Source organism: Bradyrhizobium sp. HKCCYLS3077 (genome assembly GCF_051167555.1).
Lineage (GTDB): Bacteria > Pseudomonadota > Alphaproteobacteria > Rhizobiales > Xanthobacteraceae > Bradyrhizobium.
The window spans coordinates 509,895-625,237 of record NZ_JBNPTH010000001.1; the positions used below are offsets into that span (position 1 = coordinate 509,895).

Sequence of the window (115,343 nt, forward strand, 5' to 3'; positions counted from 1 at the left end):
TCAGCGGCTCGGCGTTCCTGCTGTTCCAGAACGGCGCGATCCGCGGCATCAATGTCGCGCAGATGATCCGCTCGCTGACCACCAACCCGCTCTCGGGCTGGCAGGACTCGAAGGAGCTGACCACCGATCTGTCCCAGCTCTCGGCCTCGTTCCAGATCGAGCGCGGCCAGGCGGCGACCAGTGATCTCACTCTGATCGGCCCGCTGGTGAAGGTCACCGGCGCCGGCACGATCGATCTCGGCAACCGCGCGCTGGCGTTGCGGGTCGAACCGAAGCTCGTGCTGACCACGGAAGGGCAGGGCCGCACCTCGGACCCGGTCGGCCTCGGCATTCCCGTCGTGATCGACGGCCCGTGGAGCCAGCCGCGCTTCTATCCCGACATGGCCGGCATCCTCGACAATCCCGACGCCGCCTATGCCAAGCTCAAGCAGATGGGGCAGGGCCTGTTCGGCAAGGACGGCGCCGGGCTCAACAACCTCATCAACGGCATCGGTGGCCTGATCGGCAATGCCGCGCCCGGCGCGGCCCCGAACGGCGCGCCGTCGCCAGCCACGCCGAATGCGCAGGCGCCCGCCGCGGGCCAGAACGATCTGCTCGGCGGCCAGCTCGGGGCCACCATCGGCAATCTGATCCAGCAAGGGCTGCAGCAGGCCATGCCGCCGCAGCAACCCCGCAGTCGCGGCCGGACCGTGGTTCCGCCCGGCGGCGCCACGCCGCTGCTGCAGGCGCCGCAAGCCGATCCGGCACAGCCTCCGGCGGAGACGGGCCAGGCGCCGACCGCCGCGACGCCCGTCGAGCCGCGCGATGACAGCGTCCAGGACAGCCAGCCGATGAACGATGTGCTGAAGCGCATCTTCAATCGGTAGGATGTCACCGGAAATGAGCTGCGTCCTCCGTCAAATGACGGAGGACGCAGCGTAGCATTGACGCGAAGATCGGCGGGATGGGGCTGGGCCTGCGCATGCAGCCGGTCTGCCCGCTGCATTCTGTGCTAAACGGAGGGTCGGCGGGCGCTCGACAGTCGAGCGGCTCCGTCGCTGACGATGTCGCTGTCCTGGTTGGGGCGGCGGACGCGCCCGTTCGGGGTTTGACCTCGGTGATGACGCGCGTGAGGGGTCCGAATGAGCGAGGTCAAGAACAGAGGCTGGTCACTGCGGCAGGGCCTGTTCGCCAAGTATGTGGTGTCGCTGGTCGGGCTCGTCGTGTTCGTCCTGGCCGTCAACGGCGCGACCGAGACCTGGATCAGCTATCAGTCCACCCGGGCGAGCCTGACCGCCGCGATGGCCGAAAAGGCCGACGCCAGCGCCCGGCGGATCGACCAGGCGATCTCGGACCTGCAGCGCCAGATCAGCTGGGTGACGCGCGCGAGCGCCAACACGCTGGAGCTGCGCCGCGCCGACTATGTCCAGCTGCTGAGCCAGGCTCCGGCCGTGCGGCAGCTGTATCAGCTCGACGGCCAGGGCCGCGAGCAGCTCCGGGTGTCGCGCACCGCGATCGCGTTCTCTTCCAACAACGACCTGTCGCGCGACCTGCGCTTCACCGACACGGTGACGCATGGCAGCAACTTTTCCGGCGTGACCTTCAAGGGCACCCAGCCGATGATGTCGATCTCGGTCGCGCATTCCGGCTTCAATGCCGGCGTGACCGTCGCCGACATCGACCTCGACTTTCTCGAGGACTTCATGTCCGAGGCGCAGGTCGGCAAGGTCGGCATCGCCTACGTCGTCGATCCCCGTGGCCAGGTGCTGGCGAGTTCGGCCAAGGGGCCGGCGGTCGGGAAGGACGTCTCCCAGCTGCCGCAGGTCGCGGCGATGCTGACGCCCGACGGCCAGCCGCTGGCGTCCGGCACGGACAGCAACGGTCATTCCGTGCTCTCGGCGGTCGCGACCATGCCCAAGCTTGGCTGGGCCGTGTTCTTCGAGCAGTCGACCGCGCATGCGCTGGCGCCGATCCGCGATCAGCTGCTGCGCGGCGCGCTCCTGATCGCGCTCGGCCTCGCGGTGGCGACCCTGGCCGGATCGCTGCTGGCCCGCCGCATGCTCGTGCCGATCACCGCCCTGCGCACCGGCGCGCGCAAGCTCGGTGCCGGCGATTTCGGCCAGCGCATCGAGGTCAACACCCATGACGAGCTCGAAGAGCTCGCCGATCAGTTCAACAGCATGGCCGGCCAGCTCGCGCAGTCCTATGCCGTGCTGGAGGCGAAGGTCGAGGAGCGCACGCGCGATCTCGCGCAGTCGATCAACGAGCTGAAGGTGCTGGAGGAGGTCGGCCGCGCGGTGTCGTCCTCGCTCGATCTCAACGCGGTGCTGCCGACGGTGTCGGCGCGGGCGCTCGAGATCACCCATGCCGATGCGGTTCTGATCTATTCCTACGAGGCCGCGACGCGCCGCTTCAGGCTGGTCGAAGCCAAGGGGCTGGAGCGCACGCAGGACGCGCCCTACAGCATGCTTGACGAGGAGACCACGCTGCTCGCCGAGTCCGTGCGCAGCGGCGAGCCGATCGCGATCGCCGAGCTGGAGAGCGCGCCCGCTCATCCGCTGCGCGATGTTGCTGTCGCGGGGGGCTTCCATGCCGTGCTGTTCACGCCGCTGGTCGATCAGCAGGGCGTGCTCGGCGCACTCGTGGTGCTCAGGCGCTCGGCCGGCGCCTTCCCGCCGAATCTCATCGGGGTGATGCGCACCTTCGCGCACCAGGCGGTGCTGGCGATGCGCAATGCGCGGCTGTTCACCGAGGTCGACCAGAAGGGCCGCGAGCTGGCGCTCACCCACGCCACCGTGCAGCAGCAGGCGGAGAAGCTCACCGAGCAGACCGAGCAATTGCGCGAATGGAACAAGTCGCTGGAAGAGCGCGTCGAGAAGCAGCTCGCCGAGATCGAGCGCATCCGCCGCCTCGAGCGCTTCCTGGCGCCGCAGGTGGCGCAGATCATCGCGTCGTCCGATGGCCATGACGCGCTGCTGCAGAGCCATCGCCGCGAAGTGACGGTGGTGTTCTGCGACCTGCGCGGCTTCACCGCGTTCACCGAGACCACCGAGCCGGAAGAGGCGATGAACGTGCTGCGCGAATATCACGCCGCGCTCGGCAAGCTGATCTTCAAATATGAGGGCACGCTCGACCGCTACGCCGGCGATGGCGTCATGATCCTGTTCAACGCGCCGATCCCGTTCGAGGACCACACCACGCGCGCGGTCAAGATGGCGCTGGAGATGCGCGCGGAGATCGGCGGGCTCACCGAGCGCTGGAAGAACCGCGGCCACAGCTTGGGCTTCGGCGTCGGCATCGCCGTGGGCTATGCCACGCTCGGCCAGGTCGGCTTCGAGAACCGCCTCGAATACGCCGCCATCGGCAGCGTCACCAATCTCGCCTCGCGCCTCTGCGACGCCGCCAAGGCCGGCCAGGTGATCGCGTCGCGGCGTGTCTACGGCATGGTCGAAGGCTCGGTCGACGCGCGGCCGATCGACGACCTGCACCTCAAGGGTTTCAACCATCCGGTGCTGGCGATGGAGATCCTGCAGTGGCGCGGCGAGGGCGTCGAGGCCGCCGTCATCGAGGAGCCGCGCCGGTCGGCGGCGACGTGAGCTGACCCGCGTGGCTCGCCTCTCTCCATGAGCACGCTGCTCGTGCGCGATTTTGCCGGACAGATTTCAGCTTTCGACCCTCTCCATGAACCCGTCGCTTGGCGTGTTCATGGTTTGGTGTGCAGTGCCGCCCGGCTGTTGAACCTCATGGTGAGGAGCGCCGCGCCAATCAGTCTATGCTAAGCTGAGATGTTCGCCCGCGGCGCGTCTCGAACCATGAGGCCCCTCGGTGGCCTCGCCCTTCGAGACGCCCGCCTCCGGCGGGCTCCTCAGGGTGAGGAAAAACAGAACGCGAGATCCGGCATGACCGAAGGTGCCTTTCTCTACATCTTGCTCTGCGCCGATGGTCGACTTTACGTCGGGACCACAAGGTCATCGCTGGAGCTGAGGCTCGCGCAGCACAATGATGGGACGTTCGGCGGTTATACGTTGACTCGGCGTCCCGTCAAACTGGTCTACTCCCAATGGTTCGAGCGGATCACGGACGCGATTGAAAATGAGCGTCGGTTGAAAAAAATGGAGCCGAGCCAAGAAAGACGCCTTGATCCGCGGCGACCTGGAAGCGTTGCGTTCTCTGTCTGCGCGTAGAACGACCTTTGCCGGGACGACATTGAACAAGTCGGAAGGGTCCTGAAGCGAAACGCGCAAGCGCTCCTACATCTTGGGTATTGATTGCCCAGTGGGCAGCGCCGTCCTCACCTTCAGACCCTCTCCATGAACACGCCCTTCGGCGTGCGTATGGTCGATATGCAGGACCGTCTTCGGTGTCAGACCCTCATGGTGAGGAGCGCCGCGCCGATCGGGCTTTGTCGGGTAAGATCCTCGCTCGCGGCGCGTCTCGAACCATGAGGCCGCGCTGGTGGCCTCGCCCTTCGAGACGCACGCCTGCGGCGAGCTCCTCAGGGTGAGGGGAAACAGCGGATCGGTTCATTCCGTAGATAAGAATCTTATTGCTATTTTTCGGAAATCATGATTATCTCCGCGCATCCCACCTCACCGCAGAGGGGCGTTGCGCGCGATCGTCACGACACGCGGGGCGGGGATGCGATGGCCGCGAGAGATCGCAGCATGTCCTCGTGGCGTGCCGACGAACGATCGCTTGCGGACGGTCAAGTCGCGTGGTCCTGGCCTCCCGAAGCTGAGGTCAAGTTGACGCTCGTGCCGATGCACGGCGCTGATGACGGTGGCCAACAAGCCGGTGCACCGGGGAGATCGCGAAGCAGCCGGAAGCCCATCGCGCAGGGAATGCCGGAATGTCGGCTGAACCTGTGGTACCTGCCGCCTGCATTTTCTTTCGCAGGCGGGCCATGGGTGAGGCCTTCACCCGGCATTCCCTGCGCCCTCTGCATGTCAAGAGGGGCGAGTTGATCGCATGACTCGGGCCGTATTGGCCGCGAGACTACGTGCGTATGCCTCCTCTCTACGACCGATCCGTTCGCTCACCGATTCTCGTTGTTTGAACCGTGAATCCGCCTCTCCCTCCCCCTTCGTCCCGGACAAGCCGCGACGCGCGCAGCGCATCGCGGCGCCGATCCGGGACCCATACGCCGCAGCAGGTATGAGATGCGAGATATCAACCACACGCCTGCCTCAAACTCCTCCCTGTGGCTATGGATCCCGGCGTTCGCCGGGATGACGACGAGTTTGACAGCACCGTCTCTCAACAGCCGTCATTGCGAGCGCAGCGAAGCAATCCAGGGGCTGAGCATGCGGCTCTGGATTGCTTCGTCGCTTCGCTCCTCGCAATGACAGTGGCGAGATTTTTCGGCGCATTCATCCGCCGTAGAGTGGGCAAAGGCGCCTGGGAGGTGCCCTTTGTGAGCCGTACCGTTGCGCGCCGTGCCCACCACGGCCTTGCGGCAAAGAACGGTGGGCACGCGTCGCCTCCGGCGCCGCTTTGCCCACTCTACGCTTGCGCAACTAATACGCCTGCTTCGCGTCCGCTTCCTCGCTGGTCTGGATCAGATCCAAACTCGCCTCGATCTTGCCGATCAGCCGGTCGAACAGCTTGCGCTCCTCCGCCGACAAACACGCCATGATCTCGCGCTCACGCTGCTGCAGCCGTGGGATCAGCTCCTCATACAGCGTCTTGCCCTTGCGCGTCAGCCGCAGCCGGAATTCGCGGCGGTCGTCGGCGTTCTCGACGCGTTCGATCAGCCGCCGCTCCAGCAGCGACGTCACCGCGCGGCTGATGGTCGATTTGTGCGTGCGGGTGCAGGCCGCGACATATTGCGCGCTGCAGGCGTCGCGGCGGAAGCCGAGCGTCGCCAGCACGCGCCATTCGGGAATGTCGAGCCCATGGCGCTCGCGATACTCGCTGGCGAGCGCCGCGCTCACCTCCGCCGCCAGACGGTTCAGCCGGAACGGCGCGAATTTGAACAGGTCGAGCCGCTCCGCCTCCTGCGGCGCTGCGGCATTCTGACCGCCATCGGCCCCCTTCGCCGAACGCCGGGTCTCCGCAGGTGATGGGTTCGCCACGCTCGCACTCCGATTTTTGGGTTGACGCCGCCGAGGCCGTCCGGTGTAGAATAGTTGCAGGTGAGACTATCTGGCAAGATGCTCGTCAGTCTCGCCCGAGGAAATGTCAAAAGATCGAACGATCCACCAAGCGACGCAACGAGCAGGGCAGAGACGCGCCATGGTGCAAGCCAATCCGGGGCAGGGCACGAAAGAGGCAAAAGTTCAGTTCGGCTATCAGCGCCACCGCGACCAGGATCAGGTCGCGCCGGCCGAGCATCCGGTCGTCGTGGTCGGCGCCGGTCCCGTAGGCCTGTCATTCGCGATCGATCTGGCGCAGCGCGGCCATGCCGTCGTGGTGCTCGATGACGCCGACCGCATCGGCGAGGGCTCGCGCGCGATCTGCTTCTCCAAGCGCTCGCTGGATTATTGGGATCGGCTCGGTGTCGGTGATCGCATGGTCGACAAGGGCGTGGTGTGGAACGTCGGACGCATCTTCCACGGTCCGTCCGAGCTCTATCAGTTCAACCTGCTGCCCGAGCCCGGCCACAAGCGGCCCGCCTTCATCAACCTGCAGCAGTTCTACGCCGAGGCCTATCTGGTCGACCGCGTCACCGAGCTGTCGTCGATCTCGCTGCGCTGGCGCAACAAGGTGACGGCACTGGAACAGCGCAATGATCGCGCCGTGCTGACGATCGAGACGCCGGACGGACCCTATCGGCTCTCGGCGCAATATGTCATCGCCTGTGATGGCGCGCGCTCGTCGCTGCGCCAGATGGTCGGCGCCGGCTTCTCGGGCAAGGTGTTCGAGGACCAGTTCCTGATCGCCGACGTGAAGATGACCGCGGCGTTTCCGACCGAGCGCTGGTTCTGGTTCGATCCGCCGTTCCACGCCGGACGCTCGGCACTGCTGCATCGCCAGCCCGACGACGTCTGGCGCATCGATCTGCAGCTCACGCCGGACTGCGATCCGCAGGTCGAGAAGAAGCCGGAGAACGTACGGCCGCGCATCGCGCGCATGCTCGGCCATGACAAGTTCGAGTTCGAATGGATCTCGCTGTACAAGTTCCAGTGCCGGCGGATGGAGCGCTTCATCCATGGCCGCGTGATCTTCGCCGGCGATTCCGCGCATCAGGTGTCGCCATTCGGCGCGCGTGGTGCGAATTCCGGCCTCGAGGATGCGGAGAACCTGTCCTGGAAGCTCGACCGCGTGCTGCGCGGGACGTCGCCGTCCGATCTGCTCGAGACCTATCACATCGAGCGCAGCGCCGCGGCCGACGAGAACATCCGCGAATCGACCCGCGCCACGGATTTCATGGCGCCGGTCAGCGCGCAGGAGGCGCGGCTGCGCAAGGCCGTGCTGTCGCTCGCCAAGGAGACCGAGTTCGGCAAGCGCATGGTCAATGGCGGCCGGCTGTCGGTGCCCTCGGTCTACGAGACGCCGCTGTCGACCGCCGATGCCGAGGCCTGGCCGAGTGGTCCTTGTCCGGGCACCTCGATGCTGGATGCACCCTTGAAAGCCGCCGACGGACGGCAGCTCCATCTCACCGATGCGTTCAATGCGCAGGGCCGGCGCTTCACGCTGCTGTCGTTCGCCAATGGCGATGCGATCGATGCGCCCGAGGATGTCGGCGTCATCAGGATCGGCGGCGACGGCCTTGCAGACGCCGAGGGCTTCGCCGGCAAGCGCTACGGCGCCGAGCCGGGCACATCCTATCTGCTGCGCCCCGACGGCTATGTCGCGGCGCGCTTCCGCCATCCGACGCCGGATATGATCGTCGCGGCGGTGGCCCGCGCATCCGGCCTGAACTGAGGACGCTGAGATGGCCCTCTCCACCGCCTCGAACTTCGCCAAGCCCGATGACGCCTTCCGCGCCATCGTCGAGGCGCATCGCGGCCTCTCGGAAAAGGACAGCGCCGATCTCGATGCGGCGCTGGTCCTGATCCTCGCCAATCACATCGGCGACATCACCGTGTTGCGCGAGGCGATCACGCTCGCAAAACGGCGCATGATCGACACGAGCCAGCAACAGCAACAACAGCAGCAATAGCTGCCGACAACAGGGAATGAATTGATGGCGAAGGGTTTCGCATCCACCACCGATCTAGCCGAGAAGAAGGTCACCTTCTCCGAGATCGGCCCGGATCTCTATGCGTTCACCGCGGAGGGCGATCCGAACTCGGCCGTGATCGTCGGCGATGACGGCTGCATCGTGTTCGACGCGCAGGCGACACCGGCCATGGCCAACAAGGTGATCGAGCGCGTCAAGGCCGTCACCGACAAGCCGATCAAATATGTCGTGCTGTCGCACTACCACGCGGTGCGCGTGCTCGGCGCCTCGGCCTATCACGCGCAAGGAATCGTCGCTTCGCAGGAGACGCACCGGCTGATCGTCGAGCGCGGCCAGCAGGACTGGGACTCGGAGTACGGCCGTTTCCCCCGGCTGTTCCAGGACGCGCAGAGCATTCCCGGCCTGACCTGGCCGACGTTGACCTTCGAAGGCGAGATGACGATCCATCTCGGCAAGCGCGAGGTGCAACTGATCCAGCTCGGCGCCGGCCACACCTCCGGTGACATCGTCGCCTGGGTGCCGGACGCCGAGGTGATGTTCTCCGGCGATCTCATCGAATACCACTCGGCCTGCTATTGCGGCGACGCCTATTTGCGCGAATGGCCGTCCACGCTGAACGAGATCCGCGACTTCAATCCGAAGGCGATCGCGCCGGGCCGCGGCGACGCGCTGAAGGGCGAGGCCACCGTGCGCGAGGCAATCGCGATGACGCGGGACTTCGTCACCTCACTCTACGGCGCGGCGGAGGTTTCGGTCGCGAAGGGGCGCAGCCTGAAGGAATCGATGGCGGCCACGCGCGAGGTGATGGATCCCAAATTCTCGAGCTTCGCCATCTACGAGCACTGTCTGCCGTTCAACGTGTCGCGCGCCTATGACGAAGCCAGCGGCATCGACGATCCCGTGATCTGGACCGCCGAGCGCGACCGCGAGATGTGGGCACGCCTGCAAGGAGAAGGATGATGAACATCAACACATCGCCTGACCAGCTCAGCCGCGCGACCGGGCAGGTCACGCCGGGCTACATGTCCGGCTTCGGCAACTCGTTTGAGACCGAGGCGCTGCCCGGCGCGCTACCGATCGGCCGTAACTCGCCGCAGCGCTGCGCCTACGGGCTCTATGCCGAGCAGCTCTCCGGCTCGCCGTTCACCGCGCCGCGCGGCTCCAACGAGCGCTCCTGGCTGTACCGCATCCGCCCGTCGGTGAAGCACTCCGGCCGCTTCACGAAGGTCGATGCCGGGCTGTGGCGCACCGCCCCCTGCCACGAGCAGGAGATCACGGTGCAGCAGCTGCGCTGGGATCCGACGCCGCTGCCGACGGGCGAGGTCACGTTCCTGCAGGGCGTGCAGACCATGACGACGGCGGGCGACGCCGCGACCCAGGCCGGCATGGCGACGCATGTCTATCTGATCACCAAGTCGATGGTCGACCAGCACTTCTACAATGCCGACGGCGAGCTGATGTTCGTGCTGCAGCAGGGCCGCCTGCTGTTCGTCACCGAGTTCGGCCGCATCGACGCCGAGCCCGGCGAGATCGTCGTGATCCCGCGCGGCGTCAAGTTCCGCGTCGAGACTCCGGCCGGACCGGCGCGCGGCTATCTCTGCGAAAACTATGGCGGCGCCTTCACCTTGCCGGAGCGCGGCCCGATCGGCGCCAATTGCCTCGCCAACGCCCGCGACTTTCTGACGCCGGTCGCTTCCTACGAGGACAAGGACACGCTGACCGAGCTCTACGTGAAGTGGGGCGGCGCGCTGTTCAAGACCGAGCTCGGGCATTCGCCGATCGACGTCGTCGCCTGGCACGGCAACTTCGCGCCCTACAAATACGATCTGCGGACGTTCTCGCCGGTCGGCGCCATCGGCTTCGATCATCCCGATCCGTCGATCTTCACCGTGCTGACCTCGCCGTCAGAGACCGCCGGCACCGCCAATATCGACTTCGTGATCTTCCCCGAGCGCTGGATGGTGGCCGACAACACCTTCCGCCCGCCGTGGTATCACATGAACATCATGTCGGAGTTCATGGGCCTGATCTACGGCGTCTACGACGCCAAGCCGCAGGGCTTCGTCCCCGGCGGCATGAGCCTGCACAATTGCATGCTGCCTCACGGTCCGGATCGCGAGGCGTTCGATCACGCCAGCAATGGCGAGCTGAAGCCGGTCAAGCTCACGGGCACCATGGCCTTCATGTTCGAGACGCGTTTCCCGCAGCGGATCACCAAGCACGCCGCCGAGTCCGGCACGTTGCAGCCGAACTACGCGGATTGCTGGAATGGGTTGGAGAAACGCTTCGATCCTAACCGGCCTTAGCCCAGACCTCCGCCGTCATTCCGGGGCGCCGCGAAAGCGGCGAGCCCGGAATCCATAACCACGACCTGTCATGTGGATGAAAGCTGAGCCACAACCACCTCGCCTCGCACATCGTCCTGTGGCTATGGATTCCGGGCTCGGCCCTGCGGGCCGCCCCGGAATGACAGCGGGATACATGGCGCGAATTCAGGAACACAACGTGAAACACCCCAACGACCCCTCGCTCCGCTCCTTCATCCCGGTCGATCCGTCGTCCGACTTCTCGATCCAGAACCTTCCCTACGGCGTCTTCTCCGCCGCGGACTCCCCGAAGCCGCGCGTCGGCGTCGCGATCGGCGACTTCGTGCTCGATCTCGCCGTGCTCGAGGCCGAAGGATTGCTCGATCTCGCACCGGCCTATGAGGTGTTCGCGCAACCCTCGCTCAACGCCTTCATGGCGCTCGGCCCCGCCGTGTGGTCGAAGACCCGCGCCGCGATCAGCGCGCTGCTCCGCGACGACCATCCGCGCCTGCGCGACGACAAGACGCTGCGCAGTCGGGCGCTGCTGCCGCGCCAGGACGTCGCGCTGCACCTGCCGTTCCAGGTCGCCGGCTACACCGATTTCTATTCCTCGAAGGAGCACGCCACCAATGTCGGCGTGATGTTCCGCGGCAAGGACAATGCGCTGCAGCCGAACTGGCTGCATATGCCGATCGGCTACAACGGCCGTGCGTCGACGGTCGTGGTGTCCGGCACCAGAGTGCGCCGGCCGCGCGGCCAGCTCAAGCCGCCGAGCGCCGACGTGCCGAGCTTCGGCCCGTGCAAGCGGCTCGATTTCGAGCTGGAGATGGGCGTCGTCATCGGCCAGTCCTCGCCGCTCGGCGAGATGCTGAGCGAGGCGCAGGCGGAGGCGATGATCTTCGGCTTCGTGCTGCTCAACGACTGGAGCGCGCGCGACATCCAGCAATGGGAGTACGTCCCGCTCGGCCCGTTCCAGGCGAAGGCGTTCGCGACATCGATCAGCCCTTGGGTCGTCACGCGCGAGGCGCTGGAGCCGTTCCGCGTCGCCGGGCCGGTCCAGGATCCGGCACCATTGCCCTATCTGCAGCAGAAGGAAGCGCAGAACTACGATCTTGCGCTCGATGTCGCCTTGCGTGCGTCAGGCGGCAATGCTGCGCAGACCATCTCACAGACCAACTTCAAATACATGTACTGGTCGAGCGTGCAGCAGCTGATGCACCACGCCTCGTCGGGCTGCGCCATGAGCGTCGGCGACCTCCTCGGCAGCGGCACCATCTCCGGCCTCGACAAGCACCAGCGCGGCAGCCTCTTGGAAATCAGCTGGAACGGCACCGAGCCGGTCGAGCTCGCTGGCGGCGTGAAGCGCACGTTCCTGGAGGACGGCGACTCGCTCGTCATGCGCGGCTGGTGCCAGGGCAACGGCTATCGCGTCGGTTTCGGCGAAGTGGAGGGCACGATCGTTGCGGCCGAGTAGCCACTCCACCCACCGCCGTCATTCCGGGGCGCGCGCAGCGCGAGCCCGGAATCCATAGCCATGATCGGGAGGGTGGATGGAAGACATGGCCACGAGGAGCTCGCGCTACACGTCGAGTCGTGGTTATGGATTCCGGGCTCGGCCCTGCGGGCCGCCCCGGAATGACGAGGAGCGAGGTCAGCGCTTCTCCGGTGCGACGTTCTTCACGCGAGCAACAAACGCCGCGACGTCCTCGGCCGCGTACTTCAGATGCACGCGCTTGTCCGATGGCACCTGCTTCGCCGTGCAGACACCAGCGCGCCACTCCCGCGCCGGCCGGATCGGCCGGGTTGCGAAGCCGCCGCCGCAGTTCGGGCAGACGTTGAACAGCTTCGTCTCCACGCAATCCGCGCAGAAGGTGCATTCATACGAGCAGATCCGCGCGTCGACCGCGGACGGAGGCAGGTCCTTGTCGCAGGACTCGCAATTGGGCCGCAGCTGCAACGCCATGGTCGCCTCGCAAACCTTGAGTGAGACGAGTGTCGCAAAAGTAGCGGCAGCGGTGAATGCCGAAGTTCCCTCGATTTGCGCCAAGCGATCAGCCGGAGCGAAGGGACGCCAGCGGCAGCTTCGCGCTCTCCTTCAGCCGGTCGAGCACGATCGAGGAGCGCACATGGGCGACGCTCTGGTGCGGCATCAGCACGTTGTTGACGATGTCGGACAGGCTCTTGAGATCGCGCAGCACGACCTTGAGCAGATAGTCGGAGTCGCCGGTCAGCGCATAGGCCTCCTGGATGTCATCGACGCGGTTGACCAGCGCGCGAAACCTCTCGGCGTTGTCCGGCGAGTGCGTGGCCAGCGTGATCTGGATGAAGGCGATCAGCTCGAAGCCCAGCGCCTGGCTCGCGAGCTGGGCGCGGTAGCCGGCGATGACGCCAACCTCCTCCAGCCGCATCCGCCGCCGCGAGCATTGCGAGGCGGAGAGGCCGGCGAGGTCGGCCAGCTCCTGGTTGGTGAGCCGGCCGTCGTCCTGAAGTGCCGTGAGGATCTTGAGATCGAAGCTGTCGACCGAAATCATGCGCCATTTCCGCGGTTGATGCACGGATCGTGCATATCTGGACGAAAATGACAATGGTTTGCATGCTCCATGCGCCGAATCCGGAGGATGATCCGGGGATCAAGCCGAAGGAGCTGCCGTCCATGGGTCCGTTTCCGCACGATGCGCCGCCTGCCACCATCTCCGCCGACAACCCGATGGGCACCGACGGCTTCGAGTTCGTCGAATATGCCCATCCCGACGCGGGCGAGCTGCATGCCCTGTTCAAGCTGATGGGCTTCGTGGCCGTCGCCCACCACAAGACCAAGGCGATCACACTGTATCGCCAGGGCGACATCAACTATCTCGTCAACGAGGAGCCCGGCAGCCACGGCCACGACTTCGTCGCCGCGCACGGCCCGTGCGCACCGTCGATGGCATTCCGCGTCGTTGATGCCAAGAAGGCCTATGCCCGTGCGATCGCGCTCGGCGCGGAGCCAGCTGATCTGCCGGCGGCCCAGAAAACCCTCGACGTGCCCGCTCTTAAGGGCATCGGCGGCAGCCTGCTATATCTGGTCGATCGCTACGGCGCGAAGGGCTCGGCTTATGATCTCGAGTTCGAGTGGACCGGCGAGCGCGATCCGCGTCCCGCGGGCTCGGGCCTCTATTACATCGACCACCTGACCCACAACGTGCATCGCGGCCGCATGAACGTGTGGGCTGGCTTCTACGAAAAACTGTTCAACTTCCGCCAGATCCGCTTCTTCGACATCGAGGGCCGCGCCTCCGGCCTGTTCTCGCGCGCGCTGACCAGCCCCGACGGCAAGATCCGGATCCCGATCAACGAGGACGCCGGCGATGCCGGGCAGATCGAGGAATATCTGAAGACGTATCGCGGCGAGGGCATCCAGCACATCGCCTGCGGCGCGCGCGACATCTACGCGACCGTCGAGGGCCTGCGCGCCTCGGGCCTGCCATTCATGCCGTCGCCGCCCGAGACCTATTTCGAACGCATCGATTCCAGGCTGCCGAAGCACGGCGAGGACGTCGCGCGCCTCAAGCGCAACGGCATCCTGATCGACGGCGAGGGCGTCGTCGATGGCGGCCAGACCAAGGTGCTGCTGCAGATCTTCTCGGCCAACGCGATCGGCCCGATCTTCTTCGAGTTCATCCAGCGCAAGGGTGACGACGGCTTCGGCGAAGGCAACTTCAAGGCGCTGTTCGAGTCGATCGAGGAGGACCAGATCCGCCGCGGCGTGCTGAAGGTCGAGGCGGCGGAGTAGGGCGAGGGGGCCGGTCTGATCGAGAACCTACCGGCCCGCCTTCCACGCGCTCACGAGCGCGCCGATCTCGGCGGCCTCCGGCTCGCGAATGGTCGACGGCGTTCGCGAGAAGCGTGGCGCTGGCGCCGGCTGGGTCACGCCGTGGCGCTCGACGAACACGCCGCGCGCGGCCATGTGGGCGTGCTTCGGGGCTTCCGACATCGTCAGCACCGGCGCGAAGCAGATGTCGGTGCCCTCCATGATCGCGCACCACTCCTCGCGCGTCTTGCTCTTGAACACGCCGACCAGCTTCTCCTTCAGCGCCGGCCAGGCGCGCGGGTCCATCTGGGCCTCGAAGGCGGGATCGGAGAGGTCGGCGTGTTTCCGCAGCAGCGCGTAGAACTGCGGTTCGATCGAGCCGATCGAGATGAAGTTGCCGCAGGCGCATTCGTAGACGCCGTAGAAATGCGCGCCACCGTCCAGGAAGTTGCGCTCGCGCCCCTCGGTCCAGCGGCCCATCGCGGTGAGGTCGAAGAACATCGCGAGCAGCGAGGCCACGCCGTCGCACATCGCGGTGTCCACCACCTGGCCCTTGCCGGACCTGGAGGCTTCCAAGAGCGCCGCGAGCACGCCGACGACGAGATAGAGCGCGCCGCCGCCGAAATCGCCGACGAGATTGAGCGGCGGCACCGGGCGCTCCTTCGGCCCGATCGCGGCGAGCGCGCCGGTGATCGAGATGTAGTTGATGTCGTGGCCGGCGGCCTGCGCCAGCGGCCCTTCCTGGCCCCAGCCGGTCATGCGGCCATAGACCAGTCTTGGATTGCGCGCGAGCACGACGTCGGGGCCGAGCCCGAGCCGTTCCATCACGCCGGGACGGAAACCTTCGATGAGCGCGTCAGCGCCGGCGAGCAGGTCGAGCACGTCGGCAATGACCGCCTTGTCCTTGAGATCGAGTTCGATCACCTTGCGGCCGCGGCCGGCAACCGACTTCATATTCTTGCGCGCGCCGACGCGATCCAGCGTCACCACCTCCGCGCCCATATCGGCCAGCAGCATGCAGGCGAACGGCCCCGGTCCGATGCCGGCGAACTCCACGATGCGGAATCCGGCAAGCGGGCCGGTGGCGCGGGTCTGGTAGTGAGGAGCGGTCTTGTCGAGCACTTCGTTGTGTCCTTGGCTTCGCGCGTCTTGTCGCTTGCGTTTCCTGATCCGCAATTGTCCCGCGTGCCTCTCACCGATGCAAGCGCGCTGTATGCCGCAAAGCAAACGGCGCGCATCACTGCGCGCCGCGTGGAATTTGTCGTGCCGCGATGCGGAATGATCCGCGCCGTGACGTCAGCCCGCGGCTTGCACCGCGCGCTGCGCCATCACCTTCACGAGATTGGCGCGGTAATCGGCCGAGCCGTGGATGTCGCTGAGCAGGCCCGCCGCCGACACCGTCACGCCGTCGAGCGCCGACGCCGACCAGTTCGACTTCAGCGCTGCCTCGATCGCCGACACCCGCATCACGCCGCTCTGCGACGCGCCGGTGGCCGCGACGCGGACGTCGCCGCCCTTGGTCTTGGTGACGAACACGCCGGTCAGCGCGAAGCGCGATGCGGGATGGCGCATCTTCGCGTAGCCGGCCTTCTCAGGCACCGGGAACGACACCTCGGTGATGATCTCGCCGTCTTCCAGCGCCGTCGTGAACAGGCCCTTGAAGAAATCATCCGCCGAGATCGACCGCTTGTTGGTCTTCACGGTGGCGCCGAGCGACACCAGCGCCGCGGGAAAATCCGCGGCCGGATCGTTGTTGGCGATCGAGCCGCCGATCGTGCCGCGGGCGCGCACGGCGGGATCGCCGAGCACCGAGGTGAGATGGGCGATTGCGGGGATCGCCTTCTTCACATCGGCATTGGTCATGATGTCGTAGTAGGTCGTCGCCGCCTTGATTGTGAGCGTGTCGCCCGAGAGCTGCACGCCGATCAGGTCCTTGATCTTGCCGATGTCGATGACATCGGACGGCGAGGCGAGGCGCTGCTTCATGACCGGGATCAGGGTGTGACCGCCGGCGAGGAACTTGGCCTCGCTGCCCTTGGAGAACAAAGCTGCGGCCTCGTCGACCGAGGAGGCGCGATGATAGGTCGTCTCGTACATGGTTGCTCCTCCCGTTCGATCAGGCGTTGCCGTGGATCGCGTGCCAGACGCGGTCCGGGGTCGCCGGCATTTCGAGCTTGTTGTTGCCGATCGCATCCGTGATCGCGTTGATCACGGCCGCCGAGGCGCCGATCGCGCCGGCTTCGCCGCAGCCCTTCACGCCGAGCGGATTGCCCGGGCACAAGGTCGTGGTGTGGCTCAGCTTGAACGACGGCACATCGTCGGCGCGCGGCATCGCGTAGTCCATGAAGGACGCGGTGACCGGCTGGCCGTTGCCGTCATAGACGGCATGCTCCAGCAGTGCCTGGCCGATGCCCTGGACGAGTCCGCCATGGACCTGGCCCTCGACGATCATCGGGTTGATCAGCCGGCCGAAATCGTCCGCCGCGACGAAGTTGACGAACGACGTCTTGCCGGTGGCCTGGTCGACCTCGAGCTCGCAGATATAGGTGCCGGCCGGGAAGGTGAAGTTGGTCGGATCGTAGAAGGCGCTCTCCTTCAATCCGGGCTCCATCCCGTCGGGCAGGTTGTGCGCGGTGTAGGCGGCGAGCGCGACCATCGGCAGCGCGATCGACTTGTCGGTGCCGGTCACCTTGAACTCGCCGTTCTCGATGACGATGTCGCCTTCGGAGGCCTCGAGCGCATGCGCCGCGATCTTCTTGGCCTTGGCCTCGACCTTCTCCATCGCCTTCAGGATCGCGGTGAGACCGACGGCCGCGGAGCGCGAGCCGTAGGTGCCCATGCCGAACTGCACCTTGTCGGTGTCTCCATGGACGATCGAGACCTGGCTGATCGGCACGCCCAGGCGGTCGGCGATCAGCTGGCAGAAGGTCGTCTCATGGCCTTGGCCGTGGCTGTGCGATCCGGTGAGCACCTCGATGGTGCCGACCGGATTGACGCGGATCTCGGCCGATTCCCACAGGCCGACGCCGGCGCCGAGGCTGCCCACCGCCTTCGACGGCGCGATGCCGCAGGCCTCGATGTAGCAGGACAGGCCGATGCCGCGCAGCTTGCCCTGCGCCTTGGCGGCCGCCTTGCGGGCGGGGAAGCCGGCATAGTCGATCGCCTTCATCGCCGCGTCGAGCGAGGCGTTGAAGTCGCCGGTGTCGTAGGCCATGATCACCGGGGTCTGGTGCGGGAACTGGGTGATGAAGTTCTTCCGCCGCAGCTCCGCCGGATCCATCTTGAACTGCCGCGCCGCGGTCTCGACCAGCCGCTCGAGCAGATAGCTCGCCTCAGGGCGGCCCGCGCCGCGATAGGCATCGACCGGCGTCGTGTTGGTGTAGACGCCCATCACCTCGGCATAGATCGCCGGGATGTTGTACTGGCCCGACAGCAGCGTCGCGTACAGATAGGTCGGCACCGACGACGAGAACAGCGACATGTAGGCGCCGAAATTGGCGTGGGTCTTGACCCGCAGGCCGAGCATCTTGTGGTCGGCGTCGAACGCCATCTCGGCCTTGGAGATGTGGTCGCGACCGTGTGCGTCGGTCAGGAACGCCTCGGTGCGATCGCCGGTCCACTTGACCGGACGGCCGACCTTCTTCGAGGCCCACAGCGCCACCATCTCTTCGGGATAGATGAAGATCTTGGAGCCGAAGCCGCCGCCGACGTCGGGCGCGATCACGCGCAGCTTGTGCTCGGGTGCGATGTTGTAGAACGCCGACAGCACGAGGCGGGCGACGTGCGGGTTCTGCGACGTGGTGTAGAGCGTGAAGTGCTCCTCGGCCGTGTCGTAATCGGCGATCGCCGCGCGCGGCTCCATCGCGTTCGGCGCCAGCCGGTTGTTGGTCAGCTCCAGGCTGACGACGTGAGCGGCCTTGGAGAAGGCCGCACCGACAGCAGCTTCGTCGCCGATATGCCAGTCATAGACGACGTTGCCGGGAGCCTCGGGGTGCAGCTGCGGCGCGCCGGGCTTCAGCGCCGAGGGCATGTCGGCCACCGCCGGCAGCTCCTCATACTCGACCACCACGGCCTCGGCGGCGTCACGCGCGAGATTCTTGCTGTCGGCGATCACCACCGCCACGGCCTGGCCGACGAAGCGCACGGTCTCCGGCGCCATCGCCGGCCATGCGCCCATCTTCATCGGCGAGCCGTCCTTGGAGGTGATGGCCCAGCCGCAGATCAGGTTGCCGACCTTGTCGTCGACGATCTGCTTGCCGGTCAGCACCGCGACCACGCCCGGCATCGCCTCGGCGGCCGAGGCGTCGATGCTCTTGACCTTGGCGTGGGCATGCGGGCTGCGGATGAAATGGGCATAGGTCATGCCCAGAAGCTTGATGTCGTCGACATACCGGCCCTTGCCGGTGATGAAACGCTTGTCCTCCTTGCGGACGACGCTTGCGCCAATGCCTTCCATACCCATGCGAATCTCTCCCCTACCGGAGTTTGTTGTCCCGCCGCGGCCAGCGCGCGCAGCGGTCGTGGTCTCGGTATTGATTGAAAGACGTCGAAAGCCGACGGCTGCCTTTGTTATTCGGCGGCCTGGGCGACCTTCATGCGGCCCGCGGCGTCGAGCACGGCCTTGACGATGTTGTGATAGCCGGTGCAGCGGCAGATGTTGCCTTCCAGCTCCTCGCGCACCGTGGCCTCGTCGAGATGGCCTCCGTGGCGGTGCACAATATCGATTGCGGACATGATCATGCCCGGCGTGCAATAGCCGCATTGCAGGCCGTGATTGTCGCGGAAGGCGGCCTGCATCGGGTGCAGTTCGTCGCCCTTGGCGATGCCTTCGATGGTGGTGACGTTGGCGCCGGCGGCCTGGCCGGCCAGCACGGTGCAGGACTTCACGGCCCGGCCGTCGATATGGACGACGCAGGCGCCGCACTGGCTGGTGTCGCAGCCGACATGGGTGCCGGTGAGATTCAGATGATCCCGCAACAGATGCACGAGCAGCGTGCGATCCTCGACCTCAGCCGAGACCGCCTTGCCGTTCACCGTCAATTTGACTGTCGACACGAGTAACCTCCCGATGAATTATTCTTATTCTGATTAGAAACAGCGCCCTCAGAACTTTGCAACTCGAATTTTCGTCTGAGATGTCATTGCGACGTCGTGCGCGTGACAACGGCGATTCGGTCGCATCTGTCCTGCCAGGGAAGGCGGCGACGGTCGGCCGGCAGCCACGGGCGCGTCCGCTCGCCGGCCGGCGCCGCGACTGCAGGCTGTATGCCAATGCCGATCATTTACCGTGCCTTAGCCATTGTGACGTAGTTTTGATCACGCTTCGGTGCGTGCCGCCGGGCGGGCTGTTCTGGGCCAAGATAAAGAATGAGCTGTCGGGGGTGGGAATGTCTGCGCAATTTGCGCCGCAGTCGCGGCGTGCCAATTTTCTGACCCTTCGCTTTCGTGGCAAGATCGTGCTCGGCTTCGCCGTGGTGCTGGCGATCTCCGCCGTCAGCATCGGCTTCTCCTATCTCGGTTTCGAGCAGGTCGCCGGCGCGGTCGCGACGTATCGCGGCAGCGTTGCCGAAGCCGATGCCGCCCGCAATATCGACCGCGAGCTGGTGTCCTATCAGGCGCTTGCCCGCCATTTCGCCTTGACCGGAAAGGCTGAGGACGAGGCCGCCGCCGCGGCCGCCCAGCAGGCACTCCAAGCCGCCATCGAGAAGTCGATGGCGGCCACCGGGCCGGCGCGGCGGACGCAGGTCAGCAAGCTCCAGGCGCAGTTCCAGGCCTTTGCCAAGATCTTCTCCGACATTGTCGCCCTGACCCGGGAGAACGCGAAGCTCGCGACCGACCAGATCGGGATCATCGGCAACAAGATCCGCTTTAAGTTCGACGACCTCGCCGATACGGCCGCGCTCGCCGGCCTGCCCACGGTACAGACCACGGCCAAGGACCTGACGGGCCAATATCTGACGGCGTCCGCACTGGTCGGCACCTTCATCGCAAAGCCGGACCCCAAGACGGCGGATGGCGCCATTGCGCGAACGCGCTTCCTGGAGACGTCGCTGGTCACGATCTATGCCAATGACGAGAAGATCACCCAGCGGGTCACCGAGCTCGGCGACCTGATCAAGCAATACCGCGCCGCCTTCATCAAGCTGTCGGAGAACACCAAGCAACTGGCCAAGCTCGAGCAGGAGATGGCGGCCAACGGCACCGAGATCCTGTCGCTATCGAACGGCCTCAAGTCCGATGTTGCCGCCGACCAGCAGCGCATCGAGGCCGCCGCCAATGCCACGATCAGCGACATCGAGCGGCTGATTGCGATGCTCGCGATCGGCGGCCTCACGCTCGGCGCCGCGCTGGCGCTGATGCTCGGCAACGGCATTTCCAAGCCGATGATCTCGATGTGCAAGGCGATGCGCGAGCTCGCCTCGGGCAATTTCGACGTCAAGCTGCCCGGCCTCGGCCGCGCCGACGAGATCGGCGAGATGGCGGCCGCGGTGGAGGAGTTCAAGGTCCAGGCCGTCGCCAAGGCCGAACGCGACGCGGCGACGCAGGACGCCCAGAACAAGGCCGCCGGCGCCGCGCGCCGCGCCGAGCTGATTCGCTTCGCCGACGAATTCGAGGCCGCCGTGGGCTCGATCGTGTCCAACGTCTCGACCTCGGCGCAGCAGCTCGAGCACGCTGCCTCGACCCTGACGCGGACGGCCGAGACCACCCAGACGCTGGCCAGCCGGGTCAGCGGCACCTCCGATCAGGCCTCCGGGCGCATCCAATCGGTGGCAAGCGCCACCGACGAGCTGTCGGCGTCGGTCAACGAGATCGGCCGCCAGGTTCGCGAGTCCAACCGTATCGCGGAATCCGCGGTAGCGCAGGCTGAGGAGACCGACGGCCGCATCGGCAAGCTGTCGCGCGCCGCCCAAGAGATTGGTGACGTCGTCAAGCTGATTACCGCGATTGCCGAGCAGACCAACCTCTTGGCCCTCAACGCCACCATCGAGGCCGCCCGCGCCGGCGATGCTGGCCGCGGCTTCGCGGTGGTTGCCTCCGAGGTCAAGTCGCTAGCCGAGCAGACCGCCAAGGCTACCGACGATATCTCCAACCACATCTCCGGCATGCAGGCGGCGACCCAGGAGTCGGTTGCGGCGATCAAGCAGATCGGCGGCACCATCCGGCAGATATCGACCATCGCCTCGTCGATCGCCACTGCTGTCGAGCAGCAGGACGGGGCGACGCAGGAGATCGCGAAGAACGTGCAGGGCGTCGCCGCCGGCACGCAGGCCGCGGCGACCGATATTACCCAGGTCAATCGCGGCGCCACCCAGACCGGCGAAGCCTCGGAGGAAGTGCTGCGCTCCGCCCAGTCGCTGTCGTCAGAGAGCGCAAGGCTGCGCGAAGAGCTCAACCGCTTCATGGCGAACATCCGCGCCGCGTGAGGCGCGCTGCGCTCGGGTGTCTTCCCGGAGCTCGTGGCTGCAGAACGCGCCGCCAAATCCCCCGCTGTCATCCCGGCGAACGCCGGGATCCATACGCCGTGTCAGACTTGGGGCGGGTGGTATCAATCGCATGCCCTATTCGAGCACTAGGCGGTATGGGTCCCGGGTCGGCGCCCGCTGACGCTTTGCGTCATCGGGCTTGCCCGGGACGACAGCGGTGGGTGGAGCGGTACCGGGCTGAACCGCATGCGCGAGGCCGTCTCGTCCCGCAGCCAGCAGTTCGCAGCCGAGTTCCTTTCCCCGCCGTCGGAACCCCCAGCTCACCGGGACGTTGGGTCGCAGCGGCAGGACATCGCTGCCGCATTTGCTCCACCCTCTCCGGTCTAGCATGCGGTGCGACCCGCGCCGTCGCAGTGGGATTCCATGGCACCCCGGCAGGCATCGTTTCCGCATCTCCGTGTGATCACGTCAGAGCCGTCAAGCGAGGCGGCGCGGCTGCCGCCGGCGGACGATCGCATCATCGAGACCAACATCCCAGCCCGCCTCGATGACCTCCGTTGGAGTCCATTCCACACCCGCGTCGTGCTCGCGCTCGGCATCACCTGGGTGCTCGACGGTCTCGAAGTCACGCTCGCCGGCGCGCTCTCCGGCGCGCTGAAGCATAGCTCCAGCCTACACTTCTCCAATCTCGACATCGGTCTCGCTAACAGCGCCTATCTCGCCGGCGCCGTGCTCGGCGCGCTCGGCTTCGGCTGGCTCACCGATCGCATCGGCCGCAGAAAACTGTTCTTCATCACGCTGGCGCTCTATCTCTCCGCCACCGCCGCGACGGCGCTGTCCTGGAATGTCGCGACCTACGCGCTGTTTCGTTTTCTCACCGGCGCCGGCATCGGCGGCGAATACACGGCGATCAATTCGACGATCCAGGAACTGGTGCCGGCCCGCTATCGCGGCTGGACCGATCTGATGATCAATGGCAGCTTCTGGCTCGGCGCGGCCCTTGGCGCGGTCGGCGCCATCGTGCTGCTCGATCCCGCCTTTGCCGGGCCGGACGTCGGCTGGCGCCTCGCCTATGGCATCGGTGCCTGCCTCGGTCTGATCGTGCTGGTGATGCGGATGTGGATTCCCGAGAGCCCGCGCTGGCTGATGATTCACGGCCATCCCGAGGAGGCGCATGACATCGTTGCCTCGATCGAACGCGAGGTCACCGGCTATGACCGCGAGGAGCGCGCGAAAACGCTACCAAAAATCCGCCTGCGCATGCGTGACCACACGCCGCTTGGCGAGGTCGCGCGCACGCTGTTCTCGGTCTACCGCCAGCGCTCGCTGGTCGGCCTGACGTTGATGATCGCGCAGGCGTTCTTCTACAATGCGATCTTCTTCACCTTCGCACTGGTGCTGACCGATTTCTACGGCATCAAGTCCGATCATGTCGGATGGTACATTCTGCCGTTCGCGGCCGGCAACGTGCTCGGCCCGCTGCTGCTTGGCCGTCTGTTCGATACGCTCGGCCGCCGCGCGATGATCACCTTCACCTACGGCGTCTCGGGCGCGCTGCTCGCGCTCACCGGCTATCTGTTCTCGATCGGCGTCCTGAGCGCGCAGACGCAGACGGCGGCCTGGATGGTGATCTTCTTCTTCGCGTCGCCAGCCGCAAGCGCGGCCTATCTCACGGTGTCGGAGAATTTTCCGCTCGAGGTTCGCGCGCTCGCAATCGCGCTGTTCTATGCGATCGGAACCGGCATCGGCGGCGTCGCCGGACCGGCGCTGTTCGGCGCGCTGCTCGACTCCGGCGCGCGCGGCGCGGTGTTCGGCGGCTATTTGTTTGGCGCGGCGCTGATGGGGGTGGCCGCGCTGGTCGCCTGGCGCTATGCGATTGCAGCCGAGCGGAAGTCGCTCGAGGAGGTCGCGCGTCCGCTGGCCGTGATGGAGTAGGTGATGATGGCGGATAATTCCGATCTGATCGTATCCGGAGTCTCCGAGCCGGCTGAGGTCGTGCCGACGCCCCTGAGCCTCGTGCCGCATCTGCAAGACGTCGCGATCCTGCTCGACATCGACGGCACCTTGCTCGATCTCGCGCCCACGCCGCGCGAGGTCTGGGTGCCGCCGGGGCTGATGGAGACGCTGAACACTCTGCTGCAGCGAACCTCCGGCGCGCTGGCGCTGGTGTCGGGCCGGTCGCTCAACGATATCGATCTCATCTTCGCGCCGGAGGTCTATCCCGCGGTCGGCGGGCATGGCGCCGAGATGCGGCTGGCTGGTGGCAACGAAGCGGATTCCATCAAGGCGCCGCCGCTCGACAAGGAGCTCAAGCGCCGGCTCGCGGCGATCGCCAAGCTCAGTCCCGGCATTCTGCTCGAAGACAAAGGCTATTCGCTGGCGCTGCATTATCGCCTAGCGCCGCAGGCGGAGAAGGCGATCTACGAGGAGGTGTCGCGCATCCGCGCCGAGCTGCCGGGGGCGCCGATCGAGGTGCTGCCCGGCAAGAGCGTCTGCGAGATCAAGCATGCCGGATTCACCAAGGCGAGCGGCGTGCGCGAACTGATGCGGCGAGCGCCGTTCGAAGGACGCAAGCCGTTCTTCATCGGCGACGACGTCACCGATGAGACGGTGTTCGCGATCATGCCCGATTTTGCCGGCCTGTCGTTCTCGGTCGGCCGTCGCGCGCTCGGCGTCGATGGACATTTCGACGCTCCGGATGACGTGCGCACGTTCCTGGCCTGCCTTGCCGAAAGCGGAACTAATAAGATGTCGCGCTGAGCGCGGCGATCCCTCGAAGTTCCACTTGTTAGTTCCCCGTGCATGGCGTTTGCGACCGCTATGCATTGTCTTTGATTAGAAATGCTCTGACTTGATCCGCGCTTTGATTAGACCGCGCGGTCGCCTGAATTTGGTTTCAATTGGTTGAAAGGGTGGCCCGGAACCATATTGATGAACGGTTGTTAACCGACATGACCAACAGGAGGGGAGCTGTGAACCTCGTCGTGGTTTCGAATCGGGTGGCCCGTGGCAAAGCCAATGAGCCAATGACCGGCGGACTTGCGGCAGCTCTGCTGCCCGTTGTGGAGAATTCCGGGGCAGTTTGGGTGGGTTCCTCCGGCCGTGTGCGCGACGGCGCGCAGATGGAACCGATTGCGCAGATCGAACAGCTGGGCAGCGGCGCACTGGCGCTGCTGGACCTGCCGGCCGCGCATTATGCGGGCTATTACGAAGGGTTCGCCAATTCGGCGCTGTGGCCCGCGCTGCATTCGCGCAGCGATCTGATCCGCGTCTCGCATGACGACTATCGCTCCTATCGCGAGGTCAACGCCTTCGTGGCGCGAGCGCTGCTGCGGTTCCAGAAGCCGGACACGCTGTTCTGGATTCAGGACTATCACTTCCTGTCGCTCGGTGCCGAACTGCGTACGCTCGGTGTCAAGAGCCCGATCGGCTTCTTCCTGCACACGCCGTGGCCCGCGCGCAGCGTCATCGACAGCGTGCCGAATCACCGCGATCTCGTCACCGCAATGCTCGCCTACGATCTCATCGGTTTCCAGACCGAGGACGATCGTGATAATTTCATCGCCTGCCTGCGCGCCGATCTCGGCCTCCAGGTGCGCGACGGCATCGTCAGGTCACTGCATGGCCGTACGCGCCTCGCCGTGTTTCCGATCGGCATCGATGCCGACAAGTTCGCGCAGCAGGCGGCGAAGGCAGCCTCGCATCCGGACGTGTCGCGGCTGCGTCGCAGCCTGCATGGCGAGAAGCTCGCGATCGGCGTCGACCGGCTCGACTATTCCAAGGGCCTCGTCAATCGCATCAACGCGTTCGACCGGATGTGGGCGATGCATCCGACCTTGTTGCGTGCGGCATCGTTGCTGCAGATCGCGACGCCGTCGCGCGAATCGATCGAGGCCTATGGCAATTTGCAGAGCGAGGTCGCCCGCCTCGTCAGCGAGGTCAATGGCCGCCACGGCGAGGTCGATTGGACGCCGATCCGCTACCTCAACAAGGGCTATGGCCAGGGCGTGCTGGCCGGACTCTATCGCAGTGCCCAGGTCGGCGTCGTGACGCCGCTGCATGACGGCATGAACCTCGTCGCCAAGGAGTATGTGGCGGCGCAGAGTCCGGCCGATCCCGGCGTACTGGTGCTGTCGAAATTCGCGGGCGCCGCCAACGAGCTCGATGCGGCCTTGCTGGTCAATCCGCACGACATCGACGGCATGGCGCGGACGATCGCGATGGCGCTGTCGATGCCGCTCAACGAGCGTCGCATGCGCTACGAGATCATGATGACCAAGCTGCGGCGGCATTCGATTCAGCAATGGTTTGCGGATTTCCTCGAGGCGCTGCAGGACGGCGACGCGCAGGACGCCGCCGATATCGAACCTCTGCCTGCCGCGCCGGCGGGCTTCCTCGGCAGCCGCTCGATATCGTCGACCGCCCGCTATCACTGAGGCGATACGGATCGCGGCGCGGCCAGCCGGCCGCGGTCGGCTCAATGGCAGTAGGCGACGCCGTCGAGCACGGCGCAACGCAGCTTGTTCGGCGAACTCGGATTGTCCATCGGCACCATGCCGTTGCCCTGGCCGACGAACACGCCGGGGCCAACGACCACCGACGCCTTGTTGCCGACGATGACGGACGGATGCGGCTTCAGGCTCGATTTGGTCCCGTCCGGCCACAGGATGGCGTCGCCCTGCCAGATCCCCTTGCGGCCGTCGTCGCAGGTCACGTCGACGCCCTGCCGGGTGCATTGATCTGCCCGGGCCGCGCCGATCGCGGCGAGGCTCAGCACAGCGGTCAGCAGGAGGCGGGCGAGGGCGGGGTGCGTCATGGCAGCGGTCCATCTTGGGGCGCGGCCGCAGCCGGCCGCAAATCAGTGGTCGTGGCATGGCGAGCGCCGGTTCACCCGCCACCCGGGGGCCGAGAGCGGCCTCCGAACGGGCTTCCAGCGCCGCCCAATTGGCGTTTTTTATCAGCGATTTGGGGGAAATTTAGCCCGAGAGCCTCCGCCCGGCTTGCAAAACGCCGCCGACCCCGCCAAGAGAGGGCCGCCGGAGAGATGGCCGAGTGGCTTAAGGCGCACGCTTGGAAAGCGTGTGTGCGGGAAACCGTACCGTGGGTTCGAATCCCACTCTCTCCGCCAGTCCCCCATCGCAGCCATTCCCCAGCCTGCCAAAATGCCTGCTTAACAATGCATTAACAGGGTGGGATCATTGCCGGCCCTTCACAGGATGAACCATCCCAACCCGGTCTGGACCGGGTCTTAGGCCGAACTCACCGGGGATCGCAGGTGGTTCATGCTGACTGACGTTCAGATCCGGAAAACCTAGGCGGCTGTCGGGCCTAGAGGCTCACCGACGGCCGCAGCGTCCCCGTCTACGCCTTTCCTGCCGACGGCAAGTGGTGGGTGCCAATTGTGGCGCAGACCGTGTCGACGGCTCGCGCCGATGCCTTGCATAGAGGGTGCTTGAGCAGCGTGCGACGACATCGCTGTCCGATCGTCATCTATCAACTCTGTGCGGACCTCATGCGCGGCAAAAATCGCGGTCGCACGAACCGGCTCAGCCAGCCGGGGTCGAATCAATTGATGCTGTTGGCGAGGGCTTGGCTTGTCCCTGGTTGCTCGGGCGATGCGGGCGTGCGCGCTCCCGGATCCTCCGCAGCACTCCTTCGGGTCCTGACGTGGGCCTCCTCTTCCAGCAATGCGAGAGTGCGTCGCTGCTGCACCGGGCAAATATGACGAGGTGCTCGCCGATCTCGCTGGCGAGGGCTTCTATGGGCTCGACCTGTTGCAGGCTCATGTAGAGTGCGTAGATGGGCAGGCCAGGACGATGGGCGCGGCGATGGCGAGCACGCCTGGCTGCCAGGAGACCGCGCGGTGGAGGCGGGAGCGATCGCGCGCGCGATCGGCGGAAGAGTGGTCCTGAAGATCCTGTCCTGCCAGATCACGCACAAGAGCGACGTCGGTCGTGTCGCCGTCAATCTGCAGCAGCCGGTAACGCCAGCACATCAGTCGACATCAGCGCGGATCGCCACGGCATGCAGACGCACAAGGGCGGGAACAAACGTGGTCGACAGCCTCATTCGATGTGCTAGCTTGCCGAGTTCCTATGGCCATCACCCTCGCTGAGACTTGAATGCCCGGATTGCAGCAATGAAGCTCGACCGCATCGATATCAAGATCCTGCATGAACTGCAGAAGAACGGTCGGGTTACCAATGTCGAGCTCGCGAAGCTGGTCAATCTGTCGGCGAGCCCTTGCCTGATGCGCGTCAAGAAACTGGAATCCGAAGGCTATATTTCCGGGTATTCGGCGCAGATCAACGTGGCCAAGCTCGGCTCGACGCTTACCGTCTTCACCGAGGTCACGCTGAAGAACCACCAGCAGGTCGACTTCGCCCGCTTCCTGGCTGCGGTCGAGAAGGTGGAGGAAGTGGTCGAGTGCCATCTCGTGTCTGGCGGATATGACTATCTCTTGAAGGTGGTGACCGCCGGAATCAGCGAGTATCAGGAGCTCATGGAGCGACTGAGCAACATGAATGTCGGCATCGACAAGTACTTCAGCTTCGTCGTCCTGAAGTCCCCCTTGGTGCGGGCTCACCTTCCGCTGAAGACCCTTTTCCCGCTTTGATCGACGTTGGGCCGCCGGCTTTCGGCTGCCGATGCGGAGCAAGAACAGCCGGCGGAGTGCCGCGGCCACCCATGACTTTATGCCGAAACCAACGGGAGAAACGAAATATCCTGCTTAATGCCGGTGGAAAATGGTGATCCGCCCGAACCGTTCCGACCTACCTTGATGGCACCATTCCAGGCTCGCTTCGCCGACGACGAGGATAGTGCTTATGACCCGCTTCCGCCCCAAATACATCACCTTCGACTGCCACGGCACGCTGATCCACTTCCAGATGGCGGAGGCGGCTCGCGACCTCTACGGCGCGCAGCTGAGCGAGCCGCAGATGCTCAAATTCATTGCGAACTTCTCAGCCTATCGGCTGGATGAGGTGATGAAGCATTGGCAGCCTTACGCGACCGTCGTCCACAATGCTCTCGAGCGGACTTGCAAGCGCAACGGCGTCACGTTCCGCCCCGAGGATGCCCGCAACATCTATGACCGGGTTCCGAGCTGGGGGCCTCATCCCGACGTGCCGGAGGGGCTGGCGAAGGTTGCCAAGGAGATCCCCCTGGTCACGCTGACGAACTCGATGGACGCCCAGATCGGCTCCAATGTCGCCAAGCTCGGCGCCCCCTTTCATGCGGTGTACACGGCTGAGCAGGCCGGCGCCTACAAGCCTCACTTCCGCGCCTTCGAGTACATGTTCGACATGCTGAATTGCGGTCCGGAGGACATCCTGCACTGCTCCTCTTCCTTCCGCTACGACCTGATGTCCGCGCATGATCTGGGCATCAAGAACAAGGTCTGGGTCAATCGCGGCCATGAGCCGGCCAACCCTTACTATGGATATGTCGAGATTCCCGACATCGCTCATCTGCCGGGCGTGGTCGGTCTCTAGATGAGATCCTGATCGTCTCCGGCGCTCGCCTGGTCATGCCGAGCGCCGGAGTGATAAGTCCGTCAGGACAGTCACGCAGAGGCAGTCCATTCACTGAGACGTATTTCCACGCTGCCCTCGGCCGTGAGGGCGATGCCGCCAGGTGTCGTCGACATCGATCGCCTCCGGCGGCGGCTGCCGCGCCACTATACCTGCAGGGGCGGATCGAATGGCTGTCCTCACAACTGGCGCATAGCGCCGAGGTCGTCCTGCCGGAAGGCGAGCGTCTGTCCATGAAGGTCTCCAATCGTCACGAGGCGGCGTCGAGCGCTTGACGTCCGGCCTGGACGCGCTGAGCCCGCGCTCCCGGGAGCCCGTGGGGCATGCCACGCCGGTCTGTTCTTCGGGATCGACATGGTGTTCGAAGGAATGTCGCCGATCGCCCGCCGCGCGACAACGCTCGATGTCGTCAACGTGCTGCGCGATGATGGAGTGCTCATCAGCACGGCCGGAGCAAACGAGGATGCGCTGAAGGTGCGCCCGCCGCTGACCTGCGAAGCTCAGCACGTCGACCGGTTTCTGGCGGCGCTGGAAAGCGCTCTCGAAGGTTCGTGCGCTGGCTGATGTGTCGTCGGCCGAGAGCGTGATCAACGGTACGGATCCGAAGCGAAGCCGTGCAATTTCGATCGGCCGCGACGCCTAAAACGCGATGAACCGCTTCGCACCGCAACCGAGACCTTGCGGTCGCGTGTGCCGTCGCGCTCTTGCTCATCAAATACGCCGCCGCTGCCGGTTTGCTGGGCAACGCAGTTGCGAAGGCGGCGACCGGGCCGGAGTAGCCGACTACTACATCCACCGACGACTCGAGTGGCGGCGCCGCCGAAGTCGGGAAAATCCAGCGATCGAAGGATAAAATACCGAAACGCGCCTGGCCCGCAGACGAGTATGCTGCGCCCCTCGCACCATTCAGCGTTTCTTGTGGTGATGGACGCGCAACACTTGACGGAACGGGCCACGAAATCCTGGTTGGACGTCGTGACCGGCGACCACTTCACGCGACGCTCTCAAGTTAGGCAGTCCGTCCTGGCTTGGGTCTCCTACCCCATCATTGTGACGATCTATTAGCTCGAGCTGAGAGAAATCGATGATGCCTCAATCGCACACCGTTGGGACCGTGGCGCCGGCCCTTTCGGTTCGTGGGCTGACAGTCGATCTGCCGCGGGGCATGGAGCGGCGCCACGCGGTCGAGAACATCACGTTCGATCTTCTCGACGGCCAGATCCTTTGCATCGTCGGTGAATCCGGCTCGGGCAAGTCGGTCACGGCCAACACCATCATGGGCCTCCTGCCGCGCAAGATCGCGGTATCGGCCGGCGCCATTCAGCTCGGTGGACCAGAGGGGACGGCGATCATCGGCGCCGCACCTGCAGCGCTGCGCTCGGTGCGGGGCCGCGTCGTCTCGATGATCTTCCAGGACCCGCTGTCGGCCCTCAACCCGCTGATGACGGTCGGCGAGCAGATTGTGGAGGTGCTGACCGCGCATGACGTGGGGACGAAGGACTGGCAGCGAAAGCGCGTCGTCGAGCTGCTGACGGAGGTCAATCTTCCCAACCCGCAGCTGATGTACGATCAGTATCCGTTCCGGCTGTCGGGCGGACAGCGTCAGCGCGTCATGATCGCGATGGCGCTCGCGCTCGAACCGAAGGTGCTGATCGCCGACGAGCCGACCACCGCGCTCGATGTGACCACCCAGGCGCAGATCCTGCACCTCATCCGCGACATTCAGCGGCGGAAGGGGATGAGCGTCATGTTCATCACCCATGACTTCGGAGTCGTCGCCGAGATCGCCGACAGCGTCGTCGTCATGGAGAAGGGCCGCATCGTCGAGCAGGGCAGTGCCAATGAAGTGCTGAAGTCGCCGTCTCACCCCTACACCCAGCGCCTCATCGCGGCTGTGCCCAATCTTACCGGCCAGGACCGTGCATCGGTGGCAGGCGGATCGCAGGACGTGATCCTCAAAGTCGAGGGGCTGTCAAAGACCTATCGGAGCGGCAGCGCGCTGTTGGGCAGCCAGCGCGTGGTCCCCGCCGTGCAGGACGTCTCGTTCGACATCGGTCCCGGCCGCACGCTCGGGATCGTCGGCGAAAGCGGCTCGGGCAAGTCCTCGCTCGGCCGTCTGCTGGTCAAGCTGCAGGATTGCGACGGCGGCAGGATCCTGTTCGAGGGCCGTGACATCGCTGCGCTCTCGGAGGCGGAGTTTCGTCCGCTGCGGCCGAAGATCCAGATGATCTTCCAGGACCCCTTCGCATCGCTCAACCCGCGCGCCATGATCGGCCACATCCTGACCGTGGGGCCGGTCGCGCACGGGATGCCCCGGGCTCAGGCTCAAGCCGAGGCCAAGGAGCTTCTGTCACATGTGGGTCTCGATGCAGGTGCCTTCGACCGTTATCCGCACGAGTTTTCCGGAGGCCAACGCCAGCGCATCGGCATCGCGCGGGCCCTGATGTTCAAGCCCAAGCTGCTCGTCGCCGACGAAGCGGTGTCCGCCCTCGACGTGTCCATCCAGGCGCAGATCCTCAAGCTCCTCGACCAGATCCAGCGTGAGACGGGCGTGTCGATGATCTTCATCACGCACGATCTGCGCGTCGCCAGCCAGATCTGCGACCAGATCGCGGTGATGCAGAAGGGGCGGATCGTGGAGCAGGGGCCGCCGTCCCAGATCTTCCTCAATCCGCAATCGTCCTACACGCGCGAACTCGTGGCCGCCATTCCGGGTGAGAAGCCGACCTGACCCGGTCGCTCGCCTGCCCCTGATCCAAGCACTTCAACCGACAAACGTAACGCAATCTGGAACGGAGAGACGACGTCATGACGGATACGACCAGCGCCCGGCCTCGCTACTCACGCCGTGATGCCCTGCGCCTGACGGCGGCAGGGGGACTTGCGACCTTCGTCGCTCCGCAGTTTCGAGGCGGCGAAGCCTTCGCGCAGGGGAAGGCGCCCAAGGGCCGCGTGGTGGTCGGCGTCTCGCAGGAGCCCACCACCTTCAATCCGCTGATGGTCCATGTCGAGGTCGACGACGCGGTGATCTTCTCGATGTTCGACGCCTTGATCCGCGTCGACCCCAATGGCGTGATGCAGCCCAATCTCGCGACCGAGGTGCCGAGCCAGGCGAACGGCGGCATCTCGAAGGATGGTCTGCTCTGGCGCATCCGCCTGCGCGACGACGTCAAGTGGCACGACGGCACGCCGTTCACGGCCGAGGACGTGAAGTTTACGCTGGAGCTCATCGTCAATCCGAAGTTCCGAGCCTGGCGCACCGGCGGTCACTCGCTGATCCGCGACCTGAAAGTGGTCTCCCCGACCGAAATCACCTGGCGGATGGAAAGCGCCTTCGCTCCCTATCTCGCCTTCCTTGCCGAAACCTTCATCGTGCCCAAGCATCTCCTGGAGAAGGAGGCCGATCCGAACATCACGGCCTTCGGTCAGGCGCCGGTCGGCACCGGCGCCTTCAAATGGGGGCAGCGCGTTCCCGGCGATCGAGTCGAGCTCGTGGCCAATCCGAGCTACTTCGGACAGGGGCCGTTCATCAATCAGCTCGTCTTCAAGTACATCCCGGATCTGACGGTGCTCTACACCCAGTTCCAGAGCGGCGACGTGGATCTCGTGGATCAAGCCTACATCACCGCCGACCACTACGAAGAAGCCAAGAAGCTGCCCGGCCGCACGGTCGATCTCGAAGCCGGATCGGCCGTCGAGGGGATCTTCTTCAATCTCGAGCGGCCGCAGTTCAAGGATCCGGCGGTGCGCAAGGCGCTCTACGCGGCCCTCGACCGCAAATCGATCATCGATACCATCTATTACGGCGTCGGCACCGTGACCGAATCGTTCATGCCGCCGCAATCCTATTACTATGACCGGACCTTGCCGGTTCAGGACTTCAACCTGAATGCCGCGCGCAAGATCCTCGATGACGCCGGCTGGGTGCCCGGTGCAGACGGCATTCGCGCCAAGGGCGGCGTGCGCCTGTCCTTTGCCAATTCGACGACGGCGGGCAATCATCTGCGCGAGCAGATGCAGCAGTTCATGCAGCAGATCTTCCGCGAGATCGGCGTCGAGATGACCATCTCGAACCTGCCGCCTGCCGTCATGTGGGGCGACTTCTGGACGAAGTCCCAGTTCGACACGGGCCTTTCCGGCGTCACCTTCCTGATTGCGTCCGATCCCGATGTCACCAACCGCTTCGCCTCCACCTCCAGCGTGGCCCGCGGCGGCCAGGGGTCGAACGTCATGCAGTATTCCAATCCGAAGGTGGACGAGCTCCTGAAGCAGGGACGCAGCACCTTCGATCAGGAGGAGCGTCGCAAGATCTACAGCCAGGTGCAGCGGATCATCCGGGAGGAGCTGCCGTTCCTGCCGGTGTTCTCCTATACCAACATCCTCGGGCGCAAATCGAAGCTGGAAGGCTTCAAGTTCAATCCCAACACGCGCACCGCCTCCTGGAACGTCGCCTCCTGGTCCTGGAAATCCTGAAGACCTTCACAGTCCTTTCCATCCGCCGCTTGACGGCGGATGGACCCTGTTTCTGATGCCGTCATCATGGGCGATAACGAAAAATGCGCGGCTTTCTACTCAAGCGGCTTCTGCAGAGCCTCGTCCTGCTGCTGATCGTGTCCGTGATCGGCTTCGCGGTCCTGAATCTCTTTCCCGGCGGTCCGCTGGCGCAGTATTCGCTCGACTCGAGCATGACCCAGGAAGACCTCGCCCGCCTGAAGGAGCAGCTCGGTCTCAACCGTCCTCTCTACGTCCAGTACCTCGACTGGGCCTTCCGGCTGGTCCATGGCGACTGGGGCCATTCCTTTCGCGACCGGACTCCGGTTCTTCAGGTCATTGGCCGCCATCTCTGGGCGACCTTCCTGCTGATGGGCTCGTCCACCGTCCTGGCCGTGGCCATCGGTGGCTGGATCGGCATTCGCAGCGCGACGCATCGCGGCTCGCTGTTCGACCACGCAGCGACCGTGGCCGCCATGGTGGCACTGTCGATCCCGACGTTCTGGTTCGGGCTGATCGGCATCTACGTGTTTTCGCTTCGGCTGGGATGGCTGCCCGCGGGCAACATGTACACGGTCGGCGACGAGTCGATCCTCGACTACCTCCACCACCTCATCATGCCGAGCGCCGTGCTCGCGCTGGTGCACGTCGCCATCTGGAGCCGCTACATGCGCTCGGCGACGCTCGACGTCATCCACCAGGACTTCGTCAATACAGCCCGCGCCAAAGGCCTGAGCGAGGGGCGCATCCTGATGAAGCACGTCGTGGGCAACGCGCTGCTGCCGATGATCACGCTGGCGGGCATCCAGCTGCCCAGCGTGCTGACCGGAGCGCTCGTGACCGAGACGGTCTTCACCTGGCCCGGCATGGGCCGCCTGTTCCTCGATAGTCTCGGCTACAGCGACTATCCGGTCGTGATGGGGCTGCTGATGTTCTCGGCGATTCTCGTGATCGTGAGCAATCTTCTCGCCGATATCACCGTCGCCCTCGTCGATCCTCGCATCCGGCTGGCCTGACCATGTCGTCCACCGCCACAGAGATGGAACCCGCCGTCATGACGAGCGCCACAGCCCCGCATCACGCCCGGCAGCCTTGGTGGCGCGGCCGAACGACACGCCGGTTCATGGCCAATCATCTTGCCCTGTTCGGCTTGGCGCTGATCGTGCTTCTCGTGCTGGCCTGCGTGATCGGGCCGAGCCTGCTGCCCTACACGTCGCTCAGCATCGATCTGCGCGCGCGCTTCGCGCCGCCATTGACCGGGTCTCACTATCTCGGCACCGATCCGCTCGGGCGCGATATGGCCGCGCGGCTGTTCATGGCCGGGCGCATCTCCCTGGCGGTGGGCTTCGCCGCCATGCTGCTGTCGACCATCATCGGCACCCTGGTTGGCGTGATCGCGGGCTATCGCGGCGGCTGGATCGGCGCGGTGCTGATGCGCACGGTTGACGGCTTCCTGTCATTTCCCTCGATCTTTCTGGTGCTGGCGCTCGCCGCCGCACTGAAGCCGAGCGCGATGATGATCACCGTCGTCATTGCCGCCACGAGCTGGATGGAGGTGGCGCGCATCGTCGAGACCGAGGTCCGCTCCTTGCGCGAACGCGAGTTCGTGCAGGCCGGGCGCATGCTCGGCCTCAGCGGGACGCACATCATGTTTCGCGAGATCCTGCCAAACGCGATTGGGCCGATCATCGTCGCCGCGACGCTGACTGTCGCGCGCGCCATCCTGATGGAGGCCTATATCAGCTTCCTCGGCTATGGGATCCAGCCGCCGCTGCCGAGCTGGGGAAACATGCTCGACGGCGCGCAGCGCTATCTGGGCAGCGCGCCATGGCTCGCCATCATCCCTGGCGCGGCCATCACCATCGCCGTCTCGAGCTTCAACTTCATCGGCGACGGCTTGCGCGACGCCTTCGACGTCCGCGGCGACCACAAATAGAGCCGCCGGACACGACGCCTGCCGGCGCCCCCGCAGCGCCGGCGGTCAGCTCAATACACCGCGCCGTCAGCGACGGCACTTTGATCGAAAGACACTCGCTATGCCCATCGTCGTTCAGCCGGTGCACAACAGCGCCGACTTTCCCAAGCAGGTCGATGTGGTCGTGATCGGCGCGGGCATCGTCGGCACGTCGACGGCCTATGAACTGGCGCGCAAGAAGGTGTCCGTCGCGCTGATCGAGAAGGGCATCGTGGCGGGCGAGCAGTCGGGCCGCAACTGGGGCTGGGTGCGCCAGCAGAACCGTGACCTCCACGAGCTGCCGCTGGCGATGCACAGCTTGAAGCGCTGGGGCGAGCTGCACACCGAGCTCGGCGCCGACCTCGGCTTCCGCCGCGCCGGCATTCTCTACGCCACGCAGGATCCGAGCGAACTGGCCCGCTGGGAGAAGTGGAGCCAGCAGGCCAGGCTCATGGGCTTCCATAACGAGAGCCTGACCGCAGCCCAGGCCCAGGAGCGGATGAAGGGCAGCACCAACAAATGGCTCGGTGGCATCTGGTCGCCGACCGATGGTTGCGCGGAGCCGGGCATGGCCGCGCCCGCGATCGCCGAGGGCGCCAAGGCACTTGGCGCCTTCGTGCACCAGAACTGCGCCGCGCGCGGTCTCGACATCGCCAACGGTCAGGTCAAGGGCGTGTGGACGGAGCGCGGGCTGATCCGCGCCGACGCCGTGGTGCTGGCGGGCGGCGCCTGGAGCTCGCGCTTTCTGCGCCGGCACGGGATCGATTTGCCCGTGGCCAATATCGACGGGACGGCGCTGCGGACGACGCCTGCTCCCGACATCGTCGATGCGGCGTGTGTCTACGGCGCGGGATACGCGCTGAGGCGGCGCATCGACGGCTCCTACACGATCGCCGTGCCGGGTCATGGCGTCATCAACCTTGCGCCGCAGGGCTTGCGCTACGCGACCAAGTTTCGCGAGATGATGCGCGCCAAGATCGGGAAGAAGATGACCTACCGGCTCAACAGCATGCTCTGGAACGGTCCGGACGCCTGGGGCAGCTGGGATTTCGACGAGACTTCGCCATTCGAGAAGATCCGCATCATGGATCCGGTCCCGCAGAAGGATCTGGTCGATCAGGCCATCCGCAATCTGGTGTCGGACTTTCCGGCGTTGAAAGGCATCGGGGTTGCCGCGTCCTGGGCCGGGCTGATCGACACCTCGCCGGACCTCGTGCCCGTCGTGGACACCACGGATGAGGTCCGCGGTCTGACCATCGCCACCGGCTTCAGCGGCCACGGCTTTGCGCTCGGACCGGGAGCGGGGCGGCTGGCGAGCGAGCTCGCGATGAACGAGACGCCGTTCATCGACATCAATGCCTATCGGCTCACCCGCTTTTCGGACGGATCGCGCATCAAGCGGCCGGAAATGATGTAAAGGAAGGCGAACTCTGACGCATCGGGGCCGGCTGCCCATGCCTGATTGTTTTTCGTGTGTTTCTTGGAGATGATCAGGTATGCCGACGTCTCTCCTGGCTTCATCCATCGACGGCGATAAGGCGATCTGACGATGCAAGACTCCGTCCGCCTCAAATCTTTCGAGTTGTTTCCGCAGGACATCGCCGACGTCGATGTCAACCTGCTCCACGCGCTCACCCTCAGCGTCGGCTGGCCGCACCGACCCAACGACATCGAGCTCATGCGCCGTGCCGGCAAAGGCATCGTGGCTGTCGACGGCATCGGGCGTGTCTTCGGAAGCGCGATGTGGTTTCCTCACGGAGCTGACTTCGCCACGATCGGCCTCGTGATCACGGTGCCGCGCACGCAGGCGCAGGGTGGCGGCCGCTGGCTGATGGACCACGTCTTCTCTCAATGCGGATCTCGCCGCCTCAGCCTCAACGCGACCAAGGCGGCCTATGGACTCTACCATTCTCTGGGCTTCACGAAGGAAGGCGTCGTTCAGCTCTACGATGGTGAGGTTTCGTGGGACGGGCGCTCGCTGCCGCATCTGGACGGTCGGATCGAAGGACTGACCGCGGAGTCGATCCGCGAGATCATGCCTCTCGATCTGGCCGCCTTTGGTGTCGATCGGGAGCGTCTTCTCAGGCTTTTGGCCGAGGTGTCGACCTTGCGCGTGCTCCGGCGCCACGACCGGATCGTCGGCTACTCCATGTGCCGCGAGTTCGGTCGCGGGCACGTCATCGGTCCGATCGTCGCGTCCAATGACGCGGATGCCATCCACCTCGCGGCGGTCCATATGGAAGCGCTGCAAGGTCGATTCGCCCGCGTCGATACACGCTCGCAAGGCGCCTTTGCTGAATTTCTCACCCGCAGCGGGCTCGCCGCTGGCGAGGCCGTCACGTCCATGTGGAAGGGACGCCCGTTCCTGAACGAGGTTGCGGGCAACCCGATCGTCTATGGCTTGGCCAGCCACTCGTTCAACTGAGCTGCAGCGCCGAACGCGACGTTGGACAGTGCGCGGCGAGGCGTCGCGCTTCATCTTTCGCCGTCGTCCCAGGGATCGTCTGGGACGACGGCGAATGATTCAGCCTTGCATGAGTTCAGCCGGTCATGGCCTCTCGCACATCAGCATCGGCGAGCGTCTCGTCCAATGTGCGGCGGGTGCGATCGATGATGCGGTCGATGTCGTCATCCGTACAACAGAGCGGCGGCGCATAGCCGAGGACGCCGTTTGGAAAGGCGCGCACGACAAGGCCGTTGTCCCAGGCGCGGTCGAAGATGCGCCGTCCTGGCTCGGCCGCCGCCGGAAGCGGCGTCTTCTTCTCCTTGTTCGTGACGAGCTCCACCGCCGCAAGCATGCCGCGCCCGCGCACCTCACCGACGAGAGGATGATCCGCAAGACCGCGCAGCCCGGCCATCAGCCGCTGTCCGACGCGGCGGCCATTCTCCAGGAGCCCGTTCTCATAGAGATCGAGGCAGGCGAGCCCGACGGCCGCGCTGACAGGGTGGGCGGAATAGGTATAGCCGTGTCCGACCGCAGACGCTCCGGCGCCATCGGCAATCGTTTCATAGACGCGGTCGGAGAGGAACACCGCGCCCATCGGGCAATAGCCCGAGGTCAGTCCCTTGGCGACCGTCATCAGATCGGGAACAATGCCGTCGTCCTCGCAGGCGAATAGCGGACCGGTGCGTCCGAAGCCGGTGATCACCTCGTCGGCCACGAACAGGATGTCCAGCTCTCGGCAGGTATCCCGCATGGCCTTGAGCCAGCCCGACGGCGGCACCAGCACGCCGCCCGATCCCTGGATCGGCTCGACATAGAAGGCGGCGACGCGCTCCGGCCCCAGCTCCTGCACCTTGGCACGCAGCGCCGCAACCGACGCCTTGATGATCTCCTGCGGATCGCTGCCAACCGGGTTGCGGTAGCTGTAATGAGAGGGGATCTTGTGCTGCCAGTCGAACGGCACGCCGAAGCCGGCATGGAAGGCCGGAAGCGCCGTCAGGCCCGCGCCCGTGGTCGACGATCCGTGATAGCCCTGCATCACCGAGATGAACTGATCCTTCTGGGGCTTGCCCAGGGCGTGATAGTAGAAGCGGATGAAGCGCACGGTCGAATCCACCGCATCCGATCCGCCGAGCGTGAAGTAGATGTGGTTGAGATCGCCGGGCGCCCGTTCGGCCAGTGCCGCGGCGAGCCGGATCGCCGGCTCCGAGCCGAGCCCGAAATAGCCGGTCGCATAGGGCAGCTCGCGCAGCTGGCGGGTCGCCGCCTCGATGATCTTGTCCTGGCCGTAGCCGGCGTTGACACACCAGAGGCCGGCGAAGCCGTCGATCAGCTCGCGGCCGGCGGCGTCGGTGACGGTGGCGCCGCGGCCGGTCTTCAGCACGCGGACGCCGGCCTGCTCATGGCCGCGATAGGACGCCACGGGGTGGATGAGATGGGCGCGATCCAGTTCGACCAGCGAGTTCGGCAGCATGGGACTTCTCCTGTGATGGGCAAGCATCCGTGCTCGTCGCGATGCGGCCGAGCTGGAGGGGGCGGGGCGCCCTCCAGGATGCGAGCGGGGCGTCAGGCGCTCGGCCTGAGGCCCGCGATGTGGAACGTCTTCACTTCGAGATATTCTTCGATGCCGAGGGAGGAGCCCTCGCGCCCGAGACCGGACTGCTTGACGCCGCCGAACGGCGCGACCTCGGTGGAGATGGCGCCGGTGTTGAGACCGACCATCCCGAATTCCAGCGCCTCGCCGACGCGCCAGGCGCGCGACAGCCCCTCGGTGTAGAAATAGGCGGCGAGACCGAAGGGCGTGCCATTAGCGATCGCGATGGCTTCCTCCTCGGTGCTGAAGCGGAACAGCGGTGCGACTGGGCCGAACGTTTCCTCGGACGCGAGCAGCATCTCCGTGGTCGCGTCGCCGATCACGACCGGACGGGCATATTGTGCGCCGGAGGGCATGTCGGCGCTTTCCGCGAGGATCCGGCCGCCCTTCGCCTTGGCATCGGCAACATGCCGCTCGATCTTGTCGATCGCCGCACGATTGATCATCGGACCGATGGCCACGCCTTCGGCGGTGCCCGGGCCGACCTTCATGGCCTTCACGCGGCTCGCGAGCCGTTCGGCGAAGGCGTCGTACACACCCGCCTGGACCAGGATGCGGTTGGCGCACACGCAGGTCTGGCCGCCGTTGCGGAATTTCGAGGCGACGACGCCCTCGATGGCGAGGTCGAGGTCCGCGTCGTCGAAAACGATGAAGGGCGCGTTGCCGCCGAGCTCGAGGCTCAACCGCTTGATGCTGTCGGCCGCGCCGCGCATCAGGAGCGCGCCGACCTTCGTCGATCCCGTGAAGGAGATCTTGCGCACGACCTCGCTCGCCAGCAGCGCCTTGCCGATTCCGGCCGGCATTCCCGTGACGATGTTGATGACGCCGGCCGGAATGCCGGCGCGCTCGGCGAGCACGCCCAGTGCCAGCGCCGAGTAGGGCGTGAACTCCGAGGGCTTGATCACCACCGTGCAGCCGGCCGCGAGCGCGGGCGCAATCTTGCGGGTGATCATCGCGTTCGGGAAATTCCACGGCGTGATGATGCCGCAGACGCCGACGGCTTCCTTCAAGACGATGATACGACGATCGGGCGTCGGCGAGGGGATGGTCGTGCCGCCGATCCGCCGTGCTTCTTCTGCAAACCATTTCACGAAGCCGGCGCCGTAGCGGATTTCCGCCCGCGCCTCCGGCAGCGGCTTGCCCTGCTCGGCGGTGAGGATGCGTGCCAGGTCCTCCTCGTGCTGCAGCATCAGCGCATGCCAGGCCTCGATCATGGCGGCGCGCTCGGCATGCGTCTTTCGCTTCCACGACGCGAAGGCGCGCCCCGCAGCCGCGATGGCGGCCTGCGTCTCGGCTTCGCCCATGTCTGGCACAGTGCCGATGATGGCCTGCGTGGCAGGGTCCAGCACGTCGATTGTCCCGCCGGACGCCGCGTCCTGCCAGCGGCCGCCGATCAGGCCCTGCGAGCGCAACAGGCCGTGGTCCTTCAACTCCATGATCTCATTGTCCTCGTTGTTGGAGCATGATCGTGTCGCGAAGCCGGTTTTCACGTTTCCCCTAGCCGAGCGCCGTGAGAACGGCGTTGGCGATGGCATCCGTCTTGTCCCGGCCGGGCTGTGCGCCGATGCCGCGGGCCGTGGTGGCCTCGATGGCCCGCATCACGTCGGCGGCGGCCTCGCGCTCGCCCAGGTGCTCGAGCATCATCGCCCCGGACCAGATGGTGGCGATCGGATTGGCAATGCCGAGCCGCGCGATGTCCGGCGCCGAACCGTGCACCGGCTCGAACATCGACGGCGCGGTGCGCTCGGGATTGATGTTGGCCGACGCGGCGAAGCCGAGCCCGCCCTGGATGGCGGCGCCGAGATCCGTGAGAATGTCGCCGAACAGATTGGAGGCGACCACGACGTCGAGCGTTTCCGGCGCGCTGACCATGCGGGCCGCCATCGCATCGATGTGGTAGGAGGTGACCTCCACGTCCGGGTATTGTTTCGCCAGTGCGCGCGTCATCTCATCCCAGAACACCATCGAGTGCTTCTGGGCGTTGGACTTCGTGACCGAGGCGAGGCGTCCGCTTCGGGTCCTGGCCTGCTCGAAGCCAAATCGCAGGATGCGTTCGACGCCGTGCCGGGTGAAGATCGCGGTCTCCACCGCCACCTCGTCGGGCGTGCCGACATGCACCCGGCCGCCAGCGCCCGCATACTCGCCCTCGGTGTTCTCCCGGATGCACAGGATGTCGAAGCTCGTCTTGCGCAGCGGGCCCTCGACTCCCGGCAGCAGGCGGTGCGGGCGGATGTTGGCATATTGGGTGAACGCCTTGCGGATCGGCAGCAGCAGCCCGTGCAGCGAGACCGCGTCGGGCACCTCGGCCGGCCATCCCACCGCGCCGAGGAAGATGGCGTCGAAGCCGCGCAGCGTGTCGATGCCGTCCACGGGCATCATCTTGCCCGTCTCGCGATAGAACGCGCATGACCAGGGAAAGCGTGTGGCGGCCAGCGCGAAGCCGCGACGCGACGCCGCGCGCTCCAGCACGGGCCAGGCCGCGTCGACCACGGCCGGGCCGATGCCGTCGCCGGGGACGAGGGCGATGGTGTAGGACTTCATGGGGTTCCTCAAAACTCAGGCACGCGCGTCGGCCGCGAGCGTCACTCGTAGACGCAGACGTAGATCTTGCGGACGGTCTCGATGGTGCGCCAGATGCCGACGAAGCCGGGCTTCATCGCAAAGCTGTCGCCGGCGCGGAACGTGAATGTCTTGCCGCCTGTCTCTTCGATCTCGATCAGGCCCGACAGGATGTGGCAGAACTCGAAGGTCGTGCCCTTGATCGAGTGGGTCTCGCCGGGCGTCGCTTCCCAGACGCCCGTCTTGATCATCTCGCCGCGCGATTCATCCTGGCTCCAGGTCTTGAATTTCGGCGAACCGGAGATCAGCCGCTCGGGCAGGGGAAGCCCATCCTTCGGCGTGAACTTCGGATCGGGGTCGATCGGGATGAGAAGCGACATGCGTGACTCCAGGCTGGGTTTGAGAGATCAGTATCCGCGCGCGCGATCGACCAGGCCGATCATCGGCTGGCCGTCCCGGTGGCGGCGGATGTTGTCGATCACGGCGTGCGCCGCCGTCTGAGGTTGCGTGACGCTCGCCACATGCGGGGTGATCACCACCTTGGGGTGGCGCCAGAGCGGGTGATCGGCGGGCAGAGGTTCGGGATCGGTGACGTCGAGCACGGCTGCCGACAGATGTCCTCGATCGAGCGCGGAGAGCAGCGCAGCCGTGTCGAGCTGCGGACCGCGACCGGCTTGCACCAGTGCGGCTCCCTGCGGCAGGCGGGCAAAGAACTCGGCATTGAGCAGACCACGCGTCTCCGCCGTCAGCGGCAGCAGGCACACCAGGATGTCGGTTCGCGCCAGGAAGCCCGCCAGCTGCGCAGCGCCGTGGAAGGTCTCGACGCCTGCGATGGTGCGCGGCGAACGGCTCCAGCCGGCCAACGCGAAGCCGAACGGCGCGAGCCGGTCCATCGCCGCTTGCGCCAACATGCCGAGACCCAGGAAGCCGATGCGCCGTGCGCCGGCCTGCACAGCAGGCAAAGGCCGCCAGACCGCTTCGCTCTGCTGCACGGCATAGGCGGGCCAGTCGCGATGCAGCGCCAGCACCGAGAGCGCGACATATTCCTGCATCATGCGCACGATGCCGTCTTCGACCATGCGCACCACCGCGATGCCGGCCGGAAGGCCCGCGCCGTCGAACTGATCCACGCCCGCGCCGATCGAGAAGATGACTTCCAATCGGCGGTAGCGATCGAGGTCGGCCGGGATCTTCCAGGTGATGAGGTAGCGCACGTCGTCCGGATCGACCGCCGCCGCATCGTCCGCGAAGATGAGGTCCGGGAGATCGCGCGCGAAGGCCTCGCGAAACACCGCCGCGCGTTCCGCGGTGGAGTTGAACAGGAAGACCGGCCGACCGTTCATGCGCAGAGCCTTTCAACGAGCGAAGAGATCATCGTGGGGCATTGGTGGAGTGCGCCTCGCGCGATGCAGTCGTCGGAGCGATGAGCGCGGACGACGTCGCCGGGCTCGCAGATGATCCATCCGTCTGGACTGCGCTCAGCGTAGAGAAACGGCTTGGCCGTTCGCGCCGTAAACTGAGGAATTTCGGAAGATAATATCGAAAACGGACGGGTCTGCAGTCGAACCTTCTGCGCGTCTCGGATCACCTTAATCGCACCGACAATGCGGCGGAGCGGCCCGTTCAATTCCCCGGACGACCGGATCCGAACGCATTTCCTCTCACCGAAAGGCCGCGGGGAATGGGCTGCGATGCCCTCCAAATTCCCGTGGAGACCTCATTGAGATACCTGAGCGCAGCATGAAAACCGCAGACATCCGGGATCGTGTGACCGCGGCGGACGACGTCTCGCTGGTCCCGTTCTCGGCCCATCACCTTCCCGGCGCGCTCAAACTGTCCCAGGAGATGCGCTGGCCCTATCGGATCGAGGATTGGGCGTTCGCCCTGCAACTCGGCGAGGGATTCGTTCTCGAGCGTGACGGCGAGGTCGTCGGCACGGCCGCGTGGTTTCCCTATGGCGAGGACTGCGCCACCATGGGGATGATCATCGTCTCCGGCGCGGTGCAGGGGCGCGGCTATGGCGCCAGGCTCATGGACAGGCTGCTGTCCGTGGCGGGCGCGCGAACGGTGCTCCTGAATTCGACCGAGGAGGGCCAGCTCCTTTATTCCCGACGGGGCTTCCGGCCAGCCGGCACGATCCATCAGCACCAGGGCCCTGCCGGGCAGTTCGAGGCTCCTCCGCTCGACGTCGTGCGCCCCATGGTGGCGTCCGACGTCGCGGCCGTCGCGCGCCTCGACCGCGAAGCCACCGGCTTCGAGCGGCGTCCCTTGCTGGAGCGCTTGCTGGAGGTCGGCGAGGCCGACGTGCTGCTGCAGACGGGCGAGGTCGCCGGCTACGCGATCGCGCGTCTGTTCGGCCGAGGCCACGTCATCGGCCCCGTCGTGGCGCCAACGGCCGATGCGGCGCGTCTCCTGATCCTGGCGGCTCTGTCACGCCTGCAAGGCTGTTTCGTGCGCATCGACACGGCGGCCGAGACCGGCCTGTCCGCATGGCTCGAGACGATCGGTCTCGCCCAGGTCAGCGATGCGCTCACCATGGTTCGTGGCACGATGCCGCCGAGCGGGCCGTCGCGGGTGTTCGCGCTCTCGAACCAATCGCTCAATTAGGGAGGCCGGTATGCCGCACGCCTCGGCCACGAGCCTCAAAGGCCTGCCCACTCCGGCCCTCATTCTCGATCGGACCCGGCTGGATCGCAACATCGCGCGTCTTGCCGGCCGCATGACGGCTCTCGGCGTGACGCTGCGGCCGCACATGAAGACCGCGAAGTCGATCGACGTCGCCCGGCATGTCTTCCCGCATGGACCCGGTCCCGTGACCGTCTCCACCATGGCGGAGGCGGACTACTTCGCCGATCACGGCTGCCGCGACATGACCTATGCCGTCGGCATCGCGCCTCACACCGCCAGTCGCGCGATGACCCTTCGCAAGGCAGGCATCAACATCAAGGTGCTGCTCGACACCGTGGAGCAGGCTGCCTTTCTCGCCGAAGCAGGCCAGGCGGCGGGCGTGACGCCGGCTGCCTTCATCGAGATCGACTGTGACGGCCATCGCGGCGGGCTGCGGGTCGACGACGACAAGCTTCTCGAGGTCGCCGCGGCATTGAGGGACGGCGGTTCGGCGCTTGCGGGCGTGCTGACTCACGCGGGCGAATCCTACGCCCTTCATACGCCCGATGCGCTCGCGGCCGCGGCGGAGAACGAGCGCGCCGTCGCCGTGAAGGCCGCAGAGCGCCTGCGCGCCGCTGGGCATCCATGCCCCATCGTCAGCGTCGGCTCGACACCGACGGCGCATTTCGCTGCCGCGCTCGACGGCGTGACGGAAGTGCGGGCGGGCGTCTACATGTTCTTCGACCTGGTGATGCACGGCATCGGCGTCTGCGCGACCGACGACATCGCCCTCTCTGTTTTGTCGACCGTCATCGGCGCCAAGCCCGAGAGGGGCTGGATCATCGTCGACGCCGGCTGGATGGCTCTCTCGCGCGATCGCGGCACGGCGGGGCAGCGGGTGGACCAGGGCTATGGACTGGTGTGCGATCTCGCGGGACGGATCTATCCTGATCTGATCGTCGCCCATGCCAACCAGGAGCACGGAACGCTCGCGATCCGCTCCGGCTCGTCCCAGCCGCTGCCGGATCTTCCCGTCGGCACCAAGCTCCGTATCCTTCCCAACCACGCCTGCGCCACCGGCGCTCAGCATGATCGCTATCACGTGGTCGCCGGCGAGAGCGCCGCGATCGAAGCGCAGTGGCCGCGGATCCGCGGCTGGTAGCTGCCGGGGGACACGCATGATCTTCCTTTCTCTTCGAGCCGGGTGATACATGAAGCTCACAACCTACTGGCTGGACACGTCCGGGCCGTTCTCAGGCGGCGCAAAAGGGCCGGTCGAAGGCACATATGACGTGGCGGTGGTCGGCGGCGGACTGACCGGTGCCTCGGCCGCGCTGGCGTTGGCCAAGAAGGGGGCGCGCGTCGTCTTGCTCGAGGCAGAGACGATCGGCCACGCCGCCTCGGGCCGCAACGGCGCGATGTGCAACAACGGCTTTGCTCAGGACTACGGGATGATGTCCGACAAGCTCGGGCGTGAGGCCGCCGATACGCTCTATCGCGCGTTCGACGCCGGCGTCGACATGGTCGAACGGCTCGTCGCGGAAGAGAAGATCGACTGCAACTTCGCCCGCGTCGGCAAGATCAAGCTGGCCGCCAAGCCCGAGCATTACGACAAGCTGGCGCGCGGTCAGGAACTGCTCGCCGCGCATGTCGATCCCGACACTCACATGGTCCGGCGCGAGGACCTTGCGTCCGAGATCGGGTCGGAGCGCTATTATGGCGGCCTCGTCTATCGCAAGAGTGCGGCCATGCATGTCGGTCGCTTCGTGCGAGGCCTTGCTGAAGCGGCCGCGCGTCGCGGCGTGGCCATCCATGAGCAGACGCCGATGACCGGCCTGACCGCCGCGCGCGGCGGCGGCCACCTCGTCGATACGCCGAATGGCCGCGTCACGGCTCGGCAGGTTCTCCTCGCCAGCGGCATCTCGCAGGTGGGGCCGCTCGGCTGGGTCCGGCGCCGCATCGTGCCGGTCGGCGCCTTCCTGATCGTCACCGAACCCTTGCCCGTCGACCTGCTCGACAGGCTGCTTCCGCGCAGGCGCAATGCGGTCGACACCAAGAACCTCGTCAACTACTTCCGCACCACGCCGGACAACCGGCTGCTGTTTGGCGGCCGCGCCCGGTTTGCCGTGTCGAACCCGGCCTCCGACGAGAAGAGCGGGGCGATCCTCCGCGCCGCGCTTCACGACGTGTATCCCGAACTGCGCGACGTGCGGATCGATTATTGCTGGGGCGGCATGGTGGACATGACGCGCGATCGCCTGCCGCGCGCGGGCGAACGCAATGGCATCTACTACTCCATGGGCTATAGCGGCCACGGCACGCAGATGGCCACGCTGATGGGAACGATCATGGCCGAGGTCATGGACGGACAGGCCGCGCTGAACCCCTGGAAGGACTTCGCCTGGCCTGCCATCCCCGGCCATTTCGGCAAGCCGTGGTTCCTGCCTCTGGTCGGTGCCTACTACCGCATCAAGGACCGCTTTCAATGATCGATCCGATCCGGCATCTGGACGAGGCGGGTCATCTCGACGCGTTCTTCATCGATGGCGGCTGGCGCAAGCCGGAGGGGACGGAGCGGGCTCCGGTCGTCAACCCCGCGACGGAAGACGTCGTGGCCGAGATCCCGCTCGGCCATGCGGCGGATGTCGCGCATGCGGTCTCTGCCGCGCGTCGCGCTTTTCCGCTCTGGTCCCGCACGCGCGCCGAAGAGCGCGCTGCGCTGCTCTCGCGTGTCCATGCGCTGATCCTCGAACGGCAGGAACTGCTCGCGCAGGCGCTGACCTGCGAGATGGGCGCTGCGATCAGCTACGCGCGCCAGGCGCAGGTGCCGCTGGCGGCCGAGCACATCCGCGTCGCGCGCGACAATCTGGCCGGCTTTCCCTTCATCTCGCAGCGTGGTGCCACCGCGATCCTCAAGGAAGCGATCGGCGTCTGCGCGCTGATCACGCCGTGGAACTGGCCGCTCTACCAGATCACGGCCAAGGTCGGTCCGGCGCTGGCGGCCGGCTGCACGGTGGTGCTCAAGCCCAGCGAGCTCTCGCCGCTGAATGCGCTGCTGTTCGCCGAGATCATCGCTGAGGCGGGCTGTCCGCCCGGCGTCTTCAATCTCGTGCAGGGCAACGGGCCGGTGGTCGGCGAGGCAATGGCGTCGCATGTCGATGTCGACATGGTCTCGATCACGGGCTCGACGCGCGCCGGCGTGCTCGTGGCCCAGGCCGCCGCTCCCACGGTCAAGCGCGTCGCCCAGGAGCTCGGCGGCAAGTCCCCCAATGTCGTGCTGCCGGACGCCGACCTCGCCCGCTGCATCCCGCTCGGTGTCGCCGCCGCGATGCGCAATCTCGGCCAGTCCTGCAGCGCCCCCACGCGCATGCTGGTGCCGCGCCGGCGCCTCGCCGAGGTCGAGGCGTTGGCCGGCCAGGCAGCGGCGTCATTCGTCGTCGGCGACCCGCTGGACGAGGCGACGACGCACGGGCCGATCGCCAACCGCGCGCAATACGCGCGCATCCAGTCCATGATCGAGGCAGGCCTGGCGGAAGGTGCGAAACTCGTCATCGGCGGACCCGGCCGTCCGGCGGGGCTGAAGGCCGGTCTCTATGCGCGCCCGACCGTGTTCTCCGACGTCCGGCGCGACATGACCATCGCGCGCGAAGAGATCTTCGGCCCGGTGCTCGCGATCATGGCCTATGACACGGTGGACGAGGCGATCGAGATCGCCAACGACACGGTGTACGGCCTGGGCGCCCACGTGCATGGCGCCGATATCGACGCGGCGCGCGCCGTCGCCGCCCAGCTCCGCGCGGGCCAGGTCCACATCAACGCACCTGCCTGGGACCCGCAGGCCCCGTTCGGCGGCTACAAGCGCTCCGGCAATGGGCGCGAGTACGGTCTAGAGGGCATGGAAGAGTATCTCGAGACCAAGTCGGTCCTCGGCTTCTATCCGTGAGCGCCCTGTTGCGGCAGGTGGTTTGAGCGGGACGCCGATGCCTGCAACCGCTCACGCAACACGACGGCTCGGCGTCGAACGGCAGGCCCTGTTCAGCGCCTGCATCAGGTGAGCCTGCATTGCAGTCGCCAGGCCGCGCTCACCCGCCATCCGACTCCGGCTGGTCGCTGTTGAAGGCGGGCGGCGGCGCGCCGTTCTTCTTTTCAGCCTCGCTTTGGCGGAAGAAGTAGTTGGGCAATCCCGTCGCCAGCATCGGCTGGGCCCAGACCAGGCCGGCCACCAGCAGCTGCATGATGACGAACGGCACCGCGCCGCGATAGATCATGCCTGTCGTGATGGAGGGCGGGGCCACGCCGCGCAGGTAGAACAAGGAGAAGCCGAACGGCGGCGTCAGGAAAGATGTCTGCAGCACGAGGCCGATCATCACGCCGAGCAGGATCGGGTCGACATCCATCATGATCAGGATCGGCGCCGTGATCGGCACGGTGATGAAGATGATCTCGAAGGTGTCGAGAAAGAAGCCGAGGATGAACATGATGGTCATGACCAGCATGACCGCCCCCAGCTGGCCGCCCGGCATGGTCTTCAGGAAGCCGCGCACCAGCTCATCGCCGCCCACCCGCGTGAACACCAGCGCGAAGGCCGTGGCGCCGAGCAGGATCACGAACACCATCGAGGTGATGGTCATCGTCCCTTTCGAGCTCTCGAACAGCGTCTCCAGGAAGCTGTCGCGCAGCGGCCTGGTGGTCAGCACCGGCACGAGAGCGAGGCCGATGACCACGAGCAGCATGGTCAGGAGGCCGAACGCGCCGGTGAGCCAGACCACCACGGCAATGGCGGCGATGAAGCCGAGCCAGAAGTTGAACAGCTTCTTTTCCAGCACCGCCGGTCCCTTGCCACCGAAATGATGGTCCGCCAGCAGCTTGATGATCGCCAGCAGCAGCGCCCCCATCGAGCCGACGGACGCGGATTCCGTCGGCGTCGCCACGCCCGCGATGATCGAGCCGAGCACGGCGACGATCAGCGCCAGCGGTGGGATGAGCGCGACGACGACCCGGCGGCCAAGGCCGGCGCGGTCCGCCGCGGACATCACCAGCGCCGGCGCGCAGGTCGGATCGATCGTGGCGCGGAACGCGACCCACAGCCCGTAGATCACGGCCAGCCCGACTCCGGGGATGAAGGCGCCGGCAAAGAGATCGCCGACCGACACGGTGTCCGGCGCGAAATTGCCCTTGGCGAGCTGCGCCGCCGAATTGGCGCCCTGCAGGATGTCGGCGGTGAAGATCAGCACCGTCGAGGGCGGGATGATCTGGCCGAGCGTGCCCGCCGCGCAGATCACGCCGGTGGCGAGCTTGGGATCATAGCCGGCCCGCATCATCGCCGGCAGTGCGAGCAGGCCCATCGCCACGACGGTGGCGCCGACCACGCCGGTCGAGGCCGCCAGCAGCGCGCCGACCACGACGACGGAGATGCCGAGCCCACCGCGCATCGACCCGAACATCTGGCCCATGGTGGTGAGCAGGACCTCGGCGATCTTCGAGCGCTCCAGCACCACGCCCATGAAGACGAACAGCGGCACCGCGATCAGCACCGGATTGGTGATGACGCCGAAGAAGCGCGAGGCCAGCCCCTGGAACAGCGCGAGGTCGAACACGCCGAGCCCCCAGCCGAGCAGGCCGAACGCAACGGCGATTCCGCCGAGCGTCCAGGCGACGATATAGCCGAACATCAGCACGACCAGGATGACGCCGAACAACAGCGCAGCCAGGACCTGGCCCGTCACCGCGGGATCCCACATGGGTTTCTATCCTTCGTATGCGTTCAGTGGGACGAGGTGCCGGCGAATTCCTCGCGGCCGCCGAAGACGAGCAGCGAGCGCCCGATCATCGCGAAGCCCTGCAGCACGGTGAGGGCGACGAAGATCACCAGCGTGCCCTTGAGCAGCCACCACGCCGGCAGCCCTCCCGGATTGGGCGAGCCTTCGCCCGCAACCGCGGCGCTCCAGAAATGGCGCCAGAACGCCCAGCCGACCACCGCCATGAAGGGAAACAGGAACAGCAGCGTGCCGAACAGGTCGACCCAGGCGCGGTTGCGCGGCGTCATCTTGCCGTAGAAGATGTCGACCCGCACGAAGCCGCCGGTCATCATGGTGTAGGCGCCGCCGAGCACGATCGCGGTGGCGTGCTGCCAGACATAGGCCTCCTGCAGCCAGGTGAAATTCGTGTTCAGCGCATAGCGCAGATAGACGGTGGCAAAGCAGACGAGGACGGTGCCGAGCGCGAGCCACGCGACGGCCTTGCCGACCCAGCCATTGAGCGTTTCAACGCCCTTCACGAACGACGCAATCGATGACATGTCTTCCCCAGGACATGGATGAACGCGGGCAGCCCGCGGGTGCTGGACCCGCGAGTCGTCCTCACTGGTCTCCGCCCGGACCCTCGCGACACGAGCGTCCGGGCGGTACCGGATCAGGCGGTCGGGTACTTGATGCCCAGCGTGCGGGCGTTGAGGAACGCCTGCTCGTTGAAGCGCAGGAAGCGCATCGTGTTGTCGCGCGCGGCGAGATAGCTCTTCAGCGTCCGCTTCATGTGGTCGTCGCCGGCGTCCATCATGTCCTGCAGCAGCTGGCCCGCGGCATTGCCGAGGCCGGTCAGCACGTCGTTGTTGAGCCGCAGGAAGCGGACATTGTGCTGCGTCCGCAGCACCTCCATGGTGCGGCCTGAGCCGATGTCGTAGTCGACCTTCATGTCCTCGTGCATCCATTGCGCGGCGATTCGGATGATCGCCTGCAGGTCCTTCGGCAACGCCTCGTATTTCTTGCGGTTGACCATCAGCTGCATCATGCCGCCGGGCTCCTGCACGCCAGGGCCATAGGAGATCTTGGCGACCTGGTGGAAGCCGAGCGCGAGATCGTTGAGCGGGCCGATGAACTCGGCCGCGTCGATGGCGCCGGATTGCAGCGCCGCGAAGATTTCGCCCGCGGGCAGCAGCACAGCGGAGCCGCCGACGCGCTTGAGCAGCTCGCCGCCGAGCCCGGGGATGCGCATCTTCAGCCCCTTGAAGTCGTCCATCGAATTGATCTCTTTCTTGAACCAGCCGAACGACTGCGTCGCGGTCTGGCCGGCAGGGAAGGAGATGATGCCGAATTTCTGATTGAGCTCGTCCCACAGCTGCCAGCCGCCGCCGTGATAGATCCACGCCGCCTGCTCCTGCGCGGTCATGCCGAACGGCACCGCGAAGAACACCGAGAAGGCCGGGTTCTTGCCGTGATGGTAGAACGAGGCGTCGTGGCCGAGATCGGCGGTGCCGTCCATCACCGCGTCCATGCATTTCAGCGCCGGGACGAGCTCGCCGGCGGCGAAGAACTTGATCTTGAGCCGGTCGCCCGACATCTCCTCGATCGTGCGGGCGAGGCGCTCTGCGCCGGTGCCGGCGCCGGGCAGCCCCTTCGGCCAGGAGGTCACCATGCGCAGCTCGATCGTGCCGCTGGCGATGGCCGGCGCCGGCAGCGCCGCGGCGGCCGCAGCGCCCAGCGCGGCGGACCCGGCGAGAAACGTGCGGCGGCCCAGTTTGGTGGTGTCGGTCGTAGCATTGCGAGACATGGATCCTCCCTAACCTTCTGAAATTTAAAGGGTTTACGAGCGGCGCATGGTTGAAGTCATGCGTTTATGCATATCTACATTGCGCCTAATGATTGGCGGGGAACCGCGGCGCGTCAAGCACGCGGCAGTGCGGCATTTCGTTTCGCGTGTTTTGGCGAACGAATCGTTTGATTAAGTAGAACGATGAAGCCCGGCTGGCGGGACGATGCGTGAGCCGCGGCAGGCGCTCAGTCCCTTCGGTATCACCGAATTCCGTGCCGCGTCGGATCGGTTTCGGCGGCCATTTACGAGCTGCGCGCCCGCATCCAGAAGTCGTCGACAGCGGCGAAGCGCGTTGATTTCCCGGCGCAGAAACTGATGTTCGAGTTCACCGAGAACGAGCGCATGGCGAGCCCCGACCATGTCGAGCGCATCGTCAAGAGCTACAAGGAGTTCGGCTTCTGGACCGGGCCCGACGATTTCGGCGCACTGCGCCCGTTGGTCGTCCGATCAATGACCGGCAACCCGGCTCCGGCCGCGGACGAAGGTCAGTTGCGCCGCCGGAGAGAGGGTCACTGTCATCGATCCAGCCAGTCGGCCTGTGGCCAGCTTTGCGTTCGTGCCGTCGAATGCCTTCGGTGCCGGACCGTGGGACGCCTGACGCTCCACCTGGAAAAGGCAGGAAAGTCCGCGTCGTCCGTCAGCGTCTTCAAGGGGCGGGAGCCTCGACAACGAAGATCTTGAAGCCGGCATATTTGTCGCCGACTTTGCGCGCCTCGCGATAGGCCTCGGAGGCGAAGGTCGCCTTTGCCTTTTCAACGCTGTCGAACCGAATGATAGCCACGCGCTTGGGGGCAACATCGTCAATGGCGACAGGGGCCGCGGGCCGCACGATGAAAGTACCGCCCGCTTCGGCAAAGATCTTGGCGGCGAGCGGGAAAAATTCCTTGGCGAACTCTTCCGGCTGACGAACATCCAATTCCACGATGGCATAGGCGACCGTCGTCGCCTGCGCGGCCGCGGGGGCTGTAAGCAGATTTGCGCAGGTCAGAAGGACCCCGAGCGTGAACAAGGCGCGCGCAATGATTTTCATATCTTCTCCATGTCGTGCAAAGCGATTTGCAGCGGAACTGTCGAGGCCCGAAGCCTCGACGGTCAACGAAGAATTTTACGGATATCGGAGCGTCAATGGCGGCCTTGCAGAGCCTCGCCGCGGTCACGCTGCGCAGTCTCATAGGCAATCGCACTCACCACCATACCGTCAGCAACCAGCTGATCGAAGCTGCGCAAGAGCGATGGAGCGAGGGCGAAACCTCGCCGGCGCGCCACGATTGCCTCGCCATGGCCGGCCTCTCCTGCAAAAATGTCGCGCACATGCGTGCGCGACACGCCGAAGGCTGAACCGAGCGCGCTATACGACATCGCCGCACCATCGCGACGGGCGATTGCCTGCACGATTTTCATCAGTGCGAGCACGCCGAAAGCGCGGTTGAGAAACCGGGTCATGGCCGTGTTCTGGCTGAGAACATTGCGCGCGATGTGCGGGAAGAGCGGAATGCTCGCCGCCCGCAGATGCGGGTGAAAGCCGGGATCGCCGTTCAAGGCGAGCGCATAGGCGCTGTCGCCATGGAGGATGGCGAGCGGCACATAGTGGGCCCGCATCCATTCGAGGTCATGCTCGATCATGACGGACGTCGGGTGGATGACGCGCAGACGGCTATCCTGCGGCGGCTGATGCAGCGTGACGTATCCGGTGTCGACGAGCCGGGCGAGGATATGATCGAGCTGGCGGTCGCTGGCCACCTCGAACTGTGCCATGACCGTCTTGAGCCGCGAGATGGTCAGCCAGGTCGAGGACTCCTGGAGACGATAACCACCCCAATAGCTCATCACGATGCCATAGGTCATGATCCGGGCGGCGTCGCGCATCAGCTCGACGAGCCGAGGCCGTTCCGCATAGAGCTTCAGAACGGAATCCACGTAGCAAAGCCGGGCATAGGGAAAGAGCGGGTCTGCCAAGATCGCTTGCGCGGCAAGGGCTGACGTGTCTGCGGACCGCATACCTTCTTTCGCGGATTGGACCGGCGCGCTCGACCGGCGCTGCGACTTCGGAAACCCGACGGCGCGCTCGGCATGCCAGGGGACGTGGTGAAGACGCGGCGCAGTAGACCCCGGGCGACAGCCGCCGGTCAACGTCGGAAAGTGCGCAGCATTGCAGCTTGAAAGGCCGTAAGGGGCTCGATCGTGCATCTCCCGGTTGCCGGACGCGACCGCTTGTTCCTTCTCCGTTTGTTAACGCCATGTCCGTAGTTTGCCTGCTCAACCGGGGGAGACGCCATGGCGGGCGCATGCGCAGGATGTGCTGACGGGATCGAGCTTCCGTTCGCGTTCAAGATGGCGTTTCAGCCGATCGTCGATGTGGCGGCCCAGAGGATCTGGGGCTACGAGGCGCTGGTGCGCGGGCCCAACGGCGAGGGCGCGCACAGCGTGCTGTCGCAGCTCACCGAGACGCAGCTGTACAAGTTCGACCAGTCGGCCCGCGTGCTGGCGATCGAGACGGCCGGCCGCCTGTTCACCGACCCCTGTGCGCGGCTGTCGATCAACTTCATGCCCAATGCGGTCTACGAGCCGCGCGCCTGCATCCAGAAATCGCTGGCGGCGGCCAAGCGCGCCGCTTTCCCGGCGCAGAACCTGATGTTCGAGTTCACCGAGAACGAGCGCATGGCGAGCCCCGACCATGTCGAGCGCATCGTCAAGAGCTACAAGGAACTCGGCTTCTGGACCGCGCTCGACGATTTCGGTGCCGGCTATGCCGGGCTCAATCTGCTGGCGCGGCTGCAGCCGAACCTGATCAAGATCGACATGGAGCTGCTGCGCGGCATCGATCGGGATCGCGCCAAGCAGATCATCGTCGCCGGCGTCGCGGCCATGGCGCGCGAGTTGAACGTCGGCGTGCTGGCCGAGGGTGTCGAGACGGAAGCGGAGTTCACGGTGCTGCGCGCGGCCGGCATCCGGCTGTTCCAGGGCTATTACTTCGCCAAGCCCGCCCTGATGGCGCTGCCGGAGGTGAGCTGGCTGGCGGAGCCTGCGCGTGATCTGGCAGCCGGCTGACCGCCTCTGCCTCACACATCCCTGGCGCTGTCGCCGGCCTTCACCTCATATTCCGCGCCCGTGACCATTGCCGCCGCGTCGGAGGCGAGGCACACCGCGGCCGGCGAGATGTCGTCGGGCTGCAGCCGGCCGACCTGCGGCGAGCGGATGCTCCGGTCCCCCATGCGCGGCGACGAAATCAGTGAATTGCGAGGCCTTCTAAACAGCGCAGGACGTGACGCGCGTCGGACTGTCATGGCGGTTTCGTACGATGCGGCTCGCTGTCGATGGGGCGGGCAAGGTGATGTTGGAGTGGAGACTGCTGACCGCGCTCGGCGTGCTTGCCGTCACCCAGCTGATCGGCTGGGGCACGCTCAGCCTGCCCGCAGTGCTCAGTCGCGAGATGGCGGCGAATCTCGGCATGACATTGCCGGCGATCTTCGCCGGTCATTCGATCCTCTATCTCGCGATGGGGATTTGCTCACCGTGGCTGGCGCGGCCGTTCGTCGAGCATGGCGCCCGGAAGGTGATGATCGCCGGCACTCTGCTGGGGGCGCCGGGGTTCGCTCTGTTGGCCGCGGCGCAAGGTCCCGTCGCCTACTACGCCGCCTGGCTGCTGCTCGGCATAGCCGGCAGCGCGGCGCTGTCGACAGCCGCCTACATCGTGTTGAACGAGGTCGCGGGCGCCAACGCGCGCAGCGCGATCGGCGCGTTGATGCTGGTCACTGGCCTGTCGAGCAGCATCTTCTGGCCGGTGGGGGCGGCGAGTGCGGCGGCGGTCGGATGGCGCGGCACCTGCCTGGTGTATGTCGGCCTGTTGCTGCTCGTCTCGTTGCCGCTGCTCGTGATCGTGCTGCCGCGTCGCTCAGGGGATCACGCAGCGGTCGCGCCGGGAACAGAGGCGCGCGGCCGTGATGCGCCGCTCCGAAGCACGTTCCTTCTCCTGGTCGCCGCCATCGGTCTCAATGCCTTCGTCTCGATGGGCCTCAGCGCCGTCTTCATCGAGTTGCTGAAGGCGGAGGGACTGACGGCGGCGGAAGCGGTCGGGTTCGGGTCGATGCTGGGGGTGATTCAGATCGGCGCCCGCGCGCTCGACTTCCTTGGCGGCGGCCGATGGGATGGCATCACCACCGCGCTCACCGCCGGCTGCGCGCTCCCCGTGGCGATGCTGCTGCTGATCCTGGGCGGCGGCTCGCATGCCACGGTGGCGATCTTCATCGCGATCTATGGCCTCGGCAGCGGCGCGCTCGCCGTGGCGCGGGCGACGATGCCGCTGGTGTTCTACGACAAGGCGGCCTTCGCCAAGGCGTCGGCTCAGATCGCGTTGCCGCTCAACCTGCTCTCCGCCGTCTCCGCGCCCATCCTGGCCGGGCTGCTCACGGCCTATGGCAGCAACGCGCTGCTCGGGCTGACACTGGCGTGCTCGTCAATGGCCCTGGTGATGCTGGTGCTGCTTCGCCGGCGTCGGCCGGCCCGCGCCGAGCCTGCGGCCTGACGGCCAGCCCCCCATCGGCGGCGGGCCGCAATTCCGAAACAGCGGGGCTGGCCCGGCCACAATGCTCTAAAACCCCGTTTGCGCCGCGTCGCAATCCGGCGGCTCATTCCCGGAAGTCTCCACGTCCCCATGCCCCCCGTCATCGCCGATCCCTCCATCCTGCGCGTCCTGATCGTGCTCGCCGTCACCCAGCTGATCGCCTGGGGCACGCTCAGCCTGCCGGCGGTGATCGGCCGGGCCATGGCGGCGGATCTGGAGATGGACCTGACCGCGATCTTCGCCAGTACGACGGTCCTCTATATGTCGATGGGGCTGTGCTCGCCGCTGCTGGCGCGGCCGTTCGTCAAGCAGGGCGGCCGCCGCGTGATGATCGCGGGCACGCTGCTGGCGGCGCCCGGCTATGCGCTGCTGTCGGTCGCGCAGGGACCGCTGACCTATTACGCGGCCTGGCTGCTGCTCGGCATCGCCGGCAGCGCGACGCTCTCGACCGCCTCCTATATCGTGCTCAACGAGGTCGCCGGCCTGCGTGCCCGCAGCGCCATCGGCGCGCTGATGCTGGTCACCGGACTGTCGAGCAGCATCTTCTGGCCCGTCACCTCGGCGCTGTCGGCGCATGTCGGCTGGCGCAGCACCTGCCTCGTTTACGCCGGCCTGCTGCTGCTGGTGTCGCTGCCGCTGTTCGTGTTCCTGCTGCCGCGCCGCGTTCACGATTCTCTGCCGGCCGGCTCGGACGCAGCGCAGTCGACGCCGGCGGCCACGCCGGCGCGCAGCACGTTCTATCTGCTGGTTGGCGCGTCCGGCCTCAACGCCTTCGTCGCCTTCGGCATGGGCGCTGTGCTGATCGAGCTCCTCAAGGCCGAGGGTCTTTCGCCCACGGAGGCCATCGGCTTCGGCTCGCTGCTCGGCGTGATCCAGATCAGCGCGCGCGTGATCGACTTCCTCGGCGGCGGCCGCTGGGACGGCATCACCACCGCGATCGTCGCAGGCCTCGCGCTGCCGGCCGCCATGCTGCTCCTGATGCTGAGCCACGGCTCGCATGTCGCCATCGCGACGTTCATGCTGATCTACGGCCTCGGCACCGGCGCGCTTGCGGTGGCGCGCGCGACCATGCCGCTGGTGTTCTATGACAAGGCGGCGTTCGCTAGGGCCTCGGCGCAGATCGGGCTGCCGATGAACGTCGCATCGGCGATCTCCGCGCCCATCCTGGTCGAGCTTCTGACCCGTTTCGGCAGCAATGCGCCGCTGGCGCTCAATTTCACCTGCTCCTGTGCCGCCGTCGTGATGCTGCTCGCGTTGCGGCATCGCCGGCCAGGGCGCGCGGCCGCATCCCGCGCCGGCTGAGTCGCCCGTCGGGCAGGGCTTGCGCAAGGCGGTCCGCGCTGCAGGGCTGCAAATTGCTCGGAACAGCCAGGCGCCGCACACGAAGTTTCTCCATCGGTTCAGGCACATCGCTGTGCTCGCACCGGTCTGCGCAGATTTTGGGCTTTCGCTTTATCGGAATTCGTGGTTCTCTGTCGTGGTCCTGCTCCATCGACGAGGGGCGCTGCGCATCGTCAGGAGCGTTGGGGCGGGATGTGATGGACATGCAGGTGCCAACTGACGAGTGGCATCGGCATGGACGGCGAAGTCGCGTGGTCCTGGCACCCCGATGCTGGTGTCCGGCGGGAGCGAGCCTCAGGCGAGCTGTCGCCCACGGTGGCCAACAAGCCCGGTGCACCGAGGAGATCGCGTATAAACCGTAAACTGTCGCGCAGGGAAGGCCGGGCAAGCCGGTTGAACCTGTGGTTCCTGCCCCGTGCATTGTTTTCCGCACGGGGGCCGCAGGAATCAGCCGATGTCTGGTCTTCCCTGCACCCTCGATCCGAGGGCCGCTGCACAAAGCTCGGGCGCTCCCTGCGTCGCGGCGCCGTCAACCCGTGGACCTCGTCAGGTGTCTGCCGGTCCTTCCCAAATCTATCGCATGTTAGTTTTAGTGAGCGGTGAGCGAAGTGTATCGGTTGTGCTCGCGTGATATGTCGCGCATTGATATATTCATAGTTCGAAAGACTAATTAGTTCGTCGACGCATCCACGCACGGATAGCAAACCATTAATGTGCGCTTGGTATCGTGCATACAGTCCATGCAACGAGAACCAGAAAATGCGACACCTGACTGTCTATCAGCGTCTCGCGGCCATCATCGCCGTGATGTCGATCGCAATGTTCGCCGTCTCCGCGATGCAGATCCTGATGCTACGCAGCACCGTCATCGAGGAGCGGCAGGCCCTGGTCCGGAACCTGGTTGAATCGGCCATCAAGGTGCTCAGTCACTATGACGCCGCGGCGGCAGCCGGAAAGATCGCGCCGGAGCAGGCTCGGCAGCAGGCCTTCGCCGCGATCGGCGCGATGCGCTGGGGGCAGTATAACGACTATCTCGGCGTGTACGGTACCGGGCCGGCGGATGCGGGCGTCACCTATGTTCACGCCAACCCGAAATACATCAACGTCAACCGCTGGGACTACAAGGACTCCACCGGCAAGCTGCTGATTCAGGACATCGTCCGCGCCGCGCGGGCCGGCGGAGGCTTCGTCGAGTACAAGGTTCCACGCGCCGGCGGCAGCACTGAGCTGCCGAAGATGTCCTATGTCGGCGCCTATGGCAGCGGCGACAAGATGCTGGCGCTTCAGGCCGGCGTCTATGTCGACGACGTCGACGCGGCCGTCTATCAGCGCGCCTTGTGGGCCAGCGTGGGGGCCCTCGCCGGGCTGCTCATTGCCGCGATCGTCGCCTTCTGGCTCGGACGCAGCGTCGTTGTTCCGCTCGACCGCACCTGCGCCGTGATGGACGAGCTGACCAAGGGCCATCTCGACTTCGACGTGCCCTTCACCGATCGCAACAACGAGATCGGCCGCATGGCGCGCAGCCTGCAGATCCTCAAGGATCATCTCGCCGAGAGCGAGCGCATCAGGGCCGAGCAGGAGCAGGCCAAGCAGCAGGCCGCCGAGGAGCGGCGGGCGGTGCTGGCGCGCATCGCCGACGAGTTCGAGCGTTCGATCGGCGGGGTGATCCAGACCACGGCGGGTGCGGCGGGCGAGTTGCAGAGCTCGGCGCAGTCGATGTCGACCATCGTCTCGGGCACCAGCGACCAGAGCGCCAAGGTCGCCGCGGCCGCCGAGCAGACCGCCAAGAACGTGCAGACCGTGTCGGCCTCGGCCGAGCAGCTGTCGTCGTCGATCCAGGAGATCGCCAAGCAGGTGACGCAGTCGTCGTCGATTGCGCAGAACGCGGTGGAGCAGGCGACCCGGACCGAATCCATGGTCACGCGACTGGTCCATGCCTCGCAGAAGATCGGCGAGGTGATGGCGCTGATCCAGACCATCGCGGGCCAGACCAACCTGCTGGCGCTCAATGCCACCATCGAGTCGGCGCGCGCGGGCGAGGCCGGCAAGGGCTTCGCGGTCGTCGCCAACGAGGTCAAGGCGCTGTCGGCGCAGACCGCCAAGGCGACCGAGGAGATCACCAGCCAGATCGAGGCGATCCGCGACGCGACCACCTCCACCGTCACCGCGATCCGCGAGATCGGCACCACGATCGGCCAGATGAACGAGATCACCGAAACCATCGCGGCCGCGGTTGAGGAGCAGGGCGTCGCGACCAAGGAGATCGCCCGCAGCGTCCAGCAGGCGGCGCAGGGCACGCAGGGCGTGATGCAGCACATCGTCGGCGTGCGCGAGGCGTCGGGGCAGGTCGGCGCGGCGGCGGCGCAGGTGCTGAGCGCGGCGGCCCAGCTCGGCAGCCAGTCGGATCAGTTGAAGAACCAGACCGGGCGCTTCCTCGGCAACGTCCGCGCGGCCTGACACGAGGCAGCGGACGGTGATCGCTCACCCTCCGCTGATCTCCACCAGACGATCGATCAACGCTGCCTGCGCCGGATTGATGCGGGCCCTGGCCTCGGCGAGATCGAACCAGGCGGCGCGATCGACCTCAGGAAAACGCTGCAGACGGCCGCTGCGCGGCGGCCATTCGAGTTCGAACTCATTGCTGACGATGGCGCCGGCATCGAGATCGGTCTCGGCGGCGAACGCCTCGACCACCTTGCCGCCGCGCTGCTTGACCTCGCCGAGCGCGATCAGCGGCGCGCTCAGCTCAGTGCCGAGCTCCTCGGCGAATTCGCGCCGCGCCACCGCCTCAGCCGGCTCGCCGGCCCCGAACTCGCCCTTCGGGATCGACCACGCGCCGGCATCCTTGTTGCGCCAGAACGGTCCGCCCGGATGCACCAGCAGCACCTCGAGCGTGCCGCCGCGACGACGAAAGGCGAGCACGCCCGCGCTGCGCGCCGGCATCTGCTCAGGCCTCGCCGGTGCGCTGGATCAGATCGCGCTCCCAGCCGAACACCGAGCGTCCGTCCAGCTCGGGCGATGCGGCGCGCTCGGTCGCGATGAAGGCATCGAGCGACGGGCCTGTCGCGGTCCGTTCCAGCCGCCGCGCCTGATCGTCGAGCCGCTTCAGCGCTGCCAGCGCCTCGTCACGGCCGAGCTTGGCCTGGCCGACCGCGGATTTGAGCACGCGGATGGTCTCGTCATAGACCTTGATGGGCACGGGATAGGGATGCCGATCCTTGCCGCCATGCGCCAGCGAGAACCGCGCCGGATCCGTGAACCGATATGGTGCGCCATGCACGACCTCGGCGACCATCGCGAGCGACCGCACGGTGCGGGCACCGACGCCCGGCGTCAGCAGCAGTTCGGGGAAATCCACGGGGCCGCGCTCGGCAGCCGCCGCCAGGGTGCCGTGCAGCCGGCGGGCGAACACGTCCTTCGGCCTGACGTCGTGATGATCGGGCATGATCAGATGCGGCAGCATCGCTTGCGCCTGCACCGGCGTTGGCGTGCTCAGCCGCTCGAACTCGGTGACGACGCGATCTGGGCCGAGGTCGATCAGCAGCTCGAGCTGGGCGTTGCGCGACGGCGCGGCGCGCTTGTCGGTGAGGTTGACGATCTCGCCCTGCGCGGGTCCATCGATCGCGCTGTGCGGCGCGTCGACGAAGTCGGCGATGTCCGGAGAGTGCCAGTGGTAGCGCCGGGCCTGACGCGCCTCGCCATTCATGCCCTGCTGCACCACGGTCCATTTGCCGTCGGCGGTGACGAAGAAGCCGTGCAGATAGAGGTCGAAGCCGTCCTGCACGGCGGCGCTGTCGACCTTGGCGACGAGCTTGCTGGTGCGCACCAAGCCCTCGCCGTCGAGGCCGAGCCGGTCGCTGAGCAACCGCAGCTCGTCCGGCGTCTTGCGCGAATGTTCGCCGCGCCCGCCGCAGACATAGATGCCGAGCTCGCCGGACAGCGGCTTCAGCCCGCGCTTCAATGCGCCGATCACGCTGGTGGTGATCCCCGAGGAGTGCCAGTCCATGCCCATGACGGCGCCGAACGACTGGAACCAGAACGGATGCGACAGCCGCGCGAGGAATTCGTCGCGGCCGTAATGATGCACGATGGCCTGGGTGATGATGGCGCCGAGCGAGGCCATGCGCGTGCCGAGCCACGCCGGGACGCGCCCGGAATGGAGCGGAAGATCGGCGCTGCCGGTGCGACGGGCCATCGGAACCTTGCAAAGCAGGAGGACCGGGCCAATCTAACAGATCAGGATGCGCGATGCGATGCGTGTGGTTGTCCGCTATCCGCTTTGTCCGAGGTATGCGAGCCAGTTCCTGAACAGGACCAGCGCCGCACTCCCCGAGGCGAGGTCGGGGCGCAGCGTCAGACCGGGCAGGTCGGCAGCCATGGTCGGATCTCGCCTTTGCTTGGCGCGCGCCTCGAACGCGGTGAGCACCGCCTCGGTCTCGGCGCTGAAATAGGATTTCGGCTGGCGCGGATAGTCGTCGCGCTGGCCGGCGAGATAGCGCGCGATGTCGCGCATGTATTCGCGCTGCAGGGAGAGCGCGTCATATTCGGGGTGGCCCTGGAAGAACACGAACCGGCTCGGCATGTCGCGGGCGAAGATGTCGACGCCGACATCGGCGGATCGGGTCAGGATGTCGTAGCCGCGCGCCGCCAGCAACGGCTCGTTGACGGCGTTGAGGCGGGAGTGCGGCACCTTGAGCGGGGAGTGAATATTGCGCGTGAGCCAGTCGTCCTTGACCTTCACGCAGTCGAAGATGCCGGAGCATTTGAAGGCCAGCCGCTGCCGCTCGATGTCGTCGAGATGCAGCACCGCGGCATGGGCGGCGAGACACGACCAGATCGTCGAGCGGGTGTTGACTTTGGCCCAGTCGATCAACGCGGTGAGATCAGGCCAATAGGGCTCGTCGCGCAGCTGCGCGGCGATGGGCTCCGCGCCGGTGACGATCAGCCCGTCGATGCCGAGCCGGTCGAGCCGATCGATCTGCGTGTAGGCCTGGGCCAGATAGCTCTGAGCTGCCGGCGATCGCCCGATCGACGGCAAGGAGAAGCAATGCAGCCGGATGTGCACGTCGCGCGGCGCGGATTGCTGCAGCAATTTGGCGATCTGGACATCGGTCGCCTTCAGCGCGCTGTCCGGCATGTTGTTGACGAGCCCGATGGTCAGCTCGCCCGATCGCCGCGCGCGGCCGTCGAGGTCGACGGGCACGAGAGCAGGGCTCGTGATCCTGCGATGTCTGTCGAACAGCAGGGTCATCGGCTGCTGGCTCTACTCGGCTGCGTCCAGCTGGCGCTGCGGCGGACAGGCCTGCGCGAGCGCCTGGTCGAGATCCTCGATGATGTCGTTGATGTGCTCGATGCCGATCGAGAGACGGATCGTCTCCGGCAGCACGCCGGCCTTGCGCTGGTCGTCCGGCGGCATCTGCCGGTGCGTGGTCGAGGCGGGATGGCACGCCAGCGATTTGGCATCGCCGATATTGACGAGGCGCGTGATCAGCTTCAGTGCGTCGTAGAACGCCTTGCCGGCCTCCATCCCGCCCTTGATGCCGAAGGTGAACAGCGACGACGCGCGGCCGTCGAGATATTTCTGCACCAGCGGATAATAGGGGCTGTCGGGGAAGCCCGTGTAGTTGACCCAGGCGACGCGCGGATCGTTGCGGAGGAATTCAGCGACCTTGCGCGCGTTCTCGACGTGGCGCTCCATCCGCAGCGCCACCGTCTCGATTCCCTGCAGCAGCAGGAAAGCGTTGAACGGCGACAGCACGGCGCCCATGGTGCGCTGGTAGACGCTGCGCGCGCGCTGGATATAGGCGCTGCGGCCGAAATGATCGGCATAGACCATGCCGTGATACGAGGTGTCCGGCTGGGTGAAGGCCGGGAAGCGGTCGCCGTGATCCTTCCAGGGGAAGTTGCCGCTGTCGACCAGCATGCCGCCGAGCGTGGTGCCGTGGCCGCCGAGGAATTTGGTCAGCGAATGCACCGCGATGTCGGCGCCGTAGTCGAACGGCCGCAGCAGGATGGGCGTGGCGACCGTGTTGTCGACGATCAGCGGCACGCCGTTGCGATGCGCGACCTTTGCGAGCGCCTCGATGTCGCAGACATTGCCGGCGGGATTGCCGATCGTCTCGGCGAACACCGCCTTGGTGTTCTCGTCGATCAGACGCTCGATGGCATCGGGCTGATCACTTTCCGCGAAGCGCCCGGTGATGCCCTGGCGCGGCAGGATGTGGCCGAGCAGCGTGTGCGTGGTGCCGTAGAGCTGCGGCACCGAGACGATGTTGCCGCCGCCATCGGCAATGTTGACGAAAGCGAAGTGCAGCGCCGCCTGGCCGGTACCGACCGCGAGCGCGCCGACGCCGCCTTCGAGTTCGGCGACGCGCTTCTCGAGCACGGCCGTCGTGGGATTGGAGATGCGGCTGTAGCGATAGCCGTCGACTTCGAGATTGAACAGCGCGGCGCCGTGATCGGCGCTGTCGAACGCGTAGGCGGCGGTCTGATAGATCGGCACCGCGACCGCCTTGGTCGTGCCCTCGGGTTCATAGCCGGCGTGGATTGCAATCGTCTCGTTGCGCATCGGCGATCTCCGCTCCCGCATCGTCTGCTGATGCAGGCTGCTCGCATTCCGCGAGTGATCGATTTGTATGAGCGCGGCGGTAAAGCGGTCCATAATTCGCGACAACAACGACGAAATAACCCTAACGATGTCTCGCCGGGTTACCTCGAATTAGCGAGAGTCGGAGTCCTGCAGCAACGATCGAAGCTGGCGCCCGATCAGTTCCAGTGCCGGCCTGGCCTGCGGCAGGATTGCGCCGAGCGCGTGGAAATTATGAACCATGCCGTCGTGGCAGACGTGCGTGACGTTCAAACCAGCCGCCGCGAGCCTGTCGGCGTAAGCATTGCCCTCATCCCGCATCGGATCGAATTCCGCCGTGTGGATGATCGCGGGCGGCAATCCGGCCAAGTCAGACGCGCGCAGAGGAGAGATCCGCGGATCGTCCAGAGCGAGTCCCTCGGGAAGATAGTCGGCGAGGTCGGCCTGCCACGTCGCCGCGTCGATCAGATAGCCGCTCCCATACTCCTCGCGAGACGGCCAAGCTTGCGAAAAATCCAGAACGGGGCAGATGAGGCATTGCACCGCGATTGGCAGGCGGCCAGACACACGCTGACACACTGTCGTAGCGAGCGTCGCGCCGGCGGAATCGCCACCAACCACAAGCCTTTCCTTGTCGATCCCGAGCGTGCCGGCCTCATCAAAGGCGAATTCGACCGCGGCCAGCGCGTCATCCAGCGCGGCGGGAAACGTGTGCTCCGGCGCGAGGCGGTAGTCGATCGAGAGCAGCCGGCAGCCAGAAGCGACCGTGAGCGCCGCCGCGACCTTGTCGTGGGTTTCGATACTCCCCGCAACGAGCCCGCCGCCGTGAAAATAGATGAAGCCGGGGAGACGACCGCCGGTGACGCCCGCAGCAGGCGTATACAGGCGATATCGGAGCGGACCGGCGGGAGAGTGGAGATGCGCGTCCCGCGTGACGACCGCGCCGAGATCGTTGCGCGAGAACTGCATCAGCTTCGCGAGCGATTGCCGGCGCTGCTCCGGGCTCGGACGCTCTCGAACGCCCGCTCCGGCAACGGCCACCATTGCGAGCAGGCGCTGGGCGCGAGGGTCGAGCGGCATCAGTGTTCCAGGTTAACCAAGACGGCGGCCATTGTCGCAGCCAAGCGTGAATTGATGATGAGCAGCGACATGGCAAGGGGATCCTTAAAATATCCACGCCACAACGGCATGAACGAGCCGCATCGAAAGGGAGCACCGCCATGACCCAAGCCGTCAAGCCTGTCAGCTACTCGCAGACCTGGACGTTCTTCGACGGCGAATGGCGCGAGGGCAATGCGCCGATCATGGGCGTGCGGACGCATGCCACCTGGCTCGCCTCGACCGTGTTCGACGGCGCCCGCGCGTTCGAGGGCGTGACGCCCGATCTCGATCGTCACTGCGCGCGGGTGAACCAGTCGGCGGCCAATTTCCGGCTCAAGCCGGTGGTAGATGTCGCGACCTGGATGGGCCTGGCCCGCGAGGGGATCGCACGCTTCGGCGCGAAGGCCGAACTCTACATCCGGCCGATGTACTGGGCGCAGCATGGCGCCGGCGGTGGCGTGCTGTTCGATCCCGAGACCACCAATTGGTGCCTATGCATCTACGAGGCGCCGATGCCGCAGCCGACCGGCAATGCGATCACGCTGTCGCCGTTCCGGCGGCCCACGGCCGAATGCGCGCCGGTCGACGCCAAGGCGGCCTGCCTCTACCCGAACAATTCGCGGGCGCTGATCGAGGCGGCCTCGCGGGGCTTCAACAATTGCCTGATGCTCGACATGCTCGGCAATGTCGCCGAATTCGGCAATGCCAACGTGTTCATGGTGAAGGACGGCGTCGTGTTCACGCCGGTACCGAACGGCACCTTCCTCAACGGCATCACCCGCCAGCGCGTCATCGATCTCCTGCGCGGTGATGGGATCAGCGTGGTCGAGACGACGTTGCGCTACGATGATTTTCTGAAGGCGGACGAAATCTTCTCCTCCGGCAATTTCGCCAAGGTGGCGCCGGTGATCCGCATCGACGACCGGACGTTGCCGATCGGCCCGGTGTTCAGCCGGGCGCGCCGGCTATATTGGGACTACGCGCATGCAGCCAGGGCGGCCGCCGCCTAGTTCAGGCCCCGTAGATCGGCAGTTCGGTATCGCTGAGATCGCCGAGCCGAGGCGGCCGCGGGCCCTTGATGTATTTACGGCCGCGCCGCTCGGTATAGATGCCGATGAGGCCGTCGATCGGTCCGTTGGCATCGACCATGACGGAGACGCAGCCGCGACGCAGCAGCAGAAGCCGGCCGATGGCTCCGGCACAGCCGACATAGTCGGAGATGTCGCGGCAGTAGATCAGCTGCATCGCCGGCAATGCGAAGCGTCCTTGGCGAATGCGGACCTTCTGCAGCACCAGCGGAACATGACCCGTCTTTGATCGGACCACGACGCTGAGACAGCCATAGCGGGCGTGGCGGATGAGCAGGTCGGCTTCATCAGGTGGAATGCCGTCCACGGTCTCTGCGTCGGCCTGGATCTGCTCGACCGGCGAGCCGAGGCCGGCGGTCGAGAGCAGCGGCAGCTAGAAAAACAGGCCACGGCAATAGGCGCGGAAGCCCTGCGCCTCGACGATCGGCCAGGTCGGCCTCGCGGCGCTGATATTGACGTAGGTCACCTCTGGCCGCCGCTGCGCGATGCGCGTCAGCATTGTCGCGTAGTTGCGAAAGGCGGGCTCGACGTACCAGCTCGACAGATTGCACCAGATCCGCGGCTCTCCGGGCGTGCCACGATCGCTGTAGACCAGGAGCAGAACGCCGACAGCAACGCCGTTGTGATCCAGCAGGTAGCCGTAACGCGGATAGCCGTCAGGGACGGCGCGGCCCGCTTGCCGCCGCAACCCGCTCGACCAATAGTCGCGCGAGCGTCGTGGGAAGCCGCGCGTCAAGAGATCGGCCACCGCATCGAGATCGGCGTCTCCGATCTCGCGGCACCGGATCACTGGCTTGAGCGCGGTCATGACCTGGTTTGCCGATCTCCGACGATGAGCGCTGCGCTAGCCGACGGAGACGGCCTGCCGCTCCAGCCGCAGCATCTCACGAACGCGCGCAGGCCAGCGCGTCAGATCGATGCCATGGGTGTGGAACAGCGCGACCGCCAGCCGGTCCATGCCGAAGGCGACGCAGCCGGTGTGGGCCGGCTCGCCCTGCGCGTCGGCGATGCCCCAGGTCGTGCCGAAATGCTCGCGGTGATAGTTGAAGCTCATGCAGGCCGTCGGCTGCTCCTCCGAGCGCAGCGGCACCAGCAGCTCGAACTTAAGCGACTGCTGCTTCTGGCTGACGGCCTTCATCTGGCCGACGCGGCCGAAGAACGGATCGCTGGCGTGATCGACGCGGAACGTCAGGCCGAGATCCGTGGCGATCGCCTGCGCCTTCGCCATCCAACGGTCGCGGAAGGCGGAGACATCGTCGGGCGTGCCGATGCAGACATATTCTCGCATCCGGAACGACTGCAGGCGGTCGAGATGTCGCGACGGCTCGCGACGGAAGCAGTCGGCGGCGACGTCGAAGCGGAGGCCGCCGACCGGCAGCGCGCCGCGGCTGGCCGCGATCGGATAGACAGGATAGCAGGCCGCAGGCGACAGTACGAGGTCGGCGGGCGACAGCGACGTGGTCCAGTCGCCGCCGCGGTCGAAGCGGGCCACGGCCTCATGGATGTCGCGCTCGGTGCCATGCAGGCCGCAGACGCAGCCGAGCAGGTTGGGGAAGCTCTTGAGATAGCCGGACTTCTCGAGCTGCGCGCGGCTCATGACCGGCGGGAAGCGCATCACCTCGGTGCCGGGCTCGCGGTGTCGGGTGATCAGCGCGGCGAGTTGCTCAACAACGCCTTCATAGAGCGCCGTGCGCGCATAGACGCCATCTGCTCCCATGCGGTGGAACAGGGCATCTGTGAGATGGTCCAGGGCGTCGGCCGGCTGAGGGGCAATCTCGGGCGACTGCGGGAGAACGGGAATGGTCATGTCTCAAATCCTGTCTGGAGGCAAAATCAAGACCCGGCGCGATCATCATTCGTAGAGCGAGACCGGCACCGCGCTCATCAGGTTCGCGGTGGCGATATTGGTAAGAATGCGATCATTGTTGATCATGATCGGCGCCGACAGCACGTCGCGAAGATGACGGCCGATCGAGAAGTCGCCGTCATTGCGGTAGCCGGACAGGCCGCAGGCACGCATCGCATGCATCACGGTCTCGACCGCGAGCTCGGAGGCCTGCACCTTCAGCAGCGTGATCGAGGACTGGAAGTCGAGCGAGCTCAGGGCGCGCTCGTCATATTCATGCGCGACGAACGCATCCATGTTGGTGACGATCATCGCGCGAAGGCGGGCCAGCGCCATCTTGGCGGCGGTGTAGTGCGCGGCGGCGGGCGGCATCTGTCCGTTCGCGCCGCGTGCAGCCTTGCGCAGGAAGCGCTGTGCGCGCAGCACGGCGGCGGCGGCGATGCCGGCCCAGGCGGACGACCAGCAGAGATGCGCGAACGGCGTCATCGTCTGACCGTGGATGCGGTCATAGGCCTCCGGGAAGACGCGGTCGGCGGGGCAGTTCACCTCGAGCGCAAAGCCGGTCGAGCAGGTGCCGCGCATGCCCAGCGTCTCCCAGCCCTGGGTGCGCGTGATCGTGTAGTCGTCCTTGGTCAGCGCCAGCAGCACCTGATCGGAGGCTGCTGCGGCATCGGCGCGCCGCGCGATCGTCACGAGACCATCCGCTTCGGCGCCATAGGAGATCACGGTGGCATCGCGCGACAGCGTGATGCGCTCGCCATCATGGCCGACGGCAGCCGCGCTGGCGCGGATGTTGCCGCCGTTCTGGCCCTCGGTGGTGGAGGAGGCCATCAGCAGCTGCTCGGATGCGATCCGCCGCATCAGGGATTCCATGTAGGGATTGCCACGACCATGCCGGACGATGCAGGCGACCTTGGTCTGGTGCATGGCGAAGATCATGGCGCTGGAGGCGCAGGCGCGGCCGAGCGCGTAGCAGACGTCGGCGATGTCATGGACCGAGGCGCCGAAGCCGCCGAACTCGACCGGGATCAGCATGCCCAGCAGCTTCTGCTCGCGTGCCGCATCGATCGCGGCCTTGGGGAAGCGACCGTCGCGATCGACGGCTTCTGCCTCGGCAGCCGCCTGCGCGGCCACGGCGACGCTCCGCTGCAGAAACAGCGAGCTGCGATCGAGCAGGAGACGTTCGCCGTCATCGGCGATCGGCGTGCGAAGCGCGGTTCCCTGGACAGTCATGACCGATTTGAGCTCCGGATTTTGTCGTTGTTGAAAGACCGGCCTGCCGCGTCCCGTCACGCTGCGCCGATGCCTTGCGCCGTCTCTGGGCTACAACGCAGGGTATGGATTTGATTCAAATGCGTCGACGAAATTCGAGGTAAACGCCGTGGAATCACGGGGCCGGGGTTAATTGTCGGTTTCCGGCGCCGGTCAATTTGGAGCTAGCGCGTTAGCGTTAAAGCAATTCAGGGATGGAACACCGCGCTTGTGTAACGCTTTCGCTGCCATACCGCGTTATCTCTACGATCGAGGCAACCGACAGGTGGATCACGCGTCTGCTGTCTTTCGAATGAGAAATCACATGCCGAATTTTAAAGCCGATATTTCAGACCGCATCGTCGCGCTGGTGCGGGACATCCTGGTTCAGAACGGGATCTCCGCCGATCTCGAAGCCGACACGAAGCTCGTGGATGCCGGCCTCACCTCGATGGACATGGTCAATCTGATGCTCTCGATCGAGGCGGAGTTCGATTTCACGATTCCGCAGGAGCTGATCACGCCGGACAATTTCCAGTCGATCGCCACGCTCGAGCGGCTGGTGGCCGGACAGCTCGCGGCGGACCAGGCGGCCTGACCATAGCTGTCTTCGGACAGCCGCGCCGCCGCTGTTTTCAATTTGCCTCAAAGCTGGCATTCTTATCTCCCTTGGAGATGGGGACGTCATGACGAAGGCTGTACTTGGCATTATCGGCGGCTCGGGCATCTATGACCTGCCGGGACTGGAAGATGCCCGCGAAGAGGTGATCGCGAGCCCGTGGGGCGAGCCGTCGGCGCCGTTGCGGCGCGGCACCATCGCCGGCCTGCCGATCGTGTTCCTGCCGCGTCACGACAAGGGACACCGGCTGTCACCGTCCGACATCAACTATCGCGCCAACATCGACGTGTTGAAGCGCGCTGGCGTCACCGACCTGATGTCGCTGTCGGCCTGTGGCTCCTTCAAGGAAGAGCTGCCGCCGGGCACATTCGTGCTGGTCGATCAGTTCGTCGACCGCACCTACAAGCGTGAGAGCTCGTTCTTCGGCAAAGGCTGCGTCGCGCATGTGTCGATGGCGCATCCGGTGTCGCCGCGGCTGCGCATTCATCTCGCCGCGGCCGCGGAGGCTGAGGGCATCGCCGTCGTGCGCGGCGGGACCTATGTCTGCATGGAGGGGCCGCAGTTTTCGACCTATGCCGAGAGCATGACCTACAAATCGTCGGGCTATTCGGTGATCGGCATGACCAACATGCCCGAGGCCAAGCTCGCCCGCGAGGCCGAGATCTGCTACGCGACGGTGGCGATGGTGACGGATTTCGACTGCTGGCATCCGGACCACGACGCCGTCACGGTGCAGGACATCATCCGGGTGCTGACCACCAACGCCGACAAGGCCAAGGGGCTGGTGGCGCGGCTCGCCCGCGAGTTTCCGCATGAGCATGAGCCGTGCCCGATCGGCTCGGACCGCGCGCTCGACACTGCTTTGATCACGGCGCCAGAGGCCCGCGATCCCGACCTCCTCAAGAAGCTCGATGCGGTCGCAGGCCGCATCCTGCGCGGCTGACAGGAGGCCGAACATGAAAGTGGACGGCAAGCATTTTCGCAGCATCTGGCTCGATGCCGACGGCTGGACGGTTTGTGCCATCGATCAGCGCCGGCTGCCGCACGAGTTTGTCGTGGCGAAGATCACGACCTGCGAGGAAGCGGCGGATGCGATCCGCCACATGCTGGTGCGCGGTGCGCCGCTGATCGGTGCGACCGCCGCCTTCGGCATGGCGTTGGCGATGCGCGACGACCGCTCCGACCCTGGCATAGACCGCGCCTACGAGATGCTGATCGCCACGCGGCCGACGGCGATTAATCTGAAATGGGCGCTCGACACCATGAGCACGATGCTGCGCCGGCTGGCGCCATCGGAGCGGCGGGACGCGGCCTATGCGCGTGCGGTCGACATTGCCGGCGAGGACGTCACCATCAATCAGGGCATCGCGGCGCATGGTCTCGCGCTGATCGAGGCCGCAGCCGCGCGCAAGAAGCCGGGTGAAGTCGTCAACGTGCTGACCCATTGCAACGCCGGCTGGCTGGCGACGGTCGATTGGGGCACGGCGACGGCGCCGATCTATCTGGCCCACGATCGCGGCATCCCGATCCATGTCTGGGTCGACGAGACGCGGCCCCGCAACCAGGGCGCCTCGCTCACCGCCTGGGAGCTCGGCCATCACGGCGTGTCGCACACCGTGATCCCGGACAACACCGGCGGACACCTGATGCAGCATGGCATGGTGGATCTCGCGATCGTCGGCACCGACCGCGTCGCCGCCAATGGCGATGTCTGCAACAAGATCGGCACCTATCTGAAGGCGCTGGCCGCGCATGACAATGGCGTGCCGTTCTACGTCGCGCTGCCGTCGCCGACGATCGACTTTGCCGTCGCCGACGGACGGCAGATCCCGATCGAGCAGCGCAGCGCGCAGGAAGTGACGGAGATGACCGGCCGCACCGTCGACGGCCGCATCGAGACAGTGCGCATCGTGCCGCCGGGATCACCCGTCGCGAACTACGGGTTCGACGTCACGCCGGCGCGGCTGGTGAGCGGACTGATCACCGAACGCGGCGTGCTGCAGGCCGATGGCGCGGCGTTGTCGGCCGCGTTTCCCGAGCGGGCAAAACAGACCAACTATTAGCCGCTCTCGCGAAGCCGGCGGCACGACAGTCAGCGCAAGGAAAGCCCGGTCGCTGCTTCCAGCTCGGCAATCGCCTGCGACGCGCTGACGACCTTGATCGTCGTCATGCCCATCTCGCGCGCCGGCTTCAGGTTGACGCCGAGATCGTCGAGATAGACGCAGTCCGCCGGGTTGACGCCGAGGGCTTCGGTCATCATCTGGTAGATGCGCGGATCGGGCTTGCGCAGGCCGATCTTGGCGGATTCGATGACATGATCGAACAGCGCCATCACCTCGACGACGTAGAACGAGCGGCCGCCCTGGCTGCCGATCGCATTGGCCGGCAGGTTGTTGGTGATGCAGCCAGTCTTGCACTCCGTCTTGATCCGACGCAGCGCCTCGACCATGTCGGGGCGGAGATCGCCGGCCAGCAGCGGCAGCACCTCGCGTCCGCTCACCGCGGCGCCGCCGAGCGCCAGCGATTCCTCGGCGAACAGCCGGTCGAACGTGTCCAGGTCGATCTCGGCGCGCTCGAACTTGGCCCAGGCGTTTTCGAGGTGGTTGGCGGCATTGGTGTTGCGAATGATATCGATGGGATAGCCGCGCTCCTTCTCGAACCGAGCAAAGGCTTCGAACGGTGAGGTCGTCATCACGCCACCGAAATCAAAGATCACCGCCTCGACCATCACTGTCCTGTCCTTCGTTCGCTTCCCCAGAGGGATCGCTAACACGGCACGCCACATTTTGCGATTCGCTTGGCGACGGGGCTTGCAGCCGCTATTGCTGCAGCGATGAAGCTGCTCCTCACGATCTCCATCGCCGCATGGCTGGCCGCTTCGCCGGCGCTCGCGATCGTCGGCAATGCGCCCGCCTCGAACGACGGTATCGGGCGCTCCGTGGTCACGATCGTCGGCTCGCGTGGCAATTTCTGCAGCGGCGCGTTGATCGCCCCGAAGCTCGTCCTGACCGCCGGACATTGCGTGCAGCCGGGCGTCGATTACCGCATCGTGGAATACGATCGCGACCGCAAGCCGCTGCTCAAGACTGTGCGGCGCGTCGCCGTCCATCCTAGCTTCAGCATGCAATCGATCCTTGCTCATCGCGCCACAGCCGATGTCGCGCTGCTGGAGTTGGAGGCGCCGGCGAGAGAGCGCGCACCAGCCACGCTGGGCGTGCCGCAGCCGCCGTTGGCGGCCGGCAATGCGTTCACTGTGGTGGGGATCGGCGTGGCCATTCCCGGCGACGGCAGGAGCGGCGGCGTCGTGCGCGCGGCTCCTCTGGTCGCGACCGGCAAACCTGGCACATTGCAGATCCGGCTCGTCGATCCGGCGACGCAAGGAGCCAAGCCCGGCCTCGGCGGCTGTACCGGCGATTCCGGCGGCCCTGCTTTCGAGACGCAGGCGCAGGGCGAGTTGCTGATCGGTGTGATCTCGTGGTCGACCGGACCCAACCTGACGGATGGTTGCGGCGGCATGACGGGCGTTACGCCGCTCACGCTGTATCGCGACTGGATCGTGCAGACCGCGCGGCAATGGGGCATGCCGCTCGGCGGAAATTGACGTCGTTCGAAGCTGGGTTGCGGCTCGCCGTCGCGGGTTGACCATCGTCGTGATCAGGTTCAGCCTGTCAGACGAGGAAACAACACCAAAAGCAAAAACCCAGGGATCCCCATGAACGTCATCGCGCCCATCCGGGAGGCTGCGTCCTCTCACGCGACCGAACATTTCGACGTGCTGATCGTCGGCGCCGGCATCTCCGGCATCGGCAGCGCCTATCAGTTGACCAAGCAGATGCCGGACACGCGCTTCGTGATCCTGGAAAGCCAGGACAGTTTCGGCGGCACGTGGCGGACGCATCGCTACCCCGGCATCCGCTCCGACAGTGACCTGCATACGTTCGGCTACAGCTTCAAGCCGTGGGTCGGACCGCCGATCGCGACCGCGGAAGAAATTCTCAAATACATGGGCGATGTGATCGAGGAGAACGATCTCGGCCGCCACATCCGCTATGGCCATCGCATCGTTTCGGCAAGCTGGTCGAGCGCAACCAATCTCTGGACGGTTCACGCCGTGAAGGGCCGTGATCAGGAGCCCGTCACCATCACGGCAAACTTTCTCTGGATGTGCCAGGGCTACTATCGGCATTCCAAGGGCTACACGCCCGAGTGGCCGGAGATGGCGACATTCAAGGGCCGTATCGTGCATCCGCAGGTGTGGCCGGAGGATCTCGATCTCACCGGCAAGCAGGTCGTCGTAGTCGGTTCGGGCGCGACTGCGGCGACGATCCTGCCGTCGATTGCTGGAAAATGCGCGCATGTCACGATGCTGCAGCGTTCGCCGACCTATTTCCGCATTGGCCGTAACGCGATCGAACTGGCCGAGGAGCTGCGCCGGCTGCAGGTCAAGGAGGAATGGATTCACGAGATCGTCAGGCGCAAGATCCTGTTCGAGCAGGACTGGTTCACCAAGCGCTGCCTGAGCGAGCCCGAGCAGGTGAAGAAGGAGTTGATCGGCCAGATCAGCGCCATCATCGGGCCGGACTACGCCGCCAAGCACTTCACGCCGAGCTATCGTCCGTGGCGTCAGCGCATCGCCTTCGTGCCCGATGCCGATCTGTTCGAAGGCATCAAGAGCGGCAAGGCGTCCGTCGTCACCGATGAGATCGAACGCTTCACGGAAGGCGGGATCAAGCTGAAGTCCGGCGATGAGCTCAAGGCCGATATCATCATCACCGCGACAGGCTTCGATCTCTGCGTGCTCGGCGACATCGCGTTCACCGTCGACGGCAAGCCGCTGGATTTCGGCGATACCGTGACCTATCGCGGCATGATGTTCACGAGCGTGCCGAACCTCGCCTGGGTGTTCGGCTATTTCCGCGCCAGCTGGACGTTGCGGACGGATCTGGTCGCGGAGTTCGTCTGCCGGCTGCTCGCGCACATGAAGGCGAAGGGCGTGCAGAAGGTGACCCCGGCCTTGCGGCCGGAGGACCACAACATGCCGCTCTTGCCCTGGATCGACCCGGAGAACTTCAATCCGGGCTACATGATGCGCAACATGCATCTATTGCCGAAGCGCGGCGACAAGCCAGAATGGCAGCACAGCCAGGACTACTGGAGCGAAAAGGACCAGATCCCGGCGATCGATCTGGATGATCCGGCGTTTATGTATGGGTAAGCGCTGACTGCTTGAGCCCGGGCTCCTCCTCCACTGACGGTGTCATCCCCGCGAAAGCGGGGATCCATAGCCATAGGCAGGTGTGTAGGGCGGAATGACAATTTCCGTCCTGCTCCCCCAAGACAGATCACGCAGGATGGGCGCCAACCCGGCACGACAGCGGAGGATCAACTCTCCCGCCGTGTCACGCCGGTAGCAATGGCAGCCGCTGCCGTGCGGTTCTCGACGCCGAGCTTGGCGTAGATCTGCTCCAGATGCTTGTCGACGGTGCGCGGGCTCAGGCCCAGGATCTGCGCGATGTCGCGGTTGGTCTTGCCCTTCGACAGCCAGGACAGCACCTCGCCTTCGCGAGTGGTGAGGCCGAACTCGCTGGAAAACTGCTTGGGCAGTTCGCCTGTGGCCTCCTTTGCGAGCCGCAGCAGGAACTCGTTCGGGCCGGCGCCGCCCATGTAGTACAGGCGCAGCTCGGGATGATCGGGAATGGCGGCCGCAGCCTTGGTGCCGGCTTTGCCGTTCTGTGCCTGGTCCAGCCAGTGCCGCAGGGCGTCCGGCAGCACGAGTTCCTCGGTCGCCCCAAAACTGTCCGACAGCAGCTTCTGCGCTTGCGGGGTGGCCCACATCAGTCGGCCCTCGCGGTTGACCGCGAGCAGGAAGCGGCCGGAGACGTCCAGCGCGGCGCGCGCGCTCTGCGTCATCCGCGCGTTGGCGAGGTGCACGCGGATGCGCGCCAGCATCTCCGAGACCGCGATCGGTTTGGTGACGTAGTCGACGCCGCCGGCCTCCAGCCCTTGCACGATGTGTTCGGTGTCGGCGAGCCCGGTCATGAAGATCACGGGCACGTTGGAAAGGCCCGCCTCGCGCTTCAGCTTGCGGCATGTCTCGAAACCGTCCATTCCGGGCATGACGGCGTCGAGCAGGATGATATCCGGCGTGATCTGGTCGACGATGCGCATCGCGGCCGCGCCGTCGAGCGCGACCATCACGGTCATGCCGGCACCGTCGAGTGCGTCTGTCAGCAGCCGGAGCGTCTCCGGCGAGTCGTCGACGACGAGCGCCACATCGCGCTTTTTGCTGTCAATGTTCATAGGCGTGCAAGGTCTTCAGAGTGGCCATGTACTGATCGAGGTCGAATCGGTCGATCAGCGTCCGCATCTGGGCGACGAATTCGGCATGCTCGGGGTGAGCGCTGCCGATCTCCTCGAGCTTCAACTGGATGGCCCTGATGTAGCCGATCTGCCCGAGGCTCATCAGCTCCTCGACATATTTCAGCGGCGGGCGCGAGCCGCCTTCGGGGCGCCAGCGTGGTTGGACGACGGCATGCTCGGTCTGATAGCTCCATTCGACCTTGAGTAACTGGCGGATGGCCTCCAGCAGCCGGGGAATATCGATCGGTTTCATCAGATAGCTGTCATGGAACGGCTGCGCCAATGGCCGGCCGTGCGCCTCCAGCGCGCTCGCCGACGTCATCAGGATGCGCGCCTGATGGTGGCCGCTGCTGCGCAGCGTCTCGGCGACGGTCCAGCCGTCCATGCCCGGCATCGAGATGTCCAGGATGAACAGATCCGGCTGGCAGTGCTGCGCCAGCGCCAGGCACGCCGGGCCGTCCGGTGCGCTCAAGAGGATAAAGCCCAGCGGCGTCAGCACCTCACGCAGAAGGTCGCGATGCACCGGATCATCGTCGGTGACGAGGATGGTCTTGCGCGGTCCGAGATAGCCGGCGACCGGCGCCTTGACCGGCGGGTGCCGCGTCGGGTTGGTCACCTCGGACAGCAGGATCTTGACCTTGAACGTGCTACCGATTCCGACCTTGCTTTCGACCTTGATGTCGCCGCCCATCACGCCTGCCAGCAGCCGGCTGATCGTCAGGCCGAGGCCCGTGCCGGTCTGGGGCTGCGCTGCGCCGAGCGCGCCACGCTCGAACGGCGCGAAGATGCGCTCGAGATCGTCGGGCTGGATGCCCGGGCCGGTATCGATTACCTCGAACTCGGCGACGGGGCTGCGATAGTGCACGACGAACTGGACGCTGCCTTCCTGGGTGAACTTGATCGCGTTGGACAGCAAGTTGATCAGGATCTGGCGCAGCCGCTTCTCATCGGCATAGACGACGAGCGGCAACACGGCTGGGCGCTTGAACACGAAGTCGACGCCCTTTGCCGCCGCCTGCAGGCGGAACATGCCGACGAGCTGGTCGAGGAACTCGCTCAGGCGAACCTCGTCGCGTGACAGATACAGACGGCCGGCTTCGATCTTGGAGATATCGAGGATGCCGTCGATCAGCCCCGACAGGTGGTCGGCGCTGCGGCGAACCACCCGTACTTGATCCTTCGGCTTCGGCGCCAGCGTCGTATCCTGCTCGAGCAGCTGCGCATAGCCGGAGATCGCGTTCAACGGCGAGCGCAGCTCGTGGCTCAGGCCGACGACGTAGCGGCTCTTGGCGAGGTTGGCAGATTCCGCGACCTCCTTGGCTCGCTGCAACTCGGCGTCGGTGCGCTTATGGGCCTCGATCTCCTGGATCAGGAGCTGCGTCTGCCGCCGCGTCTCGGCCTCGGCCGCGCGGCGACTCTGCTGCGCCAGCACGAACAGCCATGTCACCACGCCGATAATGATGGAGAGCGCGAAGAACACCTTCCACAGCACGTCGGAGATGATGCCCCGATAGCCGGGCAACGCGGCGGAGGTCTCCAGATAGATCATGCCGAGCGTCAGCGCGACGAGCCCGGCCGAGGTCAGGAAGACGCCAACGTAGTGTCCGAACTGCGAGTTGATCTTCGCCAGCACCGATTGCGGCAACATGCCGCTGAGCGCAGCCGACACTTGGGCCTGGGCCCGCGCATGCGGCTTGCAGAGATCGTGGCAGCGGGCATCGAGCGAGCAGCACAGCGAGCAGATCGGGCCGGCATAGGCGGGGCAGGAGGCCGTGTCCTCCGGCTCGAAATGATGCTCGCAGATGCAGCACTGGATCTGCTCGATGTTCTGCCAGCTGCGCTTCGGCTTGCGGGCGAGATAGTATTTGCCGTCGGTGAGATAGGCGATCGCCGGCGCGGTGACGAGCGCAACCCCGAGCGCAACGAAGGTCGACAGCGCCTTGCCGGTCGGTCCGAACAGCCCATAGAACGCGCTGATCGAGACGATGGTGGCGATGGTCATCGCGCCTACGCCCACCGGGTTGATGTCGTAGAGATGCGCGCGCTTGAACTCCATCTGCGGCGGACGCAGGCCCAGCGGCTTGTTGATCACGAGGTCGGCGACCAGCGCGCCCACCCAGGAGATCGCGATGTTGGAGTACAGCGCCAAGGTCTGCTCCAGCGCCTTGTAGACGCCGATCTCCATCAAGAGCAGCGCGACCACGACGTTGAACACCAGCCAGACCACCCGGCCAGGATGGCTGTGTGTCAGTCGTGAGAAGAAGTTCGACCAGGCGATCGAGCCGGCATAGGCGTTGGTGACGTTGATCTTGATCTGCGACAGGATCACAAAGGTGCCGGTCAGGGCCAGCGCCAGATCCGGCCGCGCCAGCACATAGCGGAACGCCTCGAGATACATGTGCGCAGGCTCGGCCGCATGGTCGGCCGAGACGCCGTGGCTCAGGGCGAAAAAGGCGAGGAATGATCCCGCCATCAGCTTGAGCGCGCCGAGCACGATCCAGCCGGGACCGGCGGACAGCAGCGCGATCCACCAGGACAGCTTCGATGTCCGGCGATCGCGCGGCAAGAAGCGCAGGAAGTCGACCTGCTCGCCGATCTGGGCGACCAGCGAGAACACCACGGCGGCCGCTGTCCCGAACAGCGCAAGGTCGAGATGCCCCATGGGATCGCCATGCTCGCCCGGAAACTGCTGCCAGTCGGCGAAGGAGTGCGGGCTGGCATAGGCGATCGCGGCAAAGGGCAGGATGTGCAGCACCACCCAGAGCGGCTGCGTCCACAGTTGGAAGCGGCTGATCAGAGTGATGCCGTAGGTCACGAGCGGGATGATGACGACGGCGCTGATCAGATAGCCGATCGGGCGCGGGATGCCGAAACACATCTCCAGCGCGGAGGCGAGGATGACGGCCTCGATGGCGAAGAAGATGAAGGTGAAGGAGGCATAGATCAACGAGGTGATGGTCGAGCCGATATAGCCGAAGCCGGCGCCGCGGGTCAGCAAATCGATGTCGATGCCGCATTTGGCCGCATAATAGGCGATCGGCAGGCCGCAGCAGAAGATGATGACGCTGGCGACCAGGATCGCAGCGGTTGCGTTGGTGACGCCGTAGTTCAGCGTGATGGTGCCGCCGATCGCCTCCAGCGCCAGGAACGAGATCGCGCCGAGCGCGGTGTTGGCGACGCGGGCCGCGGACCAGCGCCGGGCGCTCTTGGCGGTGAAACGGAGTGCGTAGTCCTCCAACGTCTGGTTGGCGACCCACTGGTTGTATTGGCGCCTGACGCGGTCGATCCGCTGCCGCCCTGCCACTCTCAAAACTCCTCACGCGAAGCGCCTGCGCGCTTCGTCCTACCCCTCGCGAGATCTGCGGTGAGCCTACGTCGCGCTTTTGCGGTGCAGTATACGCAATCTTGCGTATCCGTGCAGTGCACGAAGCGCGCCATCCTTGGTCCGACCTAACGCGTGTCCTCGAACCAAGGAATGGGGTGCTCATGTCGGACGAAACGAAAAAAGGCCTGAAGTCGCCACTTCGGCGCCAATTGATGATGGGAATGGCCGCCATCCCGGCGCTCGCGATGCTGCCGCGCCCGTCGTTTGGTGCCGGTCCCGCAACCTCTGCTGTCAACACTACCGGCCTTGCAGTCACCGATAGCGAAGTGACCGTCGGCATTCTGCATTCGGTCACCGGCACCATGGCGATCTCGGAGACCGGCTCGGTGCAGGCCGAGAAGCTTGCGATCGAGCAGATCAACGCCTCGGGCGGCGTCCTCGGCCGCAAGATCAAGTTCATCCAGGAGGATGGCGCCTCGGATTGGCCGACCTTCGCCGAGAAGGCCAAGAAGCTGCTCGTCAACGACAAGTGCGCGGCCGTCATGGGATGCTGGACATCGGCCTCGCGCAAGGCGGTGCTGCCGGTGTTCGAGCAGTACAACGGCATGCTGTACTACCCGACCTTCTACGAAGGCCTCGAGCAGTCCAAGAACGTCATCTACACCGGCCAGGAAGCCACGCAGCAGATCATCGCCGGCCTCGACTGGGTCAACAAGACCAAGGGCGCGAAGACCTTCTACCTGCTCGGCTCCGACTACATCTGGCCGCGCACCTCGAACAAGATCGCCCGCAAGCATATCGAGGGCCATCTGCAGGGTGCCAAGGTCGTCGGCGAGGAATACTTCCCGCTCGGCCACACCCAGTTCAACTCGGTCATCAACAAGATCAAGCTGACCAAGCCGGACGTGATCTACGCGATCATCGTCGGCGGCTCGAATGTCGCCTTCTACAAGCAGCTCAAGGCGGCCGGCATCGACATGTCGAAGCAGACCCTGCTCACCATCTCCGTGACCGAGGACGAAATCGACGGCATCGGCGGTGAGAACATCGCAGGCGCCTATGCCTGCATGAAGTACTTCCAGTCGCTCGACAACGCCAACAACAAGGCCTTCGTCTCCGCCTTCAAGAAGATGTGGGGCGAGAAGACGGTGATCGGCGACGTGACGCAGGCGGCGTATCTCGGCCCGTGGCTGTGGAAGTTGACGGTGGAGAAGGCCGGCAGCTTCGACATCGACAAGGTTGCGGCCGCCTCGCCCGGCATCGAGTTCAAGGGCGCGCCGGAAGGCTATGTCCGGATCCACGAGAACCACCATCTCTGGTCCAAGACCCGCGTCGGCCGCGCCAAGGCGGACGGTCAGTACGAGCTGATCTACGAGACCGCGGATCTGGTCGAGCCCGATCCGTTCCCGAAGGGCTACCAGTAAGGGCTGGTCTGACGCCTCATCTTGATGGGCTGATGAGGCGATCGCGCCGCTGCACAGCAAGTGCGCTCCCTCCCCCCCCTTGTGGGGGAGGGTTGGGGAGGGGGGTACCCCACCCACAACTCGTCGTGTGGACCCCCCTCCCTAGCCCTCCCCCACAAGGGGGGAGGGAACGATCTCGCCCGGGGCAATGCCCCGGGCGCGAATGCGAATCGCAAGTCAGTGCGCACCGACACCACGCATCACAAGAGGACGGATCATGTTCGGCGACTACTCCATCGGCGACCTCGGGGCGATCTTCGCGATGCAGGGCTTCGCGGGCCTCATCCTGTTTTCGGTCTACGTGTTGATGGCGCTGGGGCTTGCCATCATCTTCGGCCAGATGGGCGTCATCAACATGGCCCATGGCGAGTTCATGATCCTCGGCGCCTACGTCACCTGGATGACGTCGAACGCCTTCCAGAGTTTCCTGCCGTCGCTGTTTCCAGGCTACTTCTTCGTCGCGATGGCGCTGGCCTTCGTCGCCTCCGGATCGCTCGGCATGCTGGTCGAGTGGGCGATGATCAGTCGCCTCTACAAGCGTCCCCTCGACACGCTGCTCGCCACCTGGGGCCTCAGCCTGATCCTGCAGCAGGCCTATCGCTCGGTGTTCGGGGCCCGAGAGGTCGGCGTCGAGCTCCCGGAGTGGATGATGGGCTCCTGGCAGGCCACCGACGCCATCCAGATCCCGATCAACGGCATGTTCGTGATGTGCCTGACCATTCTGATCACCATCGTCGTCGCCTACGTTCTGTTCCTGTCGCGCTGGGGCAAGCAGGTCCGCGCGGTCGTGCAGAATCGCGTGATGGCCGGCGCCGTCGGCATCAACACCGAGAAGGTCGACCGCTACACCTTCGGTCTCGGCTGCGGCATCGCCGGCGTCGCCGGTTCGGCCTTCACCATGATCGGCTCGACCGGTCCGACCGCCGGCCAGCTCTACATCGTCGACACCTTCCTGGTCGTCGTGTTCGGCGGCGCCGCCAGCCTGATCGGCACCATCGCCTCGGCCTTCACCATCTCCCAGGCGCAGTCGACCATGGAGTTCTTCATGTCCGGCTCGATGGCCAAGGTGCTCACGCTGCTGGCGATCGTCGCCATCCTGATGCTGCGGCCGCAGGGCCTGTTCGCCCTCAAGGTCCGCAAATGAGCCAGCTTCGTCAGTCCAACAAGAAAGCACGGCCATGATCAACTCGCGCTTTTTCAACCGCTCGGAGCTCATCGGCTTCGTCTCCCTGCTGCTGCTGCTCGTCGTCATCCTGCCGCTGGCGCTCGACATCTTCCGCCTCAACCTCGTTGCGAAGTACCTGACGTACTCCTTCGTGGCCATCGGCCTGGTGCTGTGCTGGGGCTATGGCGGCATTCTCAGCCTCGGGCAGGGCGTGTTCTTCGGTCTCGGCGGCTACTGCATGGCGATGTTCCTGAAGCTGGAGGCGTCCAGCGTCGCGAACACCAAGATTCAGTCGACGCCGGGCATTCCGGACTTCATGGACTGGAATCAGCTGACCGCGCTGCCGTTCTTCTGGAAGCCGTTCGCGAGCTTCCCGTTCGCCCTGGCCGCGATCATCCTGGTGCCCGCGATCTTCGCCTTCATCATCGGCGCCGCAATGTTCAAGCGCCGCGTCGGCGGCGTCTACTTCGCGATCATCACCCAGGCGATCGCGGCGATCATGACCATCTTGATCGTCGGCCAGCAGGGCTACACCGGCGGCATCAACGGCATCACCGACCTGCGTACCCTGCACGGCTGGGACATCCGCACCGACCACGCCAAGTACATCCTCTACTTCGTCGAAGTGTTCTTCCTGTTCGCTGCCATCCTGGTCGCGCAGTTCATCCGCCTGACCAAGCTCGGCCGCATCCTGGTGGCGATGCGGGAGCAGGAGGATCGCGTCCGCTTCTCCGGCTACAGCGTCGCCAACTTCAAGATCTTCGCCTTCTGCGCGGCGGCGGTGTTCGCGGCGGTCGGCGGCGCGCTGTTCACGCTCGAGGTCGGGTTCATGTCGCCGTCCTTCGTCGGCATCGTGCCGTCGATCGAGATGGTGATCTACACCGCGGTCGGCGGCCGGCTGTCGATCTTCGGCGCGGTCTATGGCTCGCTCCTCGTCAATTTCGCCAAGACCAGCCTGTCGGAGACCTTCCCGCAGCTCTGGCTGTTCGGCCTGGGCGCGCTGTTCATCGCGGTCGTCCTCGCCTTCCCGAACGGTCTCGCCGGCATCTGGGGCGACTACGTGCAGCCGCGCATCGACCGGCTGCTGGCCTCGCGCAGCAAGAAAGCCAATGGCGGCCTGGTCGCCGACGGCGCCCCCGCAGAGTGAGGAGACAGCGATGCTCATCGGTCATCAGCCCAAGGAATTCCTGCTCGCGGTCGAAGCGCTCACCGTCTCCTTCGACGGCTTCAAGGCGGTCAACGATCTCTCCTTCTATGTCGAGGAGAACGAGATCCGCGTCATCATCGGCCCGAACGGCGCCGGAAAGACCACGGTGCTCGACCTGATCTGCGGCAAAACCAAGGCGACCTCCGGCTCGATCCAGTTCCGCGGCAAGGAGCTGACCAAGCTGCGCGAGAACGAGATCGTCAAGGCGGGCGTGGGACGCAAATTCCAGACGCCGTCGGTGTTCGAGGATCTCAGCGTGTTCGAGAATCTCGAGATCTCGTTCCCGCGCGGCCGCACCGTGTTCGGCTCGCTCGCCTTCAAGCGCGACGCCGTGGTGAAGGACCGCGTCGAGGAGGTTGCCGAGATGATCTTCCTCAAGGATCGGCTGAAGACCTCGGCGGCCGAGCTCAGCCATGGGCAGAAGCAGTGGTTGGAGATCGGCATGCTGCTGATCCAGAACCCGGATCTGCTGATGCTCGATGAGCCGGTCGCCGGCATGAGCGTCAGCGAGCGCGCCAAGACCGCCGAGCTGCTCAACCGCATCATCAAGGACCGCTCGGTGCTGGTCATCGAGCACGACATGAAGTTCGTCGAGGACATCGCCCACAAGGTGACGGTGCTGCACCAGGGGCAAATCCTGTCCGAGGGCACGATGGAGCGGGTGAAGAACGATCCGAAGGTCGTCGAAGTCTATCTGGGGCATTGAGCGAATGTTCGGGACATCACTCCATCCACGCCCCCGCTGCGCCCCCCTCCCCCTTGCGGGGAGGGGTCGGGGGTGGGGGTCCACACGGGCAGTCTCGCCTGGAGCCACCCCCACCCCCAACCCCTCCCCGCAAGGGGGAGGGGAGCTGACTGCCGAAGCCGCTCGATCGATCGTCTCACTCCATCTTGCATAGGAAGACATCCGATGCTCGCAATCTCCGATCTCCATGTCGCCTATGGCCAGAGCGAGGTGCTGCATGGCCTGAACGTCAAGGTCGCGCCCAACGAGATCGTCGCGATCATGGGTCGCAACGGCATGGGCAAGACCACGCTGATGAAATCGCTGATGGGCATCCTGCCCGCCAAGAGCGGCTCGATCGCGATGGACGGCTCCGAGCTCTCCGGCATGAAGAGCTACGAGCGCGTCGCCAAGGGCCTCGCCTACGTGCCGCAGGGCCGCATGATCTTCTCGACCATGACGGTCAAGGAGAACATCGAGACCGGCCTCGTCGTGTCCGGCGAGTCCGAAGTGCCCGGCGACATCTATGAGCTGTTTCCGGTACTGCTGGAGATGAAGGGCCGCCGCGGCGGCAATCTGTCCGGCGGCCAGCAGCAGCAGCTCGCGATCGCGCGCGCGCTCGCCACCAAGCCCAAGGTGCTGCTGCTCGATGAGCCGACCGAAGGCATTCAGCCGTCGATCATCAAGGAGATGGCGCGCACCCTGAAGCGCATCCGCGACGAGAAGGGGCTGTCGATCGTCGTCTCCGAGCAGGTGCTCAGCTTCGCTCTCGACATCGCCGACCGCGTGCTGGTGATCGAGAACGGCGAGATCGTCCGCGACGATCCGCGCGACTCCGTCGATGCCGCTCAGGTGTCCAAATATCTGTCCGTCTAACCACTCCGTCCAAGCAAAGGTAAAGGGGAGCTCTTGATGCCTGACACACTGATCAAGGTCGATCTGACCAAGTCGGCCTACGAGAACGACAAGGTGCACAATCGCTGGCACCCTGACATCCCGATGGTGGAGTGGGTCAATCCCGGCGATGACTTCATCATCGAGACCTATGACTGGACCGGCGGCTTCATCAAGAACAACGACTCGGCCGACGACGTGCGCGACATCGACCTGTCGATCGTGCACTTCCTGTCCGGCCCGATCGGCGTCAAGGGCGCCGAGCCCGGCGATCTGCTGGTGGTCGACCTGCTCGACGTCGGTCCGCTGAAGGAGAGCCTGTGGGGATTCAACGGCTTCTTCTCCAAGCAGAATGGCGGCGGCTTCCTGACCGACCATTTCCCGCTGGCGCAGAAGTCGATCTGGGACATCAAGGGCCTCTACACCTCGTCGCGCCACGTGCCGGGCGTGAACTTCGCCGGCCTGATCCATCCCGGCCTGATCGGCTGTCTGCCGGATCCGAAGCTGCTCGCGACCTGGAACGAGCGTGAGACCGCGCTGATCGCGACCAACCCGACCCGTGTGCCGGGTCTGGCCAACCCGCCGTTCGCGCCGACCGCCCACGCCGGCCAGGCCAAGGGCGACGTCAAGGCCAAGATCGGCGCCGAGGGCGCCCGCACCGTGCCGCCGCGCGAGCATGGCGGCAATTGCGACATCAAGGACCTGTCGCGCGGCTCGAAGATCTACTTCCCGGTCTACGTACCCGGCGGCGGTCTCTCGATGGGCGATCTGCACTTCAGCCAGGGCGACGGTGAGATCACCTTCTGCGGCGCGATCGAGATGGCCGGCTGGCTGCACATCAAGGTCGACGTCATCAAGGACGGCGTGGCTAAGTACGGCATCAAGAACCCGATCTTCAAGCCGTCGCCGATCACGCCGAACTATCGCGACTATTTGATCTTCGAGGGCATCTCGGTCGACGAGGCCGGCAAGCAGCATTACCTCGACGTTCATATCGCCTATCGTCAGGCCTGCCTCAACGCCATCGAGTACCTGAAGAAGTTCGGCTACTCCGGCGCCCAGGCCTACTCGATCCTCGGCACCGCGCCGGTGCAGGGTCACATCTCCGGCGTCGTCGACGTGCCCAACGCCTGCGCCACCCTGTGGCTGCCGACCGAGATCTTCGACTTCGATGTGATGCCGTCGGCGGCGGGGCCGATCAAGCACATCAAGGGCGATATCCAGATGCCGATCTCGCCGGACAAGTAATTCTCCTCCCTGCGCGATGGGTGCGGGACGGCAGCGTTTTTCGCCGCCCCGCACCCGCTGCGCGGACCTTGGAGACGACGTTGCGCAGGAGACGAGACAATGCCGGTCTATGAATATCTCTGTGATGAGTGCGGGCCGTTCACGGACATGCGCCCGATGGCGGAATGTGATGAGCCGCAGGTCTGTCCGCAATGCCGGGACATGGCGCCGCGCGTGATCCTCACCGCGCCCGCCTTCGCCTGCATGCCGGCGGAGCGCCGCACGGCGCATGCCACCAACGAGCGCAGCCGCCACGCGCCGCAGACGCTCGCGGAATACAAGGCGAAGCATGGGCCGGGCTGCGGCTGCTGCTCGCCGAAGAAGTCGCCGCGGCTGATGACCAAATCCAAAAGCGGCGCCAAGGGATTTCCGACGGCGCGGCCCTGGATGATCAGCCACTGAGCGCCAGGGGCGGCGCGAGGCGCCGTCCCCTAGCGGGACGCCGGGACCCGGCGTGGCCCTGGTGCGGGCGCCTGGCCGCCGAACTTGACGGTCATGGCGTTGGCACTGTCGCTGATATCGACCAGCGTCTTGCGGCTCTCGTCGATCACCTTCGCGGACTTGCGCTTGAAGCTGTCGACCAGCTCGCGCATCGATTTGATCTGATCGAACAACTGCCCCGGGTTGCCATCGGCGAAGCCGGGAATGGCGCCGTCGATCTTGGTGACCAGCGTATCGAAGCCCTTGAAGATGTCCTCGGCCTTGTCGATCGCGGAATCGAAGGCCGCGGTCTTGGCCTGGAGCGAGGCGGTCTCGGTCTCGAAGGTCTGCAGCGCGTCCTTGATCGCCGGCGCATTGCTGACGACGTATTTGTCGATGTTGTGCACCGTCTCGACCATGGTCTCCTGGTCCTTGAGATCGGCCGTGAGCACCGGCATGCCGTCGCGGTCGAGCGGAACGGGAGGCGCGGTCGGCGCGCCGCCGACCAGGGAGATCGCGGCGATCCCGGTCAGGCCCTGGAACTCGATGCCGGCGGTGGTGTCCTTGCGGATCGGGGCGGACTTGTCGAGCGTGATCATGGCGACGATCTTGCGCGGGCTTTCCAGATTGATCGACAGGATCTGCCCGGCCTGCACGCCGTCGAAATTCACCGGGCCGCCCTTGCGCAGGCCCGCCGCCGAGCCGCCGTCGAACACGACGCGCATGGTGCTGCGCTGCTCGGCAATGCGGCGCTTTTGCTTGATCAGGACGCCGCTGATCCCGGCCGCGACGATCGCGATCGTCAGGGTTCCGACAATAAGATTGATCGCGCGCATTCCGGGTCCGTGGCTGCCTCTGCTCGATTTTAGCCGCTAATGCCGCTGGTTGAAAGCTCAGCGCGCCAGGCCCGGGCGGGAGGGGGCGGCAAGGCCGGCCAGCAGCACCGCGAGGATGCCGGTCAGAAACACGCCGTCGAAGGTCCCGGCGCCGCCGATCGAGGCCACGGGCGCCCCCAAGCTGCCGATCTTGTCGAGGTTCATCAAATCGGCGCCGACCAGCGTGCCCATCGAGCCGCCGATATAGGCCAGCGGCGCGGCATATTCGCGCGACAGCAGGAAGGCGAGGATGGCGGTGACGACCACGGGCGCGAATACCGGAACGGCGATGCCGACACCCTGCACCGGCGTCGCCATCGCATGGATGATCACCGCGATCACCAGCACCGCAATCGAGGCGCGCAGCCACAGCTGGTAGCGCAGCACGAGATAGGTCGACATCAAGGTCGGGATCACGGCGCCGCCGACATTCACCGCGAGCAGGGTGCCTGGCCATTGATGCACCAGCGGCACGACATATTGCATACCGAAGAAGTCGATGATCTCGCCGGAGCGTGCCACCTGTCCGGGCAGCATCGTGATGGGGATGTTGAAATAGCTGCCGACCAGCGATCCCAACAGCAGCAGCATCGCCGTGCCCGAGCTGACGCCGAGCTTCATGTAGGCGTAGCGCAGGACGCCGAGCTGGATCAGGATGAGCACGACGCCGAAGGCCAGCACCAGGATGGCGAAGAAGGCGGGTGTGATCGGCAGGTAATGAAATTGGGAATGCATGTCGAAAGCGCTGCGCAGTTGAGCCGTGTCGTCCGGGCGGGATCATCCCATCAGGGCGGCACCGTGACAAATGGGCATTCGGCGCCTGGTTCCCAAGGTCGGCCATGCTTGCTCCACTCATCGATCGCCGATCAGCGTGGCATGCAGGAGGTAGCGCTCGGGCCCCTGCGTGAGCGCGTCGAATGGCCAGCAGGTCGACAGTACCAGCTCGGCCTCGTCGGCCTGCGGATCGATGCCGAACTCGTCGAAGCGGACGACGCGGGCCGCATCGGCACGGTAGCGAAAGCTTCGTCCATCGCGCCTGACGATGTCGATCTCGTCGCCAACCTTGACGTCGCGCAGGAAACGGAAATGCGTGTCGCGATGCGCGGAGTAGACGGCGATGCCGGTCTCGCCCGGCTCGGCCGTGCCCTCGACATGCCCCGCGCCGAAGGCCAGCGCCTGGCCGCTGGAGCCGGCCAACGCGATGGTGGAGACGCCGAGCCGCTTCATCTCGATACGGGCGACCGGAACGGTGTCGGCCCAGGACCAGGGCTTGACTGGCTGGCCCGTCGCGATGGTCCGGCTGAAGGCGCGATCGAGCAGCACTTGGGCGACGATGGCCTTGGCATGGATGAATGCGCCGTGGCCGAACAGGGCAGCGCCGACAAGCGCGACCGCGATCGGGACGATGAAGCGAGCCATTCTCTCTCCTCTCGTCATTGCGAGGAGCGAAGCGACGAAGCAATCCAGAGTCGCGTCCTCGGCTCCTGGATTGCTTCGCTTCGCTCGCAATGACGATCCTCCTTAGTTGGCAGCCCGTCGCCGGATGGCGACGAGCCAGATCAGTTCGAGTATCAGCAGACCCAGGCCGAGCAGCATGCTGAGCTCGGCATCGGTCGCCGTCTTCGGCAGCGTGATCGTCCCGGGCCCGGCGGGCACCACGGGTCGCTTCAGTGCGGCGAGCTGCACGTTGCCATCTGCCTCGGCGCGGCGGTCCTTCTGCATTGCCGGCATCCGGCCGCGTTCGCCGAATACCTTCTCGAATTCCCAGCCCGCCGGCAGGTTGATCGGCAGCTCGGCCAACCGCAGCGGCTCGCCGTCGGGGCGGCGCGGGGTCTTGTCGACGGCGATGAGGCTGGTCAGGCGGGTCACCAGCTGGTGCTGCAGCGCCAGCTTGAGGATGGCGCCGTCGGCTTCCTCCGGCGTCATCTGCCGCATCGTCTTCGCCACCTCGGCGTCGCCGATCTTGCGCCGCGCCCACAGCTTGGACAGGCCCTTGCCTTCGGCGGCGCTGGACAGCGGCAGCGTGATCGTCCAGGGCTGGTCGCCGATGCGGCCCTTGAGCTGCAGCGCGCCGGCGAGGCGGTCGATTTTGGCAGCCAGCACCAGCGGCTCGTTGCGATAGACGTCGGGCAGCACGGCGGGCGTCAGATCGGCCGAGGCTTCCGAGAACGTCGCGGTCAATCCCGTCACCACCGGATTCTCCAGCTTGGCGAACAGGTCGCGCATGCGCTCCTCGACCTGCTCGACCGTGCCGATATGGGTGAAGGCGCCGCGGCCGAGCTCGGCGGCGCGGCTCATCAGATAGGTGTTCGGCGCCGAGCCGATGCCGACCATGAAGATGCGCGAGCGGCCGCGCATCGCGGTGATGGTCTCGAACAGCTGCTGCTCGTTGCCGATGGCGCCGTCGGTCAGGAACACCACCTGGCGCACGCGATCGGAGTCACTGCCGTCATCGGTCAGCGCCGCGCGCATCGCCGGCACCATCTCGGTGCCGCCGCGCGCCTCGAGCGCACCGACGAAGCTGGTGGCGTTGCCGACATGCTCGGCATCGGCAGGCACCGAGGATGGAAACAGCACCGTCATCGTGTCGTCGAAGCGGATCACGTTGAAGCGATCGCCCGGCTGCAGCCGTCCCAGCGCATAGAGCAGGCTGGCCTTGGCCTGGCGGATCGAGGTGCCGCCCATCGAGCCGGAATTGTCGATCACGAAGATGACGTCGCGCGGCTGCGGGCGCTGCGTCGTTGCTGCCACCGCGGGCGGCGTGAGGAAGGCGAGCAGGTAGTCGCCGTCGCCGACCTGCTCGTGGAACAGCCCGACCGACGGCATCTTCTCCGACGCCGGCTTCCAGGTGAGCTCGAAATCGCGATCGGCCGGCACCACGCCTTCGGCCAATGTCACGACGCGCGTCTTCGCATCGGGGCTGTCGATCGTCACCTGGTGATGGTGGCTCTTGACCTCGCCGAGCGCGAAGCCCGCCTGCAGCCGCACGGTGATGCGGGTCGGATTGACCGGAGCATCCTGGGCAGGATCGAGTACCTCCGGTGAAATGCGGTCGCGATCCGGCACCGGATCATTGCTCGCCGCGCCCCAGCCGTTGCTGTCCGGGCGGAGATCGACGCTCTGCACGATCGGCTTGGGATTGTAGCGCGGCGCCACCACCAGCGGCACCCGCAGCGCGAATTCGCCGGCGACCTGGGCCACGGGCTGCTGATATTCGATTTGCACCAGCACGGTCTCGCCGGGGCCGATATTGGCGAGCGAGTTGGTGAAGATGTTCGGCCGCTCCTGTTCGGTGAGCGCGGCGGTCTTGCCGTCGCGCTTGGCCTGCTCGTAGATCACCTTCGCCTCCTGGCGCGGCTTGATGTCGCCGACCACCACGCGGTCGCCGACGATCATCTTCAAGCTGTCGACCGCGCTGTCCGGCGGCAGCGGATAGACGTAGACGGCCTCCAGCCATTGCGAGCTGGTGTTCCTGAACAACTGCGTCACGCGCGCCCGCGCGGTCGGACCCGACACGACGATGTCGACGTCGATGCCGAGCCTTGGCGCTTCCACGTAGCCGCCATCGCTCTTGAACAGCAGCGCGCCGGAGCGGGCATCGCCCGGCTTGGTCAGCGGCGCCAGCGGGCCCTCGGCCGACCAGCCAGGCGTGATGCTGAGAAACAGCGCGGTGAAGCCGACCAGCGCCACGGCGGCGGCTTGCAGCAGCAGGAACAGCAGCATGGTCACGATCCAGGACCGGACCGGATGGCGGCTGCTGCGGATGTCATAGTCGATGGTGTCGCTCATCAGGGGCTCCGCAACGAACAGAATGGGGCAGGTTGAGAGTGAGCGGGCGCCGTAATCGCCGCGAGCGGAATGGTCGGTCTTGTTCGGCCGCCGCCCGCCCGGCTTCGTCCGGTGGTGCGCGAGGAGGCGGCTGATCTGTCCGGGTTTGTGCTGTTTTGTCCGTCTGCTAGAAGAGACCTGGGTCATGCGGCAGGGACCAGGATGTCGATATCGGACAACAGCGAGCTCACGGACGAGCAGAGCCGGCAGGTGGCGGAGACCATCCGCGAGGAGATCGCGCGGCGCCGGATGTCGCGGCAGGCGCTGGCGGAGCAGGCCAAGCTGAGCCTGTCGACCCTGGAGAAGGCGCTCGGCGGCCGCCGCCCGTTCACGCTCGCGACCATCGTCCGGCTCGAGCAGGCGCTCGGCATCTCCCTGCGCAAGGCGCCGAGCGCGCCCGCTCCGGCGCCGCCCGCGAGCGGCGGCATCGCGCCCGACAGTCTCGGCTCCTATTCGCGCCGCGCGGTGGAGTGGATCGAGGGCACCTATGTGACCCTGCGGCCGTCGTTCGGCGACAAGGACGCGATCTACGCCTACCGCACCGACATCGTCTGGGACGATGCGGTTTCGTCGCTGGTGTTTCGCGAGGGCGCGCGGCTCGACGCGGCCTTTTCGCAGTTCGGCGAGGTCGCCGTGCCCAACCAGTCCGGCTTCGTCTACCTCGTCACCAACCGCCACGGCCAGCACCGCCTGATCACGGTATCGCGCCCGACCATTACCGGCGAGATGTACGGCATCATCACGACCTTGCTGGCCGGGCGCGGCTCGCTGCTGACCCCGATCGCGGCACCGATTGCGCTGCTGCCGCTACGGAATGTGGTGGAGCCGAGTTTTGGGCGGCTCGGGGCGGATGATCCGAACTATGCGTTTTATCGCGAGCATCTGCGCAAGACGGTGGAGGAGCCGTTCGCGCTGTTCGTGCAGGGCGTGCCATAAGGTTTGTCTCGACCTGTAGGGTGGGCAAAGGCGCGCCTACACTGCTTGCGTCACAAGCTCCGCCGCATCGCGCGCCGTGCCCACCATTCGCTCCGAGCATGCCGAACGACGGTGGGCACGCAACCGCCTACGGGCGTCTGCTTTGCCCACCCTACGGCAGTTTGCATCGTTGCGCATACTATCAACCGACGTCATTGCGAGCGCAGCGAAGCAATCCAGCGTCCTCGCGCGGCCCTGGATTGCTTCGCTGCGCTCGCAATGACGGAGCTCGTGGGAACCATGGTGCATCTACAAACTCAGCGTCGTCCCGGCGAACGCCGGGACCCATACCCCCAGGGAGCGGTTTGAGTCCGGCTGGTCGTTGGCTTTTGCGCACGACATCACCGCCGCGGAGTCTGGGTCCCGGATCGGCGCAATGCCGCGCTTCGCGCGTCACGGCTTGTCCGGGACGACGGCGTTAGGTGGGGCGGATTCACGGGATCAAACAGCACGACGTTCGAACAGCCGAACGCCTCAGCGGCAGATCGGATCGATCAGCCGACAATCGACTGAGGACATGTCGTCGCAGTCTCGCGGCGAAACTCGCCCGAGGTCTGCAATCAGTCCGTCCCTCTTCAAGTGCAGAGGGCGCAGGGAATGCCGGGTGAAGGCCTCACCCATGGCCCGCCTGCGTAAAAAAATGCAGGCGGCAGGTACCACAGGTTCAGCCGACATTCCGGCATTCCCTGCGCGATGGGCTTACGGCTGCTTCGCGATCTCCCCGGTGCGCCGGCTTGTTGGCCACCGTCATCCACGCCGTGCATCTGCAGCGGTGCAGACTTGACCTCAGCTTCGGGAGGTCAGGACCACGCGACTTGACCGTCCATGGGCTGCCGTTCGTCCGCGCATCCGAAGACACGCTGCGGCACCACCACGGCCATCGCCTCCCCACCTCGCGTGTCGTGACGATCGCGCGCAACGCCCCTCTGCGGTGAGGCGGGATGGGCGGGAGATCATCATGATTTCGGAAAAATGTAAATATGGTTTTTATAATCGGAAGCTGCGCCAGGGCGGCGGTGAGCTCCCCTCCCCCCTTGCGGGGAGGGGTCGGGGGTGGGGGTCCGCGAATTTCGCTCGAAATGATGAAAAAGAATAGCAGGAGCGCACCGGGAAGGCCGACATGGGGCGTGCCCTTCACTTCATTCGGAGTGCGGGGACCCCCACCCCCGACCCCTCCCCGCAAGGGGGAGGGGAGCCGACCGCCACTGGGGGGAGAGCGGGGCTCAAGCGATGAGTGGCTGCCAAAGGCTTGTCATCGACGTGTCGGGCGTTGAGATGTGGTGCGCCAGCATTGCTGCGCTGCCTGGCGCGCCACGCCGCCGTCTCCTACCTACCCCCCGACATCCGCACTGATGATATCCCCGAACAAGTCCCACTTGCCGCCCTTGAACTGCATCATCTTGAGCTGCTCGATCGGGGCGAAGTCGTTCGGGCCGGTGTTGACCTTGATGCCAGGAATCAGGGTGTCCGGCGCAAAATCCTTCAGGCTGGCGGCCTGCTTCATGACGTTCTCGCGGGTGAGATTGTCGCCGCACTGCTTCAGGGTCTGCACCATGGTCTGCGCCGCGGCGTAGCCATAGGCGAGGTTGGCGTCGGAGATGTTGGCGCCGGGCATGTACTTGTCGATGAAGGCCATGAACTTCTTCATGCCCTCGTCGTCCTTCCATTGCGGATCCGACGGGTCCTTGAGATAGCCGGCCGACAGCACGCCCTCGGAGGCTTCGAGGCCCGCCGGCTTCATCACGGCGCCGATCGAGATCGAGACGTCGGTCATGACATGCATCGGCTTCCATTCCAGCTCGGCGATCTTCTTGATCGCCTGCGCCGCGAATTTCGGCGTGGCGATGTTGACGAACACGTCGGCGCCGGTGCCCTTCAGCTTCACGATGTGGGCGTCGATCGACGGCTCGGAAGTCTCGTAGCTCTCCTCCGCGACGATCATCGTCTTCGCCTTGTCGCCCAGCACCTCCTTGATGCCGAGGACGTAGTCCTTGCCGAAATCGTCATTGGCGTAGAAGATCGCGATCTTCGCGTTCGGCTTCTCCTTGAGAATGTACTTCGCGAAGATCCGCGCCTCGACGCGGTAGCTGGGCTGGAAGCCCATCGTCCAAGGGAAGTCCTTCGGGTCGTTCCATTTGCTGGCGCCGGTGGCGAGGAACAGCTGCGGCACCTTCTTGGCGTTGTGATATTTCTGAACGGCGGTCTGGGTCGGCGTGCCCAGCGCATTGAAGACGAGGAACACCTCATCGCTCTCGATCAGCTTGCGCACCTGCTCGACGGTCTTGGGCGGGCTGTAGGCGTCGTCATAGGAGATGAAGTTGATCTTGCGGCCGTTCACGCCGCCCTGATCATTGATCATCTTGAAATAGGCTTCCTCGGTCTTGCCGATGATGCCGTAGGCCGAGGCCGGGCCGCTATAGGCCTCGACATTGCCGATCTTGATCTCGGTGTCGGTAACGCCGGTGTCGTACTTCTTTTGCGCGAGCGCGCTGTGGCTCGCCACGATGGAGAACGCGGCGGCGGCCGCGAGAGACAGCAGAGTCCTGGTCGTCATCGGCAACATTCCCTGGGCTTCCTCTGGTTGGTCTTGTGTTTCTTCTTGGTCGGCAATGCGCGGCTTCGGCCGCGCATCGAGGATCACGACGCCTGCTGGACGAGATCGACCGCCGAGGCCGTCGCGTAGCTCTTGCGCAGCGTCGGCTTGTGGATCTTGCCGGTGGCGTTGCGCGGCAGCGCGTCGACGAAGCGGACCGTGCGCGGGCATTTGAAGCGGGCGAGATTGGCCTGGCAGTGCGCGAAGATGTCGGCCTCGCTCAGGCTCTGACCGGGCTTGACTGCGACGATCGCCATGCCGGTCTCGCCCCATTGCGGGTCGGCGATACCGATCACCGCGGCCTCGGCCACCGCGCTCAGCTGGTGCAGCACGCTCTCGACCTCGGCCGGATAGACGTTCTCGCCGCCGGAGATGTACATGTCCTTCCAGCGGTCGACGATGTAGTAGAAGCCCTCCTCGTCGATGCGGGTGGCATCGCCGGTGTGCAGCCAGCCGTCGGTGAAGGAGGAGCGGTTGGCGTCCGGCCGGTTCCAATAACCGGGCGTCACGTTCGGGCCGCGCACCCACAGCTCACCGAGCTCGCCGGTCGCGGCATCGCTGCCGTCGGGACGGACGATGCGCACTTCCGTGTGCAGCACCGGCTTGCCGGCGGAGCCGGCCTTGCGCGCGGCATCCTCGCGGTCGAGCGCGAGCACGGCGGGCGAGGTCTCGGTCATGCCGTAGCCCTGCTGGAGCGCGACGCCGCGCTTCTCCCAGGTCTCGAGCAGCGGCACCGGCATCGGCGCGCCGCCGACGCCGCCGATCACCAGCCGGCTGAAATCGGCGGTCGCGAACGCCGGATGCTGCGCCATGAACTGGTAGATCGCGGGCACGCCGAAGAACACGTTGATGCCGTGGGCGGGCTCGCTGATGAGCTGCAGCGCCTGGCCGGGATCGAAGGCGCGCATGATCAGCACGGTGGCGCCGACATGCAGCACCGGATTGGTGTAGCAGTTGAGTCCGCCGGTGTGGAACAGCGGTAGCACGGTGAGTAGCACCGAGGATGGCGTGATGTAGGCGGGGCCGCCGAGATTGACGCAATTGTAGAACGTCATGCCGTGGGTGATCATCGCCCCCTTCGGCTGGCCGGTCGTGCCCGACGTGTACATGATGGTCGAGACGTCATCGAGCGTCACCGGCTCGCTCGCGGCGAGCGGCTTGGCCGACGCGATCGCCTGCTCGTAGCTGCCGCCGGGACCATAGCGCAGCGCCGTGGCGACGCCGCAGAGTCGCGCAACCGCGAGCGCGGTGTCGGTGAGGTCATCGTCGTGAATCATCACTTTCGGCGCGCAATCGCCGATGATGAACTGCAACTCGGGAACGGTCAGGCGGGTGTTAAGCGGCACGAAGATCGCGCCGACGCGGAAGCAGGCGAACTGCACTTCCAGCGTATCGGTGGCGTTCAGCGCCAGGACAGTGACGCGGTCGCCCTTACTGACGCCGCAGGCTTCGCGGAGATGGCCGGCGAGGCGGGCAACGCGGGCGTCGAACTCGGCATAGGTGAAACGCCGGTTGCTGCCGAGATCGACCATGGCGGTCTTGGCAGGGGTCCTCCGCGCATGATGCGCAATCCAGTCGTAATACCGTACTGGCACGCGTTCCCTCCTCGTGTCAGGCGGTCTGGTGCCGCCTTGATCGCGATTGTGTCTGGCCTGCGCGTCCCGTCTCCCCGGAGGCCGGCGGGACGCGCGGCGTTTTTGACCGCGAGTGGGCCGGTGAGTGCAATGCACTGTCTTGCGTCAAGGCGCTGGTTGGCTGTCACGAAGCTGCGGCGCGCTGCACGTGATGTCGGCCGTCAGCGCCTCGACGCAAGGCGATACCGCGGCTTCCGGTCATCCTGGCGACACAGCAACCAGAGCCCGGCAGCGATGACGAAAAGCCCGTTCTACACCGCCGAGCACGAGGCCTTCCGCGACGTCGTCAGGCGGTTCGTCGACAAGGAGATCGCACCGTTCGCGAACGCCTGGGACGAGGCCGGCGAATTTCCGCGCGCGCTCTATGCCAAGGCGGCCGAGATCGGCCTGCTGGGCCTGGGCTTCCCGGAAGAGTTCGGCGGCGTGGCGGCGGATCAGTTCATGCGGATCGTGTCGTCGCAGGAGCTGGCGCGGGCAGGCAGCGGCGGCGTCAGCGCCAGCCTGATGAGCCACAGCATCGGCGCGCCGCCGATCGCGCGCGCGGCAAGGCCGGAGGTCCGGGCGAAGGTGTTGCCGGAGATTCTCGCAGGGCAAAAGATCTCGGCGCTGGCGATCACCGAACCGAGCGGCGGCTCGGATGTTGCCAATCTCCGCACCAAGGCGGTCCTCGACGGCGATCATTACGTGGTCAGCGGCGAGAAGACGTTCATCACCTCAGGGGGGCGCGCCGACTACATCACCGTAGCAGTGCGCACGGGTGGACCCGGACCGGCGGGTGTCAGCCTGCTGCTGATCCCAGGCGACACGCCGGGATTGACGCGGACCAGGCTGAACAAGATGGGCTGGTGGGCGTCGGATACCGCGACGCTGCACTTCGACAACTGCCGTGTCCCGGTCGAGAACCTGATCGGCGAGGAGGGGCAGGGCTTCAAGCTGATCATGCATAATTTCAACAGCGAGCGGATGGGCATGGCGGCGAGCTGCACCGCGTTCGCCCGCGTCTGCCTCGACGATGCCATCGCCTATGCCAGAGAGCGCCAGACCTTCGGCAAGCCGCTGGCGCAGCATCAGGTGATCCGCCACAAGCTCGTCGACATGGCGCAGCGCGTCGCGGCGTCGCAGGCGATGCTGGAGATGCTGGCGTGGCGGCTCGAACAGGGCGATAATCCCGTGGCCGAGATCTGCATGATGAAGAACCAGGCGACGCAGACGATGGCGTACTGCGCCTCCGAAGCGGTGCAGATCTTCGGCGGCGCGGGGTTCATGCGCGGCGTGCGCGTGGAACGCATCTATCGCGAGGTCAAGGTCAACGCCATCGGCGGCGGCACCGAGGAGATCATGAAGGATCTGGCCAGCCGGCAGATGGGATTGTGAGCCACGCTTTTTCAGCTCGTCATGCCCGACCCGGGCATCTACGCTGGCACCACAACAGAACAACGACGTGGATGGCCGGGACAAGCCCGGCCATGACGTCAAAATAAACGCGACAGGAGCCCGAGGAAGAATGCTCTTCACCGCCGACCACGACGAACCGCGCCGCATCCTGCAGAAGTTCATCGCCGCCGAGATCAATCCCCATGTCGACGAATGGGAACAGGCCGGCATCTTTCCGGCGCATGAGCTGTTCAAGAAGCTCGGCGGCCTCGGCTATCTCGGCCTCAACAAGCCGGTCGAGTTCGGCGGCCAGGGGCTGGACTATTCCTACGCGCTGATGATGGCCGAGGAGCTCGGCGCCATCACCTGCGGCGGCGTGCCGATGGCGATCGGGGTGCAGACCGACATGGCGACGCCGGCGCTGGCGCGGTTCGGCTCCGATGAGCTGCGGCGCGAATTCCTGGCGCCCGCGATCTCCGGCGATGCGGTGGTCTGCCTCGGCGTGTCGGAAACCGGCGCGGGCTCGGACGTCGCCTCGATCAAGACCACGGCCCGCTCCGATGGCGACGACTACGTCATCAATGGCGGCAAGATGTGGACCACCAACGGCACGCAGGCGGACTGGATGTGCCTGCTCGCCAACACCAGCGACGGGCCGGTTCATCGCAACAAGTCGCTGATCATCGTGCCGATGAAGACCAAGGGCGTGCAGATCGCCCGCAAGCTCGACAAGCTCGGCATGCATTCGTCGGACACCGCGCAGATCTTCTTCGACAATGTCCGCGTGCCCAAGCGCAACCGCGTCGGCGAGGAGGGGCAGGGCTTCACCTACCAGATGCTGCAGTTCCAGGAGGAGCGGCTGTGGGGCGCGGCGGCCTGCCTGAAATCGCACGAATACATCATCGCCAAGACGATCGAGTACACGCGCGAGCGCAAGGTGTTCGGGCGCAGCGTGCTCGACAATCAGGTGGTGCATTTCAAGCTGGCGGAGATGCAGACCGAGGTCGAGCTGCTGCGTGCGCTGATCTACCGCGCGGCCGAGGCGCTGATCGCCGGCGAGGACGTCACCCGGCTCGCGACCATGGCCAAGCTCAAGGCCGGGCGGCTCGGCCGCGAACTGACCGATGCCTGCCTGCAATATTGGGGCGGCATGGGCTTCATGAACGAGACGCCGGTCAGCCGCGCCTATCGCGACGCCCGGCTGACCTCGATCGGCGGCGGCGCCGACGAGGTGATGCTGACGATCCTGTGCAAGATGATGGGGACATTGCCGGGGACCGGCAAAGCGGGGAATGCCTGATGATCACGCTGTATCATTGCGACGGCGCCCGCTCGTTCCGCCCGCTGTGGATGCTGGAGGAGCTCGGAGCTGACTACGAGTTGAAGATGTTGCCGTTCCCGCCGCGGGTGCTGGCTAAGGAATATCTCGCGATCAATCCGCTCGGGACCATTCCGTTCATGATCGATGGCGAGACGAAGATGACGGAGTCCTCGGGCATCTGTCACTATCTCGGCATCAAGCATGGCCCGACCCCGCTGATGGTCGGACCTGAGGAGAAGGATTACGGCGCGTTCCTGAACTGGATGTATTTCTCCGATGCGACGCTGACGTTCCCGCAGACGCTGGTATTGCGGTACACGCAGCTCGAGCCTGAGGAGCGCCGCTCGCCGCAGGTCGCCACGGACTATGCCAAATGGTTTCTGGGCCGGCTGCGCGCGGTGGAGGCAGCGACTGGGAATGCCGAATTCCTGTGCGGTCGTTTCACCGCGGCGGACATCGTGATCGGTTACGCGTTGCGCCTGGCGGACACGCTCCACCTCGCCAAGGATTTCGGGCCGAATGTGGCGGCGTATTGGGCGCGTCTGCAGCAGCGCGAGGGCTACAAGCGGGCACGCGCGGCTGAGCAGCGTGCTGGTGAAGAGCAGGGCATCAAGCCGCGCGTCAGGCCGTGAGTTGCGCACGTCATTTCGGGGCTCCGTCATTCCGGGGCGATGCGTCGCATCGGATCCGGAATCTTGAGATTCCGGGTTCGCGCTGACACACGCCCCGGAATGACGGACATCTCGAATCGGTGAGTTAACCGCGACAAAAATCGGCAGTCGTCGCCGATGACAGCGGCGCGAATTGCGCTATGGTTCTCCTCCAAAGAAGCGGCCGCAGAGTCGCGCCTCAGGAGGAAGACCATGGATGTTTCCCGCCGGGACTCCGGCCATCTCATGCTGATTACGCCCGAGCGCGTGTTCTACGCCGGGCTGCTCGGCCGACCGCGCCAGCGCTGCTCGGGCGCACTGCACATTTACGTCGCGCTGACCGGCAGCCTGCGGCTGCTGCCCGAGGGCGGCGAGGCGCGGTGTGGCGAGCTGCTGGTGGTGCCGCCGAACAAGCAGCATACGATCGAGAGCGACTACCGCACCGTCATTGTCGTGACGATGGAGCCGGAGAGCGTGCCGATCGGCACGCTGGATCGCTTCGCGGCCAAGGTCACGCGCGAGGCCGAGGCCTTCGCCTGCCGCATCCGCGCCGCCTATGAGGAACTGGTGCAGCGGCCGCTGTCCGGCGACGTCACCAGCGCGGTTTTCGACCGTCTGTGCTTCGGCGAGGTGCTGCCGCAACGGACGCTCGATCCGCGCGTGGTCAAGGCGATCGGCCTGATCAGCCGCTTCTCCGGCGAGCCGGCGACCGCCGAGAGCTGCGCCGCCGCGGTGGGCCTGTCGACGTCGCGCTTCCTGCATCTGTTCAAGGAGGAGACCGACATCTCCTTCCGCTCGTTCCGTGCCTGGAAGCGCGCGCGGCATCTCCTGAACTACGCCAATCAGGATCTGAACCTGGCGCATCTCGCGCAGGACATCGGCTATCCCGATTCCACGCATTTCAGCCATTCGATCCGCCGCTTCTACGGCCTGAAGCCGCGCGCGATCTTCTCCGGCTCGCGCGATCTCGCGATCTACCGCGCCGGCGAGGCGGCGCTGACCTGATCGGCTCTCGCGCGGCGCGTCAGCGCGGCGCGCAGCGGGAATTTCGACAGCTCCAGCACGATCAGCGTGCTGATCGCGGCCGCCGCGGTCAGCGCGAGGTCGTCGGCGTGCAGCGGCCCGAACTTGAACAGCGCCGCGACCGGCGGCACCGTGAGGCTGGTCGCGAGCACGGCCACGACGACCGCGATCACCAGCAGCAGCACGCGGTTCGGCCGCAGCAGCGCCTCGCGCAGCGAGCTCGAGAACGAGCGGTTGACGAAGATCAGGCTGACGATCACCGACACCAGGGTGAAGAACACCAGCGCTCGCAGCTCGTCGTCGGGCATGCCGTTGCGGTGCGCCAGCAGCAGCACGCCGCCGGTGGTGATGACGGCGAGCAGGCCTTGCAACGCACCCCACAGCACCAGCGGGCGCGGCAGCAGCGCTTCCTTCGGATCGCGCGGCCGCCGCCGCATGACGTCCTCCTCCTCGGTCTCGGCCTCGAACACCAGCGAGCAGACGGGATCGATGATCATCTCGAGGAAGGCGATGTGAATGGGTCCGAGCAGCAGCGGCAGGCCGGTGAGGAGCGGCAGCAGCGCGAGGCCTGCGATCGGAAAATGCACCGCGAGGATGAAGCTCATCGCCTTGCGCAGATTGTCGTAGATCCGCCGGCCCAGCCGGATCGCCTTGACGATCGAGCCGAAATCATCGTCGAGCAGCACGATCGCGGCCGCCTCGCGCGCGACGTCGGTGCCGCGGCCGCCCATCGCGATGCCGATATGCGCGGCCTTCAGTGATGGCGCGTCGTTGACGCCGTCGCCGGTCATGGCGACGATCTCGCCGTCGGCCTTGAGCGCGGAGACGATGCGCAGCTTTTGTTCCGGCATGATGCGCGCGAAGGCCGTCGGCGTGCGCGCGGCGCGCGCCAGCGCATCGTCGTCGAGATCGGCAAGCTCGGGGCCGGTGATGACGCGTTCGGGATCGAGCCCGGCCTGCCGCGCGATCGCCGCGGCCGTGGCCGGATAATCGCCGGTGATCATGAGCACACGGATGCCCGCGGAGCGGCATTCGGCGACGGCGTTGGGCACCTCGGCGCGCAGAGGATCGGCGAAGCCGACGAGGCCGCGGAAGCTGAAGGCGAAGCCCCGCTGGGTCTCCGGCAACGTATCGTCGCCCCAGCGCGCCTCGGCGACGCCGAGCACGCGCAAGCCGTCGACCGCGAGCGTCTCGACACGGGCCTGCAACCCCGCCAATTCGGTGTCGGTGAAGCCACACAGCCTGGCGATGGCTTCAGGCGCGCCCTTGGCCGCGACCATGCTGACGCCGTCACGCGACCAGACATTGGTCATCGCAAGCAGATCGGGACGCAGGCCATAGCGCCGCTGCAGGCTGGCGCCGGCGGTTGCGTCGGGGCCGAGGGCCTGCAGCGCCGTCTCCATCGGGTCGTGCGACTGCGGGTCGCAGGCCAGCACGGCGGTCGCGACGAGATCGCGGAAATCCGCGGTGACCGCATCGGGCGATGACGTCGTCGGTTGCAGCGTCACGCCGTCCGCCCGCACCAGCCGCGCCACCATCATCCGGTTCTGCGTCAGGGTGCCGGTCTTGTCGGTGCACAGCACAGTGGCGGCGCCGAGCGATTCGATCGCGGCGGCCCGCCGCGTCAGCACGCGCGCCTGCGAGATGCGCCAGGCGCCCATCGCCAGGAACACCGTCAGCACGACCGGGAATTCCTCGGGGAGCATCGACATGCCCAGCGCGATGCCGGCGAGCAATCCTTCGAGCCAGCCGCCGCGATACAGCGCGTAGAGCACGACGGTGATCGCCACCACCACGGCGCCGCCGATCGCGAACGCCATCACGAGACGCCGCGTCTGCTGGCGGAGGCGCGGCGTCTCGGTCTCCAGCGTGCTGACCGACTGCCCGATCCTGCCGATCGCCGTGCGCGGTCCGGTCGCCATCACCTCGGCAATGCCGCCGCCGCGCACGACGAGGCTGCCGGAGAACACGAAGGGCTGATCGTCGCCGCCGGCTGCGACAGGGGCGGCGCTGTCCGCATCACTTGCCGGCCGCTTGCGTACCGGCACGGATTCGCCCGAGAGCAGCGATTCATCCGTCAGCAGATCGTCGCATTGCCGCAGCACGGCATCCGCCGCGACGCGATCTCCTTCCGCCAGCACGATCATATCGCCGCGCACCACTTCGCGGCCGGCGATGCGGCTGCGCTCGCCGCCGCGGATGACGAGCGCCCGCGGGCTGGAGAGATCGCGCAACGATTCCAGCACGCGTTCCGTGCGCGCCTCCTGCACGATGGTGATGAACACCGACGCCGAGGCGAACACGCCGAGCAGCACGGCTTCGGCCATATCGCCGAGCGCGAGATAGATGCCGGCGCCCGCGAGCAGCAGGAGCAGCATCGGTTCCTTCAGCACGTCCGCGATCAGCCGGATGATCGAGCGCGCGCCCGCCTGCGGCAGCTCGTTGAAGCCCTCTGCCTGCAGCCGCCGCGCCGCCTCGGCGGCGCTCAGCCCGTTTGGAAACGTTGGCGCCGGTTGTGTGTCGGTGGGCATTGCACGCTCGATCTGGAGGGCAGACAGGGACCGCTTAGCGTCGATCACAGGCCGCAGGCTTGACGCAAAGCAATAACGGGAAAGCGCTGTTCCAACCAGCGAGTCAACGCAAGCAGATCGCGCCGCGACATCATCATATGGGCGCAGACCTGCACCGCGCTGCTTGCGTGAAAGCTTCTTCGAACGAGTGTCAGAACGACTGCCATGAGCGACAAAGCCGTCATCACCTGCGCGCTGAACGGCGTGCTCACCGATCCCAGGCAGCATCACGTGCCGGTCACGCCGGAGGAGATGGCGCGCGAGGCGCGCCGCGCCTATGACGCGGGTGCGGCGATCATGCACATCCATCTGCGTCAGCAGGCGCCGGGCAAGGGCCACCTGCCGTCCTGGGAGGTCAATGTCTCGCGCGAGATTCAGCAGGCGATCCGCGAAGCCTGCCCCGGCGTGATCATCAATCACACCTCGGGCGTCTCGGGCCCGAACTATCAGGGCGCGCTGGATTGCATCCGCGAGACCCGGCCGGAGATCGCCGCCTGCAACGCCGGCTCGCTGAACTATCTGAAGGTCAAGGCCGACAACAGCTGGGCCTGGCCGCCGATGATGTTCGACAACTCGGTCGAGAAGATCGGCGACTATCTCGCGGTCATGAAGGACGTGAACACGATCCCGGAGTTCGAGTGCTTCGACGTCGGCATCGTGCGCTGCGTCGGCATGTATCGCCAGACTGGGATGTATTCAGGTCCGCTCGAATACAACTTCGTTATGGGTGTCGCCTCGGGCATGCCCGCCGATCCCGAGCTGCTGCCGATCCTGCTCAAGCTGAAACTGCCGGAGGCGCATTGGCAGGTCACCGCGATCGGCCGTGCCGAGATCTGGCCGCTGCACCAGCGCTGCGCCGAGCTTGGCGGCCATCTGCGCACCGGGCTGGAAGATACGTTCTATCTCGCTGATGGCGCCAAGGTGACCTCGAACGGCCAATTGATCGAGGCCATCGCCGGCTGTGCGCGGCGCGCGGGCCGCGAGATTGCGAGCCCGGCCGAGGCGCGGCAGATGTTCGGGACCGTGAACTGACGCAACATGCCTCCGTCATTGCGAGCAAAGCGACGTGTCCGCCGAAGCTCGGAGAGCGAAGGCGGAAGCAATCCAGTGCTGCGCGTGACGCCCCTGGATTGCTTCGTCGCCTTCGGCTCCTCGCAATGACGCGGATGGAGAGGGACTAAAGCCATGACCAACCTCGATGCCACCGGCGGCGTAGCCGGGCCGGGCCGGATCGGCCGGGTCGCGATCGGCGATCTCCTGAAGCGCGCGGCGCGACGGTTTCCGGATCGCGTCGCGATCACCGATGGTGGCCGGCAGGTGACCTTCGCCGAGCTGGAGCGCGATGCCAACCGGTTCGCGAACACTCTCGCGGCCAAGGGGCTCAAGCCGGGCGAGAAAATCTCGACGGTCTGCAACAACTCGATCGATTTCGTCAAAGCGCTGTTCGGCATCCATCGCGCCGGGCTGGTCTGGGTGCCGATCAACACCATGCTCGGACCCGCCGACATGGACTACATCCTCGGTCATGCCGAGGTGCGGTTTGCGCTCATCGATGACAATCTCCATGCGCAGCCGGAGCGCCGCGCGGCACTCGAGAAGCGCGGAGTCGAGCTGGTGGCTGTCGACCTCACCGGCACGGCCAAGGCCGCAGGACTGGCCAGCTTCAACGAGCTGATCCAGGGCCAATCCGAGATTGAGCCTGAGATCGAGATCAACGATCGCGATCTGGCGATGATCATCTACACCTCCGGCACGACGTCGCGGCCGAAGGGCGCGATGCATTGCCATCTCGCCGTGGTCATGGCCGTGATGAGCAACTGCATCGAGATGCAGCTGTCGCGCGACGACGGCATCACCGGGCAGTTCCCGCTGTTCCATTGCGCCGGCCATGTGCTGCTGCTCAGCTATCTCTCGGTCGGCGGCCGCATGGCGCTGATGCGCGGCTTCGATCCGGTGGCCTGCATGGAGGCGATCGTGCGCGATCGTCTCACCGTGTTCGTCGGCCTGCCGCTGATGTATCAGGCGATCCTCGATCATCCCCGGCGCAAAGAGTTCGACCTCTCCCACTTACGCACCTGCCTCTACACGATGGCGCCGATGAGCCGGCCGCTCTTGGAGCGCGCGATCAAGGAGCTGTGTCCGAACTTCGTGCTGACCAGCGGCCAGACCGAGATGTATCCGGCGACAACGATGTCGCGGCCGGAGGTGCAGCTCAACCGGTTCGGCAACTACTGGGGCGAGTCGCTGTTCGTGAACGAGACCGCCATCATGGACGATGCGGGAAATCTCCTGCCGCCCGGCGAGATCGGCGAGCTCGTGCATCGCGGGCCCAATGTGATGATGGGTTACTACAAGGATCCCAATTCGACCGCGGAAGCCCGCAAGTTCGGCTGGCACCACACCGGCGATCTCGCCGTCATCGACCAGGGCGAGGTGCTGTTCCTCGATCGCAAGAAGGACATGATCAAGTCCGGCGGCGAGAACGTCGCCTCCGTCAAGATCGAGGAGACCCTGCTGGCGCATCCGGCGGTGCAAAACGCTGCCGTCGTCGGGTTGCCGCATCCGCAATGGGGCGAGGCGGTCTCGGCTTTCGTCAAGCTGAAGCCGGGCGCGCAGGCGAGTGAAGCGGAGCTGCTGGAGCATTGCCGCAAGTCGCTCGGCGGCTTCCAGGTGCCGAAGCTGGTCCGCGTGCTCGACGAGATGCCGATGACCGCCACCGGCAAGCTGCGCAAGGTCGAGCTGCGCCAGGCCTATGGCGAGCATTTTGCGGCGAAGAGCGCGTGAGGCGTGCCACAAACTCCATCGTCATTCCGGGATGGCCCGCAGGGCCAGGCCCGGAATCCATACTCCCGATCGTGGTTATGGATTCCGGGCTCGCGCTTCCGCGCGCCCCGGAATGACGCGCAATAATGAGATCGTTGCTCATGGCCATCATCGAAAACACCATCTCTCCCACCGGCGCCGCCTTCCAGGCCAACCGCGACGGCATGCTCGGGCTGATCGCGCGGATGCGCGATCTCGAGGCGCGGACACGCAACGCCTCGGCCGCGGCCAAGGACCGCTTCCACCAGCGCGGCCAGCTGCTGCCGCGCGAGCGGGTCGCACTGGTGCTCGACCCCGGCGCGCCGTTCCTGGAACTGTCGACGCTCGCCGGCTACATGTTCGATACGCCCGATGCCACCAAGAGCGTGCCGGGCGGCGGCGTCATCGCCGGCATCGGCTTCGTTGCGGGCGTGCGCTGCATGGTGTCGGCGAACGATGCGGCCATCGATGCCGGCGCGCTGCAGCCTTACGGCCTGGACAAGACCCTGCGCGTGCAGGAGCTGGCGCTGGAAAACAAGCTGCCTTACGTGCAACTGGTCGAGAGCGCCGGCGCCAACCTGCTGCGCTACCGCGTCGAGGACTTCGTTCGCGGCGGTAACATTTTTCGCAACCTGGCGCGGCTATCGGCGGCCGGCCTGCCGGTCGTCACCGTCACGCACGGCTCGTCGACCGCTGGCGGCGCCTATCAGACCGGACTGTCCGACTACATCGTCATGGTGCGCGGCCGCACCCGCGCCTTCCTCGCCGGGCCGCCGCTGCTGAAGGCCGCGACCGGCGAGATCGCGACCGAGGAGGAGCTCGGCGGCGCCGAGATGCATACGGCGATCTCCGGGCTCGGCGACTATCTTGCCGAGGACGACCGCGATGCTTTGCGCATTGCGAGGGAGATCATGGGTAAGCTGAATTGGGATCGGCCGTCGCACGACGCGCCGGCGGCGAAGCCGCCGCGCTACGACCAGGAGGACCTGCTCGGCATCATGCCGCTCGATCACAAGCGGCCGGTCGACATGCGCCAGATCATCGCGCGGATCGTCGACGACAGCGACTTCGTCGAGATGTCGCCGAACTACGGCCCCGCGACGGTCTGCGGTCATGCCCGCATCGAGGGCCAGGCGATCGGCATCGTCACCAACAACGGGCCGCTCGATCCCGCCGGCGCCAACAAGGCGACGCATTTCATCCAGGCGTGCTGCCAGAGCCGCACGCCGATCCTCTATCTCAACAACACCACCGGCTACATGGTCGGCCGCGCCTATGAGGAGGCCGGCATGATCAAGCACGGCTCCAAGATGATCCAGGCGGTGACGTCGGCAACCGTTCCCCAGATCACGATCTATTGCGGCGCCTCGTTCGGTGCCGGCAACTACGGCATGTGCGGCCGCGGCTTCCATCCGCGCTTCTGCTTCTCCTGGCCGAACGCCAAGACGGCCGTGATGGGTGGCGAGCAGGCGGCCGAGACGATGGCGATCGTCACCGAGGCCGCAGCGGCGCGCCGCGGCAAGCCGGTGGAGCGCGAGAAGCTCGATGCCATGAAGGCGCAGATCATCGGCGTGTTCGACAGCCAGATGGACGTGTTCGCGACCTCGGCGCGGGTGCTCGACGACGGCGTCATCGATCCGCGCGACACCCGCGCGGTGCTGTCGGAGGTGCTGTCGATCTGCCGCGAGTCCGAGGCGCGCGAACCGCAGCGCATGCAGTTCTCGGTGGCCAGGCCATGAGCGGAGAGAAGACGATGTCGCGCCGGCCTTTCCACAAGGTGCTGATCGCCAACCGCGGCGAGATCGCGCTGCGCGTGATGCGCACGGCGCGCAGGCTTGGTCATGGCGTGGTCGCCGTCTATTCCGACGCCGACGCTGGCGCGCCGCATGTCCGGCTCGCCGATCAGGCCGTCCGTCTCGGTGCGCCGCCGCCGGCGCAGTCCTATCTGAACATCCCGGCGATCATTGCCGCGGCGAAGGCGACCGGCGCTGATGCGGTCCATCCGGGCTACGGCTTCCTCGCCGAGAACGAGGATTTCGCGCGGGCCTGCAAGGAGGCCGGTCTCGTGTTCATCGGACCATCGCCCGAGGCGATCGAGGCGATGGGCAACAAGGCCGGCGCCAAGACGATCATGCAGTGCGCCGGCGTGCCCTGCGTCCCGGGCTATCAGGGCGAGGACCAGGGCGACGAGGCGATGCTGCGCGAGGCGAAGCGCATCGGCTTCCCCGTCATGATCAAGGCCGTCGCAGGCGGTGGCGGCCGCGGCATGCGACTGGTCAGCGAAGCCGGCGCCTTTGCTGACGCGCTGCGCAGCGCGCGCTCGGAAGCTGCAACGGCGTTCGGCGACGGCACGGTCATCCTCGAGAAGGCCATCGCCAATCCGCGCCACGTCGAGATCCAGGTGTTCGGTGACAGCCATGGCAACGCCGTGCATCTCGGCGAGCGCGACTGCTCGGTGCAGCGGCGCCATCAGAAGCTGATCGAGGAGGCGCCGTCGCCGGCGGTCGGCCCGGAACTACGCGCACGCATGGGTGCGGTCGCGGTGCAGGCCGTGAAGGCGCTCACTTACGAAGGCGCCGGAACGCTGGAATTCCTGCTCGACGGCGACGGCCAGTTCTACTTCATGGAGATGAACACGCGGCTGCAGGTCGAGCATCCCGTGACCGAGGCGCTGACGGGCCTCGATCTCGTCGAGTGGCAGCTCCGAATCGCCGCCGGCGAGCCGCTGCCCCTGCGTCAGGAGCAGATCAGCTTCACGGGCCACGCCATCGAGGTGCGGCTGTGCTCGGAGGATGCCGCTCAGGACTTCATGCCGCAGTCCGGACGCATGGCGCTCTGGCAGATGCCGGAACAGATCCGCGTCGAGCATGCGCTGGAGACAGGCGCGGAGATTCCACCCTATTACGATTCGATGATCGCCAAGCTGATCAGCCATGGCGCGTCGCGCGAGGAGGCGCGGGCGCGGCTCATCACCGGGCTGGAACAGGCGGTCGCGCTGGGCGTGACGACGAACCAATCCTTCCTGTCGTCCTGTCTGCGGCACCCGGCGTTCGCCGCCGGCAAGGCAACCACGGCATTCATCGCGGCGCATCGTGACGAGCTGCGTGCGCCCGGCGTCGCGGCCGAAGATATGGCGCTGGCCGCCCTGCTGCTCTCCGTCAGCCATCCGCTGGCGCATCCCTTTCGCCAGGGGCGATCGCTGGCCCCTGCCTTCGCGACGCCGCTTCGCTTTGCGCTCGGGGACGATGTCAGCGAATGCGAACTGCTGCGCGACCGTGACGGCAGCTACAGCGTCGTGCACGGCGGCGTCGCGCAGCGCTGCGAGATTGTGGCTCTGGACGGCGAGACGATCTGGATTCGCCGCGACGGCATCGTCGACAGCGCCCGCTTCGTGCGCGACGGCGATCGCCTGTTCGTGCAGCATCGCGGCCGGGTGCTGGCACTGCGCGACCTCACGCTGGCCGCGCCGCTGTCGGCGGCCGCGTCCGGCGGCGACGGCAAGGTTCGCGCGGCGCTGAATGGCCGCGTGGTCGCGGTGTTGGTGAAGCCCGGTGATCAGGTCGCGGCCGGTCAGCCGATGCTGACGCTCGAAGCGATGAAGATGGAGCATGTCCACACCGCCGGCATCGCCGGCACGGTGATGGCAATCGAGGTGGCGGAGGGGGATCAGGTCACGACGGGCCGGATCGTGGTGGAGATCGCGGGGTGATTGCCGGGGCGAAGTCGCGCGCTGCCGGGCGCGGTCATTGGGCCCTGGCATAGAGACTTCCCGTGTGGTTGCCCCTCACCCCAACCCTCTCCCCGTGAAGAACGGGGAGCGGTGCTCGCGGCGATGCCTCGTCTCAAACTGACGATCCGGAACTGATCATTGAGGCAATCTCCGTCGGCACGAACGGTGCAACCTCTCCCCGCCCTTTTGCGGGGAGAGGTCGGATTGCGCAGCAATCCGGGTGAGGGGCATGGCACTGAGGTTGCCGGCGGGAGGTCTGTCGGAGTCGCATGTCGGCGCCACACACACGAGCCGCCCGCTGCTGTCGCCAAGCCTCAGGACTGCAGCTGCGCTTCACCCCGGCAATTGCCGCCGCAAGGTCGCGACCAGGCGCGAGGTCTGGAAGGGCTTCGACAGCAGCGGCGCGCTGGCGAATTCCTCGGGGCATTGGTCGACCGAATAGCCGGTGACCGCAACGAACGGAACGCCCTGCGCCCTGAGCGCGCGGGCGATCGGGGCCGAGGTCTCGTGTCCGAGATTGACGTCGAGAACGGCGAGGTCGCAACGGTGCCGCTGCAGCAGGTGCAACGCCTTTCCCACCGTCGGCGCGACGCCGACCACGGCAAACCCGGCCTCTTCCAGCTCGACCGACAGGTCGAAGCCGATCATGGGATCGTCCTCGACGATCAGGACATTGACCTTGTCAGCAACGGGCATGGAGGCTGCCGCGGCTGATGCGTTGCAAGGGGCAGTTGAGGTGCCAGCGGAGGCCGGACGCTGCGTAATCGATCTCGACCGAAGCATCCAGCCCGGCCCGGACCATGTCGGTGATGACGCGGCTGCCGAAGCCGCGCTGTTCCGGCGACGCGACCGCGGGGCCACCGCTCTCGCGCCAGCTCATGTCGAAGTCGTCGCCATCGCATCGCCAGTCGATCGCAACACGTCCGTCGTTGCCCGAGAGCGCGCCATGTCTCGCGGCATTGGTGATCAGCTCGTGGACGGCCAGGCCGATCGCCTGTGCCGCTTCCGGCGTCAATTCGATCTGCGGCCCGTCGATCGCGATGCGATTGCCGATGAGGTCGCGGAAGGCGCTGAGCTGGGCGTGAACGAGATCGCGCAGCGGAATGAACCGCCAGTCGTTCTGGATCAGCAGATCCTGATTGCTCGCGATCGCCTGCAGGCGCTGCAGGAAGCGATCGAGATCGAGCGGCCGGCCGTGGCGCGTCATCTGCCGCGCAATCGCCTGCACCAGCGACAGCAGGTTCTTGCTGCGATGGTTGACCTCGGCGAGCAGGGTGCGCAACTGCTCGCGGGTCTGGCGCTTGTCGGTGATGTCGCGCACGATCTTGGAGGCGCCGATGATGCGGCCGGCGGGATCGCGGACTGGTGACACGGTCACCGAGACGTCGATCAGCGCGCCGTCCTTGCGCAGCCGCACGGTTTCGAAATTGTCGATCATCTCGCCGGAGACGACGGTGGCGAGGATGCGATCCTCCTCGGCCTGGCGCTCCCCGGGGATGATCGTGCGGATCGAGCGGTTGATCATCTCGCCTTCCGAGAAGCCGAAGATGCGCTCGGCGCTCTTGTTCCAGCTGGTGACGGTGCCGTCCAGCGTCTTGCTGACGACGCCATCCGATGAGGAGGTGACGATGGCGGCCAGCATCGCGGCGCTGCGCTGCGCCGTCTTGATCGTGGTGACGTCGCGCAGGATGCCTGAGACGCCGATGATCTGACCGAGTCCGTCGCGGATCGGCGAATAGGTGATGGCGACCTCGATCGGGCGGCCGTCTTTCGCCAGCCGGACCGTCTCGAAGCTCTCGATCGAAGCGCCGACGCTGACACGGGCGCGGATCGACAGGGCCTCCTGCTTCAGCTCGGGAGGAACGATATTCAGAATCGACTGGCCGATCATCTCGGCGGCGCGATAGCCCAGCATCCGTTCACATGCCGCATTCCAACTGCGGATGATCCCGTCCACGGTGGTGCCGAAGATGGCGTCAGCGGACGCATTCACGATCGCGGCGAGATAGGCTGCGTCGTCGTCGGTCGCGCGGGGGGCGTTGGAGGCGCCGGGCATTCCGTGCACGTCGCGGGCTCCTTGCTAGCAGGCCGGCCAAGAAGGCGCTGCGCACCCGATTACCAACTTGTTTGTGTACGAATGCAAGAGCTATCTCATTCGCTGCTTGGTGTTGGCTTTTCCGGCAACGAGGACAGGGAGCGTCGCCGTCGGCTGACCGACGGGGGACGTGCTCCAGCTCACGACGGCGAGTACACGAAACGCCGACCTGACAGTTTTGTTCCGATGGACCGGCCAAAAGGAGCGAGCGCTCGAACGTTGGTAAATCGTCGCCGTGCAGCGCATCCCTATACCGGGTGCAGCGCAGCGCACACCGCGCCAGCCACCATTTGCGAGCCGCAGGACTGGTGGACGATTACTGCCTGAGGCTCAAGACGTAGCCGGCCAGATCAGCTGCATCGGTCGCGCTGAGCGGGCTATTGGCCATCGTCGCGTGCGGCAGCAGCAGGAACTTGAGCAGCATGTCCCGGGTCAGGCCATCCTTGGCCGCGATGGCGACGAACGGCCGAGCCCGCCGGAACCGGGGTGCCTCGGCGCCCACCACGTGACACTCGGCGCACCAGCGTTCGGCGAGCTGGCGGCCATGGTCGAGATCCTCCGCCGCGGCCGGTGTCAGGGTCAGCAGCAACAGCAACATGGCGAGGGAACAGCGCACGGTGCGAGCCTCCTCACAGCGGCTGGTCGTCGTCGGTCGAGGGCTCTTCCTGCAGCGAGACGATGTCGCCGCCGCCGAATTCGTCCTCTGGGGGCGGGTAGACCCACATGTGGTCGCGGACCTCGCGGACGCCTTCGACGCTTTTGGCAGCGACGATGGCCGTGGCACGTTCCTTCTCGTGACGCACCGCACCGCTCAGATGCGCGATCCCGTTGCGAACCACCACGTTGAAGCGGCAGTGCTTGCAGGCCGCCTGGTCGAGCGCGTCCAGGACCGCGCTGCGGAGGCCATCGTCGTCGGGCGTGGGCCCAGGAACGGTGGTGGCGAGATCAGCCAGGGTCTGGACGAAATCGGTGTGGGTGATCATGCCGACGAGGTGGCCGCTGCTGACGACGGGCAGGCGCTTGACGCTGCGCGTCTCCATGGTCTCGGCGATCTCGGCCAGCGCGGCATCCGGGCTGACCGTAACCGGCGGACGGCTCATGATGTCGCCGACGGTGCGGCCATGGGAATGGACAAAGTCGGCGCCGATCCGGCCGCGTCCGACCAGGAGATCGAGCCAGCGGCCGGATCGACGTTCGGTGCCAAGTTCGGCGCGGCGCAGGAAGTCGCCGTCGGTGACGATACCGACGAGCTGACCGGAGGCATCCACCACCGGCAGTCCGCCGATGTGGTTACGCAGCATGATCCGTGCAGCCTCGGCGACCGGTGTTCCCGGCGTCACCGTGATGACCGACCTCGTCATGATTTGATGAGCGCGCATGTCGTCGTCTCGTGCAATGGCTGCGGCTGCAATCGGTGGAGGATAGGCTCGGCGATGCTGCCTGCGCTTGACAAGGATCAACCCGAGGTCGCGACGGTCTAGACGATCCGCGAGGTCTTGTTGCCCCAATAGCGGTTGCGCAACAGGCGCTTGTAGAGCTTGCCGGTCGGCAGCCGCGGCAGCTCCTTCTCGAAGTCGATCGAGCGCGGCACCTTCTGCCGTGCCAGCGATTGCCGGCAAAAGGCGATCAGCTCCTCCTCCAGCTCAGGACCGGGCGTGATGCCCGACATCGGCTGGATCACCGCCTTCACCTCCTCGCCGAGATCGGCATTGGGCACGCCGAACACGGCGGCATCGGCGACCTTGGGATGGGTGATCAACAGGTTCTCGCATTCCTGCGGATAGATGTTCACGCCGCCGGAGATGATCATGAAGGTGGCGCGGTCGGTGAGATAGAGATAGCCGTCGGCATCGACATAGCCGACGTCGCCGACGGTGCTCATGGTGCCGTCGGCCGAGCGCGCCTCCTTGGTGCGCTCGGGGTCGTTGAAGTACTCGAACGGCGATCCCGTCTTGAACCATACCGTGCCGGCGGTGCCGACAGGACAGGGCTGCATGTTTTCGTCGAGGATATGCAGGTCACCGAACAGCACCTTGCCGACGGTGCCGCGATGCGCCAGCCACTGCTCGCTGTCGCAGGCGGTGAAGCCGAGGCCCTCGGTGGCGCCGTAATATTCGTGGATGATCGGCCCCCACCATTTGATCATGTCCTCCTTGACCTGTGCGGGGCAGGGTGCGGCGGCGTGAATGGCCACTTCCAGCGAGGACAGGTCGTAGCGGGTGCGGACATCCTCGGGCAGTT

Annotated in this window: 94 protein-coding genes, 1 tRNA gene and 2 pseudogenes (2 of these 97 cut by a window edge); 55 read left to right on the forward strand and 42 right to left on the reverse strand. The window is 65.9% G+C overall.

The window, feature by feature from the left end; translation table 11 throughout:
- The 3 genes from ACQR0Z_RS02225 to ACQR0Z_RS02235 form a co-directional block, all read left to right on the forward strand.
- Positions 1-866 carry the 3' end of an AsmA family protein gene (locus ACQR0Z_RS02225; RefSeq protein WP_434917550.1) on the forward strand. Its footprint begins 1,243 nt before the window's first position, so 866 of the gene's 2,109 nt are visible here — the last part of the coding sequence; its start codon lies beyond the left edge, outside the window; it ends in the stop codon at positions 864-866.
- 255 nt (positions 867-1,121) lie between these two features.
- Positions 1,122-3,575: an adenylate/guanylate cyclase domain-containing protein gene (locus tag ACQR0Z_RS02230; protein ID WP_434917551.1), complete on the forward strand. Its 2,454-nt coding sequence runs from the start codon at positions 1,122-1,124 to the stop codon at positions 3,573-3,575.
- A 303-nt stretch (positions 3,576-3,878) separates the two neighbouring features.
- Positions 3,879-4,163: a GIY-YIG nuclease family protein gene (locus ACQR0Z_RS02235; RefSeq protein ID WP_434917552.1), complete on the forward strand. Its 285-nt coding sequence runs from the start codon at positions 3,879-3,881 to the stop codon at positions 4,161-4,163.
- A gap of 1,332 nt (positions 4,164-5,495) precedes the next feature.
- Here the strand turns inward: ACQR0Z_RS02235 and ACQR0Z_RS02240 are convergent.
- Complete coding sequence (locus ACQR0Z_RS02240; protein ID WP_434917553.1) at positions 5,496-6,053, reverse strand: MarR family winged helix-turn-helix transcriptional regulator; 558 nt, start codon at positions 6,051-6,053, stop codon at positions 5,496-5,498.
- Between the two features lie 160 nt (positions 6,054-6,213).
- On the opposite strand from ACQR0Z_RS02240, the gene ACQR0Z_RS02245 reads away from it, so the two are divergent.
- From ACQR0Z_RS02245 to fahA, 5 genes are all read left to right on the forward strand, one after another.
- On the forward strand, positions 6,214-7,845 hold the full coding sequence (locus ACQR0Z_RS02245) for an FAD-dependent oxidoreductase (protein WP_434917554.1): 1,632 nt from the start codon (positions 6,214-6,216) through the stop codon (positions 7,843-7,845).
- A 10-nt stretch (positions 7,846-7,855) separates the two neighbouring features.
- Positions 7,856-8,083, forward strand: coding sequence for a DUF2783 domain-containing protein (locus ACQR0Z_RS02250; protein WP_035639586.1), 228 nt, complete (start codon positions 7,856-7,858; stop codon positions 8,081-8,083).
- Between the two features lie 24 nt (positions 8,084-8,107).
- Entirely contained in the window at positions 8,108-9,064 is a 957-nt protein-coding gene (locus tag ACQR0Z_RS02255; protein ID WP_434876146.1) for an MBL fold metallo-hydrolase, read from the forward strand.
- The gene (hmgA, locus tag ACQR0Z_RS02260) at positions 9,064-10,410 is read left to right on the forward strand and encodes a homogentisate 1,2-dioxygenase (protein WP_434918002.1); all 1,347 of its coding nucleotides are present in this window, start codon (positions 9,064-9,066) and stop codon (positions 10,408-10,410) included. The genes ACQR0Z_RS02255 and hmgA overlap by 1 nt, the downstream gene beginning before the upstream one ends.
- Before the next feature lie 199 nt (positions 10,411-10,609).
- Complete coding sequence (fahA, locus tag ACQR0Z_RS02265; RefSeq protein WP_434917555.1) at positions 10,610-11,884, forward strand: fumarylacetoacetase; 1,275 nt, start codon at positions 10,610-10,612, stop codon at positions 11,882-11,884.
- Positions 11,885-12,061: 177 nt separating this feature from the next.
- Here fahA and ACQR0Z_RS02270 read toward each other — a convergent pair whose 3' ends face one another.
- Together ACQR0Z_RS02270 and ACQR0Z_RS02275 are read right to left on the reverse strand one after the other, a co-directional pair.
- Positions 12,062-12,373 (reverse strand): DUF1272 domain-containing protein, encoded by a 312-nt coding sequence (locus tag ACQR0Z_RS02270; protein WP_434917556.1) that lies wholly within the window; start codon positions 12,371-12,373, stop codon positions 12,062-12,064.
- A gap of 88 nt (positions 12,374-12,461) precedes the next feature.
- Positions 12,462-12,941, reverse strand: a complete 480-nt coding sequence (locus ACQR0Z_RS02275; RefSeq protein WP_434917557.1) for an Lrp/AsnC family transcriptional regulator — start codon at positions 12,939-12,941, stop codon at positions 12,462-12,464.
- A gap of 122 nt (positions 12,942-13,063) precedes the next feature.
- On the opposite strand from ACQR0Z_RS02275, the gene hppD reads away from it, so the two are divergent.
- A complete protein-coding gene (gene hppD / locus ACQR0Z_RS02280) occupies positions 13,064-14,182 on the forward strand; it encodes a 4-hydroxyphenylpyruvate dioxygenase (protein ID WP_434918003.1) in 1,119 nt (372 codons plus the stop codon).
- A 27-nt stretch (positions 14,183-14,209) separates the two neighbouring features.
- Here the strand turns inward: hppD and ACQR0Z_RS02285 are convergent, their stop codons facing one another.
- The 4 genes from ACQR0Z_RS02285 to ACQR0Z_RS02300 form a co-directional block, all read right to left on the reverse strand.
- Entirely contained in the window at positions 14,210-15,322 is a 1,113-nt protein-coding gene (locus ACQR0Z_RS02285) for a CaiB/BaiF CoA transferase family protein (RefSeq protein WP_434917558.1), read from the reverse strand.
- A gap of 174 nt (positions 15,323-15,496) precedes the next feature.
- Entirely contained in the window at positions 15,497-16,297 is an 801-nt protein-coding gene (locus ACQR0Z_RS02290) for an FAD binding domain-containing protein (RefSeq protein ID WP_434917559.1), read from the reverse strand.
- Positions 16,298-16,316: 19 nt separating this feature from the next.
- Entirely contained in the window at positions 16,317-18,662 is a 2,346-nt protein-coding gene (locus ACQR0Z_RS02295) for a xanthine dehydrogenase family protein molybdopterin-binding subunit (RefSeq protein ID WP_434917560.1), read from the reverse strand.
- A gap of 107 nt (positions 18,663-18,769) precedes the next feature.
- Positions 18,770-19,255: a (2Fe-2S)-binding protein gene (locus ACQR0Z_RS02300; RefSeq protein WP_012030407.1), complete on the reverse strand. Its 486-nt coding sequence runs from the start codon at positions 19,253-19,255 to the stop codon at positions 18,770-18,772.
- Positions 19,256-19,587: 332 nt separating this feature from the next.
- Between ACQR0Z_RS02300 and ACQR0Z_RS02305 the strand changes: the two genes are divergently transcribed.
- The 4 genes from ACQR0Z_RS02305 (at position 19,588) to ACQR0Z_RS02320 (ending at position 26,060) form a co-directional block, all read left to right on the forward strand.
- On the forward strand, positions 19,588-21,624 hold the full coding sequence (locus ACQR0Z_RS02305) for a methyl-accepting chemotaxis protein (protein ID WP_434876137.1): 2,037 nt from the start codon (positions 19,588-19,590) through the stop codon (positions 21,622-21,624).
- A gap of 423 nt (positions 21,625-22,047) precedes the next feature.
- Positions 22,048-23,559, forward strand: coding sequence for an MFS transporter (locus ACQR0Z_RS02310; protein ID WP_434917561.1), 1,512 nt, complete (start codon positions 22,048-22,050; stop codon positions 23,557-23,559).
- A 3-nt stretch (positions 23,560-23,562) separates the two neighbouring features.
- Entirely contained in the window at positions 23,563-24,384 is an 822-nt protein-coding gene (otsB, locus tag ACQR0Z_RS02315) for a trehalose-phosphatase (RefSeq protein WP_434917562.1), read from the forward strand.
- A 212-nt stretch (positions 24,385-24,596) separates the two neighbouring features.
- On the forward strand, positions 24,597-26,060 hold the full coding sequence (locus ACQR0Z_RS02320) for a trehalose-6-phosphate synthase (protein WP_434917563.1): 1,464 nt from the start codon (positions 24,597-24,599) through the stop codon (positions 26,058-26,060).
- A gap of 41 nt (positions 26,061-26,101) precedes the next feature.
- On the opposite strand, the gene ACQR0Z_RS02325 is transcribed toward ACQR0Z_RS02320, so the two are convergent.
- Positions 26,102-26,440: a hypothetical protein gene (locus ACQR0Z_RS02325; protein ID WP_434876133.1), complete on the reverse strand. Its 339-nt coding sequence runs from the start codon at positions 26,438-26,440 to the stop codon at positions 26,102-26,104.
- A 222-nt stretch (positions 26,441-26,662) separates the two neighbouring features.
- Between ACQR0Z_RS02325 and ACQR0Z_RS02330 the strand changes: the two genes are divergently transcribed.
- The 11 genes from ACQR0Z_RS02330 to ACQR0Z_RS02380 all read left to right on the forward strand — a co-directional run bounded on the left by ACQR0Z_RS02330 (position 26,663) and on the right by ACQR0Z_RS02380 (position 38,029).
- A tRNA-Ser gene (locus ACQR0Z_RS02330) sits at positions 26,663-26,752 on the forward strand.
- A gap of 774 nt (positions 26,753-27,526) precedes the next feature.
- Positions 27,527-27,739: a hypothetical protein gene (locus ACQR0Z_RS02335; RefSeq protein ID WP_434918004.1), complete on the forward strand. Its 213-nt coding sequence runs from the start codon at positions 27,527-27,529 to the stop codon at positions 27,737-27,739.
- 24 nt (positions 27,740-27,763) lie between these two features.
- The gene (locus ACQR0Z_RS02340; protein ID WP_434860089.1) at positions 27,764-28,240 is read left to right on the forward strand and encodes an Lrp/AsnC family transcriptional regulator; all 477 of its coding nucleotides are present in this window, start codon (positions 27,764-27,766) and stop codon (positions 28,238-28,240) included.
- 211 nt (positions 28,241-28,451) lie between these two features.
- On the forward strand, positions 28,452-29,120 hold the full coding sequence (locus tag ACQR0Z_RS02345) for a haloacid dehalogenase type II (protein ID WP_434860090.1): 669 nt from the start codon (positions 28,452-28,454) through the stop codon (positions 29,118-29,120).
- A gap of 393 nt (positions 29,121-29,513) precedes the next feature.
- Positions 29,514-29,723, forward strand: coding sequence for a hypothetical protein (locus tag ACQR0Z_RS02350; RefSeq protein ID WP_434860091.1), 210 nt, complete (start codon positions 29,514-29,516; stop codon positions 29,721-29,723).
- Between the two features lie 520 nt (positions 29,724-30,243).
- Complete coding sequence (locus tag ACQR0Z_RS02355) at positions 30,244-31,890, forward strand: ABC transporter ATP-binding protein (protein ID WP_434917564.1); 1,647 nt, start codon at positions 30,244-30,246, stop codon at positions 31,888-31,890.
- Positions 31,891-31,967: 77 nt separating this feature from the next.
- Positions 31,968-33,632, forward strand: coding sequence for a peptide ABC transporter substrate-binding protein (locus ACQR0Z_RS02360; protein ID WP_434917565.1), 1,665 nt, complete (start codon positions 31,968-31,970; stop codon positions 33,630-33,632).
- Between the two features lie 83 nt (positions 33,633-33,715).
- Positions 33,716-34,666, forward strand: a complete 951-nt coding sequence (locus ACQR0Z_RS02365) for an ABC transporter permease (RefSeq protein WP_434860094.1) — start codon at positions 33,716-33,718, stop codon at positions 34,664-34,666.
- A 38-nt stretch (positions 34,667-34,704) separates the two neighbouring features.
- A complete protein-coding gene (locus tag ACQR0Z_RS02370; protein ID WP_434917566.1) occupies positions 34,705-35,586 on the forward strand; it encodes an ABC transporter permease in 882 nt (293 codons plus the stop codon).
- A gap of 100 nt (positions 35,587-35,686) precedes the next feature.
- Positions 35,687-37,021 (forward strand): NAD(P)/FAD-dependent oxidoreductase, encoded by a 1,335-nt coding sequence (locus ACQR0Z_RS02375; RefSeq protein WP_434917567.1) that lies wholly within the window; start codon positions 35,687-35,689, stop codon positions 37,019-37,021.
- Positions 37,022-37,153: 132 nt separating this feature from the next.
- Entirely contained in the window at positions 37,154-38,029 is an 876-nt protein-coding gene (locus ACQR0Z_RS02380) for a GNAT family N-acetyltransferase (protein WP_434917568.1), read from the forward strand.
- A 115-nt stretch (positions 38,030-38,144) separates the two neighbouring features.
- On the opposite strand, the gene ACQR0Z_RS02385 is transcribed toward ACQR0Z_RS02380, so the two are convergent.
- The 5 genes from ACQR0Z_RS02385 to ACQR0Z_RS02405 form a co-directional block, all read right to left on the reverse strand.
- Positions 38,145-39,521, reverse strand: a complete 1,377-nt coding sequence (locus ACQR0Z_RS02385; RefSeq protein WP_434917569.1) for an aspartate aminotransferase family protein — start codon at positions 39,519-39,521, stop codon at positions 38,145-38,147.
- A gap of 92 nt (positions 39,522-39,613) precedes the next feature.
- Complete coding sequence (locus ACQR0Z_RS02390; protein ID WP_434918005.1) at positions 39,614-41,080, reverse strand: NAD-dependent succinate-semialdehyde dehydrogenase; 1,467 nt, start codon at positions 41,078-41,080, stop codon at positions 39,614-39,616.
- 58 nt (positions 41,081-41,138) lie between these two features.
- Positions 41,139-42,182, reverse strand: coding sequence for a tartrate dehydrogenase (locus ACQR0Z_RS02395; RefSeq protein WP_434917570.1), 1,044 nt, complete (start codon positions 42,180-42,182; stop codon positions 41,139-41,141).
- A 41-nt stretch (positions 42,183-42,223) separates the two neighbouring features.
- Positions 42,224-42,580: a cupin domain-containing protein gene (locus tag ACQR0Z_RS02400; protein ID WP_434860099.1), complete on the reverse strand. Its 357-nt coding sequence runs from the start codon at positions 42,578-42,580 to the stop codon at positions 42,224-42,226.
- Positions 42,581-42,607: 27 nt separating this feature from the next.
- On the reverse strand, positions 42,608-43,543 hold the full coding sequence (locus ACQR0Z_RS02405) for a 2-hydroxyacid dehydrogenase (RefSeq protein ID WP_434917571.1): 936 nt from the start codon (positions 43,541-43,543) through the stop codon (positions 42,608-42,610).
- Between the two features lie 397 nt (positions 43,544-43,940).
- On the opposite strand from ACQR0Z_RS02405, the gene ACQR0Z_RS02410 reads away from it, so the two are divergent.
- Genes ACQR0Z_RS02410 through ACQR0Z_RS02425 form a run of 4 tightly spaced genes read left to right on the forward strand, consistent with a single transcriptional unit; the run spans position 43,941 to position 48,750 of the window.
- On the forward strand, positions 43,941-44,807 hold the full coding sequence (locus tag ACQR0Z_RS02410) for a GNAT family N-acetyltransferase (protein ID WP_434917572.1): 867 nt from the start codon (positions 43,941-43,943) through the stop codon (positions 44,805-44,807).
- 10 nt (positions 44,808-44,817) lie between these two features.
- Positions 44,818-45,969: a DSD1 family PLP-dependent enzyme gene (locus tag ACQR0Z_RS02415; protein ID WP_434917573.1), complete on the forward strand. Its 1,152-nt coding sequence runs from the start codon at positions 44,818-44,820 to the stop codon at positions 45,967-45,969.
- A gap of 49 nt (positions 45,970-46,018) precedes the next feature.
- Positions 46,019-47,296, forward strand: a complete 1,278-nt coding sequence (locus ACQR0Z_RS02420) for an NAD(P)/FAD-dependent oxidoreductase (protein ID WP_434917574.1) — start codon at positions 46,019-46,021, stop codon at positions 47,294-47,296.
- A complete protein-coding gene (locus ACQR0Z_RS02425) occupies positions 47,293-48,750 on the forward strand; it encodes an aldehyde dehydrogenase family protein (protein WP_434917575.1) in 1,458 nt (485 codons plus the stop codon). The genes ACQR0Z_RS02420 and ACQR0Z_RS02425 overlap by 4 nt, the downstream gene beginning before the upstream one ends.
- A 139-nt stretch (positions 48,751-48,889) precedes the next feature.
- On the opposite strand, the gene ACQR0Z_RS02430 is transcribed toward ACQR0Z_RS02425, so the two are convergent.
- The 3 genes from ACQR0Z_RS02430 to ACQR0Z_RS02440 form a co-directional block, all read right to left on the reverse strand.
- Positions 48,890-50,548: a TRAP transporter large permease gene (locus ACQR0Z_RS02430; RefSeq protein ID WP_434917576.1), complete on the reverse strand. Its 1,659-nt coding sequence runs from the start codon at positions 50,546-50,548 to the stop codon at positions 48,890-48,892.
- Positions 50,549-50,571: 23 nt separating this feature from the next.
- Positions 50,572-51,105: a TRAP transporter small permease subunit gene (locus ACQR0Z_RS02435; protein WP_434876114.1), complete on the reverse strand. Its 534-nt coding sequence runs from the start codon at positions 51,103-51,105 to the stop codon at positions 50,572-50,574.
- A 113-nt stretch (positions 51,106-51,218) separates the two neighbouring features.
- Complete coding sequence (locus tag ACQR0Z_RS02440; protein WP_434917577.1) at positions 51,219-52,352, reverse strand: TRAP transporter substrate-binding protein; 1,134 nt, start codon at positions 52,350-52,352, stop codon at positions 51,219-51,221.
- Positions 52,353-52,631: 279 nt separating this feature from the next.
- On the opposite strand from ACQR0Z_RS02440, the pseudogene ACQR0Z_RS02445 reads away from it, so the two are divergent.
- Positions 52,632-52,820 (forward strand): annotated as a pseudogene (locus tag ACQR0Z_RS02445) (EAL domain-containing protein); the annotation flags it as partial.
- Between the two features lie 220 nt (positions 52,821-53,040).
- On the opposite strand, the gene ACQR0Z_RS02450 reads toward ACQR0Z_RS02445, so the two are convergent.
- Complete coding sequence (locus tag ACQR0Z_RS02450; protein WP_434917578.1) at positions 53,041-53,424, reverse strand: DUF1330 domain-containing protein; 384 nt, start codon at positions 53,422-53,424, stop codon at positions 53,041-53,043.
- Between the two features lie 92 nt (positions 53,425-53,516).
- The gene (locus ACQR0Z_RS02455) at positions 53,517-54,524 is read right to left on the reverse strand and encodes a hypothetical protein (RefSeq protein WP_434876112.1); all 1,008 of its coding nucleotides are present in this window, start codon (positions 54,522-54,524) and stop codon (positions 53,517-53,519) included.
- 144 nt (positions 54,525-54,668) lie between these two features.
- Between ACQR0Z_RS02455 and ACQR0Z_RS02460 the strand changes: the two genes are divergently transcribed.
- Positions 54,669-55,442: an EAL domain-containing protein gene (locus ACQR0Z_RS02460; RefSeq protein WP_434876111.1), complete on the forward strand. Its 774-nt coding sequence runs from the start codon at positions 54,669-54,671 to the stop codon at positions 55,440-55,442.
- 11 nt (positions 55,443-55,453) lie between these two features.
- Here ACQR0Z_RS02460 and ACQR0Z_RS02465 read toward each other — a convergent pair whose 3' ends face one another.
- A complete protein-coding gene (locus tag ACQR0Z_RS02465; protein ID WP_434917579.1) occupies positions 55,454-55,606 on the reverse strand; it encodes a hypothetical protein in 153 nt (50 codons plus the stop codon).
- Between the two features lie 119 nt (positions 55,607-55,725).
- Here ACQR0Z_RS02465 and ACQR0Z_RS02470 point away from each other — a divergent pair, with 119 nt between their 5' ends.
- From ACQR0Z_RS02470 to ACQR0Z_RS02480, 3 genes are all read left to right on the forward strand, one after another.
- Positions 55,726-56,916, forward strand: coding sequence for an MFS transporter (locus ACQR0Z_RS02470; protein ID WP_434917580.1), 1,191 nt, complete (start codon positions 55,726-55,728; stop codon positions 56,914-56,916).
- A 129-nt stretch (positions 56,917-57,045) separates the two neighbouring features.
- A complete protein-coding gene (locus ACQR0Z_RS02475; protein ID WP_434876109.1) occupies positions 57,046-58,257 on the forward strand; it encodes an MFS transporter in 1,212 nt (403 codons plus the stop codon).
- A 798-nt stretch (positions 58,258-59,055) separates the two neighbouring features.
- Positions 59,056-60,753, forward strand: a complete 1,698-nt coding sequence (locus ACQR0Z_RS02480) for a methyl-accepting chemotaxis protein (protein ID WP_434917581.1) — start codon at positions 59,056-59,058, stop codon at positions 60,751-60,753.
- A 24-nt stretch (positions 60,754-60,777) separates the two neighbouring features.
- Here ACQR0Z_RS02480 and ACQR0Z_RS02485 read toward each other — a convergent pair whose 3' ends face one another.
- The 5 genes from ACQR0Z_RS02485 to ACQR0Z_RS02505 form a co-directional block, all read right to left on the reverse strand.
- Entirely contained in the window at positions 60,778-61,239 is a 462-nt protein-coding gene (locus ACQR0Z_RS02485) for an NUDIX domain-containing protein (protein ID WP_434917582.1), read from the reverse strand.
- A gap of 4 nt (positions 61,240-61,243) precedes the next feature.
- Positions 61,244-62,491 carry a DUF763 domain-containing protein gene (locus ACQR0Z_RS02490; RefSeq protein WP_434917583.1) on the reverse strand — a complete coding sequence of 416 codons (1,248 nt, stop codon included), beginning with the start codon at positions 62,489-62,491 and terminating at the stop codon, positions 61,244-61,246.
- A 75-nt stretch (positions 62,492-62,566) separates the two neighbouring features.
- Positions 62,567-63,547 carry a homoserine O-succinyltransferase MetA gene (gene metA, locus ACQR0Z_RS02495; RefSeq protein ID WP_434917584.1) on the reverse strand — a complete coding sequence of 327 codons (981 nt, stop codon included), beginning with the start codon at positions 63,545-63,547 and terminating at the stop codon, positions 62,567-62,569.
- Positions 63,548-63,559: 12 nt separating this feature from the next.
- Positions 63,560-64,864 (reverse strand): O-acetylhomoserine aminocarboxypropyltransferase/cysteine synthase family protein, encoded by a 1,305-nt coding sequence (locus ACQR0Z_RS02500; RefSeq protein ID WP_434917585.1) that lies wholly within the window; start codon positions 64,862-64,864, stop codon positions 63,560-63,562.
- 150 nt (positions 64,865-65,014) lie between these two features.
- Positions 65,015-65,962: an alpha/beta hydrolase gene (locus ACQR0Z_RS02505; RefSeq protein ID WP_434917586.1), complete on the reverse strand. Its 948-nt coding sequence runs from the start codon at positions 65,960-65,962 to the stop codon at positions 65,015-65,017.
- Between the two features lie 140 nt (positions 65,963-66,102).
- Here ACQR0Z_RS02505 and ACQR0Z_RS02510 point away from each other — a divergent pair, with 140 nt between their 5' ends.
- Positions 66,103-66,993 carry a branched-chain amino acid aminotransferase gene (locus tag ACQR0Z_RS02510; RefSeq protein WP_434917587.1) on the forward strand — a complete coding sequence of 297 codons (891 nt, stop codon included), beginning with the start codon at positions 66,103-66,105 and terminating at the stop codon, positions 66,991-66,993.
- 1 nt (position 66,994) lies between these two features.
- Here ACQR0Z_RS02510 and ACQR0Z_RS02515 read toward each other — a convergent pair.
- From ACQR0Z_RS02515 to ACQR0Z_RS02525, 3 genes and pseudogenes are all read right to left on the reverse strand, one after another.
- Positions 66,995-67,879: pseudogene (locus ACQR0Z_RS02515) on the reverse strand (acyl-CoA acyltransferase).
- Positions 67,880-67,915: 36 nt separating this feature from the next.
- Positions 67,916-68,878, reverse strand: a complete 963-nt coding sequence (locus tag ACQR0Z_RS02520) for an amino acid--[acyl-carrier-protein] ligase (protein WP_434917588.1) — start codon at positions 68,876-68,878, stop codon at positions 67,916-67,918.
- A 45-nt stretch (positions 68,879-68,923) separates the two neighbouring features.
- Complete coding sequence (locus tag ACQR0Z_RS02525; protein WP_434917589.1) at positions 68,924-70,150, reverse strand: acyl-CoA dehydrogenase family protein; 1,227 nt, start codon at positions 70,148-70,150, stop codon at positions 68,924-68,926.
- Between the two features lie 343 nt (positions 70,151-70,493).
- Between ACQR0Z_RS02525 and ACQR0Z_RS02530 the strand changes: the two genes are divergently transcribed.
- From ACQR0Z_RS02530 to mtnA, 3 genes are all read left to right on the forward strand, one after another.
- On the forward strand, positions 70,494-70,766 hold the full coding sequence (locus ACQR0Z_RS02530; RefSeq protein WP_434876098.1) for a phosphopantetheine-binding protein: 273 nt from the start codon (positions 70,494-70,496) through the stop codon (positions 70,764-70,766).
- An 88-nt stretch (positions 70,767-70,854) separates the two neighbouring features.
- Entirely contained in the window at positions 70,855-71,730 is an 876-nt protein-coding gene (locus ACQR0Z_RS02535; protein WP_434917590.1) for an S-methyl-5'-thioadenosine phosphorylase, read from the forward strand.
- Between the two features lie 13 nt (positions 71,731-71,743).
- Positions 71,744-72,850 (forward strand): S-methyl-5-thioribose-1-phosphate isomerase, encoded by a 1,107-nt coding sequence (mtnA, locus tag ACQR0Z_RS02540; RefSeq protein ID WP_434860126.1) that lies wholly within the window; start codon positions 71,744-71,746, stop codon positions 72,848-72,850.
- Between the two features lie 29 nt (positions 72,851-72,879).
- Here the strand turns inward: mtnA and ACQR0Z_RS02545 are convergent, their stop codons facing one another.
- Positions 72,880-73,518, reverse strand: coding sequence for an HAD-IA family hydrolase (locus ACQR0Z_RS02545; RefSeq protein WP_434917591.1), 639 nt, complete (start codon positions 73,516-73,518; stop codon positions 72,880-72,882).
- Positions 73,519-73,620: 102 nt separating this feature from the next.
- On the opposite strand from ACQR0Z_RS02545, the gene ACQR0Z_RS02550 reads away from it, so the two are divergent.
- Positions 73,621-74,388 (forward strand): S1 family peptidase, encoded by a 768-nt coding sequence (locus ACQR0Z_RS02550; RefSeq protein WP_434876094.1) that lies wholly within the window; start codon positions 73,621-73,623, stop codon positions 74,386-74,388.
- A gap of 111 nt (positions 74,389-74,499) precedes the next feature.
- A complete protein-coding gene (locus tag ACQR0Z_RS02555; RefSeq protein ID WP_434917592.1) occupies positions 74,500-76,002 on the forward strand; it encodes a flavin-containing monooxygenase in 1,503 nt (500 codons plus the stop codon).
- A gap of 167 nt (positions 76,003-76,169) precedes the next feature.
- Here the strand turns inward: ACQR0Z_RS02555 and ACQR0Z_RS02560 are convergent, their stop codons facing one another.
- The gene (locus ACQR0Z_RS02560) at positions 76,170-77,087 is read right to left on the reverse strand and encodes a response regulator (protein ID WP_434917593.1); all 918 of its coding nucleotides are present in this window, start codon (positions 77,085-77,087) and stop codon (positions 76,170-76,172) included.
- Positions 77,077-80,451 (reverse strand): hybrid sensor histidine kinase/response regulator, encoded by a 3,375-nt coding sequence (locus ACQR0Z_RS02565; RefSeq protein ID WP_434917594.1) that lies wholly within the window; start codon positions 80,449-80,451, stop codon positions 77,077-77,079. The genes ACQR0Z_RS02560 and ACQR0Z_RS02565 overlap by 11 nt, the downstream gene beginning before the upstream one ends.
- A gap of 182 nt (positions 80,452-80,633) precedes the next feature.
- Here ACQR0Z_RS02565 and urtA point away from each other — a divergent pair, with 182 nt between their 5' ends.
- The 7 genes from urtA to ACQR0Z_RS02600 all read left to right on the forward strand — a co-directional run bounded on the left by urtA (position 80,634) and on the right by ACQR0Z_RS02600 (position 87,614).
- A complete protein-coding gene (gene urtA / locus ACQR0Z_RS02570; RefSeq protein WP_434917595.1) occupies positions 80,634-81,896 on the forward strand; it encodes an urea ABC transporter substrate-binding protein in 1,263 nt (420 codons plus the stop codon).
- Between the two features lie 256 nt (positions 81,897-82,152).
- On the forward strand, positions 82,153-83,079 hold the full coding sequence (urtB, locus tag ACQR0Z_RS02575; protein ID WP_434860133.1) for an urea ABC transporter permease subunit UrtB: 927 nt from the start codon (positions 82,153-82,155) through the stop codon (positions 83,077-83,079).
- Positions 83,080-83,113: 34 nt separating this feature from the next.
- Positions 83,114-84,247: an urea ABC transporter permease subunit UrtC gene (gene urtC, locus ACQR0Z_RS02580; RefSeq protein WP_434917596.1), complete on the forward strand. Its 1,134-nt coding sequence runs from the start codon at positions 83,114-83,116 to the stop codon at positions 84,245-84,247.
- Positions 84,248-84,257: 10 nt separating this feature from the next.
- The gene (gene urtD, locus ACQR0Z_RS02585; protein ID WP_006615092.1) at positions 84,258-85,013 is read left to right on the forward strand and encodes an urea ABC transporter ATP-binding protein UrtD; all 756 of its coding nucleotides are present in this window, start codon (positions 84,258-84,260) and stop codon (positions 85,011-85,013) included.
- Between the two features lie 204 nt (positions 85,014-85,217).
- The gene (gene urtE / locus ACQR0Z_RS02590; RefSeq protein WP_172110383.1) at positions 85,218-85,907 is read left to right on the forward strand and encodes an urea ABC transporter ATP-binding subunit UrtE; all 690 of its coding nucleotides are present in this window, start codon (positions 85,218-85,220) and stop codon (positions 85,905-85,907) included.
- Between the two features lie 36 nt (positions 85,908-85,943).
- Complete coding sequence (gene fmdA, locus ACQR0Z_RS02595; protein WP_009031409.1) at positions 85,944-87,173, forward strand: formamidase; 1,230 nt, start codon at positions 85,944-85,946, stop codon at positions 87,171-87,173.
- A gap of 99 nt (positions 87,174-87,272) precedes the next feature.
- On the forward strand, positions 87,273-87,614 hold the full coding sequence (locus ACQR0Z_RS02600; protein ID WP_006614902.1) for an FmdB family zinc ribbon protein: 342 nt from the start codon (positions 87,273-87,275) through the stop codon (positions 87,612-87,614).
- Positions 87,615-87,643: 29 nt separating this feature from the next.
- On the opposite strand, the gene ACQR0Z_RS02605 is transcribed toward ACQR0Z_RS02600, so the two are convergent.
- The 4 genes from ACQR0Z_RS02605 to ACQR0Z_RS02620 form a co-directional block, all read right to left on the reverse strand.
- Complete coding sequence (locus tag ACQR0Z_RS02605) at positions 87,644-88,468, reverse strand: MlaD family protein (RefSeq protein ID WP_434917597.1); 825 nt, start codon at positions 88,466-88,468, stop codon at positions 87,644-87,646.
- A gap of 57 nt (positions 88,469-88,525) precedes the next feature.
- The gene (locus tag ACQR0Z_RS02610; RefSeq protein WP_434917598.1) at positions 88,526-89,242 is read right to left on the reverse strand and encodes a DUF1614 domain-containing protein; all 717 of its coding nucleotides are present in this window, start codon (positions 89,240-89,242) and stop codon (positions 88,526-88,528) included.
- 117 nt (positions 89,243-89,359) lie between these two features.
- Positions 89,360-89,926 (reverse strand): class GN sortase, encoded by a 567-nt coding sequence (locus ACQR0Z_RS02615; protein WP_434917599.1) that lies wholly within the window; start codon positions 89,924-89,926, stop codon positions 89,360-89,362.
- 102 nt (positions 89,927-90,028) lie between these two features.
- Entirely contained in the window at positions 90,029-92,296 is a 2,268-nt protein-coding gene (locus ACQR0Z_RS02620; RefSeq protein ID WP_434917600.1) for a marine proteobacterial sortase target protein, read from the reverse strand.
- Between the two features lie 201 nt (positions 92,297-92,497).
- On the opposite strand from ACQR0Z_RS02620, the gene ACQR0Z_RS02625 reads away from it, so the two are divergent.
- Positions 92,498-93,271, forward strand: coding sequence for a helix-turn-helix domain-containing protein (locus ACQR0Z_RS02625; RefSeq protein ID WP_434917601.1), 774 nt, complete (start codon positions 92,498-92,500; stop codon positions 93,269-93,271).
- A gap of 1,369 nt (positions 93,272-94,640) precedes the next feature.
- Here ACQR0Z_RS02625 and ACQR0Z_RS02630 read toward each other — a convergent pair.
- The gene (locus ACQR0Z_RS02630) at positions 94,641-95,873 is read right to left on the reverse strand and encodes an ABC transporter substrate-binding protein (protein WP_434917602.1); all 1,233 of its coding nucleotides are present in this window, start codon (positions 95,871-95,873) and stop codon (positions 94,641-94,643) included.
- A 74-nt stretch (positions 95,874-95,947) separates the two neighbouring features.
- Complete coding sequence (locus ACQR0Z_RS02635) at positions 95,948-97,498, reverse strand: acyl-CoA synthetase (RefSeq protein ID WP_434917603.1); 1,551 nt, start codon at positions 97,496-97,498, stop codon at positions 95,948-95,950.
- A gap of 273 nt (positions 97,499-97,771) precedes the next feature.
- On the opposite strand from ACQR0Z_RS02635, the gene ACQR0Z_RS02640 reads away from it, so the two are divergent.
- The 4 genes from ACQR0Z_RS02640 to ACQR0Z_RS02655 all read left to right on the forward strand — a co-directional run bounded on the left by ACQR0Z_RS02640 (position 97,772) and on the right by ACQR0Z_RS02655 (position 101,887).
- On the forward strand, positions 97,772-98,911 hold the full coding sequence (locus ACQR0Z_RS02640; RefSeq protein ID WP_434917604.1) for an acyl-CoA dehydrogenase family protein: 1,140 nt from the start codon (positions 97,772-97,774) through the stop codon (positions 98,909-98,911).
- Between the two features lie 130 nt (positions 98,912-99,041).
- Positions 99,042-100,211: an acyl-CoA dehydrogenase family protein gene (locus ACQR0Z_RS02645; protein ID WP_434917605.1), complete on the forward strand. Its 1,170-nt coding sequence runs from the start codon at positions 99,042-99,044 to the stop codon at positions 100,209-100,211.
- Positions 100,211-100,864 (forward strand): glutathione S-transferase family protein, encoded by a 654-nt coding sequence (locus ACQR0Z_RS02650; RefSeq protein ID WP_434917606.1) that lies wholly within the window; start codon positions 100,211-100,213, stop codon positions 100,862-100,864. Before ACQR0Z_RS02645 ends, ACQR0Z_RS02650 begins: the two co-directional genes overlap by 1 nt.
- A 231-nt stretch (positions 100,865-101,095) precedes the next feature.
- Positions 101,096-101,887, forward strand: a complete 792-nt coding sequence (locus tag ACQR0Z_RS02655; RefSeq protein ID WP_315722646.1) for a helix-turn-helix domain-containing protein — start codon at positions 101,096-101,098, stop codon at positions 101,885-101,887.
- On the opposite strand, the gene ACQR0Z_RS02660 is transcribed toward ACQR0Z_RS02655, so the two are convergent.
- The gene (locus tag ACQR0Z_RS02660) at positions 101,857-104,436 is read right to left on the reverse strand and encodes a cation-translocating P-type ATPase (protein ID WP_434917607.1); all 2,580 of its coding nucleotides are present in this window, start codon (positions 104,434-104,436) and stop codon (positions 101,857-101,859) included. The genes ACQR0Z_RS02655 and ACQR0Z_RS02660 overlap by 31 nt on opposite strands.
- A gap of 204 nt (positions 104,437-104,640) precedes the next feature.
- Between ACQR0Z_RS02660 and ACQR0Z_RS02665 the strand changes: the two genes are divergently transcribed.
- From ACQR0Z_RS02665 to ACQR0Z_RS02680, 4 genes are all read left to right on the forward strand, one after another.
- On the forward strand, positions 104,641-105,507 hold the full coding sequence (locus tag ACQR0Z_RS02665; RefSeq protein ID WP_434917608.1) for a 3-keto-5-aminohexanoate cleavage protein: 867 nt from the start codon (positions 104,641-104,643) through the stop codon (positions 105,505-105,507).
- 153 nt (positions 105,508-105,660) lie between these two features.
- On the forward strand, positions 105,661-107,259 hold the full coding sequence (locus tag ACQR0Z_RS02670) for an AMP-binding protein (RefSeq protein ID WP_434917609.1): 1,599 nt from the start codon (positions 105,661-105,663) through the stop codon (positions 107,257-107,259).
- A gap of 140 nt (positions 107,260-107,399) precedes the next feature.
- Positions 107,400-109,016, forward strand: coding sequence for an acyl-CoA carboxylase subunit beta (locus ACQR0Z_RS02675; RefSeq protein ID WP_434876074.1), 1,617 nt, complete (start codon positions 107,400-107,402; stop codon positions 109,014-109,016).
- A 14-nt stretch (positions 109,017-109,030) separates the two neighbouring features.
- On the forward strand, positions 109,031-110,986 hold the full coding sequence (locus ACQR0Z_RS02680) for an acetyl/propionyl/methylcrotonyl-CoA carboxylase subunit alpha (protein WP_434917610.1): 1,956 nt from the start codon (positions 109,031-109,033) through the stop codon (positions 110,984-110,986).
- 354 nt (positions 110,987-111,340) lie between these two features.
- On the opposite strand, the gene ACQR0Z_RS02685 is transcribed toward ACQR0Z_RS02680, so the two are convergent.
- From ACQR0Z_RS02685 to ACQR0Z_RS02705, 5 genes are all read right to left on the reverse strand, one after another.
- Complete coding sequence (locus ACQR0Z_RS02685) at positions 111,341-111,703, reverse strand: response regulator (protein ID WP_434876072.1); 363 nt, start codon at positions 111,701-111,703, stop codon at positions 111,341-111,343.
- The gene (locus tag ACQR0Z_RS02690; RefSeq protein WP_434917611.1) at positions 111,690-113,072 is read right to left on the reverse strand and encodes a sensor histidine kinase; all 1,383 of its coding nucleotides are present in this window, start codon (positions 113,070-113,072) and stop codon (positions 111,690-111,692) included. The genes ACQR0Z_RS02685 and ACQR0Z_RS02690 overlap by 14 nt, the downstream gene beginning before the upstream one ends.
- Before the next feature lie 346 nt (positions 113,073-113,418).
- A complete protein-coding gene (locus ACQR0Z_RS02695; protein WP_434917612.1) occupies positions 113,419-113,700 on the reverse strand; it encodes a cytochrome c in 282 nt (93 codons plus the stop codon).
- Positions 113,701-113,731: 31 nt separating this feature from the next.
- The gene (locus ACQR0Z_RS02700; protein ID WP_434917613.1) at positions 113,732-114,481 is read right to left on the reverse strand and encodes a CBS domain-containing protein; all 750 of its coding nucleotides are present in this window, start codon (positions 114,479-114,481) and stop codon (positions 113,732-113,734) included.
- A 98-nt stretch (positions 114,482-114,579) separates the two neighbouring features.
- Positions 114,580-115,343, reverse strand: partial view of an AMP-binding protein gene (locus tag ACQR0Z_RS02705; RefSeq protein WP_434917614.1) — the 3' end only. 787 nt of this gene lie beyond the right edge of the window; 764 of the gene's 1,551 nt are visible here — the last part of the coding sequence; its start codon lies off the right edge, out of view — the gene reads right to left on this strand; the stop codon is at positions 114,580-114,582.

What these genes read in the sequence shown, in the direction of transcription:
- ACQR0Z_RS02230 (WP_434917551.1), top strand. Translation starts at nt 1,122, where the DNA reads ATGAGCGAGGTCAAGAACAGAGGCTGGTCACTGCGGCAGGGCCTGTTC.
- ACQR0Z_RS02235 (WP_434917552.1), top strand. Translation starts at nt 3,879, where the DNA reads ATGACCGAAGGTGCCTTTCTCTACATCTTGCTCTGCGCCGATGGTCGA.
- ACQR0Z_RS02245 (WP_434917554.1), top strand. Translation starts at nt 6,214, where the DNA reads ATGGTGCAAGCCAATCCGGGGCAGGGCACGAAAGAGGCAAAAGTTCAG.
- ACQR0Z_RS02250 (WP_035639586.1), top strand. Translation starts at nt 7,856, where the DNA reads ATGGCCCTCTCCACCGCCTCGAACTTCGCCAAGCCCGATGACGCCTTC.
- ACQR0Z_RS02255 (WP_434876146.1), top strand. Translation starts at nt 8,108, where the DNA reads ATGGCGAAGGGTTTCGCATCCACCACCGATCTAGCCGAGAAGAAGGTC.
- hmgA (WP_434918002.1), top strand. Translation starts at nt 9,064, where the DNA reads ATGAACATCAACACATCGCCTGACCAGCTCAGCCGCGCGACCGGGCAG.
- ACQR0Z_RS02270 (WP_434917556.1), bottom strand. Translation starts at nt 12,373, where the DNA reads ATGGCGTTGCAGCTGCGGCCCAATTGCGAGTCCTGCGACAAGGACCTG.
- ACQR0Z_RS02275 (WP_434917557.1), bottom strand. Translation starts at nt 12,941, where the DNA reads ATGATTTCGGTCGACAGCTTCGATCTCAAGATCCTCACGGCACTTCAG.
- hppD (WP_434918003.1), top strand. Translation starts at nt 13,064, where the DNA reads ATGGGTCCGTTTCCGCACGATGCGCCGCCTGCCACCATCTCCGCCGAC.
- ACQR0Z_RS02290 (WP_434917559.1), bottom strand. Translation starts at nt 16,297, where the DNA reads ATGTACGAGACGACCTATCATCGCGCCTCCTCGGTCGACGAGGCCGCA.
- ACQR0Z_RS02295 (WP_434917560.1), bottom strand. Translation starts at nt 18,662, where the DNA reads ATGGGTATGGAAGGCATTGGCGCAAGCGTCGTCCGCAAGGAGGACAAG.
- ACQR0Z_RS02305 (WP_434876137.1), top strand. Translation starts at nt 19,588, where the DNA reads ATGTCTGCGCAATTTGCGCCGCAGTCGCGGCGTGCCAATTTTCTGACC.
- ACQR0Z_RS02310 (WP_434917561.1), top strand. Translation starts at nt 22,048, where the DNA reads ATGGCACCCCGGCAGGCATCGTTTCCGCATCTCCGTGTGATCACGTCA.
- otsB (WP_434917562.1), top strand. Translation starts at nt 23,563, where the DNA reads ATGATGGCGGATAATTCCGATCTGATCGTATCCGGAGTCTCCGAGCCG.
- ACQR0Z_RS02325 (WP_434876133.1), bottom strand. Translation starts at nt 26,440, where the DNA reads ATGACGCACCCCGCCCTCGCCCGCCTCCTGCTGACCGCTGTGCTGAGC.
- ACQR0Z_RS02340 (WP_434860089.1), top strand. Translation starts at nt 27,764, where the DNA reads ATGAAGCTCGACCGCATCGATATCAAGATCCTGCATGAACTGCAGAAG.
- ACQR0Z_RS02345 (WP_434860090.1), top strand. Translation starts at nt 28,452, where the DNA reads ATGACCCGCTTCCGCCCCAAATACATCACCTTCGACTGCCACGGCACG.
- ACQR0Z_RS02350 (WP_434860091.1), top strand. Translation starts at nt 29,514, where the DNA reads ATGGTGTTCGAAGGAATGTCGCCGATCGCCCGCCGCGCGACAACGCTC.
- ACQR0Z_RS02355 (WP_434917564.1), top strand. Translation starts at nt 30,244, where the DNA reads ATGATGCCTCAATCGCACACCGTTGGGACCGTGGCGCCGGCCCTTTCG.
- ACQR0Z_RS02360 (WP_434917565.1), top strand. Translation starts at nt 31,968, where the DNA reads ATGACGGATACGACCAGCGCCCGGCCTCGCTACTCACGCCGTGATGCC.
- ACQR0Z_RS02365 (WP_434860094.1), top strand. Translation starts at nt 33,716, where the DNA reads ATGCGCGGCTTTCTACTCAAGCGGCTTCTGCAGAGCCTCGTCCTGCTG.
- ACQR0Z_RS02370 (WP_434917566.1), top strand. Translation starts at nt 34,705, where the DNA reads ATGACGAGCGCCACAGCCCCGCATCACGCCCGGCAGCCTTGGTGGCGC.
- ACQR0Z_RS02375 (WP_434917567.1), top strand. Translation starts at nt 35,687, where the DNA reads ATGCCCATCGTCGTTCAGCCGGTGCACAACAGCGCCGACTTTCCCAAG.
- ACQR0Z_RS02380 (WP_434917568.1), top strand. Translation starts at nt 37,154, where the DNA reads ATGCAAGACTCCGTCCGCCTCAAATCTTTCGAGTTGTTTCCGCAGGAC.
- ACQR0Z_RS02385 (WP_434917569.1), bottom strand. Translation starts at nt 39,521, where the DNA reads ATGCTGCCGAACTCGCTGGTCGAACTGGATCGCGCCCATCTCATCCAC.
- ACQR0Z_RS02395 (WP_434917570.1), bottom strand. Translation starts at nt 42,182, where the DNA reads ATGAAGTCCTACACCATCGCCCTCGTCCCCGGCGACGGCATCGGCCCG.
- ACQR0Z_RS02400 (WP_434860099.1), bottom strand. Translation starts at nt 42,580, where the DNA reads ATGTCGCTTCTCATCCCGATCGACCCCGATCCGAAGTTCACGCCGAAG.
- ACQR0Z_RS02405 (WP_434917571.1), bottom strand. Translation starts at nt 43,543, where the DNA reads ATGAACGGTCGGCCGGTCTTCCTGTTCAACTCCACCGCGGAACGCGCG.
- ACQR0Z_RS02410 (WP_434917572.1), top strand. Translation starts at nt 43,941, where the DNA reads ATGAAAACCGCAGACATCCGGGATCGTGTGACCGCGGCGGACGACGTC.
- ACQR0Z_RS02415 (WP_434917573.1), top strand. Translation starts at nt 44,818, where the DNA reads ATGCCGCACGCCTCGGCCACGAGCCTCAAAGGCCTGCCCACTCCGGCC.
- ACQR0Z_RS02420 (WP_434917574.1), top strand. Translation starts at nt 46,019, where the DNA reads ATGAAGCTCACAACCTACTGGCTGGACACGTCCGGGCCGTTCTCAGGC.
- ACQR0Z_RS02425 (WP_434917575.1), top strand. Translation starts at nt 47,293, where the DNA reads ATGATCGATCCGATCCGGCATCTGGACGAGGCGGGTCATCTCGACGCG.
- ACQR0Z_RS02430 (WP_434917576.1), bottom strand. Translation starts at nt 50,548, where the DNA reads ATGTGGGATCCCGCGGTGACGGGCCAGGTCCTGGCTGCGCTGTTGTTC.
- ACQR0Z_RS02435 (WP_434876114.1), bottom strand. Translation starts at nt 51,105, where the DNA reads ATGTCATCGATTGCGTCGTTCGTGAAGGGCGTTGAAACGCTCAATGGC.
- ACQR0Z_RS02440 (WP_434917577.1), bottom strand. Translation starts at nt 52,352, where the DNA reads ATGTCTCGCAATGCTACGACCGACACCACCAAACTGGGCCGCCGCACG.
- ACQR0Z_RS02450 (WP_434917578.1), bottom strand. Translation starts at nt 53,424, where the DNA reads ATGAAAATCATTGCGCGCGCCTTGTTCACGCTCGGGGTCCTTCTGACC.
- ACQR0Z_RS02460 (WP_434876111.1), top strand. Translation starts at nt 54,669, where the DNA reads ATGGCGGGCGCATGCGCAGGATGTGCTGACGGGATCGAGCTTCCGTTC.
- ACQR0Z_RS02465 (WP_434917579.1), bottom strand. Translation starts at nt 55,606, where the DNA reads ATGGGGGACCGGAGCATCCGCTCGCCGCAGGTCGGCCGGCTGCAGCCC.
- ACQR0Z_RS02470 (WP_434917580.1), top strand. Translation starts at nt 55,726, where the DNA reads ATGTTGGAGTGGAGACTGCTGACCGCGCTCGGCGTGCTTGCCGTCACC.
- ACQR0Z_RS02475 (WP_434876109.1), top strand. Translation starts at nt 57,046, where the DNA reads ATGCCCCCCGTCATCGCCGATCCCTCCATCCTGCGCGTCCTGATCGTG.
- ACQR0Z_RS02480 (WP_434917581.1), top strand. Translation starts at nt 59,056, where the DNA reads ATGCGACACCTGACTGTCTATCAGCGTCTCGCGGCCATCATCGCCGTG.
- ACQR0Z_RS02485 (WP_434917582.1), bottom strand. Translation starts at nt 61,239, where the DNA reads ATGCCGGCGCGCAGCGCGGGCGTGCTCGCCTTTCGTCGTCGCGGCGGC.
- ACQR0Z_RS02490 (WP_434917583.1), bottom strand. Translation starts at nt 62,491, where the DNA reads ATGGCCCGTCGCACCGGCAGCGCCGATCTTCCGCTCCATTCCGGGCGC.
- metA (WP_434917584.1), bottom strand. Translation starts at nt 63,547, where the DNA reads ATGACCCTGCTGTTCGACAGACATCGCAGGATCACGAGCCCTGCTCTC.
- ACQR0Z_RS02500 (WP_434917585.1), bottom strand. Translation starts at nt 64,864, where the DNA reads ATGCGCAACGAGACGATTGCAATCCACGCCGGCTATGAACCCGAGGGC.
- ACQR0Z_RS02505 (WP_434917586.1), bottom strand. Translation starts at nt 65,962, where the DNA reads ATGCCGCTCGACCCTCGCGCCCAGCGCCTGCTCGCAATGGTGGCCGTT.
- ACQR0Z_RS02510 (WP_434917587.1), top strand. Translation starts at nt 66,103, where the DNA reads ATGACCCAAGCCGTCAAGCCTGTCAGCTACTCGCAGACCTGGACGTTC.
- ACQR0Z_RS02520 (WP_434917588.1), bottom strand. Translation starts at nt 68,878, where the DNA reads ATGACCATTCCCGTTCTCCCGCAGTCGCCCGAGATTGCCCCTCAGCCG.
- ACQR0Z_RS02525 (WP_434917589.1), bottom strand. Translation starts at nt 70,150, where the DNA reads ATGACTGTCCAGGGAACCGCGCTTCGCACGCCGATCGCCGATGACGGC.
- ACQR0Z_RS02530 (WP_434876098.1), top strand. Translation starts at nt 70,494, where the DNA reads ATGCCGAATTTTAAAGCCGATATTTCAGACCGCATCGTCGCGCTGGTG.
- ACQR0Z_RS02535 (WP_434917590.1), top strand. Translation starts at nt 70,855, where the DNA reads ATGACGAAGGCTGTACTTGGCATTATCGGCGGCTCGGGCATCTATGAC.
- mtnA (WP_434860126.1), top strand. Translation starts at nt 71,744, where the DNA reads ATGAAAGTGGACGGCAAGCATTTTCGCAGCATCTGGCTCGATGCCGAC.
- ACQR0Z_RS02550 (WP_434876094.1), top strand. Translation starts at nt 73,621, where the DNA reads ATGAAGCTGCTCCTCACGATCTCCATCGCCGCATGGCTGGCCGCTTCG.
- ACQR0Z_RS02555 (WP_434917592.1), top strand. Translation starts at nt 74,500, where the DNA reads ATGAACGTCATCGCGCCCATCCGGGAGGCTGCGTCCTCTCACGCGACC.
- ACQR0Z_RS02560 (WP_434917593.1), bottom strand. Translation starts at nt 77,087, where the DNA reads ATGAACATTGACAGCAAAAAGCGCGATGTGGCGCTCGTCGTCGACGAC.
- urtA (WP_434917595.1), top strand. Translation starts at nt 80,634, where the DNA reads ATGTCGGACGAAACGAAAAAAGGCCTGAAGTCGCCACTTCGGCGCCAA.
- urtB (WP_434860133.1), top strand. Translation starts at nt 82,153, where the DNA reads ATGTTCGGCGACTACTCCATCGGCGACCTCGGGGCGATCTTCGCGATG.
- urtC (WP_434917596.1), top strand. Translation starts at nt 83,114, where the DNA reads ATGATCAACTCGCGCTTTTTCAACCGCTCGGAGCTCATCGGCTTCGTC.
- urtD (WP_006615092.1), top strand. Translation starts at nt 84,258, where the DNA reads ATGCTCATCGGTCATCAGCCCAAGGAATTCCTGCTCGCGGTCGAAGCG.
- urtE (WP_172110383.1), top strand. Translation starts at nt 85,218, where the DNA reads ATGCTCGCAATCTCCGATCTCCATGTCGCCTATGGCCAGAGCGAGGTG.
- fmdA (WP_009031409.1), top strand. Translation starts at nt 85,944, where the DNA reads ATGCCTGACACACTGATCAAGGTCGATCTGACCAAGTCGGCCTACGAG.
- ACQR0Z_RS02600 (WP_006614902.1), top strand. Translation starts at nt 87,273, where the DNA reads ATGCCGGTCTATGAATATCTCTGTGATGAGTGCGGGCCGTTCACGGAC.
- ACQR0Z_RS02605 (WP_434917597.1), bottom strand. Translation starts at nt 88,468, where the DNA reads ATGCGCGCGATCAATCTTATTGTCGGAACCCTGACGATCGCGATCGTC.
- ACQR0Z_RS02610 (WP_434917598.1), bottom strand. Translation starts at nt 89,242, where the DNA reads ATGCATTCCCAATTTCATTACCTGCCGATCACACCCGCCTTCTTCGCC.
- ACQR0Z_RS02615 (WP_434917599.1), bottom strand. Translation starts at nt 89,926, where the DNA reads ATGGCTCGCTTCATCGTCCCGATCGCGGTCGCGCTTGTCGGCGCTGCC.
- ACQR0Z_RS02620 (WP_434917600.1), bottom strand. Translation starts at nt 92,296, where the DNA reads ATGAGCGACACCATCGACTATGACATCCGCAGCAGCCGCCATCCGGTC.
- ACQR0Z_RS02625 (WP_434917601.1), top strand. Translation starts at nt 92,498, where the DNA reads ATGTCGATATCGGACAACAGCGAGCTCACGGACGAGCAGAGCCGGCAG.
- ACQR0Z_RS02630 (WP_434917602.1), bottom strand. Translation starts at nt 95,873, where the DNA reads ATGTTGCCGATGACGACCAGGACTCTGCTGTCTCTCGCGGCCGCCGCC.
- ACQR0Z_RS02640 (WP_434917604.1), top strand. Translation starts at nt 97,772, where the DNA reads ATGACGAAAAGCCCGTTCTACACCGCCGAGCACGAGGCCTTCCGCGAC.
- ACQR0Z_RS02645 (WP_434917605.1), top strand. Translation starts at nt 99,042, where the DNA reads ATGCTCTTCACCGCCGACCACGACGAACCGCGCCGCATCCTGCAGAAG.
- ACQR0Z_RS02650 (WP_434917606.1), top strand. Translation starts at nt 100,211, where the DNA reads ATGATCACGCTGTATCATTGCGACGGCGCCCGCTCGTTCCGCCCGCTG.
- ACQR0Z_RS02655 (WP_315722646.1), top strand. Translation starts at nt 101,096, where the DNA reads ATGGATGTTTCCCGCCGGGACTCCGGCCATCTCATGCTGATTACGCCC.
- ACQR0Z_RS02660 (WP_434917607.1), bottom strand. Translation starts at nt 104,436, where the DNA reads ATGCCCACCGACACACAACCGGCGCCAACGTTTCCAAACGGGCTGAGC.
- ACQR0Z_RS02665 (WP_434917608.1), top strand. Translation starts at nt 104,641, where the DNA reads ATGAGCGACAAAGCCGTCATCACCTGCGCGCTGAACGGCGTGCTCACC.
- ACQR0Z_RS02670 (WP_434917609.1), top strand. Translation starts at nt 105,661, where the DNA reads ATGACCAACCTCGATGCCACCGGCGGCGTAGCCGGGCCGGGCCGGATC.
- ACQR0Z_RS02675 (WP_434876074.1), top strand. Translation starts at nt 107,400, where the DNA reads ATGGCCATCATCGAAAACACCATCTCTCCCACCGGCGCCGCCTTCCAG.
- ACQR0Z_RS02680 (WP_434917610.1), top strand. Translation starts at nt 109,031, where the DNA reads ATGTCGCGCCGGCCTTTCCACAAGGTGCTGATCGCCAACCGCGGCGAG.
- ACQR0Z_RS02685 (WP_434876072.1), bottom strand. Translation starts at nt 111,703, where the DNA reads ATGCCCGTTGCTGACAAGGTCAATGTCCTGATCGTCGAGGACGATCCC.
- ACQR0Z_RS02695 (WP_434917612.1), bottom strand. Translation starts at nt 113,700, where the DNA reads ATGTTGCTGTTGCTGCTGACCCTGACACCGGCCGCGGCGGAGGATCTC.
- ACQR0Z_RS02700 (WP_434917613.1), bottom strand. Translation starts at nt 114,481, where the DNA reads ATGCGCGCTCATCAAATCATGACGAGGTCGGTCATCACGGTGACGCCG.